General features: G+C 39.8%; 99 protein-coding genes, 2 tRNA genes and 2 pseudogenes (2 of these 103 cut by a window edge). 30 read left to right on the forward strand and 73 right to left on the reverse strand.

The window, feature by feature from the left end; all coding sequences use genetic code 11:
• The 20 genes from deoA to ubiT all read right to left on the reverse strand — a co-directional run.
• On the reverse strand, positions 1-999 hold the 5' portion of the coding sequence (gene deoA / locus PVK70_RS01360) for a thymidine phosphorylase (protein ID WP_130046844.1). 333 nt of this gene lie to the left of the window's left edge; the window shows 999 of its 1332 coding nt (coding positions 1-999); the start codon lies at positions 997-999; the stop codon falls past the left edge of the window.
• Positions 1000-1113: 114 nt separating this feature from the next.
• Positions 1114-1890, reverse strand: a complete 777-nt coding sequence (gene deoC, locus PVK70_RS01365) for a deoxyribose-phosphate aldolase (RefSeq protein WP_130044283.1) — start codon at positions 1888-1890, stop codon at positions 1114-1116.
• Between the two features lie 265 nt (positions 1891-2155).
• Positions 2156-2326: a XapX domain-containing protein gene (locus PVK70_RS01370; RefSeq protein ID WP_005417708.1), complete on the reverse strand. Its 171-nt coding sequence runs from the start codon at positions 2324-2326 to the stop codon at positions 2156-2158.
• 287 nt (positions 2327-2613) lie between these two features.
• Positions 2614-3870: a NupC/NupG family nucleoside CNT transporter gene (locus tag PVK70_RS01375; protein WP_130046845.1), complete on the reverse strand. Its 1257-nt coding sequence runs from the start codon at positions 3868-3870 to the stop codon at positions 2614-2616.
• Positions 3871-4068: 198 nt separating this feature from the next.
• On the reverse strand, positions 4069-4845 hold the full coding sequence (locus PVK70_RS01380) for a TatD family hydrolase (RefSeq protein WP_130046846.1): 777 nt from the start codon (positions 4843-4845) through the stop codon (positions 4069-4071).
• Positions 4845-4958, reverse strand: a complete 114-nt coding sequence (locus PVK70_RS01385; RefSeq protein WP_130044286.1) for a DUF5363 family protein — start codon at positions 4956-4958, stop codon at positions 4845-4847. The genes PVK70_RS01380 and PVK70_RS01385 overlap by 1 nt, the downstream gene beginning before the upstream one ends.
• Before the next feature lie 102 nt (positions 4959-5060).
• Positions 5061-6644 carry a peptide chain release factor 3 gene (prfC, locus tag PVK70_RS01390; protein WP_130046847.1) on the reverse strand — a complete coding sequence of 528 codons (1584 nt, stop codon included), beginning with the start codon at positions 6642-6644 and terminating at the stop codon, positions 5061-5063.
• Between the two features lie 342 nt (positions 6645-6986).
• Entirely contained in the window at positions 6987-7460 is a 474-nt protein-coding gene (locus tag PVK70_RS01395; RefSeq protein WP_130046848.1) for a hypothetical protein, read from the reverse strand.
• Between the two features lie 67 nt (positions 7461-7527).
• Positions 7528-10416 carry a type I restriction endonuclease subunit R gene (locus PVK70_RS01400; RefSeq protein WP_130046849.1) on the reverse strand — a complete coding sequence of 963 codons (2889 nt, stop codon included), beginning with the start codon at positions 10414-10416 and terminating at the stop codon, positions 7528-7530.
• Positions 10417-10591: 175 nt separating this feature from the next.
• Complete coding sequence (locus tag PVK70_RS01405; RefSeq protein WP_130046850.1) at positions 10592-11566, reverse strand: Abi family protein; 975 nt, start codon at positions 11564-11566, stop codon at positions 10592-10594.
• 160 nt (positions 11567-11726) lie between these two features.
• Complete coding sequence (locus PVK70_RS01410) at positions 11727-12869, reverse strand: restriction endonuclease subunit S (RefSeq protein ID WP_130046851.1); 1143 nt, start codon at positions 12867-12869, stop codon at positions 11727-11729.
• A complete protein-coding gene (locus PVK70_RS01415; protein WP_130046852.1) occupies positions 12866-14455 on the reverse strand; it encodes a type I restriction-modification system subunit M in 1590 nt (529 codons plus the stop codon). The genes PVK70_RS01410 and PVK70_RS01415 overlap by 4 nt, the downstream gene beginning before the upstream one ends.
• Before the next feature lie 435 nt (positions 14456-14890).
• Positions 14891-15508, reverse strand: coding sequence for a YagK/YfjJ domain-containing protein (locus tag PVK70_RS01420; protein ID WP_130046853.1), 618 nt, complete (start codon positions 15506-15508; stop codon positions 14891-14893).
• A 208-nt stretch (positions 15509-15716) separates the two neighbouring features.
• Entirely contained in the window at positions 15717-15950 is a 234-nt protein-coding gene (locus tag PVK70_RS01425; protein WP_130046854.1) for a helix-turn-helix transcriptional regulator, read from the reverse strand.
• A gap of 9 nt (positions 15951-15959) precedes the next feature.
• A complete protein-coding gene (locus PVK70_RS01430) occupies positions 15960-16154 on the reverse strand; it encodes a helix-turn-helix transcriptional regulator (RefSeq protein ID WP_130046855.1) in 195 nt (64 codons plus the stop codon).
• 427 nt (positions 16155-16581) lie between these two features.
• Positions 16582-17793 (reverse strand): tyrosine-type recombinase/integrase, encoded by a 1212-nt coding sequence (locus PVK70_RS01435; RefSeq protein WP_130046856.1) that lies wholly within the window; start codon positions 17791-17793, stop codon positions 16582-16584.
• A gap of 397 nt (positions 17794-18190) precedes the next feature.
• Positions 18191-18637, reverse strand: coding sequence for a ribosomal protein S18-alanine N-acetyltransferase (rimI, locus tag PVK70_RS01440; protein WP_130046857.1), 447 nt, complete (start codon positions 18635-18637; stop codon positions 18191-18193).
• The gene (locus PVK70_RS01445; RefSeq protein WP_130046858.1) at positions 18627-19028 is read right to left on the reverse strand and encodes a DNA polymerase III subunit psi; all 402 of its coding nucleotides are present in this window, start codon (positions 19026-19028) and stop codon (positions 18627-18629) included. Before PVK70_RS01445 ends, rimI begins: the two co-directional genes overlap by 11 nt.
• A gap of 129 nt (positions 19029-19157) precedes the next feature.
• A complete protein-coding gene (locus PVK70_RS01450) occupies positions 19158-19661 on the reverse strand; it encodes a GNAT family N-acetyltransferase (RefSeq protein ID WP_130046859.1) in 504 nt (167 codons plus the stop codon).
• Entirely contained in the window at positions 19651-20169 is a 519-nt protein-coding gene (gene ubiT, locus PVK70_RS01455) for a ubiquinone anaerobic biosynthesis accessory factor UbiT (RefSeq protein ID WP_130044291.1), read from the reverse strand. Before ubiT ends, PVK70_RS01450 begins: the two co-directional genes overlap by 11 nt.
• A 216-nt stretch (positions 20170-20385) precedes the next feature.
• On the opposite strand from ubiT, the gene PVK70_RS01460 reads away from it, so the two are divergent.
• The 3 genes from PVK70_RS01460 (at position 20386) to PVK70_RS01470 (ending at position 24520) form a co-directional block, all read left to right on the forward strand.
• The gene (locus PVK70_RS01460) at positions 20386-22413 is read left to right on the forward strand and encodes a putative bifunctional diguanylate cyclase/phosphodiesterase (protein ID WP_130046860.1); all 2028 of its coding nucleotides are present in this window, start codon (positions 20386-20388) and stop codon (positions 22411-22413) included.
• Positions 22414-22630: 217 nt separating this feature from the next.
• Entirely contained in the window at positions 22631-23632 is a 1002-nt protein-coding gene (ubiU, locus tag PVK70_RS01465) for a ubiquinone anaerobic biosynthesis protein UbiU (RefSeq protein WP_130046861.1), read from the forward strand.
• Positions 23633-23641: 9 nt separating this feature from the next.
• Positions 23642-24520, forward strand: a complete 879-nt coding sequence (locus PVK70_RS01470) for a U32 family peptidase (protein ID WP_130046862.1) — start codon at positions 23642-23644, stop codon at positions 24518-24520.
• A gap of 75 nt (positions 24521-24595) precedes the next feature.
• Here the strand turns inward: PVK70_RS01470 and nlpI are convergent, their stop codons facing one another.
• From nlpI to rlmE, 15 genes are all read right to left on the reverse strand, one after another.
• On the reverse strand, positions 24596-25564 hold the full coding sequence (gene nlpI / locus PVK70_RS01475) for a lipoprotein NlpI (protein ID WP_130046863.1): 969 nt from the start codon (positions 25562-25564) through the stop codon (positions 24596-24598).
• Between the two features lie 110 nt (positions 25565-25674).
• Entirely contained in the window at positions 25675-27804 is a 2130-nt protein-coding gene (gene pnp / locus PVK70_RS01480) for a polyribonucleotide nucleotidyltransferase (RefSeq protein ID WP_130044296.1), read from the reverse strand.
• 350 nt (positions 27805-28154) lie between these two features.
• Positions 28155-28424 carry a 30S ribosomal protein S15 gene (gene rpsO, locus PVK70_RS01485; RefSeq protein ID WP_130044297.1) on the reverse strand — a complete coding sequence of 90 codons (270 nt, stop codon included), beginning with the start codon at positions 28422-28424 and terminating at the stop codon, positions 28155-28157.
• Between the two features lie 163 nt (positions 28425-28587).
• The gene (truB, locus tag PVK70_RS01490) at positions 28588-29544 is read right to left on the reverse strand and encodes a tRNA pseudouridine(55) synthase TruB (protein ID WP_130046864.1); all 957 of its coding nucleotides are present in this window, start codon (positions 29542-29544) and stop codon (positions 28588-28590) included.
• Positions 29544-29951: a 30S ribosome-binding factor RbfA gene (rbfA, locus tag PVK70_RS01495; RefSeq protein WP_130044299.1), complete on the reverse strand. Its 408-nt coding sequence runs from the start codon at positions 29949-29951 to the stop codon at positions 29544-29546. The genes truB and rbfA overlap by 1 nt, the downstream gene beginning before the upstream one ends.
• Before the next feature lie 111 nt (positions 29952-30062).
• Positions 30063-32744: a translation initiation factor IF-2 gene (gene infB / locus PVK70_RS01500; RefSeq protein ID WP_130046865.1), complete on the reverse strand. Its 2682-nt coding sequence runs from the start codon at positions 32742-32744 to the stop codon at positions 30063-30065.
• A gap of 23 nt (positions 32745-32767) precedes the next feature.
• A complete protein-coding gene (gene nusA, locus PVK70_RS01505) occupies positions 32768-34255 on the reverse strand; it encodes a transcription termination factor NusA (protein WP_130044301.1) in 1488 nt (495 codons plus the stop codon).
• Between the two features lie 17 nt (positions 34256-34272).
• The gene (gene rimP / locus PVK70_RS01510; RefSeq protein WP_012549404.1) at positions 34273-34728 is read right to left on the reverse strand and encodes a ribosome maturation factor RimP; all 456 of its coding nucleotides are present in this window, start codon (positions 34726-34728) and stop codon (positions 34273-34275) included.
• Between the two features lie 164 nt (positions 34729-34892).
• Positions 34893-34969 (reverse strand) — tRNA-Met (locus tag PVK70_RS01515).
• A gap of 69 nt (positions 34970-35038) precedes the next feature.
• Positions 35039-35123, reverse strand: a tRNA-Leu gene (locus tag PVK70_RS01520).
• Positions 35124-35132: 9 nt separating this feature from the next.
• Complete coding sequence (gene secG, locus PVK70_RS01525; RefSeq protein WP_130044302.1) at positions 35133-35465, reverse strand: preprotein translocase subunit SecG; 333 nt, start codon at positions 35463-35465, stop codon at positions 35133-35135.
• 151 nt (positions 35466-35616) lie between these two features.
• A complete protein-coding gene (gene glmM, locus PVK70_RS01530) occupies positions 35617-36954 on the reverse strand; it encodes a phosphoglucosamine mutase (RefSeq protein ID WP_130046866.1) in 1338 nt (445 codons plus the stop codon).
• Positions 36955-36998: 44 nt separating this feature from the next.
• The gene (folP, locus tag PVK70_RS01535; RefSeq protein ID WP_130046867.1) at positions 36999-37835 is read right to left on the reverse strand and encodes a dihydropteroate synthase; all 837 of its coding nucleotides are present in this window, start codon (positions 37833-37835) and stop codon (positions 36999-37001) included.
• Positions 37836-37899: 64 nt separating this feature from the next.
• Positions 37900-39873, reverse strand: a complete 1974-nt coding sequence (gene ftsH / locus PVK70_RS01540; RefSeq protein ID WP_130046868.1) for an ATP-dependent zinc metalloprotease FtsH — start codon at positions 39871-39873, stop codon at positions 37900-37902.
• 85 nt (positions 39874-39958) lie between these two features.
• On the reverse strand, positions 39959-40588 hold the full coding sequence (rlmE, locus tag PVK70_RS01545) for a 23S rRNA (uridine(2552)-2'-O)-methyltransferase RlmE (RefSeq protein ID WP_130044306.1): 630 nt from the start codon (positions 40586-40588) through the stop codon (positions 39959-39961).
• Between the two features lie 118 nt (positions 40589-40706).
• Here rlmE and yhbY point away from each other — a divergent pair, with 118 nt between their 5' ends.
• Positions 40707-41003, forward strand: a complete 297-nt coding sequence (gene yhbY, locus PVK70_RS01550) for a ribosome assembly RNA-binding protein YhbY (protein WP_105054030.1) — start codon at positions 40707-40709, stop codon at positions 41001-41003.
• A 95-nt stretch (positions 41004-41098) separates the two neighbouring features.
• On the opposite strand, the gene greA is transcribed toward yhbY, so the two are convergent.
• The gene (gene greA / locus PVK70_RS01555; RefSeq protein WP_130046869.1) at positions 41099-41572 is read right to left on the reverse strand and encodes a transcription elongation factor GreA; all 474 of its coding nucleotides are present in this window, start codon (positions 41570-41572) and stop codon (positions 41099-41101) included.
• A 601-nt stretch (positions 41573-42173) separates the two neighbouring features.
• Here greA and PVK70_RS01560 point away from each other — a divergent pair.
• Positions 42174-43196, forward strand: coding sequence for a porin (locus PVK70_RS01560; RefSeq protein WP_130046955.1), 1023 nt, complete (start codon positions 42174-42176; stop codon positions 43194-43196).
• A 142-nt stretch (positions 43197-43338) separates the two neighbouring features.
• On the forward strand, positions 43339-44745 hold the full coding sequence (gene dacB / locus PVK70_RS01565; protein ID WP_130046870.1) for a serine-type D-Ala-D-Ala carboxypeptidase: 1407 nt from the start codon (positions 43339-43341) through the stop codon (positions 44743-44745).
• 150 nt (positions 44746-44895) lie between these two features.
• On the opposite strand, the gene carB is transcribed toward dacB, so the two are convergent.
• The 9 genes from carB to murJ all read right to left on the reverse strand — a co-directional run bounded on the left by carB (position 44896) and on the right by murJ (position 58199).
• The gene (gene carB, locus PVK70_RS01570) at positions 44896-48126 is read right to left on the reverse strand and encodes a carbamoyl-phosphate synthase large subunit (protein WP_130046871.1); all 3231 of its coding nucleotides are present in this window, start codon (positions 48124-48126) and stop codon (positions 44896-44898) included.
• A gap of 17 nt (positions 48127-48143) precedes the next feature.
• Positions 48144-49301: a glutamine-hydrolyzing carbamoyl-phosphate synthase small subunit gene (gene carA / locus PVK70_RS01575; RefSeq protein ID WP_130046872.1), complete on the reverse strand. Its 1158-nt coding sequence runs from the start codon at positions 49299-49301 to the stop codon at positions 48144-48146.
• A gap of 555 nt (positions 49302-49856) precedes the next feature.
• Positions 49857-50666, reverse strand: a complete 810-nt coding sequence (gene dapB, locus PVK70_RS01580) for a 4-hydroxy-tetrahydrodipicolinate reductase (RefSeq protein WP_130044311.1) — start codon at positions 50664-50666, stop codon at positions 49857-49859.
• Between the two features lie 71 nt (positions 50667-50737).
• A complete protein-coding gene (gene ispH, locus PVK70_RS01585; protein WP_130046873.1) occupies positions 50738-51682 on the reverse strand; it encodes a 4-hydroxy-3-methylbut-2-enyl diphosphate reductase in 945 nt (314 codons plus the stop codon).
• Positions 51683-51706: 24 nt separating this feature from the next.
• Entirely contained in the window at positions 51707-52135 is a 429-nt protein-coding gene (gene fkpB, locus PVK70_RS01590; protein WP_130046874.1) for an FKBP-type peptidyl-prolyl cis-trans isomerase, read from the reverse strand.
• 72 nt (positions 52136-52207) lie between these two features.
• Complete coding sequence (gene lspA / locus PVK70_RS01595) at positions 52208-52723, reverse strand: signal peptidase II (RefSeq protein WP_130046875.1); 516 nt, start codon at positions 52721-52723, stop codon at positions 52208-52210.
• On the reverse strand, positions 52723-55581 hold the full coding sequence (gene ileS, locus PVK70_RS01600; protein WP_130046876.1) for an isoleucine--tRNA ligase: 2859 nt from the start codon (positions 55579-55581) through the stop codon (positions 52723-52725). Before ileS ends, lspA begins: the two co-directional genes overlap by 1 nt.
• 36 nt (positions 55582-55617) lie before the next feature.
• Positions 55618-56550 carry a bifunctional riboflavin kinase/FAD synthetase gene (gene ribF, locus PVK70_RS01605; RefSeq protein WP_130044316.1) on the reverse strand — a complete coding sequence of 311 codons (933 nt, stop codon included), beginning with the start codon at positions 56548-56550 and terminating at the stop codon, positions 55618-55620.
• Positions 56551-56639: 89 nt separating this feature from the next.
• Positions 56640-58199: a murein biosynthesis integral membrane protein MurJ gene (gene murJ, locus PVK70_RS01610; RefSeq protein WP_130046877.1), complete on the reverse strand. Its 1560-nt coding sequence runs from the start codon at positions 58197-58199 to the stop codon at positions 56640-56642.
• A gap of 221 nt (positions 58200-58420) precedes the next feature.
• Between murJ and rpsT the strand changes: the two genes are divergently transcribed.
• Positions 58421-58681 carry a 30S ribosomal protein S20 gene (gene rpsT / locus PVK70_RS01615; RefSeq protein WP_005417629.1) on the forward strand — a complete coding sequence of 87 codons (261 nt, stop codon included), beginning with the start codon at positions 58421-58423 and terminating at the stop codon, positions 58679-58681.
• 202 nt (positions 58682-58883) lie between these two features.
• Here the strand turns inward: rpsT and PVK70_RS01620 are convergent, their stop codons facing one another.
• Both PVK70_RS01620 and nhaR read right to left on the reverse strand, forming a co-directional pair.
• Positions 58884-59183: an ArsR/SmtB family transcription factor gene (locus PVK70_RS01620; RefSeq protein ID WP_130044318.1), complete on the reverse strand. Its 300-nt coding sequence runs from the start codon at positions 59181-59183 to the stop codon at positions 58884-58886.
• 47 nt (positions 59184-59230) lie between these two features.
• Positions 59231-60133 (reverse strand): transcriptional activator NhaR, encoded by a 903-nt coding sequence (nhaR, locus tag PVK70_RS01625; protein WP_130046878.1) that lies wholly within the window; start codon positions 60131-60133, stop codon positions 59231-59233.
• Between the two features lie 404 nt (positions 60134-60537).
• Between nhaR and PVK70_RS01630 the strand changes: the two genes are divergently transcribed.
• A complete protein-coding gene (locus PVK70_RS01630; RefSeq protein WP_274441241.1) occupies positions 60538-61683 on the forward strand; it encodes a Na/Pi symporter in 1146 nt (381 codons plus the stop codon).
• A 104-nt stretch (positions 61684-61787) separates the two neighbouring features.
• On the opposite strand, the pseudogene PVK70_RS01635 reads toward PVK70_RS01630, so the two are convergent.
• A pseudogene (locus PVK70_RS01635) lies at positions 61788-62087 on the reverse strand (thymidylate synthase); the annotation flags it as partial.
• Between the two features lie 275 nt (positions 62088-62362).
• Here PVK70_RS01635 and PVK70_RS01640 point away from each other — a divergent pair.
• The 4 genes from PVK70_RS01640 (at position 62363) to PVK70_RS01655 (ending at position 65493) form a co-directional block, all read left to right on the forward strand.
• The gene (locus tag PVK70_RS01640; RefSeq protein WP_274441242.1) at positions 62363-62956 is read left to right on the forward strand and encodes a Cap15 family CBASS effector; all 594 of its coding nucleotides are present in this window, start codon (positions 62363-62365) and stop codon (positions 62954-62956) included.
• 1 nt (position 62957) lies between these two features.
• Complete coding sequence (locus tag PVK70_RS01645) at positions 62958-64070, forward strand: hypothetical protein (protein ID WP_274441243.1); 1113 nt, start codon at positions 62958-62960, stop codon at positions 64068-64070.
• 338 nt (positions 64071-64408) lie between these two features.
• Entirely contained in the window at positions 64409-64624 is a 216-nt protein-coding gene (locus tag PVK70_RS01650; protein WP_274441244.1) for a hypothetical protein, read from the forward strand.
• A 449-nt stretch (positions 64625-65073) separates the two neighbouring features.
• On the forward strand, positions 65074-65493 hold the full coding sequence (locus tag PVK70_RS01655) for a hypothetical protein (RefSeq protein WP_274441245.1): 420 nt from the start codon (positions 65074-65076) through the stop codon (positions 65491-65493).
• Positions 65494-65580: 87 nt separating this feature from the next.
• Here PVK70_RS01655 and PVK70_RS01660 read toward each other — a convergent pair whose 3' ends face one another.
• The 3 genes from PVK70_RS01660 to PVK70_RS01670 form a co-directional block, all read right to left on the reverse strand.
• On the reverse strand, positions 65581-68667 hold the full coding sequence (locus PVK70_RS01660; protein ID WP_274441246.1) for a type I restriction endonuclease subunit R: 3087 nt from the start codon (positions 68665-68667) through the stop codon (positions 65581-65583).
• 79 nt (positions 68668-68746) lie between these two features.
• Positions 68747-70045 carry a restriction endonuclease subunit S gene (locus PVK70_RS01665; protein WP_274441247.1) on the reverse strand — a complete coding sequence of 433 codons (1299 nt, stop codon included), beginning with the start codon at positions 70043-70045 and terminating at the stop codon, positions 68747-68749.
• Positions 70035-71582, reverse strand: a complete 1548-nt coding sequence (locus PVK70_RS01670; RefSeq protein WP_274441248.1) for a type I restriction-modification system subunit M — start codon at positions 71580-71582, stop codon at positions 70035-70037. The genes PVK70_RS01665 and PVK70_RS01670 overlap by 11 nt, the downstream gene beginning before the upstream one ends.
• A gap of 140 nt (positions 71583-71722) precedes the next feature.
• On the opposite strand from PVK70_RS01670, the gene PVK70_RS01675 reads away from it, so the two are divergent.
• Both PVK70_RS01675 and PVK70_RS01680 read left to right on the forward strand, forming a co-directional pair.
• Positions 71723-71887 (forward strand): hypothetical protein, encoded by a 165-nt coding sequence (locus tag PVK70_RS01675; RefSeq protein WP_274441249.1) that lies wholly within the window; start codon positions 71723-71725, stop codon positions 71885-71887.
• Positions 71888-71973: 86 nt separating this feature from the next.
• A complete protein-coding gene (locus PVK70_RS01680) occupies positions 71974-72834 on the forward strand; it encodes a thymidylate synthase (RefSeq protein WP_274441250.1) in 861 nt (286 codons plus the stop codon).
• A gap of 33 nt (positions 72835-72867) precedes the next feature.
• Here PVK70_RS01680 and PVK70_RS01685 read toward each other — a convergent pair whose 3' ends face one another.
• From PVK70_RS01685 to rppH, 9 genes and pseudogenes are all read right to left on the reverse strand, one after another.
• On the reverse strand, positions 72868-73344 hold the full coding sequence (locus PVK70_RS01685) for a hypothetical protein (protein ID WP_274441251.1): 477 nt from the start codon (positions 73342-73344) through the stop codon (positions 72868-72870).
• Positions 73344-75407 carry a hypothetical protein gene (locus PVK70_RS01690; RefSeq protein ID WP_274441252.1) on the reverse strand — a complete coding sequence of 688 codons (2064 nt, stop codon included), beginning with the start codon at positions 75405-75407 and terminating at the stop codon, positions 73344-73346. Before PVK70_RS01690 ends, PVK70_RS01685 begins: the two co-directional genes overlap by 1 nt.
• 1 nt (position 75408) lies before the next feature.
• A complete protein-coding gene (locus PVK70_RS01695; RefSeq protein WP_274441253.1) occupies positions 75409-77793 on the reverse strand; it encodes a site-specific integrase in 2385 nt (794 codons plus the stop codon).
• Entirely contained in the window at positions 77790-79046 is a 1257-nt protein-coding gene (locus PVK70_RS01700) for a tyrosine-type recombinase/integrase (protein ID WP_274441254.1), read from the reverse strand. The genes PVK70_RS01695 and PVK70_RS01700 overlap by 4 nt, the downstream gene beginning before the upstream one ends.
• 148 nt (positions 79047-79194) lie before the next feature.
• Positions 79195-79752: pseudogene (locus PVK70_RS01705) on the reverse strand (thymidylate synthase); the annotation flags it as partial.
• Between the two features lie 97 nt (positions 79753-79849).
• A complete protein-coding gene (gene lgt, locus PVK70_RS01710) occupies positions 79850-80701 on the reverse strand; it encodes a prolipoprotein diacylglyceryl transferase (RefSeq protein WP_130046881.1) in 852 nt (283 codons plus the stop codon).
• Between the two features lie 10 nt (positions 80702-80711).
• Positions 80712-81515 carry a sulfite exporter TauE/SafE family protein gene (locus PVK70_RS01715; protein ID WP_130044323.1) on the reverse strand — a complete coding sequence of 268 codons (804 nt, stop codon included), beginning with the start codon at positions 81513-81515 and terminating at the stop codon, positions 80712-80714.
• The gene (gene ptsP / locus PVK70_RS01720) at positions 81516-83777 is read right to left on the reverse strand and encodes a phosphoenolpyruvate--protein phosphotransferase (protein ID WP_130046882.1); all 2262 of its coding nucleotides are present in this window, start codon (positions 83775-83777) and stop codon (positions 81516-81518) included.
• Between the two features lie 36 nt (positions 83778-83813).
• On the reverse strand, positions 83814-84326 hold the full coding sequence (gene rppH, locus PVK70_RS01725; protein ID WP_122036636.1) for an RNA pyrophosphohydrolase: 513 nt from the start codon (positions 84324-84326) through the stop codon (positions 83814-83816).
• Between the two features lie 598 nt (positions 84327-84924).
• Between rppH and mutH the strand changes: the two genes are divergently transcribed.
• On the forward strand, positions 84925-85593 hold the full coding sequence (gene mutH / locus PVK70_RS01730; protein ID WP_130046883.1) for a DNA mismatch repair endonuclease MutH: 669 nt from the start codon (positions 84925-84927) through the stop codon (positions 85591-85593).
• A 67-nt stretch (positions 85594-85660) separates the two neighbouring features.
• Here the strand turns inward: mutH and PVK70_RS01735 are convergent, their stop codons facing one another.
• The 6 genes from PVK70_RS01735 to xerD form a co-directional block, all read right to left on the reverse strand.
• Positions 85661-86998, reverse strand: a complete 1338-nt coding sequence (locus PVK70_RS01735; protein WP_130044326.1) for a sigma-54-dependent transcriptional regulator — start codon at positions 86996-86998, stop codon at positions 85661-85663.
• A 375-nt stretch (positions 86999-87373) separates the two neighbouring features.
• On the reverse strand, positions 87374-88879 hold the full coding sequence (gene lysS / locus PVK70_RS01740) for a lysine--tRNA ligase (protein ID WP_130046884.1): 1506 nt from the start codon (positions 88877-88879) through the stop codon (positions 87374-87376).
• Between the two features lie 13 nt (positions 88880-88892).
• Positions 88893-89991 (reverse strand): peptide chain release factor 2 gene (gene prfB, locus PVK70_RS01745; RefSeq protein WP_130044328.1). Its coding sequence is split into 2 segments (ribosomal slippage): positions 88893-89915 and positions 89917-89991, totalling 1098 coding nucleotides; the frame shifts between segments, so codons are not numbered across the junction.
• 281 nt (positions 89992-90272) lie between these two features.
• Positions 90273-92012, reverse strand: coding sequence for a single-stranded-DNA-specific exonuclease RecJ (gene recJ, locus PVK70_RS01750; RefSeq protein WP_130046885.1), 1740 nt, complete (start codon positions 92010-92012; stop codon positions 90273-90275).
• A gap of 98 nt (positions 92013-92110) precedes the next feature.
• Positions 92111-92884: a bifunctional protein-disulfide isomerase/oxidoreductase DsbC gene (gene dsbC, locus PVK70_RS01755; protein ID WP_130046886.1), complete on the reverse strand. Its 774-nt coding sequence runs from the start codon at positions 92882-92884 to the stop codon at positions 92111-92113.
• Positions 92885-92961: 77 nt separating this feature from the next.
• Positions 92962-93858 carry a site-specific tyrosine recombinase XerD gene (gene xerD / locus PVK70_RS01760; RefSeq protein WP_105055533.1) on the reverse strand — a complete coding sequence of 299 codons (897 nt, stop codon included), beginning with the start codon at positions 93856-93858 and terminating at the stop codon, positions 92962-92964.
• 142 nt (positions 93859-94000) lie between these two features.
• On the opposite strand from xerD, the gene fldB reads away from it, so the two are divergent.
• Complete coding sequence (fldB, locus tag PVK70_RS01765) at positions 94001-94519, forward strand: flavodoxin FldB (RefSeq protein ID WP_105054008.1); 519 nt, start codon at positions 94001-94003, stop codon at positions 94517-94519.
• 131 nt (positions 94520-94650) lie between these two features.
• Here the strand turns inward: fldB and brnQ are convergent, their stop codons facing one another.
• A complete protein-coding gene (gene brnQ / locus PVK70_RS01770; RefSeq protein WP_130046887.1) occupies positions 94651-95964 on the reverse strand; it encodes a branched-chain amino acid transport system II carrier protein in 1314 nt (437 codons plus the stop codon).
• A gap of 287 nt (positions 95965-96251) precedes the next feature.
• Here brnQ and PVK70_RS01775 point away from each other — a divergent pair, with 287 nt between their 5' ends.
• A complete protein-coding gene (locus PVK70_RS01775) occupies positions 96252-96956 on the forward strand; it encodes a tRNA1(Val) (adenine(37)-N6)-methyltransferase (RefSeq protein ID WP_130046888.1) in 705 nt (234 codons plus the stop codon).
• A gap of 87 nt (positions 96957-97043) precedes the next feature.
• Complete coding sequence (gene srmB / locus PVK70_RS01780) at positions 97044-98288, forward strand: ATP-dependent RNA helicase SrmB (protein ID WP_130044334.1); 1245 nt, start codon at positions 97044-97046, stop codon at positions 98286-98288.
• A gap of 192 nt (positions 98289-98480) precedes the next feature.
• Here srmB and fbaA read toward each other — a convergent pair whose 3' ends face one another.
• From fbaA to tkt, 4 genes are all read right to left on the reverse strand, one after another.
• Entirely contained in the window at positions 98481-99557 is a 1077-nt protein-coding gene (gene fbaA / locus PVK70_RS01785; RefSeq protein WP_130044335.1) for a class II fructose-bisphosphate aldolase, read from the reverse strand.
• A gap of 154 nt (positions 99558-99711) precedes the next feature.
• The gene (locus PVK70_RS01790; RefSeq protein ID WP_130046889.1) at positions 99712-100875 is read right to left on the reverse strand and encodes a phosphoglycerate kinase; all 1164 of its coding nucleotides are present in this window, start codon (positions 100873-100875) and stop codon (positions 99712-99714) included.
• A gap of 166 nt (positions 100876-101041) precedes the next feature.
• The gene (gene epd / locus PVK70_RS01795) at positions 101042-102061 is read right to left on the reverse strand and encodes an erythrose-4-phosphate dehydrogenase (RefSeq protein ID WP_130046956.1); all 1020 of its coding nucleotides are present in this window, start codon (positions 102059-102061) and stop codon (positions 101042-101044) included.
• 312 nt (positions 102062-102373) lie between these two features.
• The gene (gene tkt / locus PVK70_RS01800; RefSeq protein WP_130044336.1) at positions 102374-104368 is read right to left on the reverse strand and encodes a transketolase; all 1995 of its coding nucleotides are present in this window, start codon (positions 104366-104368) and stop codon (positions 102374-102376) included.
• Positions 104369-104754: 386 nt separating this feature from the next.
• On the opposite strand from tkt, the gene metK reads away from it, so the two are divergent.
• The 7 genes from metK to ruvX all read left to right on the forward strand — a co-directional run bounded on the left by metK (position 104755) and on the right by ruvX (position 110346).
• On the forward strand, positions 104755-105909 hold the full coding sequence (gene metK / locus PVK70_RS01805; protein ID WP_130046890.1) for a methionine adenosyltransferase: 1155 nt from the start codon (positions 104755-104757) through the stop codon (positions 105907-105909).
• A gap of 286 nt (positions 105910-106195) precedes the next feature.
• On the forward strand, positions 106196-106687 hold the full coding sequence (locus PVK70_RS01810) for a SprT family zinc-dependent metalloprotease (RefSeq protein ID WP_130046891.1): 492 nt from the start codon (positions 106196-106198) through the stop codon (positions 106685-106687).
• 114 nt (positions 106688-106801) lie between these two features.
• The gene (gene endA / locus PVK70_RS01815; RefSeq protein ID WP_130044339.1) at positions 106802-107506 is read left to right on the forward strand and encodes a deoxyribonuclease I; all 705 of its coding nucleotides are present in this window, start codon (positions 106802-106804) and stop codon (positions 107504-107506) included.
• 78 nt (positions 107507-107584) lie between these two features.
• Positions 107585-108316 (forward strand): 16S rRNA (uracil(1498)-N(3))-methyltransferase, encoded by a 732-nt coding sequence (gene rsmE / locus PVK70_RS01820; protein WP_130046892.1) that lies wholly within the window; start codon positions 107585-107587, stop codon positions 108314-108316.
• Positions 108317-108329: 13 nt separating this feature from the next.
• On the forward strand, positions 108330-109277 hold the full coding sequence (gshB, locus tag PVK70_RS01825) for a glutathione synthase (protein WP_130044341.1): 948 nt from the start codon (positions 108330-108332) through the stop codon (positions 109275-109277).
• Positions 109278-109360: 83 nt separating this feature from the next.
• Positions 109361-109924 (forward strand): YqgE/AlgH family protein, encoded by a 564-nt coding sequence (locus tag PVK70_RS01830; RefSeq protein ID WP_130044342.1) that lies wholly within the window; start codon positions 109361-109363, stop codon positions 109922-109924.
• Positions 109921-110346, forward strand: a complete 426-nt coding sequence (gene ruvX / locus PVK70_RS01835; RefSeq protein WP_130046893.1) for a Holliday junction resolvase RuvX — start codon at positions 109921-109923, stop codon at positions 110344-110346. Before PVK70_RS01830 ends, ruvX begins: the two co-directional genes overlap by 4 nt.
• A gap of 139 nt (positions 110347-110485) precedes the next feature.
• On the opposite strand, the gene PVK70_RS01840 is transcribed toward ruvX, so the two are convergent.
• Both PVK70_RS01840 and PVK70_RS01845 read right to left on the reverse strand, forming a co-directional pair.
• Complete coding sequence (locus PVK70_RS01840) at positions 110486-111592, reverse strand: PilT/PilU family type 4a pilus ATPase (protein ID WP_130046894.1); 1107 nt, start codon at positions 111590-111592, stop codon at positions 110486-110488.
• A 2-nt stretch (positions 111593-111594) separates the two neighbouring features.
• The gene (locus PVK70_RS01845; RefSeq protein WP_130046895.1) at positions 111595-112632 is read right to left on the reverse strand and encodes a type IV pilus twitching motility protein PilT; all 1038 of its coding nucleotides are present in this window, start codon (positions 112630-112632) and stop codon (positions 111595-111597) included.
• Positions 112633-112655: 23 nt separating this feature from the next.
• Here PVK70_RS01845 and PVK70_RS01850 point away from each other — a divergent pair, with 23 nt between their 5' ends.
• From PVK70_RS01850 to PVK70_RS01870, 5 genes are all read left to right on the forward strand, one after another.
• Positions 112656-113351, forward strand: coding sequence for a YggS family pyridoxal phosphate-dependent enzyme (locus PVK70_RS01850; RefSeq protein ID WP_130046896.1), 696 nt, complete (start codon positions 112656-112658; stop codon positions 113349-113351).
• Positions 113352-113415: 64 nt separating this feature from the next.
• Positions 113416-114234, forward strand: a complete 819-nt coding sequence (gene proC / locus PVK70_RS01855) for a pyrroline-5-carboxylate reductase (RefSeq protein ID WP_130046897.1) — start codon at positions 113416-113418, stop codon at positions 114232-114234.
• 64 nt (positions 114235-114298) lie between these two features.
• Positions 114299-114853, forward strand: a complete 555-nt coding sequence (locus tag PVK70_RS01860) for a YggT family protein (protein ID WP_122036612.1) — start codon at positions 114299-114301, stop codon at positions 114851-114853.
• 7 nt (positions 114854-114860) lie between these two features.
• Positions 114861-115154, forward strand: a complete 294-nt coding sequence (gene yggU, locus PVK70_RS01865; protein WP_130044349.1) for a DUF167 family protein YggU — start codon at positions 114861-114863, stop codon at positions 115152-115154.
• An 89-nt stretch (positions 115155-115243) separates the two neighbouring features.
• Positions 115244-115343: the start of a DUF4426 domain-containing protein gene (locus tag PVK70_RS01870; protein ID WP_130046957.1), read on the forward strand. It continues 332 nt past the right edge of the window; only the first 100 of its 432 coding nucleotides appear in the window; its start codon is at positions 115244-115246; its stop codon lies off the right edge, out of view.

Genomic DNA, 115343 nt, shown 5'->3' on the forward strand with positions numbered 1-115343 from the left:
ATGATTATCGTAATTTTCAATAATGTCACTTGGCCCACCAAGGCCAAACACCATTTTACCAAAGCATTCTGCCGCTTTACCATTATCTAGTACAGATTGTAGTTTAGCACGCGCTTCTTGCTCATCTTTTGCTAAGTTAGCAATAACTAACATTTCAGCACACAACGCCATCGTAACTTCGTATAAGCGAGGATTACGGTATTCACCCGTTAGGAAACGAATCGCTTCACGTACTTCTAATGCGTTACCCGCTGTCGAGGCAAGCACTTGGTTCATATCTGTTAATAATGCCGTTGTCTTGGTTCCAGCCCCATTAGCTACTGCTACAATTGATTTTGCTAGTTCTTCTGACGCTTCGTAAGTTGGCATAAATGCACCAGAACCCACTTTAACATCCATAACTAACGAGTCTAAACCCGCGGCTAATTTCTTAGACAAAATAGAGGCTGTAATTAATGAAATATTATCAACCGTTGCCGTTACATCACGAGTTGCATATACACGCTTATCAGCCGGTGCTAAATCACCCGTTTGACCAATAATTGCTACACCCGCTTCTTTAGTCACTTTACCAAAAATCTCATTGCTTGGCATAATGTTGTAACCAGCAATTGACTCTAGCTTATCTAGCGTACCACCAGTATGACCTAAACCACGGCCAGAGATCATAGGAACATAACCGCCACATGCTGCCACCATTGGGCCAAGCATCAATGAGGTTACATCACCTACACCACCAGTAGAATGCTTATCAACGATTGGACCATCAAAGTTCATGTGGCTCCAATCAATCACCATTCCTGAATCACGCATAGCGCACGTTAATGCGATACGTTCAGGCATTGTCATTTCATTAAAGTAAACCGCCATGGCAAATGCGGCGATTTGACCTTCAGATACCGTATTTTTTGCAACACCTTGAATGAAAAAGTTAATTTCTTCTGTTGTTAGTACTTTATTGTCACGCTTTCTGCGAATAATCTCTTGTGGTAGATACATTAGTGCCTCCCCAATCTTGGTTGGGTAATTAATATAGGTAGGGTTGAGGTAGGTGAGGCGGTAATGCCTCACCTAAGTCGATTTATTTTTAGCTATAAATCAAGTAACGAGAAACTAGTAAGCTGATGGATCAGCTGTTTCTTCTGTTACTTCTAATGTATTTAGTAGATTAGTCAGTAGGCTTGATGCACCAAAACGGTAGTGCATGTTATCAGCCCAATCGCCACCTAAGATATCATCAGCCATTGCTAGGTATGCTTGTGCATCTTCAGCAGTACGAACGCCGCCAGCAGGCTTAAAGCCAACTGTTTTCGCTACGCCCATATCACGAATAACTTCTAGCATCATGCGAGCGTATTCTGGTGTTGCATTAACAGGCACTTTACCTGTTGATGTTTTAATAAAGTTAGCGCCTGCTTCAATACAGATTTGAGATGCTTTCTTAATTAACGCTTCTTCTTTTAGCTCACCCGTTTCGATGATCACTTTAAGAAGAACATCACCACACGCTTCTTTACACTGCTTAACTAGCTCAAAACCAACCGTTTCATCACCTGCGATAAGCGCACGGTATGGGAATACCACGTCAACTTCATCAGCACCATAAGCCACAGCAGCTTTAGTTTCTGCAACTGCGATAGCGATATCGTCATTACCGTGTGGGAAGTTAGTTACTGTTGCGATACGCACTTCTGGTGTGCCTTGCTCGCGCAGCGTTTTCTTAGCGATAGGAACGAAACGTGGGTAAATACAAACTGCTGCGGTATTGCCTACTGCTGTTTTTGCATTTTTACAAAGTGCAATTACTGCTTCGTCTGTATCATTATCGTTAAGCGTCGTTAAATCCATTAATTGTAATGCACGTAGTGCCGCTGCTTTTAAATCGCTCATTGTTATCTCCAAAATAGAATAAATTCTTTGATAGTTTTGCTGTTCATATATTAAGTTCAACAGCAAATGAGCGGACTTGATTCCTTGAAGACTTGAGCGCATAACGCTCAATCAATATCCATTTTGCCGCCAGTACTTACTTCAATAGTATGAATGAGTACCGCTCTAACGTCTCATCATGAGACACCGTTGAAACATGGTTCATTTTACCAATACTTGTTCAGTGGCACTAGTGAAACCATGTTTCCATAGAAAGACACTGAGATTATGAAAAGAAACGTTCAACAATCCATTGGTAGCCGACAGCACCGGCGTAAACACCGACGATTCCCATCACTCCAGAAAGAACTGGTGGCGCTGGAATAGGCAGCTTAATTGCAGAGAAAACAACTCCAACAATCAAACCCGCGAACATAGATAGTAAAACTTCATTCATAATTGACTCTCATTTTTTAGGTTGTGTGTGCATTAACTATAGTTTAGACCATAGTTTATTTTTTTAACCTAGCAGTTCTTCTCTCTTTTATTATGGATTCATTATATCAATATAATTTAGCTTGATTGTTTTCGTGTGGTAACGCAATCGGTTTGCATCTCAATCTTTTTTACACAAAATATGTGAAATAACGTCATATTTTCATCACACTTATTACTTAAATAACAGACATAAAAAAACCCGCAATAAGTGCGGGTTTTTGTGATTATCTGCTCTGCTCTATAAGATTATAGAGATAGGAATAGACCTGCGATTGTTGCTGACATTAGGTTTGATAATGTACCAGCAGCAACAGCTTTCATACCCATCTTAGCGATGTCATGACGACGTGCTGGTGCAAGGCTACCAAGACCGCCAAGTAGAATCGCTACAGAAGAAAGGTTTGCGAAGCCACATAGTGCGAATGAAATGATTGCTTTCGTTTTCTCAGAAAGAACAATTTCAGCGCCTTCAGCTAGGTACGGTGCAAAGTTTAAGTATGCAACGAATTCGTTAACTACCAGTTTTTGACCAAGGAATGAACCTGCAATTGTCGCTTCTTCCCACGGCACACCGATAAGGAATGCAAGTGGAGCAAAGATGTAACCAAGAATAAGCTCTAGCGTGATTTCTGGCATACCGAACCAACCACCAACGCCACCTAAGATACCGTTGATAAGCGCGATAAGGCCGATGAAAGCAAGAAGCATTGCACCTACGTTTAACGCAAGTTGCATACCTGTTGCAGCACCTGCCGCAGCAGCATCGATTACGTTAGCTGGCTTGTCTTCGCCTTCGTTATCAAGTGCGTCAAGTTGATCAATTGGTGTTTCAGTTTCTGGTTTGATGATTTTAGCAAACAGAAGACCACCAGGTGCAGCCATGAATGATGCTGCGATTAGGTATTCTAGAGGCACGCCCATAGAAGCATAACCAGCAAGTACACCACCAGCAACAGAGGCTAGACCACCACACATTACTGCAAATAGCTCAGATTGAGTCATTTTTGGAACAAACGGACGCACAACTAGAGGCGCTTCAGTTTGACCAACAAAGATGTTAGCTGTAGCAGATAGTGATTCCGCACGAGATGTGCCAAGCGCTTTCTGTAGAGCACCACCTAGGAAGTTAATCACGATTTGCATGATACCTAGGTAGTAAAGAACCGCTGTTAATGAAGCGAAGAATACGATTACAGGAAGTACGCGTAGTGCGAATACGAAACCGCCGCCACCAAATACTTCAAACATTTTACCTGATACTAGGCCACCGAATAAAAACTCGATACCTTGGTTACCATAGTTGATTACGTTCGCAACGGCTTCAGATGCACCGTAAAGTACATCACGACCCACAGGTACATAAAGTACAAATGCGCCTAGGAAGAATTGGATAGCAAATGCACCACCCACAGTACGTAAATTAATTGCTTTGCGGTTGTCAGAAAGAAGTACAGCTATACCTAGCAGTACCACGATCCCAACCAAACTCATTAGCAGGCTCATAGTTAAAGTTTTCCCTAAATTTATTGTTGGCGTGTTTCAAATTAGCGGGGGCGATTATACTCATTGAACCACCAATAAAGTAATGCTGTCGTCACATATTCGCGGCTGATACATGCTTTGTTCATTCATAATTGTGATCATTATCACTAAGAGGTTTCTAAATAATCATCAATTACACCTAAAGAAATGACTAATAACTCAAATCCCAAACAAAGAGGTGGTATTTTTATAAACAGTTTCCGAAATCGTTTGCATTGACTCTTTTCTAATCAAAGCCAAGTGTTTGCATACTTTTTGTACTTTATCTGGCGTGTTTTTTTGTCCTTGAAAACCAAATAGTGGCATGTCTGGAGCGTCAGTTTCTAGTAAAATTTTATCTAAAGGCAATTGTGAAACCACCATTTTGGTCTTCTTAGCTCTTTCGTAACTGATCACGCCACCGACACCAATATAGAAACCTAATTCAATAAATTGATTCGCCTGCTGCAAGCTACCACTAAAGCCATGAATAACCCCGCCTCTCTCTGGCTTAATTTCTCTCAACAGCTTTACTACCATATCGTGGCTTTTACGGCTGTGAATAATTAAAGGAAGTTGATGCTTTTTTGCCAATAAACACTGCTGGCGAAAAACAGAGATTTGTATTTCCTTATCATTGTCTTGATGCCAAAAATCCAATCCACATTCACCAATCGCTACACACTTATTATTTTCTTCATCAAGCAACGCAGCTAAACTTTCTAACTCTTTTTCATAGTTTGATGTAATAAATAATGGGTGAATGCCTAATGCGTAATAAATACCATCAAACTGTTTGGATAAACCATTCACTTGATTCCAATTTGATTGATTCACACTAGGGACAATGAATGTTGTTACTCCTCTGTCTTTTGCCATTTGTAAATACAAGGCTTCGTTACCTTTAAAAGGTGCAAAATCAAAATGACAGTGTGAATCAATGAATCGGAAAGCCATTACTCTTCTTCTTTTTTATAAGGGACACAACTGCGTTTATTTTCAGGCGTTAACCCTAGCGACTTACACCAATCATCGTATTTCTTAATCCATAACTTAATCAGTTTCAGCACCCTCGCCTTCCTTATCATTAATTACCGTCATTATCTCTATACTATAGATACAAAAACGGAGTCCGTTAAGACTCCGTTTCTATTTATTTGATTACAACTAGATTAGTGCTCACGAGTCGCTCTGAATTGAACCTCAGGGAAACGCTCAGACGCTAAATTCAAATTAACCATCGTTGGGGCAATGTACGTTAAGTTATTACCACCATCTAACGCTAGGTTACTTTGGTTTTTACGCTGGAAGTCATCCATGATTTTGCCATCAGTACATTCAACCCAACGAGCAGTTGCTACACTGATGCCTTCATAAATAGCTTCAACGTTATATTCAGATTTTAAACGAGATACGACCACATCAAACTGAAGTACACCAACCGCACCAACGATCAAATCATTGTTTTGAAGTGGACGGAATACTTGTACCGCGCCTTCTTCAGAAAGTTGAACAAGACCTTTAAGCAGTTGCTTTTGCTTTAGTGGATCTTTTAGGCGAATACGACGGAACAATTCAGGGGCAAAGTTTGGAATACCTGAGAATTTTAAGCTCTCACCTTGTGTAAACGTATCGCCGATTTGAATGGTCCCGTGGTTGTGTAAACCAATGATATCACCCGCATACGCCGTCTCAGCACGAGAACGATCGCCCGCCATGAAAGTTACCGCATCAGAAATACTAACACTCTTACCTGTACGCACGTGATTCATTTTCATGCTTTGAGTATAAGTACCCGACACAATACGCATGAAAGCGATACGGTCACGGTGCTTAGGATCCATGTTTGCTTGGATCTTAAATACAAAGCCTGAGAACTTATCTTCTGTTGCTTCAACTGGACGTTCTACTGCTTCACGTGTTTGTGGTGCAGGAGCCCAATCAGTTAAGCCTTCTAGCATGTGATCAACACCAAAGTTACCTAATGCGGTACCAAAATATACTGGCGTTAATTCACCGGCAAGGAAAAGCTCAAGATCAAATTCAGGGCAAGCACCCATTACTAACTCTAGCTCTTCACGAACATTCGCAGCTAGCTCAGCACCAACAGCTACATCTAACTCTGGGTTATCTAAACCTTTAATAGTACGAACTTCTTGAATTTCATGACCATGGCCTGATGCGTATAAGATCGTTTCATCGCGGTGGATGTGGTAAACACCTTTAAATTCTTTACCACAACCAATCGGCCATGAAATAGGTGCACAAGCCATTCCTAGCTCGCTTTCTACTTCATCAAGCACTTCCATTGGGTCACGTACTTCACGGTCTAATTTGTTCATAAACGTAACGATAGGTGTATCACGTAGGCGTGTTACTTCCATCAATTTACGAGTACGATCTTCGACACCTTTAGCGGCATCGATAACCATTAGACATGAATCTACAGCCGTTAGTGTACGGTAAGTATCTTCAGAGAAATCTTCGTGTCCAGGAGTATCAAGAAGGTTAACAAGACAACCATTAAATGGAAATTGCATTACCGACGTAGTTACCGAGATACCACGTTCTTTTTCCATTTCCATCCAGTCTGATTTTGCGTGCTGGTTTGAACCACGACCTTTTACCGTACCCGCTTTTTGAATCGCGTTTCCGAATAATAATACTTTTTCAGTAATGGTTGTTTTACCCGCATCCGGGTGAGAAATGATGGCAAAAGTCCTACGCTTTTGAATTTCTTGAAGAAAAATACTCATTCAGTGCTCTTAATTGGTTTTATGTACACAAGTATGTACTCAATTTGAATCATACTTATGAATCGGGCTTCATACAAAGAAGCAAATATGATGTAATTTTAAAGGAATTGTACCGATCTAGCCAGTGATACAGGAATAAACCTGCCATTAGTATAATAAGCTATTAATAGAAGATTAAGCCCTCGAACACCTACCACGTTACCTGAAATAGTTTCATTAACTATTAAACTTATTAATTTATCATTACTAAAAATAGATATTTAGAAGGAAAATAAAAAGGCTCGATAAACCATATCGAGCCTAGTACATGACATATCTAGTTTTACAGTAAAAATAGCATCATTAATTAAGTTTATTAACTAATGCTTTGAACTCATCAAGCTCATTCTTTGTTACCTTTTTTTCAGATAAAAGCCAATCACTGCATTCCTTGTGGCTTATACACATAAAAGATCCCATAAGAAGTTGCCCCCAATTTTGAGATATAATGATGTCATCACGTGTTGGTGACATATCTCCTACTTGAACCATCCATTTGCTATATGAAATCGCAGTTTTAATTTGAGAGAAGCCTTGAGAAGTAAATGCAGTATCATAAATACTGAACATCACCTTTCCTTGACATGCTTCATTACCTTTACCGCAAGCAGATAGATCAGCCTGATACTGCTGCAAAGCCGCATCATTGAATGCACCTGATTGGTTAATTTTTTCGACATCTACCATATTTAAATTTGCAGAAGGCAAAACAGATGGAGAGCAACCTGTCATCAAAGAGGCGAGAAAAAATGAAACTAAAGCTTTATTGTTAATCATATCAATACGTTACCATCAATAAAGAAACATTATATCCCCACAAGTGACATATTCCAATTATCGTTTTCTAAAATCCACCAACAAACGTATCGACAAAGCCCTTAAATTTCTCAGTTAAGCGGCCTACAATCTTTTTACGTTGCAGTATGGTTGGTTTACTCTCAAGCGTTGCTGCAAAGTCATCACGCAGTGGCATAACTTCACTCGTTTCATATCGACTGACTAAACTCTCTAACTTACCTTGATTAAGCTTTTCTTCTATTGCCATTTTCTCTAGTGCTAATCGCTTCTCTTTTTCCCAAAAGAACTCAAACTCTTCTTCAACATCAGCGTGAGCAGGTATTCCATCAAGATGCTCATTCATGAACTTTTCTATTAATTCTTTCTTACTAAGTAACGTTGGGTCAGTACTTACTAGATTCGCAATGACTTGACGTTTTTTCTCTTTAGCTTCTTCACTGTCTGCACCATGCAATTCACGCAATAGATGAAGTATGTAGGCCACATTAATTTCATCACGATGTAGTAGCTCTAATTCAAAATCGACATCATCTAAAATAGACACTTTTTCTTTGATTGAGCTTTCACGGATTTGACGGTTTAAATCAGCGTACTTACTAATGAAGTCTTGGAACTCTTGCTCATCCATTCCTGTTGATGCCATATCAAAGTCAGCAAAATTACTCAGCATATTTTTTAACTGAAGAAGTTTACGAAATTGAAGTACAAACAACTTTTGAGCCTCTTCATCTGGTAAATCATCGACAGAATCAGGCGTTGGTGTAATTGCCATTAATGCTTGATGAGCCTTATCAAAATCAGCCAATAGTTCATCATAAGGTGGCGTTTCAATTATTTCTTTTGGTTGCTTATTAGAAAACAACGTAAACGCCTCATCAGCGGCTTTTTTAAGGTTTCGGAAACATACGACATTACCATGGGACTTTTTCTCGTCTAGCAGACGGTTAGGGCGTGAAAACGCCTGAATTAACCCATGGTGTTTTAAATTTTTATCGACATATAAGGTATTAAGGCACTTTGCATCAAAACCCGTTAAAAACATATTCACTACTAAAAGAATATCTATCTCTTTTTCTTTCACTCGCTTGGCTATGTTCTTGTAATAATCGTAAAACGAATCGCTGTCTTTAGTGCTATAGCTTGAACCAAACGTTTGATTGTAATCAGCGATAAAAGAATCTAACTTATCCCTACTATGTAACTTAGCTGTTTGCCCCTCATTAAGATACTTTGCTGCTCTTTCTTTTATCTGCTCACCATCAAGATTGCCTAGCTCAAACTCTTGCTCTTCATTGGCCTCGTAGCTAAAAATGGTCGCAATATTTAGCTTATGCTTGCCCTCTTCTTTCTTCTTAGCGAACAGCTCATAATATTGAATCAACTCAGGGATACCTGCGACACAAAACATGGCGTTATAAGTACGACTGTGAGTTTTACGGCTATGGTTCGCTATGATGTAATCTGTGATTTTTTCTAAACGTTCAGGTGATGACAATAGCTCTTTGGTATCAATGTCTTCTACATCAATATCAATGTTATTTTTTGACCCTGTTTTGTATTGATAACGACCCACGTATTCAATCGCAAACTTCAATACATTTTGATCTCGTATTGCATCGACAATCACATAGGCGTGCAAACGTTCATCAAATAAATCTTTGGTTGTTTTCTTAACCGATTTTTTAGCAACGGCATTATCAACAAAGATTGGCGTTCCAGTAAAACCAAACAACTGAGCGCCATTAAAGAAAGCGGTAATATTTTGGTGCGTATCTCCAAATTGGCTTCGATGACACTCATCAAAAATAAACACCACTCGTTTATCTTTTAATGGTTCCATTTCTTTTAGGTAGCGTGATTTGGTTACTACGTTATTCAGTTTTTGTAATGTCGTAACAACTAATTTTGGATTACGGCTTTCATTGATTTTTTTCCCTTTCATTGGTTTATCAATTAATTGATGAAAGAGCATATTTGTATTATCAGTGCTATCCACACACCCTTTAGAGAAGGCATTAAATTCTAAGGCGGTTTGATAATCTAAATCTTTTCTGTCCACCACAAACACAACTTTATCCACTTCTGAAAGTGTCGTCATGATTTGGGCGGCTTTGAATGAGGTTAAGGTTTTCCCTGAGCCTGTGGTATGCCAGATATAACCGTTCTTAGTGGTGGCTTTTACTTGATTGACTATCGCCTCTACCGCGTAGAACTGATAAGGGCGTAGCACCATTAAACATTTTTCCGTTTCATTTAATACAATGTATTTACTTAGCATCGCGGTTAAATGCTTAGGTTGTAAAAATGCCTGACTGAAATCAGACAATTTACTAATACGTTTATTGTCTACGTCTGTCCAATCAAAGGTTTGTTTAGCTGACATTTCACTGTTGTTAGCGAAGTACTGAGTATTAACCCCATTAGAAATAACAAACAATTGAATAAAATTAAGCAAGCCATGGTTAGCATGATAGGAATGCAGTTGATAACGTTTTACTTGGTTAAAAGCTTCTTTAAGCTCAATACCTCGACGCTTCAGCTCTATCTGAATTAACGGTAAGCCATTAACTAAAATAGTGACGTCATAGCGGTTGGTATATACGCCTTTAACCGTAATTTGCTGTGCAACTTGGAATGTATTTTTACTTACATCATTACACAACAAGGTTAAATGGCGGCTATCGCCATTATCTAAAGAAACATCCAACTGATCACGTAAGGTTTTTGCTTTGGTAAAAATATTACCTTTTTCTAGTTTATTTAATACTTGCTTAAATTCACTGTCAGATAGTGAGCAATCGTTCACCTTCTCTAGCTGTTTTTTTAAGTTTGATTCTAGTGCTGCATTGTCTTTTAATGCCACTACCTCAAACCCTTGCATACTCAATTGGACAATTAAATTGTCTTCTAATTGTTGTTCACTTTGATAAGCCATAACTGTCGTACATCTCTTTTTCAACCGCTAAACTAAGCACAAATAGCACTGCGCCAGTTCAAATTTAATAATAAATAAGTTGCTAAAATCGTCAGAGTAAATTATATTTCTCTGCAATATGACCCCTATCGGTATACCTTCATTGGTAAATTGCTTAGGGGTTTTTTATTGCCTATTAATTCTCATCTTTCATTTCTGAAAACATCGTTGCCCAATCTTCTGTCACACCCATACTATTTAAATCTAAGCCTAAAACAGTCATATCTGGTAATTCTGTGTGCATTAAATTCGTTAATCTTGCCCACCACGTAGAGTTAGGGTTAATGGTGTTCATTAAGTGCTTTATTATACAGAAGAGTAGAAAAGGACGACTTTTTAGCCTGTCATGTTCCACAAATGGAGCAATCCAAGGCACTTCATTCTTTGAGGGTAATTTAGGGATCTCGACTACGTTAAGGTTCCAAAGTCGGCTATGGTGAGCACAGATATTACGCAAGTAGTTTAGAGAACGCAGCCAAGTTGATAATACTCGTCCATTAGTTAAGCCAAATTTAGCCGCAATGACATCTTGGTCGGCTTCTTTCATTCCGCCATATAAAAATGAAAGAGCTCCGAAATCCCACACTTCACTGCTGATCCATATTGGCAGTGGTAAACCATGTTTTTTCTTATTGTGCTTAATGAACGTCTCTTTTGAGCGGCTAATTAACCCTGCTTGTTTGCCCAACCAAGTATGATGCTCTGTTAATCCAGTATGAGGTTTTAAGGTTTTAGAAAATGACTCATGGAAAAAATCTGGATTTAGATAAGAGAATTTGTCTTTTTCACCCAAAAGATGTGCAATCTCAACACGAAAAGCAATTTCAATTCGCTCAAGGGCATCCATCGCTAACAGTCGTAATTTTTTATCAAAAACATACAGCCTGACCGCTTGCTCAAAGGTCGCCCCTTCTTTAAAACTGTCTAGCTTAATTTGTTTACCATCGACTTCTTCTTGCTGACGAAATGAATACCAATAGCCACTCAATCGGTAATAACCAATGCGCGATAAATAAGAAAGTGCTTTCTCGTCATCAGTAATCGTTAAACCACGCTCACGTAGCTTAACTATCATTTCTTCACAAGAGTGCCATGGTTTTTCATACGACATAAATAATTACGATTCCTTGTTATTTAATCACTAAATAATGCTAGAGGTAGCAAATGGTATATCAATAGATAATCAAAGTCCGGAGTAAGGTCCGGACCTTTAAATGAACTCCGGACCTTACTCCGGACCTTACTCCGGACTTTTATCAAACCGTAATGATTTATACAAACATCTGCTGTAATAAGCCTTTTTTGAATTGCTTGGTTAGCTCTACTTGTTGTGCTACTTCATCTATTTTTTTGTCAATAGATTGAAAGAACTGAGCAACTTTTTGCTGCTCTTTTAATGATGGTAGAGTTACCTTGAGCTTTGAAAATTCTGCCTGCCCTAATGTTTTATTTCGCCCAGCCCCACCGGGAGAAGCTAAGTTTAATAAATATTCGCCTTTGGGAGATAAGAAAAAATATAATAAGTAATCTAAATCTGATTTCCCCTCTTTAGGTATAAACATAGGGAAACGGTGCGAAGCAATAAAACCATTCTCATGTTCAGAAGTCACTGCTACAGCTCTTTCCCAAGCAAATACTATATTGATAATTAAAGCATTAGGATGAACCCAAAACACTCGCTTATTGCCTAGTTCTTCCCCTGATTTTTTATCTTTATGAAAAAGACCTTTGCCATGACAACGAATACCGATCTCTCTATATTCTTTAGCTTTTTCTACATCAACAGGATTATTAACGCGCTCAATAAATGAATCTAAACGATCCTGTTCCCATTCAGGAAACGCTTTCCCATCTTCATCTTTAAAGCGAAGCTGTTGACTAAATATCTGCTGCATTACGCCTTTTTTGTATTCTTTTAAAAGACGATACTTTTCTGTTAGTTGACTGATTTTTCTATCAACTGACGTTAGGAAAGATGCTATTTTTTTTTGTTCTTTAATTAGAGGCACGTAAACAGGAACACTGTAAATACCAGACGTATTTAAACTAGGAACGCCTGTTGCCTCGTTATATTTATACCAATTAATAGTCTGAGCCAACGAATAAACAAAATAAGGCTCTTGTCCTTGCTTTATGACCGTATAAAACAAAGTATCTACAGTCCAAAAGGGGGTTGTAATAAACAATGGTTTATCTATCGTGCCTTTTCGACCGATCAATACACTAGGTTGATTATATAAATATGAATCTACATATCGCATAATGCCACCAGAACCTAACATCGGGTAAATACCTTGATTTAGATGTTTATGGTCTTTTCCATATTTCAATTCAAATATGTCTTTTAGGTTTTTTAATTCCCAATTGTCCTGAAATTCCTCAAAACGTAAACTAGGCGTTAGTACCTGTCTCATCCCTTCACCTCAAACGGTGCATCAATACCCAACTCAGCACAAAAATCAGCAATCGTCTTACCTGTCTCTAACATGGTTTTATCGTTGTCTACTAACTGCTTTGCTACCGCAGCTAAATCGACGAGTTCCTCTTCTTCAAAGGTATCGACATAACGAGGAATATTTAGGTTGTAATCGTTCTCTTTTAACTCAGCTTTTGTAGCGATATGAGCGAATTTCTTTAATTCTTCTTCAGATAAGTTTTCACGCTTCGTCACTGCATTTAAAATGCGTTCTAAATCTGATTCACGAATAACGTTATTGTTTGTGCCTTTCTCAAAATGATTACTTGCATCAATGAACAACACATTATCATCATGCTTACGGTTCTTTTTAAGCACCAATACACAGGTAGGGATAGACGTACCAAAGAAGATATTAGCAGGTAGACCAATCACCATATCTAGGTAGTTTTTCTCAGCAATTAAATGCTTACGAATATGCCCTTCTGCTGCACCACGGAATAACACACCATGAGGCAATACCACTGCCATTGTGCCGTTGTCATCCAATTGATTAATCATGTGCTGAACAAAAGCAAAATCCGCCTTGCCCTTAGGGGCTAACTTACCGTAATCCGAAAAACGTTCATTGTTTAAATGCAATGGATTTGCAGACCATGACGCAGAGAATGGAGGGTTGGCTACAACAGCATCAAAACGATCATCAATATGTAATGGCACTTCTAAGGTATCGTCATTTTGAATATCAAATTTATTATAATGAACATCATGCATAATCATGTTCATACGTGCCAAATTGTAAGTACTTGGGTTTTGTTCTTGCCCAAAGAATTTTAAATCTTCGTTGTTGGCTTCTTTTGCAACACGTAAAAGCAATGAGCCAGAGCCACACGTTGGGTCATACACTGATTTAAGATTAAGATTATTAAGCGTCACTAACTTAGCCAACAACTTAGACACCATTTGAGGGGTATAGAACTCCCCTGCTTTTTTACCTGCACCACTGGCAAACATACCAATCAGATATTCATAGGCATCACCTAGAATATCAATTTCACTGCTTTCTAAGTGGAAATCAATATTGTCTAAATGCTTGAGTACTTGAGAGATAAGTTTGTTACGTGCATCAGGGGTTTTACCTAACTTATTTGAGGTTAAATCCAAATCATCAAACAAGCCGTTAAAATCTTCCGCACTGTCTGCACCCATGGTGCTATTTTCAATACTGTTAAGCACTTGGGTTACATCATCAAGAATAAACTCACCATCTTCGCCTGCTTTAGCGATAACGTGGAATAACTCAGACGGTGTAAAGAAATAACCAAGTTTATCTAACGCTTCTTCTTTTACGGCTTCTAGAATTTCTTTACCATCTTCTGTGGTGGTATTCACATTCGCAAAGATAACGCCATCTTCTGACAATATTTCATCTGCGTATTTATTGAGTTTATCTGATAGGTATTTGTAGAAGATTAAACCGAGAATGTAATCACGAAAGTCATCTGCTGACATATTGCCACGCAAGGTATTGGCAATGTTCCAAAGCTGTTTTTTAAGCTCTTGCTGATGTTGTTGTGCAACCATGATGAAAATACGAACCTATTTGATATTGAATTGGTTGAATTATATCAGATTGTTAGAAAGGGTTACTGCTATGCTGTCAGTAAAATTGCGTTTAAAGATGGAAATCTCATTGACTCTATTTATCTCTCTCATTATTCGCGCACGCGCACGCAGGGCGACCTTGCGTTTGAGCGTTTTTTTTAAAACTGATCATTGCTTATCTCCCCCCAAAAAGCAAAACAAACCGTAACCTTTTGTTTTTATTTAAAAATTAGTAATCAATCAAACATTAAAAAATAAAACAACTGATCAATCATCAATTTTGATCAAATTATCGAATATTTTTTCACCCTTTAAATACAATAACTTATCGGTTTCAGATATTTGTTTATTTGATCACTCTTTTTGCATTTTGATCAAAGTAATTACCTACATTAAGGTTGATATTTAAAACATTTAACTGGATTTTTTAGCCTTCATTCTACTGACACTATAGTTATTAATATAAATTCCAGCTTTCTTTGTTTCTTTTTTTGCATAATAACTTAATCGCGTTAATGCTATATGACGACTTTCCACATTATCTCTCTTTACGATTAGGGCTGCGTTATTCGGGTGTCTTACATGGCCACCACACAGATCATGCCAAATGCTGACCGCGATATCCCACAGTTTATAGATCCCTGCACAACATTGCTGGTTTACAAAAAAAGCAGCATGGTAATGTTGCGCCGTAGAATCCGCTTGCTCTCGAACCCACACATAACCAACACTGGTTGAGTAGCCTAAGGCTTTATAATGCTTTTTAACTTTAGGTATGTATTTATCAATAAATTGGCTCATTAATGTATTGCATACCGTCCCTCTTCCTTTTGAAAAATTAAACTGCAATAAGCCAACCAATACTCTTGAATGCTGAGATTGAATTACGGTTAACTGCTTTGCTATTGCATCCATAATGTTAACTATTAAGCCACTACGATAGAAAACAGGTGTATAAGTATCGCCATCCAAGTAATAAGCTAAATATTTATTATTTGGGTTGAGTATTATTTTTGGTATGTAATTTGCCATAATAATTAAATATACCTACTAAAAATCAAAACTATCTAGTATCCAAACTCTCTGGTATAGCAGGCTAGAAAGCTGTTTTTAAAGAAAATAATATTGCCGGAAAACGTTGTTTGCGAAGACGTTTTAGTCCAAAAGATGACAGATTGAGACACCTATAGACAAAAAAATGAGGTGTATGAACACCTCTATTTCAACTATGCACTAATGCTTATTTAAACGTCACGCCTGACCACGCTTCAATTTGATGTGTAGCCCACCCAACCGTTCTCCCTGTTTTGGTTTTAAATGGCGCTGGTAATAAACCTTTTTCTAGCCAACGTTCAATCGTTTTTGTGCTGATATTAAGTTGCTCTGCCAGCTCATGTTTACGGATTAATGGCGTTAATGGTGCAGATTGTACAATTCTTTTTGCAGCATCATTTGTCGGGTTTTTCTGAAACATTTTTCGTCCCTAGCTTACGTTAACATCAAGCCATTCATTAATAACATCCGCCTTCCATCCAAGGACAGTACCATTAATCTTAATTGGTGGAGGAAGTATCCCTTCTTTAATCCAACGCCAAACTGTAACGCGAGAACGTTGTAATACTTTTGATAATTGAGCAGGCGATACAAGTTGTTTCACGGGTAAAGTAGATGAAGTCATATTAATCCTTATGCATGAATAATTTATCAAGTGAAGTCTCTTGAAATAAATATTATCAGGAGAAACAAGTCACACAATAACTTATTGATAGTAAAGATTATTTATGAGTAAACAGCCACAAAATAAACTCGTAACACCTTCTCGTTATTTATCTCTCAATGTAGGGCTAAAATCTTAAATCTGTACAAAAAATCAGCTTAATAGCCATTTTTATTTAATTTAAAGCTGTCTTAAAGATTCAGTGACTTTCAAGGTCGATATGAATAGAGTGTCGATAGGTTATTATCAGAGGTAGTGAGGTGGGTAGGCTATTTACTAGTGCAGGGCTTTTTAAACATCATATGGCTATCTCTGCGATACCAATGTACTTTCATCTAAACTCTGAGATTAGAACCATATGATGTATTTGTTAAATTAAGGAGGAACGTTAAATAGATTTATCTAAACTAGATAATTTATCACACCACTTCAGTAACGCTTCTTTTTGTTCTTTTAGGTAATCGTATAAATCATAAACTTGCCACTGTCCTGCTAGTTTATGACCAAGCATGATTTCAGCAACGTGAGGCTCTGTTAATTGAGAAAAGTTTGTTCGTGCTGTTTTTCTTAGATCATGAACAGACCAATGCTCCAACTCAATTTTTTTATTTTTTCTAATCCACTGAGAAATATTGGGCGGTAAAGATAACGTAGCGCTTCTACTCATCTTCGCTTTTCTATCCGCATTCAAAAAAACATACTCACTTCCATCACTAATACTAAAAGCCTCTTCTAGTAGAATTTGAATTTCAGAAGTAATAGGTCTGAACAATGGCTTTTTAGTTATCTTCCCGATCTTATGATTCTTTGGAGGGATAGTCCAAATACCGTCAATAAAATTAAAATGCGATTTTTCACTACGTCTTAACTCTCCGTTTCGACACCCATAAATCAGACATAACTTTAAAAATATTTTGTTTTTTTTCGCCATTCTTGAGTGGTGGATAGCTTCTAGAAATAAACTGATCTCATCATCAGAAAAAAACCTATTATTTGTTTCCGTCTTTATTTGTAAATCCTTCTTTGCTGTAATTTGCTCTATCGGATTTTTATGAATTAATTCTCGTCTTACTCCCCAATTTAGCATCTGCTTTGAGTTAACTAAAACTCGATCAGCAATACTTTTACTTGATTTCATTATATTTTCTAAAAGATTCCACCATCGATTAGCTGTTACCTCGTTGACTGGTAAAGAACCAAGCTCAGGGAATACATGTAATACGAATGAACTTTTGATTTCTTTATGCATCGTTTTGTTAACTTTACAATAAGACTCATACCAAGAGCCAAAAAGCTCCTCTATCGTTATCGCTGTACTTATTTCTTGCTTTTCTAGTCTTTTGGCAATTTTAGGATCTCTTCCTTCTTCCAAAAAACCTTTTAGACGAAATGATTCTTGTCTTGCTTGCTTCAAACTTATCGTTGGGTATGACCCCAAATCTAAGCGAACTGGTTTGCCATCAAAGCGATATCGTAGCTGAAAGATAACCTTACCTTTCGTTGTCACTCGAACAGATAATCCATGACTATCTGATTTCTCTATTCGCTTATCTATTGCCTTTCCAACATGAGCCTTTAGCCAACTATCTGATAACGCCATAAATCCACCACTGTGTACACAAAGATCAATAAACCATCAGTTGATACTAATTTATGTACACAGCCATGTACACAAAATAGATGGTACGAAATGAAACAGAATGCAAGATGAGGAAATGGAACGATAGTGTACAAATAAGGAATTAGATTAATTTCAGTAAGTTGAAGGAGAAAAAGAAAGGGAATGAAACAGGATTATATCAGGTGAAACACGCTCAGTCATTTGGGTGAGAAATGATGGCAAACGTTCTGCGTTTACCCACTTCTTGTAAAAAAGACATAAGCGTTGATAATCCTGTAAGATTTCAGAAAGGATGTAATTAGGCGAGATTATACTCAAAGACGGCCATTATCTAAAGTACCGAATTAAAATAACCTCAGCATTAAATAAGAGGCATTTAAAAGAAAATATAACTCATGATAATAGCGTCTTCTTTACCAGTAGCTGTTGGGTAGTAATCATGACGTCGAGTGACTTCATTAAACCCTTCTGATTCATATAAAGAAATTGCTTTTACGTTACTTTCACGAACTTCAAGCCAAGCTGATTCAGCGCTTTGTTCCATGCACATATCAATAAAAAACTCAGTCAATTTACGACCAAGCCCTTTTCTTTGATGCGCAGGATCAATAGCAATATTCAGCAAGGTAACTTCGCCTACCACGTTTTGAGCATAGAAGTAGCCCACCACCTGATCATTTTCTAGCATCACTCGATGTTGCGCGCAGCGACTGTTCAGCTCCCGGATCATAGATTCTGCCCAAGGATGTGAATGTGCTGCGTTTTCGATTCTCCAAATATCATCTAAATGAGAATCAGAGATCGGTTGAATATTAATGGTCATAAGAACAAATTTGTCGCCATAAATCGCGTCGTGATTGAGTATTGGTATGCATTTCTGAAAGCAGTGGTGAGCTTAATGCTTTCACCCCTTCCAACTCAGTAATAGGTACACCCGAAAACCAAGACCATGTTAGCTTGTGTTCAGCTAAATACTCTAACGCGCTAGAAGGAAGAAATAACGCCTGCTCTGGTGATAATTTCATGCTCGCAAGTACCTTTCCAAAAAGAAAAGCATCGCGCTCAGTAGGAACCGCAGGAGCCACAAAAAGTAACTGACAAGTTTCTGGTAACGATATGGTATTGGCTTCTAATGTTGGAAAGTATTCAGGTTGTCGTACTTGCCAAACTGAAATATTCATTTCATTTAAAAACTGTAACGCTTGCTGTGGCATATCAATTCACTTGTCAATCTAGGGAGAAGAATATTATCAATATTCCTCAACTGATGCCACTTGTTGTCGGAGGGATTAAAGCGATAAATAAAAATGCTCATTAATCATAATGAGCATTCTATTATTGGATTATAGCAAATCAAACTCTGGGCAATATTCAATTAAGCCCGCTTTCCCTTCTAGAAACTCAGGAGAGCACGCCTTAATCATAAATGCCTCTTCTGGCACTTCCCATTTACAATTCATATTATATGTTTTTGCAGATTCAAAACCGAAACGTTGATAATAAGCGGGATCACCCAATACCACTGAAACCGGGTAACCCAATTCAGCTAAGGTTTCTAATCCCTCTTTCACTAAGGTTTGAGCAATACCTTGCTTTTGGTATTCTTTTTTAACGCACAATGGCGCTAAACCTTGCCAATTAAAATCTTCACCATCAAGTGTTACAGGGCTAAATAAGCAGTGTCCAATCACCTCTCCTTCATCAGAGCAAGCGACCAATGATAACGTTAAGTGACTGTTTTCACGTAAAGAAATCACAAGCTTTGCTTCTGCTTCTGTTTCAAAGGTTTCACGAACTAATCGATCTATCGTTAAAATATCCGCTGGCGCTTCAGTTCTAATAAGCATTTATCGTCTCTTTTACTTCAGGTTCTTGTAAACCTTGTTGGACAAAATTAGCCAACGTCATCAATGCTTGGTTTAAAGGTTTTGGAAGTGAATCAAGATCAACACTGTCCATTAAGTTTTTCACTTCAAGCCCAAGCTCTGTATCCCCTTCAATTTTAAGGCGACGTTGGAAAAATAGAGTGTCAGGATCTTCTTTACGGCCTGCAATTAAAATCAAATCATTTAATTGGCCACTAAAGCTTACATCATCACTCTCTTCTTTGTTTGAGACTATCAGTTTTTCATCTTGATAACTGATAAACCAATGTAATTCGAGATCAAGAATGGAAACTTTTAACCATTTATCCTCTAGAAACTCAAAATCTCCATCGTCAAGCGCTTCATGAAATACTTGTTTCAAGCCTTCGAGCAATGCCTTCTGTTGAACTGAAACAGGAACTAACTTTGCAGGAACTTTTAAGATCGATGCCGCATTTTTTACTAGTTTTGAACGAATTTGATTAATCACGCTTAATTTCCATTACATTTAGTCGATAACTGTAAGCAAGTATAAATTGATTGTCCGATATCTAACCTGTTTCTTATCAAAAAAAGTACTTATTACAATTTAGGGTAGAAAATAGGGATTCATTCAATGTATATTTTATCGTTCGACTTATAAATACTAATAATTATTACTAATTCTGGAAGTTATTTGTCTTCTTTTACTAAAAGCGGTAACACTATGTCTCTTTCTCAAATACAACACTGGCTTCCTTTGCTTACAGATAATAGTCCATTTCTGTTTGCTATTTTGGACACGGATCATAACTACGTTACCGTTAATAATCGTTACTGTGAAATCAGTGGGTTAAGTAGGGAAGCGTTATTCGGTCGTTCTGACACCGATATCTTAGGTGCTCATTTCTATTCCTCGCTTAAAGCTTATTATGATAGAGCCTTAAGTGGTGAAAAAATTGAAGCTGAAATCACATTAGACGATCATCGTTTTGATACCAGCCTTCACTTTAGTTTATTCCCCATAGAGCAGGACGATAACACCTACATTGTCTTTCACGCTGTTGATACTTCAGAACGACAACAACTACTTAATTCTTTAAAAGAAAGTGAAACCAAATATCATAAGCTTACCGAACTGCTAAATGACTCCGTCTTGCTGATTGAAGGGGATATTATTGTTTCAGCAAATACCGCTTCCGCCAAAATGCTTGGGTTTAATAAAGCCTCTGAATTTGTAGGTGAAAGCATTGAGCAGTTATTAACCTCCGCAAACAAAACTCAGTCACTTTCCGAAACCATTATTGAATTGGCATCAGAGCAATCTCTCATAGTAAGAACTACCGTTAATTGTGGCACCCGAGCTGAACTGATATTAACCGTTGAAAAAACACATATCCTAGGTAGCCCCGCTCATTTAGTTATTTTAAAAGAGCACAAAAAACAAACCAAAAATGAAAATCAAATCGCGGTTTCTCAAGTCGACCTATTAACCGGGATCTATAATCGACATGGTTTCACTCATGTTATTGAAAAAATGATTAAAGAAGACATTCCTTTTTTCATGCTTTACCTAGACATTGATAACTTCAAAAATATAAATGACTCTTTAGGCCACCACATTGGCGATAGAGTGTTAAAAGAAATTTCCACCCGCTTACAAAAATTACTTCCTAAACACGCTATTGTTGGCCATTTAGGTGGTGATGAATTTGGTATTCTTTTTCCAAAGCCTGAACATAATCAGATCCTTGACCAATTATCTGAAAAGATCATATCCCTTATTAACCAACCTTTTGATCTTGTTCACTTCTCTAAAAGACTCGCTTGTTCTATTGGTAGTGTTCAATACCCTGCCGATGGCACTGATGCACGCAGCTTATTACAAAATGCAGATACCGCAATGTATGAAGCAAAAGATCGCGGTCGTAATCGTTTAATCAAATTCCATGATCAAATGAACAAAGAAGCGCGTATGCGTTTATGGCTAGAGATTGAACTTCAAAAAGCGCTACAAAATAATGGGCTCGAAGTCTGGTATCAACCAAAAGTCAGCGCTCGTGATTTTAGAATTAATGGTGCAGAAGCCCTAGTTCGTTGGAAGCATCCTGTAGAAGGTTACATTAGCCCAGCTCGTTTTATCCCTGTTGCTGAGCGTTCAGGTTTAATTGAAACGCTAGGTAAAGTGGTTATGCGTGAGGTGTTTCAAACCGTTAAAGAGTGGCGTAATCAAGGTATTTTACCTGGCCGTATTGCAATTAATTTATCACCAGAGCAATTTGGTAATCCTCAGTTAATTGAATACATGGAACGTTTGCTTAAAACCACACAAGTTGACCCGAACTGCATCACTTTAGAGCTAACAGAAAGTGCTGTAATGAGTGATGGTGAACACGCCATTCAAATGCTAGATGCTATTAAAAAACTTGGCTTTACCTTATCTATTGATGACTTTGGTACTGGTTACTCTTCTTTGGCTTATCTTGCGCGCTTCCCTCTTGATGAACTAAAAATTGACCGTGGTTTTATCAATGAAATCGACACATTACCTAAACAAATCACCATCATTGAAAATGTGATTAATTTAGGCAAAAACTTAAACATGGATATCGTGGCTGAAGGGGTTGAGACAAGACAACAAGCGATGCTGTTATCCAGTTTAAATTGTGACTCCATCCAAGGCTTCCACTTCCATAAACCTCAACCAAAACATGAGATTGAAGCGCTATTAGTACAAAATAAACGTTCTAGATAATCAAATACTAGATAACTTAATACCTAGGAAGTACCTGCCACTTTCTAGGTATTACAACCAATTATGAAAAATTAAATCAAAAAAAGTCACCTTTCATACCATTCTATGTCAAAGCTGTATTTCAAGAACAAAAGAACCAAAAACCTGCCTTAAATCAAGTTTCAAAATTATCTTATCATTATCATAGAGCATCAGATTCTCGTAACTAGGTATTCTAATGGAACTCCTCTGCCCTGCCGGTAATTTACCTGCCCTGAAAACCGCAATCGATTGTGGTGCTGATGCGGTTTATATCGGTTTTAAAGACGATACTAACGCTCGCCATTTTGCAGGCTTAAACTTCACAGGTAAAAAACTTGAGAAAGCGGTGCAATACGTTCACGACAATAATAAGCATATTCATGTCGCTTTAAATACATTTGCTCACCCGGATGGATTTAGCCGTTGGACAAAAGCCGTTGATAACGCGGCAGCGATGGGGATCGATGCGCTCATTATCTCGGATATCGGGGTTCTAGAATACGCGGCAACCACTTACCCAGATTTAGAGCTACACTTATCCGTTCAAGCTTCGGCCACCAACGTTGCTGCGATTGATTTCTATAAGAAAAATTTCAATATTAAACGTGTAGTTTTGCCACGAGTTCTTTCAATCCATCAGGTAAAGCAATTATCACGTAACTTAACTTCTGATGTTGATTTAGAGGTCTTTGCGTTTGGTAGCTTATGTATCATGTCTGAAGGTCGTTGTTACCTATCCTCATACATGACAGGCGAATCACCAAATACGGTTGGTGCCTGCTCTCCAGCAAAATACGTTCGCTGGCAAGAAACTGAAAATGGCTTAGAATCACGCCTTAATAACATCCTTATCGATCGCTATGGTGAAGGTGAGAATGCAGGTTACCCTACCCTTTGTAAGGGGCGTTTTGACGTAGAAGGAAAAACCTTCCATGCGCTTGAGGAGCCGACAAGCTTAAATACCTTATCTCTTGTTCCTGAGCTTTTTGCTGCCAATGTCGCTTCAGTTAAAATTGAAGGTCGTCAGCGTAGCCCTGCTTATGTAGAACAAGTGACTCGAACTTGGCGTGCAGCCATTGATCACTATAAAGCAAACCCTGAAGGCTATTCTGTTGAACCTAAGTGGGATGCAACATTAGCTAATGTATCAGAAGGGACTCAAACAACCCTTGGCGCATATCACAAGAAGTGGCAATAGGAGAATATTATGAAATACGCACTAGGTCCACTTCTGTACTTTTGGTCAAAAGAAAATATTGAAGACTTTTACCAAAAATCGATCAACAGTGAAGCTGATATTATTTATTTAGGCGAAAGTGTTTGCTCAAAGCGCCGAGAAATGAAACCTAAAGATTGGTTTGCTATCGCTAAAGAGATTTCAGATTCTGGCAAGCAGGTCGTTTTATCAACCATGGCACTGTTAGAAGCACCAAGTGAAGTCAATGTAATGAAAAAGTACATTGATAACGGTGACTTCATTATTGAAGCTAACGATGTTTCTGCGATTCAATTAGCTTCAGATAGCAAGGTTCCGTTTGTGGTTGGCCCTGCCGTTAACTGTTATAACGCACAAACGTTAAATTTATTTTTAAAACAAGGCATGACTCGTTGGTGTATGCCGGTTGAATTATCACGCGAATGGCTACAAAACGTATTAATTCAATGTGATGAACTTGGTATTCGTAATAAATTTGAAACTGAAGTATTCAGCTACGGTTACTTACCACTGGCTTATTCAGCTCGCTGCTTTACCGCAAGAGCAGAAAACAAACCAAAAGATGAGTGTGAGACTTGTTGTATCAAGTACCCAAATGGCATCACCGTAAATAGCCAAGAAGGGCAAGAAGTCTTTACTTTAAATGGTATTCAAACCCAATCAGGCTACTGCTATAACCTTATCAATGACTTACCAAGTATGGAAAAGCTGGTTGATGTGGTCCGATTAAGCCCATTAAGCGTAGAAACCTTTAGCGAAGTCTCTAAATTCAAAGCTAATGAAGCAGGTATTGAAAAGTTTGCGTTAAAAGATTCTCGTCAATGCAACGGTTATTGGCACAATATCGCAGGGCTAGATATCCAAATCTAGTATAAGCCTTAATGATACAAAAAAGCCCTTACTTCGCTTAGAACTAAGGGCTTTTTATAAACACTAAATACAGCGTTATTCCGCTAACGCTTCTTCTTTTAATACTTCTTTTTCTGTACTTTCAGCAACAGGATCTTCTTTCGATTCTAATGCTTGCTGTTCTTTTATCTTCTGCTCTTGTAACTCACGTAATGATTGGTAGATTTTACCAAGCTCAACAAAAGAGTAGCGATGTTCAACATATTCATACACATTGCCTGCCATTGCTAATTTATACAGAGCAATCGCATTAGAGTAATCGCCTTCATGTTGATAACGCTTAGCTAAGTAAAAATACCCTTCCGTTAGTTTTTCTGCCAATGCAACGTTATTACGAGTGGTAGTCAGAAGCTTTTTATAAAACTCATCTTCTGAGGTCTCTTTTAAAATAAGTCCTGCAAGATCCCATCCAAAATCTTCATCCGCTCTTTGTTGATATTGTTTTTGGAAAGTTTCTGTTGCTACTTTCGCATCCACTTCTAATCCAATCCAATATAACCAAATAGCACGATATGGGTCTCGTGGTGCATCGTTATAATGTTTTGTGGCAATTTCATAAGCTTGATCGTAACGCTCGCCATAATAAAGGGCGATGGCTAGATTGCGCTCTGCAAATTGATTCGATGGATCTAGCTCTAATGCAGAGTCTAATGCTTCATAAGCACCATCAAAGTCAGTATTTTGCGTGTAATACACACCTAAAATATTAAAAACATCACTTTGATCTGGTTTTAAATTAAGAGATTGGGTGAAGTCTACACGAGCTAAATCACGTAAACCTAAACTGTCATTAATTAAACCACGCTCATAAAACATTTTAGCACGAGTAATATCATCAACATCTGGTCGTAGTAATAATTGATCTAAACGAGACAATTGAATCTCTTGCTGGATGCTTGGTTGCAAAGGAACCGCCATTGGTGGGTAACCCCAACCAGAGGAGTTTGATGCACACCCTGATAATACTAATACTGCGCCTACTAACGCAACTCGAATCCAATTCACTCATTTTCTCCTATGATAAGCCAATTTCTTTTAACGATACTTAAAAGAAAAGGGAGCACTTCTGCTCCCTTTATAACACGCTTTAAATCAAAAGACTGTAATCAATAAGATTATTCTGCGTCTTTTGCTTCAGCAGCAGGTGCTGGGTTTAGCTCAGCATTTGCTTCTTTAATACTTAGACGAATACGGCCTTGACGGTCGATTTCTAGTACTTTAGTTTTCACTTCTTGACCAACTTGTAGGTGATCAGCCACTTTCTCGATGCGCTCTTCAGCGATTTGAGAAATGTGTACTAGACCTTCTTTAGGACCAAGAACCGTTACGAACGCACCGAAATCTACGATACGCATAACTTTACCTGTGTAGATCTTACCCACTTCAACTTCAGCAGTAATTTCTTCGATACGACGGATAGCTTCTTTAGCAGCAGCACCTTCAGTCGCAGCGATTTTGATAGTACCGTCGTCTTCGATTTCGATAGTTGTACCAGTCTCTTCACAAAGAGCACGGATAACTGCACCACCTTTACCGATAACATCTTTGATCTTATCAGAGCTGATTTTCATTGTGTGGATACGTGGAGCGAACTCAGAGATATCTTCACGAGCACCAGAGATTGCTTCATCCATAACAGTAAGGATGTGCTTACGCGCACCTTGTGCTTGGTTTAGAGCGATCTGCATGATCTCTTTAGTAATACCTTCGATTTTGATGTCCATTTGAAGAGCAGTAATACCTTCGTTAGTACCCGCTACTTTAAAGTCCATGTCACCTAGGTGATCTTCGTCGCCAAGGATGTCAGAAAGAACAACGAAATCGTCGCCTTCTTTAACAAGACCCATTGCGATACCAGCAACAGATGCTTTAATTGGAACACCAGCATCCATAAGTGCTAGAGAAGTACCACATACAGAAGCCATTGAAGATGAACCGTTAGATTCAGTGATTTCCGATACTACACGTACTGTGTATGGGAATTCTTCAACAGAAGGCATAACCGCTTGAATACCGCGCTTAGCTAATTTACCGTGACCAATTTCACGACGCTTAGGTGAACCAACAAAACCAGTCTCACCTACACAGTATGGAGGGAAGTTGTAGTGTAGAAGGAAGTGATCTTTCTTCTCACCCATTAGGCTATCGATGATTTGCGCATCACGTTGTGTGCCAAGCGTTGCAGTAACAAGTGCTTGAGTTTCACCACGAGTGAATAGAGAAGAACCGTGTGTACGTGGAAGAACACCAGTACGTACGTCTAGCGCACGAACCATGTCTTTTTCACGACCATCGATACGTGGGTGACCAGCAATGATGCGGCTACGTACAACTTTTTTCTCTAGAGAACCAAGCATGCCACGGATTTCACGCTCGTCTAGTTCTTCGTTTTGAGCTAGAAGTGCTTCAACAGCTTCGTTTTTAATTACGCCAACTTGCTCGTAACGCGCCATTTTTTCAGTGATTTGGTACGCTTCAGAAAGACGAGTTTCTGCAAGCTCAGCAACTTGTGCTTTAAGCTCTGTGTTTACTTCTGGAGCAGTCCAATCCCAAGCAGGAGTAGCAACTTCAGCAGCAAACTCGTTGATAGCTTTGATTACTACTTGTTGTTGTTCGTGACCAAACACAACAGCAGAAAGCATTTCTTCTTCAGATAGGTTGTCAGCTTCTGACTCAACCATTAATACTGCGCCTTCTGTACCAGACACAACTAGGTCTAGTTTAGAGTTTTCAAGCTCAGTGTTTGATGGGTTAAGAACTAGCTCACCATTAATGTGACCAACACGTGCAGCACCGATAGGACCATTGAATGGTACACCAGCAATAGAAAGCGCAGCAGACGTTGCGATCATAGTGATCATGTCTGGGTTTACGTCAGGGTTGATAGAAACAACCGTAGCGATAACCTGAACTTCGTTTTTAAACGCACTTGGGAAAAGTGGACGAATTGGACGGTCGATTAGACGTGCCGTTAGTGTTTCGCCTTCAGAAGGACGACCTTCACGCTTGAAGAAACCACCAGGGATTTTACCAGCAGCGTATGTACGCTCTTGGTAGTTCACTGTTAGTGGGAAGAAATCTTGACCTGGTACTGCGTCTTTCTTAGCAACAACAGAAACGAATACTGATGTATCGTCCATGCTTGCCATTACAGCTGCAGTTGCTTGACGTGCCATTACGCCCGTCTCTAGAGTTACGGTATGGTTACCGTACTGAAATGATTTTACGACTGGATTCGCGAACATTATTTTTCCTTTATTCTTAACTGCTGGATCATTACTGACCTGAATTAAGAAAATTTAAGTGTTAACTCAATCTATTACCAATCGCGACTAGTACAAATTTACTGACGAAAAGATAACTTGTAATAGTCGCGACCTAGTGGCCGACTTCGGTGACTGTAATAGTTGAATAAAATGATAACGTTAAAAACGCACACTGCGATTTCAACGGCCATAGTATACCCCAATTGAGGCAATATGCGAGGTTCAGAAATGAAAAAGGAGAGTTATACCAAGGGACATAATATTGCAGGTATAAAAAAAGGAGCGATAAACGCTCCTTTTCGTCAAACTGTCTTTACAGACATCGCAAATTAGCGACGTAGGCCTAGACGTTTGATTAGATCTTGGTAACGAGCAAGGTTTTTGCCTTTCAGGTAATCAAGAAGCTTACGACGGCTAGAAACCATACGTAATAGACCACGACGGCTGTGGTGATCGTGCTTGTGATTAGCAAAGTGACCTTGTAGGTGGTTGATAGAAGCAGTAAGTAGTGCTACTTGTACTTCTGGTGAACCTGTATCGTTTTCACATTGTGCGTATTCTGCAACGATTGCTGCTTTAGTTTCTGCATTCAGAGACATAATTCTCTCCTGATAAGAGTTGTTTAATATTTGTAGTAGCCAATCTCTGATTCAGCCACTACGCGAAGGGCGAATTATACGGATGAACAATAATAAAGCAATAAAAAAAGAGCAAAAACCACAAGGCTTTTGCTCTTTCTTGAATTATGCAATTTACGTAGGTTTACTTATCTTCTTCGACTTCGTCTCTAAAAACAACCAAACGCTTAGGTGCAACACGACCATCATCATCGATATGACCAACGCCGATAAACAAACGTTCTTCACCCGATGTCATGCGAACGATACCCTCTTGAGGAGCACCAAACACTTGAACCGGTTGACCATGAAGAACATGATCAGCCAATTCTGGGATCATATTAACTTCAGGCAAATCTTGAACCGCTGAGTCCATAGGCATAAGCAATGGATCAAGTAATTCACGTGGCGCACGATCTTCACGGTGTGCTTGCTCAAGCAATGCTTCTAAGTGCTCAATCGTTACCATATTTTCATATGGGTAGTTTGATACACCTGTACGACGTAAATAAGTTACGTGCGCACCACAACCAAGCATTTCACCTAGATCATCGGTAATAGTACGGATGTAAGTTCCTTTTGAACAGTGAACTTCCATCTCAACTTCTTGACCTTCAAATCGGATCAATTCAATTGAGTAAACCGTGATCTTGCGTGATTCACGTGGTACCTCAATGCCTTCACGTGCGTATTCATACAAAGGGCGACCTTGGTATTTTAATGCCGAGAACATTGATGGAATTTGATCTGTTGTACCACGAAATTTCGCAATACAGCGCTCAAGTTGGCCACGGTCGACTTTCACTTCACGAGTTTGAACGACTTCACCATCGGAATCCGAAGTATTAGTACGTTCACCAAGTTTAGCGACAACACGGTAACGCTTATCAGAATCTAAAAGAAACTGAGAAAACTTAGTTGCTTCACCAAAACATAATGGAAGCATACCTGTTGCAAGTGGATCAAGTGCGCCTGTATGGCCTGCTTTTTCAGCAAAGTAAATACGCTTTACTTTTTGCAGTGTATCGTTCGATGTAATTCCAGTTGGTTTATCAATTAAGATAACGCCATTAACAGGACGACCCTTACGACGGCGAGCCATTACTCTTCACCTTCATCTGATTCAGAACGACCAGATTCAGCCATCTTACGCTTATCGGTATTCATCACGTCTGTTACCAAGTTAGACATACGCATACCTTCAACAAGAGTATTGTCATAAGTAAAACGAACTTCAGGCGTTAGACGGTGACGGATACGCTTGCCAAGTAACATACGAACTGGAACTTCATGCTCTTTTAGTGCAGCTAGGCAAGATTCAGGGGTTTGATCACCTACACAGAAGAAAGTAACGAATACTTTTGCGTAAGCAAGGTCACGAGACACTTCAACATCTGAAATAGTAACCATACCGATACGTGAATCACGAACTTCACGTTGTAGAATTAAAGCTAATTCTTTTTGTAATTGCTGCGACACACGTTGTGTGCGGCTAAATTCTTTTGACATATCATTTCTCTCTTAGAAAGATGGGGGGCGTGGTAATTACCAGCCCCCCATGGTGTATTCAACAACCGATTATTACGTAACGTTACTGATAACGTTAGTAATTATAGTCAATTAGTCAAGAGTACGTTGAATCTCAACAATTTCGAATACTTCGATTTGGTCGCCAGCACGAACATCGTTGTAGTTCTTAACGCCGATACCACACTCGTAACCATTTTTAACTTCAGCAACGTCATCTTTAAAGCGACGTAGTGACTCTAGCTCACCTTCGTAGATAACTACGTTTTCACGTAGAACACGAATTGGGTTGCTACGCTTAATTGTACCTTCAGTAACCATACAACCAGCGATAGCGCCAAGTTTTGGAGACTTAAATACTTCACGTACTTGTGCAAGACCAATGATTTCTTGACGGAATTCAGGAGCAAGCATACCGCCCATCGCCTGTTTAACTTCGTCAATCAATTGGTAGATGATTGAGTAGTAACGTAAATCTAGGTTTTCATTCTGTATAGTGTTACGCGCAGTTGCATCAGCACGAACGTTGAAACCAAGAATGATAGCGTTAGAAGCTGCTGCAAGCGTTGCATCAGTTTCAGTAATACCACCAACACCAGAACCTACGATGTTAACTTTAACTTCGTCAGTAGACAGTTTAAGTAGTGAATCAGCGATAGCTTCAACAGAACCTTGTACGTCAGCTTTAAGTACTACGTTAAGCTCAGCAACTTCACCCGCTTCCATGTTTGCAAACATGTTTTCAAGCTTAGCTTTTTGTTGACGTGCTAGTTTAACATCACGGAATTTACCTTGACGGTAGTTTGCAACTTCACGTGCTTTACGCTCATCACGAACTACTGTTGCTTCGTCACCTGATGCAGGAACACCAGAAAGACCAAGGATCTCAACTGGGATTGAAGGACCCGCAGTGTCAATGTCTTTACCGTTTTCATCGCGCATTGCACGAACACGGCCGTACTCTTGACCACAAAGAACGATGTCGCCTTTGTTTAGAGTACCAGACTGAACAAGAACAGTAGCAACAGGGCCACGGCCTTTGTCTAGACGAGATTCAACAACAACGCCTGACGCCATACCATCTTTAACCGCAGTTAATTCAAGTACTTCAGACTGAAGAAGGATAGCTTCTAGAAGACCTTCAATGTTTGTACCTTGCTTAGCAGAGATATGAACAAACATGTTCTCGCCGCCCCACTCCTCAGGAATAACATCATATTGAGCAAGCTCATTTTTAACGTTATCTGGGTTAGCGCCTTCTTTATCGATTTTGTTTACAGCAACAATCAGAGGTACACCAGCCGCTTTTGCGTGTTGGATAGCTTCGATTGTTTGTGGCATAACGCCATCATCTGCAGCAACAACAAGAACAACGATATCTGTCGCTTGAGCACCACGAGCACGCATAGCGGTAAACGCTGCGTGTCCAGGAGTATCAAGGAAAGTGATCATACCGTTGTCAGTTTCAACGTGGTATGCACCGATGTGTTGTGTAATACCACCCGCTTCTGCATCAGCAACGTGTGCACGACGGATGTAATCTAGTGTAGAAGTTTTACCGTGGTCAACGTGACCCATGATAGTAACAACTGGAGCACGAGATACTGCTTCTGCTGTGTTATCACGATCTGACAGTACTGCTTCTTCTAATTCATTTTCTTTACGAAGAACCACTTTATGACCCATTTCTTCAGCAACTAGTGCCGCTGTTTCTTGGTCGATAACTTGGTTGATAGTCGCCATAGCGCCCATCTTCATCATAACTTTGATTACTTCTGTTGCTTTAACAGACATTTTGCTTGCTAGTTCAGAAACAACGATTGTTTCACCGATAGCAACCACTTGCTTAGCAACGGTTGCTGTCTTATCAAAGCCGTGTTGCATAGAAGTTGGTTTGTTTACTTGAGGCTTTTTATTGCGACCGCCACGTTGGTTGCGACCACCGCGAGGAGCAGCTGCTTCAGCAGGTTTTGCTTTTTTCTTACGACGACGAGGTTGTTGCTCATCTTTACGGTCTGCTGCATCTTCTGCTTCACGAGCGTGAGATGACGTTGTTACGTGGTAATCTGCAGTTTTTTCAGCTGCTGATTTTTTCTGCTCTTCTTCTTTCCAACGAGCTTCGTTTTCTTCAGCAAGTTTACGAGCTTCTTCAACCAGTTTTGCAGCTTCTGCTTCTGCTTTACGAGTCGCTTCTTGTTCCTGACGAAGTTTTAGTTCATCAGCTTCTTTTTTCGCTTGATCGTTTTTAGTAGTCATTTCTTTTTTAGCCTTTTCAGTTTCAGCACGTTTCGCTTTTTGTTCAGCGTCACGTTTTGCTTTAACCTCTGCTTCAGCATCACGCTTAGCTTTTTCTTCCGCTTCACGTTGTGCTTTTTGTTCAAGTTCGCGAACTGCAGCATCCTCTGCATCACGTTTTGCTTGTTCTTCAGCTTCTGCTTTCAGTTGCTCAGCTTTTTTCTCTTCTTCAAGTGTACTTGCTTTTACATAAGTACGTTTTTTACGTACTTCAACTTGCACATCTTTACTTTTGCCGCCAGACCCAGCAACACTTAATGTGCTGCGAGTCTTGCGTTGAAGAGTTAGACGGGTTGGTGATGCGCTTTCATCAGCGCTACCATGCTCTTTCTTTAGGTGAACTAGCAATGATTGCTTTTCACCTTCAGATACAGAGTCACCATCTTTTTTGTTTATACCAGCATCCGAAAATTGCTGAAGTAAGCGGTCAACCGGAGTTCCAATTTCTTCACTAAGTGCTTTTACCGTAAGCTTTGTCATACCGCTTCTCCTTGCTGAAATAATTATGCTTCGTCGCTGAACCAACAAATGTTACGTGCTGCCATGATTAACTCACCAGCACGAGTTTCTGTTAGATCTTCAATATCTGACAGCTCGTCAACACCTTGGTCTGCAAGGTCTTCTAGTGTAATTACACCTTTAGCTGCAAGTTTAAACGCTAATTCACGCTCTAAACCTTCAAGTGCAAGTAGGTCTTCTGCTGGTTCGATGCCATCAAGAGACTCTTCTTGCGCTAATGCAAGTGTTGTTAACGCTTCTTTAGCACGTGTACGAAGAAGATCAACGGTTTCTTCATCTAGAGCTTCAACTTCAAGTAGTTCGTTTACAGGTACGTAAGCGATCTCTTCAAGTGTTGTGAAGCCTTCTTCAACTAATAGTTGAGCAAAATCTTCATCAATATCTAAATGCTTAACAAATGCATCAATAGAGCCTTGAGCTTCTTCTTGGTGCTTTTTATTAAGATCAGCAACTGTCATTACGTTAAGTTCCCAACCAGTCAGTTGAGATGCTAGACGTACGTTTTGACCACTACGGCCAATTGCTTGTGCTAGGTTATCAGCTTCAACAGCGATATCCATAGTGTTGTTATCTTCATCTACAATGATAGAAGCAACTTCTGCTGGAGCCATCGCATTGATAACGAATTGTGCTGGGTTATCATCCCAAAGCACGATATCAATACGCTCGCCGCCAAGCTCACCAGATACAGCTTGTACACGTGCGCCACGCATACCAACACACGCACCAACAGGATCGATACGCTTGTCGTTTGTTTTCACTGCGATTTTAGCACGAGAACCTGGATCACGAGCTGCACCTTTTAATTCAATTAGCTCTTCGCCAATTTCAGGCACTTCTACGCGGAATAGTTCAGTAAGCATTACGCCTTTTGAACGCGTCATGAATAGTTGGAAACCACGAGCTTCTGGTTTAACTGCATATAGCAGACCACGAACACGGTCACCTGGACGGAAGTTTTCACGTGGAAGTTGGTCTTCACGTAAAATTACCGCTTCAGCGTTGTTACCAAGATCAACGATGATTGCATCACGGTTTACTTTTTTAACGATACCAGTGATTAGCTCACCTTCGTTATCAATAAACTGCTCAACGATCATTGCGCGCTCAGCTTCACGTACTTTTTGTACGATAACTTGTTTTGCAGTTTGAGTCGTAATACGGTCAAATGTTACTGAATCGATATCATCTTCAATGTAACCACCGATTTCGATAGTTTCATCTTCAAACTGTGCTGCTTCAATAGAAATTTCAAGCGTTGGATGCTCAACTTTTTCTACTGCAACCCAACGACGGAATGTTTCGAAGTCACCTGTTTTGCGATCGATCGCAACACGTACTTCAATTTCCATTTCAGATTTTTTCTTTGTTGCTGTTGCTAGCGCGATTTCTAATGCTTCAAAAATTCGCTCACGAGGAACAGCTTTTTCATTTGATACTGCTTCTACAACAGCTAAGATTTCTTTGTTCATTTTAGCCTCTTCAAGCCTTAAAATTTAGGAACTAAGTTCGCCTTTGAAATGTTGCTTAACGCAAATTCTTCATTGTTACCATCAACTGTAACCGTAACAATTTCACCGTTAATGTCTAGGATGTCACCTTTCCATTTACGACGGTTATTCATCGGCATCTTTAATACAAGGCTGACCTCGTGACCAACAAATTGTTGATAATGTGCTGCTTTAAACAGTGGACGTTCAAGACCTGGAGAGGAAACCTCTAGGTTATATGCTACTGTAATTGGATCTTCTACATCCATTACTGCACTGATTTGACGACTGGCTTCTGCGCAGTCCTCCACAAAGATGCCATTTTCATGGTCGATAAATACACGTAGCGTTGAGTGTTCACCCGCACGAATAAATTCTAAACCGACCAATTCATAACCTAAAGCACCAACAGGAGCCTCAAGCATTTCTGTTAGTTGTCTTTCTAATCCTGTCATTGATATCCCCTGAAAACAAAAAAAGGGCTCTAGGCCCAATTCTTTAAAAAACAGTCTGTTTCAGATAGCAAAAAACCCCGATAATTGCGGGGTTTAGTACTGCTGGACCCTGAATGCCACTTGCGTGACTTATCTAATAAGAGCAATTACTTTTACTAGATAATTGGTTGCGGGAGCCGGATTTGAACCGACGACCTTCGGGTTATGAGCCCGACGAGCTACCAAGCTGCTCCATCCCGCGTCCGAAAAGAACAAAGAAAGTATAGTTTCTTTATGCTTTTATTACAAGAATCAGATTCTTGTCTGAATATGGTGCCGAGAGAGGGACTTGAACCCTCACACCATAAGGCACTAGCACCTCATGCTAGCGTGTCTACCAATTTCACCATCTCGGCTAAATTCTTTTAAAGAGGTACGTCGCTGTTTTCAGTAGCAGGAACGTCGCTCGTATTATCAATTACTTGCTCTGTAGCTTGTTGATCTAATTTAAGATCAAAACCTTCAGATTTATGCGTAGACATATTGCCTAGCGCTAAACTGATAATGAAAAATACTGTTGCACAAATTGCAGTCATTCGGGTTAAAAAGTTTCCAGAGCCACCAGAGCCAAATACTGTATTTGATGCTCCAGCCCCAAATGAAGCTCCCATATCTGCGCCTTTACCGTGTTGTACCAATACTAGGCCAATTACACCGACTGCGGCAATCAGATAAATCACAAGTAGAATCGTATGCATTCCGTCACCCATGTATCTAATTAATGTACCGGTAGCCTATTGGCAACACCAGCGCCCTCTCAACTAAGAGGCCGAGGGATATTAACCAAACTAGGCTACTATGACAAGTTAAAATTAACAAAAAACGTTCAATTTCATTTAATTGCTCAAATTAACAGCTTTCTTTTACTGCATCCGCAATTTGCAGCGCATATTGCTGAACAAGCTCAGCGTTTTCACCTTCAACCATAACGCGGATTAAAGGTTCTGTTCCTGATTTACGTAATAATACTCGACCGTTATCACCTAATTTTGATTCTACATCAGCTTGAGCGGCTTTAACTGCATCAGAATCAAGAGGATTACTATCTCCAGTAAAACGAATATTTTCCAATACTTGTGGGAACATTGTCATGCCACTGCATAATTCTTTTAATGACATTTTACTGCCAACAATCGATGCAATCACCTGAAGTGCAGCAACAATTGCATCTCCAGTTGTTACTTTATCAAGAAGGATAACGTGTCCTGAGTTTTCTGCACCAATAAGCCAATTATTCTCAAGCAGTTTTTCCATCACATAACGGTCACCAACATTAGAACGAACGAATGGGATACCTAAATTACGTAACGCCACTTCCATTCCCATATTGGTCATCAAAGTACCAACAACACCGCCTTTTAATTCACCACGACGTAACGCATCACGAGCAATAATGTAAGCAATTTGGTCGCCATCGACTTTTTCACCAAGCTCATCAACCATGATGATACGGTCACCATCACCATCAAAAGCAACACCAAAATCTGCTTTCTCTTCTAATACTTTAGCTTGTAAGGCTCGTACATCTGTCGCCCCTACCTCATGGTTAATATTGGTGCCATTTGGCTCACAACCAATCGTAATGATCTCTGCGCCAAGCTCTTTAAATACGTTCGGGGCGATATGATACGTTGCGCCATGAGCACAATCGATAACCATTTTAACACCCGCTAAGCTCAGCTCTTTAGGGAAAGTACTTTTACAAAACTCAATATAACGGCCAGCAGCATCGTTCAGACGAGATGCTTTACCTAGCAAAGCAGATTCAACACATGTCATTGGCTTATCAAGTTCAGCTTCAATGGCCATTTCAATATCATCTGGTAATTTCGTTCCTTCAGATGAGAAAAATTTGATCCCGTTGTCATAATATGGGTTATGAGATGCAGAAATAACAATACCCGCTTCAGCACGGAAGGTTTGAGTAAGGTAAGCCACAGCTGGTGTCGGCATTGGCCCAGTAAATTTCGCTTGTAACCCTGCTGCCGCCAAACCAGCCTCTAAAGCAGATTCAAGCATATAACCAGAAATACGAGTATCTTTACCGATAATGACTTTTTTTGTGCCTTGCTTAGCTAAAACTTGCCCAGCAGCCCAGCCAAGTTTCATAACAAAATCTGGGGTAATAGGCGCTTGGCCAACCAGACCACGAACCCCATCGGTTCCAAAATATTTACGCTCAGCCATGTTGTACTCCATGTTTTAATTTTAATAATTTGTTTGATTGATTACTAACGAGCACTCTGCTCTAACGTTGCCTGACATACTTTTACGATATCCATCGTTTGCTCAAAGTCATGAACACGGATAATTTGTGCGCCCTTCATTGCTGCAATAGTGGCACACGCCAAGCTACCAGACACCGCATTTTGCGGCTCTGTATTTAGTAATTTAAAAATCATTGATTTACGAGACATCCCAGCCAAAATAGGAAAACCTAATTGGTGAAAACGCTCTAATTCAGCAAGCAGTTGGTAATTATGCGCTAAGGTTTTACCAAATCCAAATCCAGGATCAAGAATTAACTTATCTTTTGCGATACCAACCGATTGGCATGTTGATACTCTTTCCTCAAGAAAGCGAGATACATCAGCCAATAGGTCATCATAGGTAGGATTAGATTGCATGGTTCTAGGTTGACCTTGCATGTGCATCAAACACACTGGAACGTTTGTTTTTGCTGCTATTTCTAACGCATTCGGTTCTTGCAGTGCACGCACATCATTAATTAAATCAGCCCCTGCATTGACCGCTTCATCCATCACAATCGCTTTACTTGTATCAATTGAAATCCAAGTATCAAAACGTTGATTTATCGCTTCAATAATAGGAATAACACGATCCAACTCTTGCTGAAGGCCCACATCAGGAGCCCCTGGTCTTGTCGACTCACCACCAATATCAATAAAGCTGACACCTGAATTTACCATTTTTTCAGCTTGCTTTAGCGCTGCGTCTAAATGAGTAAATTTACCGCCATCAGAAAAAGAGTCAGGCGTTACATTAAGAATGCCCATTACATGTGAGCGATCTAATAATAACGTTTTCTCTTTGCTAACCAATTTCATGATCAGTCCTTTTAAATACAAAAACCCCGAGCATAACTCGGGGTTTAATTTATCTTACTTCATCTTATTTTTCAGATGATTCAGAATCGTTTTTTGTATCATCAGTTGGAGTTGGTTGCTCTTTTGTTTCTTCAACCTTCTCTTCTGCTTTTGATTCTGTTTGTTCTTTTTCTACTGGCGCTTCAGCTTTTGCTTGAGGCTGTGGGTTATTATCACCCCAACCTTGCGGTTCACGAATATCAGCTTTACGATCCATTAAGTCATCAATCTGACCTGCATCAATGGTTTCAAACTTCATTAACGCATCTTTCATTGAGTGCATGATATCCATGTTATCTTCAAGGATCTGTCTTGCACGTGCATAGTTGCGATCAATGATAGTACGGATTTCAGCATCAATCAGTTGCAGTGTTTCTGGAGAAACGTGCTTAGCGTGATGAGAACCACCGTGACCAGAGAACGGGTCGCCTTGATCTTCTGCATAAAGTAGAGGACCTAGAGCATCAGAGAAGCCCCATTGCGTTACCATTTTACGAGCAATATCAGTGGCACGTTCAATATCGTTCGATGCACCTGTTGATACTTTATCAACACCGTAAATCAATTCTTCAGCCAAACGACCACCATATAGACTCGAAATCATCGATTCTAAATGTTGACGGTTCATACTGATACGATCTTGCTCAGGCAGATACATAGTCACACCCAACGCACGACCGCGTGGAATGATAGATACTTTGTACACTGGATCATGTTCAGGAACTAAGCGACCAACAATCGCGTGGCCTGCTTCATGGTATGCTGTTGATTCTTTTGTTTCTTCAGACATCACCATTGATTTACGCTCTGCGCCCATCATGATTTTATCTTTGGCTAATTCAAACTCAACCATTGAAACAACACGCTTATTACCACGAGCAGCAAACAATGCCGCTTCGTTCACTAAGTTAGCCAGATCAGCACCAGAGAACCCTGGAGTACCACGAGCAATCAATGATGGTTCAACACCTGCACCTAGAGGTACTTTACGCATATGAACTTGAAGTATTTGCTCACGTCCACGAATATCAGGTAGACCTACAACAACTTGACGGTCAAAACGGCCAGGACGAAGCAGTGCAGCATCTAGAACATCAGGACGGTTAGTTGCAGCAACAACGATAATACCTTCGTTACCTTCAAAACCATCCATCTCTACAAGCATTTGGTTTAATGTTTGCTCACGCTCATCATTACCACCACCAACACCTGCGCCACGCTGACGACCTACAGCATCGATTTCATCGATAAAGATAATACAAGGTGATGATTTTTTCGCTTGTTCAAACATGTCACGCACACGAGATGCACCAACACCAACAAACATTTCAACAAAATCAGAACCAGAAATTGAGAAGAATGGTACTTTCGCTTCACCAGCAATCGCTTTAGCAATCAATGTTTTACCCGTACCAGGAGGACCAACTAATAGAACACCTGTTGGGATTTTACCACCTAGCTTTTGGAAACGACTTGGTTCACGTAAGTAATCAACCAATTCTTTAACGTCTTCTTTTGCTTCATCACAACCAGCAACATCATCAAAGGTGGTTTTGATCTGCTCTTCAGTCATCATCTTAGCTTTGCTTTTACCAAAGGACATTGCCCCTTTGCCGCCGCCGCCTTGCATTTGACGCATGAAGAAGATCCAAACACCAATCAGAAGAATCATTGGGAACCACGAAATAAAGATAGACTCAAGTAAGCTCTGCTCTTCTGGTGGTGTGCCCTTAACGATTACGTTTTGGTTAATAAGATCATCAAGCAATTTAGGATCTTGGAATACAGGCATGTAAGTTACATAACGAGTACCGTCACGCTTCATTACCTTTATTTCACGATTGTTAAAAGTTGCTTCTTGTACCTGACTATTCCCAACTTCTTTAACAAAAGTAGTGTAGTCAATCGAACGACCAGAGCTATCACTCGGCCCAAAGCTTTGGAATACTGACATCAAAACGACAGCAATAACCAGCCATAATATTAGATTTTTTGCCATGTCACTCAAGGTGTTAACCCCGCGTTAACTAAATAGATGAAAGATAGAGTACTACAGTTTATATCCTGTAGCTACAACGTAAAACTTATCCTTTGTAACCAGTGGCTACAATATACACTTCACGAGAACGTGCACGTGATGAATCTGGTTTTCTAATCTTAACGACCTTGAACATATTACGTACTTCTTGTAAGTACTGATCAAAGCCTTCGCCTTGGAACACTTTTACTGTAAAACTGCCATTTGGAGCCAATACTTGACGGCACATATCTAACGCTAACTCAACAAGATACATTGCTCTTGGTTGGTCAACAGCTAGGTTACCACTCATATTTGGAGCCATATCTGACATTACTACATCTACCATATCTGGTTGTATGCGTTCAAGCAATGCGTCTAGTACTGCTTCTTCCCTAAAGTCCCCCTGCAAAAAGCTTACGCCAGCGATTGAATCCATTGCCAAAATATCACACGCAATAACTTGACCAGAATCACCCACTTGCTCAACCGCGTATTGTGACCACCCACCAGGGGCAGCACCGAGGTCAACCACTGTCATACCTGGCTTTAATAGCTTGTCTTTATTTTGAATTTCTTCAATCTTAAAAATAGCACGAGAACGATAGCCTCTTTTTTGCGCTTCAAGAACGTATTTATCATCAAAGTGTTCTTTTAACCAGCGGCCAGAGCTTGCTGAAAGTTTATTCTTACTCATGCATTACCTAAAAATACTTAATTTAAATTAGAAGACTGAAACAAAAAATAGTCTTCCGGAATAGATGGCGTTAGAATAGGCTGTTTTCAACCCTTAATATAGAAAAAATCGGGTATATATGAACCTAAGCACAAAACAGAAGCAACACCTTAAAGGCCTTGCTCACAATTTAAAACCCGTTGTAATGATGGGTTCAAATGGTCTTACTGAAGCTGTAGTAGCTGAAATTGAGATTGCGCTTAATCACCACGAGCTAATCAAAGTTAAAATCGCTTCTGAAGATCGTGACACTAAGCAATTGATTGTTGACGCAATCATTCGTGAAACTGAAGCTGAAAAAGTACAAGTTATCGGTAAGACACTTGTTCTATTCCGCGCTAGCGAAGCTCGTAAAATCGAGATCCCTAGAAAATAATTTCTACATTAATGTTGTAAGAAATTAAAAAGGCCGTCCTAGTTTTCTTATTGAAGATAGCTACGCGGCCTTTATATTATCTATAACAGTAACTCTTAAATATAGTCAACTGCTTCGATTTCAAATTCTTTTGTACCGCCAGGTGTTTGAATGTTCACTTCATCCCCTGCCATTTTGCCAATAAGACCACGAGCAATTGGAGAATTTACTGAAATTCGACCTTCTTTAATGTTTGCTTCATCATCAGCAACAATCTGGTACTTCACTTCATCATCAGTATTCACATCAATCAATGTAACTGTAGTACCGAAAATAATCTTGCCAGTGTTGACCATTTTAGTAACGTCAATCACATGAGCAACTGATAACTTATATTCGATATCACGAATTTGCGCTTCACAAATACCTTGTTCTTCACGAGCAGCGTGATATTCAGCATTCTCTTTTAAGTCACCAAGCTCACGAGCTTCACCAATCGCTTTTGAAATCAAAGGGCGACGCTTTAATAATACTTCCAGTTCATCACGCAGTAGCTTCTCGCCACGTACCGTCATTGGTACCTTATCCATATTTTCTACCTCTAAAGCTGAAATTACAAATTCAGCAAATAAAAATCCCACCAAAGATAACTTTACCGGTGAACCTTCACCAACAAGTTATTTATCTTCAGTGTTTCTGTCTAAATTTAATTTCCTCTAGTGTAAACAAAGAAATGGCTTTTATCACCTATTCTGTTGTTTGTTTTCTAATATTTGTTTTTACCTCGACAGTAACATTAATAAGAAGTTCGTCTCAAATAACAAAACAAGCACAAAAAACAAGGCCAGATAAAATACAAAATGCGATCGCTGTCACGTAATTTTTATAGGTAAAACTAAAAAAAACATAAAACATAAAACATCCTATAGTTCACTTTATAGACAAACTTTCTACAAAAACGATAACCAACTGAAAAATAACGATCTAAATCACAAAAAAATAATTAAAAACAGTGTGCAATTGCAGTTTTTAGATTGTTTTACTAACCTTTTTATCGCGTTAACCCTGAAAATAAACCTATTGAAACGGTGAAGTAAGTGATAACTATTCTTAAACATAAGAAGCTATCTATTACTGACTTCACTTAAAATGGACATAATCTCCTCCACCCTTATAGGAATTAGAATAATGATGAACAAATCAGTATTAGCTCTAGCAGTAGCAGCAATTACGTCAGCTAGCGCAGTAAATGCAGCAGAAATCTACAAAGGCGCAGACCAAACTCTAGAAATGGGCGGCCGTGCTGAAGCTCGTCTATCTATGAAAGATGGTGACGTAGCTGATAACACTCGTATCCGTTTAAACGTTAAAGGTACAACTCAAATTTCTGACGGCCTATACGGTGTGGGTTTCTGGGAAGGCGAATTCACAACAGCTGAAAATGGCGGTGTTGACGGTAATTCTAACCTTGATTCTCGTTATGCATATGCAGGAATGGGCGGTAACTTCGGTGAAGTAACTTACGGTAAAAACGATGGCGCACTAGGTGTTATCACTGACTTTACCGATATCATGGCATACGCTGGCAACTCAGCTGCAATGAAAATTGCTGTAGCTGACCGCACAGATAACAACCTTGGCTACAAAGGCACATTTGGTGACTTTTCTGTAAAAGCTAACTACCGTTTTGCTGACCGTTATGAAACAAATCCTGAAAATAGTCCAATATTACCTACGAACAAATATAAAGATAATGGCGAAGACGGTTTTGCACTATCTGGTATCTACGCATTTGGTGACTCAGGCTTCAAACTAGGTGGCGGTTACGCAGACCAAGCAGATCAAAATGAAATGATGGTTGCGGGTTCTTACACTATGGGTGACCTATACTTCGCTGGTACATTCACAAATGGTGAATTAGATAAGAAAGATGGCGATTACACAGGTTATGAAGCAGCTGTAGCTTACACTATGGGCAAAACAGTATTTACTTCTACGTATAACAACGCAGAAACAAATGATGAAACATCAGCTGATAACTTTGCTGTAGATGCAACGTACTTCTTTAACGCAAACTTCCGTACGTACATCTCTTACAACTTCAACCTAATCAGCCAAGGCGATAAGCTTGGTACAGTGGGTTCTTCAACTACTCGCGCTTCTGATGTAGACGCAGAAAACGAACTAGCTCTAGGTATGCGTTACGACTTCTAATCAGCCCTAACTCTTACTTAAATAAAGCGCTCACCTCGGTGGGCGTTTTTTCTTTGTGATATTCCATTAATTTTTTCTTATTCATTACACATCATGATCAACAGACGTTAAGATATCTCATTATTTTCAAATTGAGCTCATCATGTTTTTTTCTCGTTACACCCTTATCGCACTCAGTCTTATTTCTTTTTCAAGTATTGCTGATATTAAAGAGACACTTTCTTCTCTCCCATCAGGTAGCAGAACCGCTATTACTGTCGAAAATCTACAATCAAATAAAATAGAGTTTCAACAAAAGCAAGATGAACTGCTGCCACCCGCGAGTACCTTAAAAATTGCCACCGCATTAGCCGCTCGATTAGCACTAGGAAAAGAGTTCTCTTTTGAAACCTCTTTATATAAAGCAGATAAAGACATCGTGCTGACTTTCACAGGTGATCCATCTTTATCACGTAAGCAACTCTCTTCTCTGTTTGATGAAGGTGATATCAAAACCATTCAAGGCGATTTATGGATCGACGGCACCATTTTCACTGGTTATGAGCGAGCGGTAGGTTGGCCATGGGATATTCTAGGCGTGTGTTATAGCGCACCATCGAGTGCATTGAGCATTGATGAGAACTGTGTGCAAGCGTCTATCACCACTCATGATGATGGAAGTACCAGAGTCTTTGTTCCTATTCATCAACCTATCTCTTTTTCTAGCTATGCTAAAAGTGTGAGCAAAGAAGAGCAAAAATCGACTTTCTGTGATTTAGAGCTAACCACGCAAGGTAACCATTACGAATTAAACGGCTGTCTAGTCAAACGTAATAATCCTTTACCTCTTAAATTTGCCGTTCAAGATACTCAAGATTTTACGCAGAAAACCATCTCTAAGATCCTAGCAGAGCATAATATTACACTTAATGGTGAAGTGCGTTTTGGAAAACCAGATTCCCCTCTTCTTACTGACAATAAATTAGCGATACACCACTCAAAGCCATTGATGGAATTGTTGGATCATATGCTTAAAAAGTCTGATAACCATTACGCTGATAACTTAACTAAGATGTTAGGTCATTTAAACTACCAGCAACCGGGTAGCTTCACCAATGGCACTGCGGCAATTAAAGATATCTTACTAAAACAAGCGAATATTGATTTAAGCAATGCGGTACTGGTTGATGGTTCAGGCTTATCCCGTAATAACCGTATGACAGCAAATCAGATGAAATCAATCCTGCAATATCTCTATAAATACGATAAAGAATTAGGCTTGATTGACCTATTACCAACATCAGGCATTGATGGCACCTTAAAGTATCGTAATAGCATGCGTAAAGAGCCCATTAAAGGCAGCATGAAATCGAAAAGCGGCTCACTGTTTGGTAGTTATAATATGGCAGGGTTTGTGGGTTTAGAGAATCAAGCACCTCAGCTGTTTGTTCAATTTGTTGCAGATTATCACCCTGTTGCAGCAAAAGAAGGCGCAACACCAGTTGAGCGCCCTATTGATACCTTTGAGAAAAGCTTTTACCAAGAGTTAATCGAACTCTCAAAAGATTAGGGTTTTATACCAATCGATATAATACCAATCTACATAAGTATTTGATCATTCTTGCTTGCTAGAAAAGACAAATGAAAAATCCCGAAGAACTCGCATTCTTCGGGATTTTTATTATTAGTTAGCTAATATATTTCGTAACTAACATTATAATTAAGCGTATTTAGCAGCCACTTTTGCGTGAAGCTCTTGAACCGAATTAACCGTTTTACGGTCATCCGCTTCATGCGCTAGACAGCTAGCAAATGCTGCATTTAGCGTTGTTGTGTAGTTCACTTTCTCAGCCAATGCACCACGACGCAATACTTTAGAATCTTCAATCGCTTGACGACCTGCTGCAGTATTTACGATGTAGGTGTACTCGCCATTCTTGATACGGTCAAGAATATGAGGGCGGCCTTCGTGTACCTTGTTCACTAGACGAGGGTTAATACCCGCTTCGCCAAGAATAACCGCAGTACCGTGAGTTGCATCCAGTTGGTAACCCAATTTAACAAGATGTTTTGCTAAGTCTACAACACGCTTCTTGTCGCCTTCACGAACAGAAAGTAATGCACGACCACCTTCTGGGTATTCTTTACTACAACCAAGTTCTGCTTTCGCAAATGCTTCTGCAAACGTTGCACCAACACCCATCACTTCACCCGTTGAGCGCATTTCAGGGCCTAACAGTGGATCAACACCAGGGAACTTGTTGAACGGTAAAACCACTTCTTTAACTGAGTAGTATGGTGGGATAATCTCTTTCGTAAAGCCTTGAGACTCTAACGATTGACCCGCCATTACTCGTGCAGCAATCTTCGCAATTGGCGCACCTGTTGCTTTAGATACGAATGGAACCGTACGAGCAGCACGCGGGTTAACTTCGATTAAATATACGTTATTATCTTTAACGGCAAACTGTGTATTCATTAAGCCACGAACACCTAGCTCGAATGCCAGCTTACGAACTTGATCACGCATCACATCTTGAATTTCTTCGCTTAACGTATAAGCAGGAAGAGAACACGCAGAGTCACCAGAGTGAACACCCGCTTGTTCGATATGCTCCATGATACCAGCGATAACCACTTGCTCACCGTCACAAATTGCATCTACATCAACTTCGATTGCATCATCTAAGAAGCTATCAAGAAGTACTGGAGATTCATTTGAAACGCTAACCGCTTCATTGAAGTAACGACGCAAGTCTTGCTCGTCATAGACGATTTCCATCGCACGACCACCAAGAACATAAGAAGGGCGTACAACTAATGGGAAGCCAATTTCTTTCGATTTCTCAATTGCTTGCTCCATTGTTGTTACGGTTGCATTTTCTGGTTGTAGAAGCTCTAGGCGGTCTACTGCAACTTGGAAACGCTCACGGTCTTCTGCACGGTCGATAGCATCAGGGCTTGTACCAATGATTGGAACACCTGCCGCTTCTAGAGCACGCGCCAATTTAAGTGGCGTTTGACCACCGTATTGAACAATCACACCTTTTGGCTTTTCAACACGAGCAATCGCTAGTACATCTTCCAGAGTTACTGGTTCGAAGTATAGACGGTCAGACGTATCATAATCGGTAGAAACGGTCTCAGGGTTACAGTTAACCATGATAGTTTCGTAACCATCTTCACGAAGTGCTAATGAGGCGTGTACACAACAGTAGTCAAACTCAATACCTTGGCCGATACGGTTTGGACCGCCACCTAAGATCATGATCTTATCTTTGTCTGTTGGGTTTGCTTCACACTCTTCATCATAAGATGAGTACATGTAAGCCGTATCTGATGAGAACTCAGCAGCACACGTATCGACACGCTTGTAGACAGGGTGAATATCATGCTGGTCACGTAGACGGCGGATTTCACTTTCACCCACACCTAATAGTTTAGATAAACGCGCATCCGCAAAACCTTTACGTTTTAGTTTACGTAACATGTCTGCATTTAAGCTAGCGAAACCGCCAGCTTTAACTTCTGCTTCCATCTTCACTAGATCTTCGATTTGAACTAGGAACCAACGGTCAACATTTGTTAGGTTGAATACACCATCCACTGACATACCAGCACGGAATGCATCAGCGATGTACCAAATACGCTCAGCACCTGCATCTTTTAGTTCATGGCGAATTTTAGTTAATGCATCAGGCGCATCAAGATCAACCATTTCATCAAAGCCTGTCGCGCCAACTTCTAGGCCACGCAATGCTTTTTGTAGCGATTCTTGTTGGTTACGGCCGATAGCCATTACTTCGCCAACCGATTTCATTTGAGTGGTAAGACGGTCGTTAGCACCTGCAAATTTTTCGAAGTTAAAACGAGGGATCTTAGTAACAACGTAATCAATTGTTGGTTCAAATGACGCAGGCGTTGCACCACCTGTAATGTCATTCATTAGCTCGTCAAGCGTAAAGCCAATAGCTAATTTTGCTGCAATTTTTGCAATAGGGAAACCCGTTGCTTTAGATGCAAGTGCAGATGAACGAGATACACGTGGGTTCATTTCAATGATAACCATACGGCCATCTTTCGGGTTAATACCAAACTGTACGTTTGACCCCCCCGTTTCAACACCAATCTCACGCAGTACAGCTAGAGAAGCATTACGCATTAATTGGTATTCTTTATCTGTTAGTGTTTGTGCAGGCGCTACCGTTATTGAGTCACCCGTGTGAATGCCCATCGCGTCAAAGTTTTCAATCGCACATACGATAATACAGTTGTCGTTCTTATCTCGAACCACTTCCATCTCGTATTCTTTCCAACCGATAAGAGATTCATCGATGAGAAGTTCATTGGTTGGAGAAAGATCCAAACCACGGCGACAAATTTCATCAAACTCTTCTTTGTTATAAGCGATACCACCACCGGTACCCCCCATCGTAAATGATGGACGAATGATACAAGGGAAGCCTACCATCTCTAGTACTTTGTAAGCTTCTTCCATTGTTTTTGCCGTATCAGCCGTTGGACACTCAAGGCCAATTGACTTCATTGCTTTATCGAAACGTGAACGGTCTTCTGCTTTATCGATAGCATCCGCTGTTGCACCGATCATCTCAACACCGAACTCAGCAAGCACGCCGTGCTTTTCTAAATCAAGCGCACAGTTCAATGCTGTTTGGCCACCCATTGTAGGTAGCACTGCATCTGGACGCTCTTTTTCGATAATGTTACGAACCACTTCCCAATGGATAGGCTCAATGTATGTTGCATCAGCCATGTCTGGGTCAGTCATGATTGTTGCAGGGTTAGAGTTCACAAGAATAACGCGGTAGCCTTCTTCACGAAGTGCTTTACACGCTTGTGCACCAGAGTAGTCAAATTCACATGCTTGGCCGATTACGATTGGGCCTGCACCTAGAATTAGAACGCTTTTAATGTCAGTACGTTTTGGCATCTTATTACTACTCCGAATTAAGCTTTATTTGTCTTGTCTGAAATAGACTGCTGAATCAATTCAATGAAATGGTCAAACAATGGCGCGGCATCGTGTGGACCCGGGCTTGCTTCAGGGTGACCTTGGAAGCTAAATGCAGGCTTATCTGTACGATGAATGCCTTGCAACGTACCATCAAATAATGATTTGTGCGTTGCACGCAAGTTCGCAGGAAGTGTTTCTTCATCCGCAGCAAAACCGTGGTTCTGTGCAGTGATCATAACCACATCACGATCTAAGTCTTTAACTGGATGGTTTGCACCGTGGTGACCAAACTTCATTTTTACGGTTTGAGCGCCTGATGCTAAAGCAAGAATTTGATGGCCAAGACAGATACCAAAGATTGGTAACCCTTTTTCTAAGAACACTTTCGTAGCTTCAATTGCGTAAGTACATGGCGCAGGGTCACCAGGGCCATTTGATAGAAATACACCATCTGGATTCATTGCTAACACGTCTTCTGCTGAAGTTTGTGCAGGAACAACCGTTAGGCGACAACCGCGGTCTACTAACATACGTAGGATGTTACGTTTAGCGCCGAAATCGTAAGCCACAACGTGGAATGGTAATTCACTGTCTGCTTTTTCTTCTGGCAAACCGCCTGTCAATGTCCAAGAACCTTGCTTCCATTGGTAAGCTTCAGTCGTTGTTACTTCTTTTGCTAAATCCATGCCTTTAAGACCTGGGAACTCTTTTGCTTGAGCTAGCGCAAATGCTTCATCTAAATTATTGCCCGCGACAATACAACCGTTTTGAGCACCTTTCTCACGTAAGATTCGAGTTAATTTACGCGTATCGATATCAGCAATGCCGACGATATTTTGAGATTTAAGGTATTCAGGAAGAGTTTGTTCACTGCGGAAGTTTGAAGCTAAGAGAGGGAGATCGCGAATCACAAGGCCTTGAGCGTGGATAGAAGAGGATTCTTCGTCTTCGGAATTGATTCCGGTATTGCCAATGTGGGGATAAGTAAGAGTAACGATTTGTTGAGAATAGGAAGGATCAGTGAGAATTTCTTGGTACCCCGTCATCGAGGTATTAAAAACGACTTCACCAACGGCCGAGCCATCTGCTCCAATCGATTGACCGCGGAACACAGTCCCATCTTCTAGGACTAACAGCGCTGATTTACTCAAGACAACCTCCAAACATAATAAGTATTCAGTTTTAATCAATATAATTGCAAAACTGTTTTTTTGAAACCCAAAATACAAACTAAAAGCTCGAATTTTGACAAATTGGCGAAATTTTAGATATATCTGGGATAAGTGTCAATAAAAAACACCAAGATAAATAACTTTTTTAGACAACTCATTACAAAAAACCTACTTTCACAGTAAAAAGGGCATTTATCCAGATCAATATGATGAAAAATCACTACAAAATTAAAATTATGCATATTCAATCTTTTTTCATCATTTAAAATTACTTATAAAAACAAAGCAAACGTTAAACAACAAACAAAACATCGAAAAACAAAAGCCTTAAGCAAAATACTGTAAATAACCAGCAAAAACACAAGAAAAGTAAAGCGCAAATAAAACAACGAATAGAAAACAAAAAATTTACACAACCCAGAAAACTCAGTAATACAGAGAACTAGCAGTGAATAAACAGTGATTAATTTGCATTTGATTTGGTTCAGTTAAAAAAAAGCCCAAATCAATAATGATTCGGGCTTAATATAATCGTTATAGCTGATCTAGCTCTAAAACATCGTGCATGGTATAGAAACCAGGAGACTTTTGATGTAGCCAATGGGAGGCTCTCACCGCACCATTTGCAAACGTCATTCTATCCGTTGCTTTATGTGTTATTTCAACACGTTCGCCAATATCAGCAAACATAGCCGTATGTTCGCCTACAATATCTCCGGCTCGAATCGTTGCAAATCCAATCTCGTCTTTGCTTCTTTCACCAGTAATACCTTCACGAGCATATACAGCAACATCTTCAAGTTTATTACCCATAGCACCCGCAATAGCTTCCCCCATGCCAATGGCTGTACCTGAGGGTGCGTCGACTTTATAACGGTGATGCGCTTCTACAATTTCAATGTCACAATAATCACCCATCACTTTTGCTGCCTTTTCTAACAGCTTGAAGACAAGGTTAACACCAACACTGTAGTTAGGAGCCATAACAATAGGGATATCTTTTGAAGCTTGATCGATAAGCGCTTTACCTGGCTCACTAAAGCCGGTTGTGCCGATAACAATGGCTTTTTTGTGCTCTTGACACAGTTCGATATTTTTAAGGGTTGAAATTGGAAGTGTAAAATCAATAATCACATCAAAATCATCAACCACTTTTGCTAAATCATCCACAATAGAAAGACCTGATTTTCCTAACCCAGCCATCTCTCCAACATCAACACCAATTAAGCTTGATTCTGGGTGTTCACTTGCTGCTGCAAGAACGGCAAACTGAGAGCCATTCACTGCTTTAATTAAGTTACGGCCCATTCTTCCTGCTGCGCCTGCAATTGCTATTCTTACCATTCTTATTTTTACTCCTTTAAATTCGCTTCCTTGCACTCTATCTCAAATTTTGATTCACAGCACGTGAAGTATTAAGACACAGTTTTAATTTGTAATTCTTTTGGCACTTCAAAGAACATATTTTCTTCACGACCGGTTAGCTCTTCAACCGTCGTACCACCAAACGCTTTTACTTGTTCAATGATTTGGTTAACAAGTTCTTCAGGCGCTGAAGCCCCGGCAGTTACACCAACTTTAGCTTGATTGATTAACCACTCTTCTTTTAAGTCTTCAGGACAATCAATTAAATAGCTTGTTGTGCCTAATTTTTCTGATAATTCACGTAAACGATTTGAATTTGAAGAGTTTTTTGAACCAACGACAATCATTACATCAACCTGACTTGCCATGTCACGTACTGCATCCTGACGGTTTTGGGTTGCATAACAAATATCATCTTTACGAGGGCCTTGGATCTCAGGAAATACTCGACGTAACTCATCAATTACATCAGCGGTTTCATCCACAGACAAGGTAGTTTGGCTAACATAGTGCAAGTTGCTTGGATCCTTAACCATAAGATTAATGACATCACTTGGGGTTTCAACCAAATACATGCCACCTGTCTCATTGGCATATTGCCCCATCGTACCTTCCACTTCAGGGTGACCAGCGTGGCCAATCAACACGACTTCAATATTCTTCTTACTTGCTCGAGCCACTTCCATATGTACTTTTGTTACTAGTGGGCACGTTGCATCAAATACAGTTAATGCGCGCTCTTTTGCTTCTTTACGTACAGCCTGAGAAACGCCATGAGCCGAAAAGATAACGATATTGTCGTCTGGCACTTCACTTAACTCTTCAACAAAAATAGCACCGCGCTGCTTTAAACCCTCAACAACAAAACGATTATGAACCACTTCATGACGAACATAAATTGGGGCTTCATACAATTCAAGTGCACGTTCAACAATGCTAATGGCGCGATCAACACCGGCACAAAATCCACGAGGGTTTGCTAATACTATTTTCATTTTTTATCTCTTTATTGTGTTGGATTAACCAACCGCTACAATCTCTACGTCAAAGATAACATCTTGACCAGCTAATGGGTGATTAAAATCCACAGTAACAGAATCTCCAGCAATCTCTGTGATTATTCCTGGAATGTCCATTCCATCAGGGCCACTAAAGGCCATAATAGTCCCCACTTCAGCTGCCGCATCACCCACAAAACGATTTCTATCCATATGGTGGATATTATCAGGGTTTGGAAGACCAAAAGCATCTTCAGCATTAAGCTCAATACTTTTTGATTGTTCTGACTCTAATCCTAATAAACATTTTTCAAAATTATCACTAAGGCTGCCATCCCCCATAGTGAATTTAGCTGGTTTACCCGAACTGTGTGTACTATCCGCAACAGATCCATCTTTTAATTTTATGGTGAAATGTAGAGTAACTTCACTGTTATTTTCTATTTTCATTATTATCTTTCCTTGAAAAAAAACGCCACTCGACTTCTCGGGCAGCGTTCAATTTATTATATCTAATTAGCCTTATTGCTCTTTTTTACCAGAGCGAAAACCGTCTAAGATGATCAGTCCCGCTCCAATACAAATGGCGGCGTCTGCTAAGTTAAATGCCGGCCAATGGTAGTTACCCCAGAAAAAATCAAGGTAATCAACAACAAAACCATGAACTAAACGATCAAACACATTACCAATCGCACCACCAATAATCAGTGCATAAGCAATATTATTTAGTTTGTCAGTTTGTGGTGCTTTACGCATCCAATAACCCAACAAGCTACACACAGCAATCGCAATGCCAGTAAAGAACCAGCGTTGCCAACCAGCTTGATCACTTAAAAAACTGAATGCTGCACCGTAGTTATGAACATAAAGGAAGTTAAAGAAAGGCAACACTTCAATGCGGTTTGCCCAACCGTAACCCATTTCCTTCATCACAAATAACTTGATGCTGATGTCTGCCATAAAAATGATCCCCGCTAGCCATAGCCAGCGGAGTCCCGATTCTTTAAGCAGCGGTAATGTCTTATTATCGCTAGTCATTATGCAAATTTACGCTCTTCGCCTTCACCGTCAATGTTAGATACACAACGACCACATACTTCTTCGTGACCTTCGATTGTACCTACATCAGCAACATGGTGCCAACAACGCTCACACTTCGCAGCTTCAGAGGCAGCAACATCTACAAATAAACCGTCAAGCTCTGTCGCTTTTGCTGATTCTGTTTTTTCGCTAAGTGATTTAACCGTTGCGCTTGATGTTAGAAGAACAAAACGCAGTTCATCTTCTAATTTATTGATTTTAGAAATCAATTTATCATCAGCGTATAGTGTTACTTCAGCTTGAAGTGCACCACCGATAACTTTCTCACCACGAGCGGCTTCAAGTAATTTATTTACAGAAGCACGAACGGCTTGGATGTCAGTCCAGAATTCATTGTTGAACTCTTCACCTTCAGCAAGATCAAATAGACCTTGGTACCACTCACCGGTGAATACAAATTTCTCACGATCACCTGGCATTTCATTCCAGATTTCATCTGCTGTGAATGACATGATTGGTGCCATCCAACGAACTAGTGCTTCTACAATGTAGTAAAGTGCCGTTTGACAACTACGTTGAGCGTGACCGCTCTTCTTAGCTGTGTATTGGCGATCTTTAATTACGTCTAGGTAGAAAGAACCCATTTCGATTGAACAGAAGTGCATCAAACGCTGAGTTACTTCATGCAGATTGTATTCATCGTAAGATTTGATGATTTCTTGCTGTGCAGCAAATGCACGACCTACTGCCCAACGATCAAGAGCAACCATTTCTTCAGCAGGAACGATATCTGTTTCTGGATTAAAGCCGCTTAGGTTCGCTAAGAAGAAACGAGCTGTATTACGAATACGACGGTATGCGTCAGCTGAACGTTTTAGAATTTCATCAGAAACCGCAACTTCATTAGTGTAATCAGTAGAAGCAACCCATAGACGAAGAATATCTGCGCCTAGTTTGTTTGTTACGTCTTTAGGAGCAACAACGTTACCGATAGATTTAGACATCTTACGGCCGTTACCATCAACCACGAAACCGTGTGTTAGTACTTGGCGGTAAGGTGCTTTGCCTTTCATAGCGACTGATGAGATCAGTGATGATTGGAACCAACCACGGTGTTGATCTGAACCTTCTAGGTAAAGATCTGCACTGTGTGTTCTCTCTTCTTGTGGGAAGTCATATTCTTCACGAGAATCAACTACAGAGAAGTGAGTAACACCAGAGTCAAACCATACATCTAAAGTATCTAATACTTTTTCGTATTTAGCGGCATCGTCTTCACCCATTAGCTCAGCAGCATCTACATCCCACCACGCTTGAATGCCTTTTTCTTCAACTAGTTTCGCTACTTTTTCAATTAGCTCTAGTGAATTAGGGTGTAGTTCAGACGTTTCTTTATGAACGAATAAAGCAATTGGCACACCCCAAGTACGTTGACGAGAAATACACCACTCAGGACGACCTTCGATCATACCTTCGATACGGTTTTGACCCCATTCTGGCATCCACTCAACGCTCTTCACTTCTTCTAACGCTTTTGCACGAAGACCTGCTTGATCCATTGAGATGAACCATTGCGGTGTTGCACGGAAGATGATTGGCGTTTTGTGTCTCCAGCAATGTGGGTAGCTGTGCTCGTACGCATGATGATGCAGTAATGCACCTTTTTCTTTTAGTACTTCAAGAACTGAATCGTTCGCTTTGAATACGTGTTGACCAGCAAATAGCTCAGTATCAGGAAGGTATACACCATTTGATCCTACTGGGTTTGCAATTTCTAAATCGTATTTCTTACCAACCACGAAATCTTCTTGGCCGTGACCAGGAGCGGTATGAACGATACCTGTACCTGAATCTGTCGTTACGTGCTCGCCTAAAATAGCCGGAACCGTAAAGCCATAGAATGGGTGATTAAATTGAAGAAGCTCTAAATCAGACCCTTTTGCAAAACCTAAGTTATGGAAATGCTCGATACCCGCACGATCCATTACCGATTTAGCTAGTTCAGATGCAAGAATTAGACGTTGTGCTTTTTGCTCACCATGGGCTTCAACTTGAACTAATACATACTCAAGATCAGCATTCAATGCTACTGCACGGTTAGCAGGAAGAGTCCAAGGTGTCGTTGTCCAGATAACAACAGATACTTCACCTTCACCTTGATGACCTTCAGGCGTGCTGAATTTTGCTAATGTTGCAGCTTCGTCTGCTGCAATAAAGCGCACATCAATAGATGGAGATACTTTATCTTGGTATTCAACTTCAGCTTCAGCAAGTGCTGAACCACAATCTGTACACCAGTGAACAGGTTTAAAACCTTTAAGTAGGTGACCTTGGTCAGCAATTTTACCCAATGAACGGATGATATTTGCTTCAGTGCCAAAATCCATAGTGCGGTAAGGTTTATCCCACTCGCCCATGATGCCTAAACGTTTGAAGCTCTCTTTTTGACCTTCAACTTGGCCTGCCGCATATTTACGACATTCTTCACGGAACTCAGCAGCAGAGATCTTTTGACCTGGCTTACCTTTTTTCTTTTCTACCATTAATTCAATAGGTAGGCCGTGGCAGTCCCAACCTGGAATGTACGGTGCATCGAAACCTGAAAGTGTTTTCGACTTAATAATAATGTCTTTAAGAATCTTGTTTAGTGCGTGACCAATATGAATGTCACCATTTGCATAAGGAGGACCGTCGTGTAATACGAACGATTTCTTACCTTTTTTCGCTTTACGGATTTCACCGTAAAGATCTTCATCGTACCAACGCTTAAGCATTTCTGGCTCACGATTAGCCAAGTTACCACGCATTGGGAATCCTGTTTCAGGCAGGTTCAAGGTATCTTTATAGTCACTCATTGATTCTTAATTCCGTTACTTGGGCGAAATGAAATGTTATCTATTTTCAGACAGCCACACCCGTGCTGCCTGAGAATCTAATTCTATTTGTTGTTTTAATGCGTCAAATGACTCAAATTTGTGCTCATCACGCAACTTACAAAGTAATTCTACATTCAATTGCTGGCCATATAAATTGGCTTGATAATCAAAAAAATGTACTTCTAGCTGCTGACGAACGCCATTCACCGTTGGGCGATTACCAATATTAGCAACACCACCTAATTGTTTCCCACTCTTGTCTTTAGCTCGAACAACATAAACGCCAGACACAGGTGAAACACAACGCTTTAATGGAATATTTGCTGTAGGAAAACCAATGGTTCTCCCCAACTTTCGACCATGAGAGACACGGCCTGTAATACTGTAATTTCGCCCTAACATAGTGGCGACATCACTTAAGTTATCATTTGCGAGCGCATGACGGATAGCCGTACTGCTTACTCTTTGTTTTTCTAAACAAAAACTTTGTGTATTTACCACTTCAAAACCGTACTTTTTCCCGGCCTCTTGCAGCATGGCGAAATTTCCTTTGCGATGTTTACCAAAGCAAAAATCATCACCAACAACCAGAAATTTAACACCCAATGATCTAACCAACAAGTCTTCGACAAACTCATCAGCGGTTTGTTCTGCAAATTTCTGATTAAAATTAATACACAATAAACGTTCTATTTCTAGTTTTTTAAGCTGAACAAACTTATCTCGTAAACGGGTTAATCGCGCTGGGGCTTTTTCTTTTGCAAAAAACTCCATGGGTTGAGGTTCAAAAGTCATGACAACAGACGGTAAGCCAAGCGCTTTGGCTTTAGACTTAACTTGTTGTAATACTTGCTGATGTCCTAAATGAACACCATCAAAATTACCTATCGTCATTACGCAGCCTTTATGGTCTGGCGTAATATTGTGAATACCTCGGATTAATTCCATTATCTCAATATCAATTTATTTGCTTAAAAAAACTGACGAATTATATACTAATGTGTTCATTCGCACCACTGAACAACGTAATTCTTACTTTACGCTGAAACTCGTAAATGACGAGGACGCAGGCCAAAAACAACGGCGGTTATCAAGTAACTTAGCGCACCTAAGCCAATGAAAGAAAAAAGCATTATGACTCGTTTCATGAGGTCCCACTCTAGCCAAACGCTCATTGATGGCATTAACCACAATAAAATACTTACCATGACTGCGCCGGAAACCATTAATTTAAGCACAAAAAATATCGTCTCTTTTGATAACTTATAAACATTGGCTAAATGCAGACCGCGATACAGTAATGTCATATTGACGAGAGCAGATAACGCGGTAGCCATCGCCAAGCCAACATAACCGTAAAAGTAAGCAAAGATGGCATTAAAGAACATATTAGTCACCATGGCTATAATGCCGTAACGAACAGGCGTTTTTGTATCTTGTCTTGCGTAATAGCCAGGGGCAAGTACTTTAATTAACATAAAATTAAGCAATCCTGATGCGTAAGCAAACAATGATAAGGAAGCTTGGTTAACATCATGTGGCGAAAACTCTCCACGCATAAATAACACCATCAGCATCGGCTTTGCTAATACCATTAAGCCTAACATCGCAGGGATCCCAAGTAAGATCACCATTCTCACACCCCAATCCATGGTCTGTGAAAAACCATCACCTTCAGCATCTACATGCTTTCTCGATAGTGCAGGTAATATTACCGTTGCTATTGCAATGCCAAACAACCCTAATGGAAACTCTAACAAGCGATCAGAATAATACAACCAACTGATTGAACCTGTTGCTAGAAAACTTGCAATAAAGGTATCAAGTAACAAGTTAATTTGACTGACTGATACGCCAAATAATGCAGGGATCATTAAGGTTCTGATTTTAGTTACACCGGGATCATTCCAACCCCATTGTGGGCGTACCAACATTTTCGCTTTATAAAGAAATGGAAGCTGGAATAAAAATTGAATCAAGCCGCCCAGAAATACACCAATCGCTAAGCCGATCTCTGGTTGTTCTAAACTTGGTGAAATAAAATAAGCACAAGCAATAATAGCAATATTTAAAAAGACGGGAGTAAATGAAGAAACTGCGAATTTACCGAGGGTATTTAGAATCGCGCCAGAGAGTGCAACGAAAGTAATAAACCACAGATAAGGAAAGGTAATCTTTAAAAGAAAACTGGCAAGTTCAAATTTAGGCGCATTCGGGCCATCATTAAGCCAATCCATAAACCACCCAGCACCGAACAGAGCAGTGACCGCTCCTGAACCTAAAATCCCGAAAAAAGTAACAATGGTAACGAGAACCCCAAGGGTACCCGATGCTTTTGCTATTAATTCACGGGTTTTATTATCATCCCCACTGGCGTGATATTCCGTTAATACGGGAACAAAGGCTTGTGAAAAAGCCCCCTCTGCGAATAGGCGACGTAAAAAGTTAGGAATTTTATTCGCAAAAAAGAAAACGTCTGCTGCTGCGCCCGCTCCCATTAAATTTGCTACTACTACATCACGGACTAAACCGAGTACTCGAGACACTAAAGTCATGATGCTGACGATTAAGCCAGAACGTAAAAGTCGTTTACTCACAAAAAAACCTCATAAAGATGGCGATGATTACCATAAAGAGCTTACTAACTGGAAAAAATGCTGTTAGAATGCACGCCATCTTAACCGTGTTTTGCCATTCTCATCAAATTTTTGTTTGATTCAGCTTGGTTTTTACACAAATCAGTTGACATTTAAGTTCAAAGAATGCATATTTCCCGACCTTAAATTGTCACCGAACTACGTTTTTGGGAGTTAGACCCTTGGCAAATAGTAAATCTGCTAAGAAGCGCGCAACTCAAGCTGAAAGACGTCGCCAGCACAACGCTAGCCGTCGTTCAATGATGCGCACTTACATGAAAAAAACTATCGCAGCTATCGAAGCTGGCGATAAAGAAGCTGCAACTGCTGCACTAGCAACTGCAACTCCACTTCTAGACCGCATGGCGACTAAAGGCCTTATTCATAAGAATAAAGCTGCACGTCATAAAGCGCGTTTCACTGCAGCAATCAAAGCTCTTTAATAGAAATTTGATTCTCAGTTAGAAATAAGAAAAAACCGACCTAGGTCGGTTTTTTTATGCCTGCTATTTGGTAAATAAAAAAAGATACGATTCTCTGCCCTACCAATGTTTAATACCATTCTGGATAAGTAGTTGTTCAGATAATTGCTTAGATTGGTATAAGCACCTTATCTATATTATGCAGAAAAGTGATCGCCTCGTATTAATTCTTTGGACAATACAGATCATGCAATAATTGAATGACAGACTTAACCTCATGGCTACTTAATGAGTAGTACACGGTTTGAGACTCTTTTCTTGTTGATACCAACTCATCCTTACGTAACCAACCTAAATGCTGAGACAATGCTGATTGGCTCAACTCTAGCTGTTCTGCAATTTGTCCTACCGATAGCTCCCCATCAAGCAGCAAACACAAAATAAACAAACGACGTTCATTTGCCATTGCTTTAAGTAATGTAACGGCTTTTGGCCCATTCTCTGCCATCATCTGTAAATTCATAAATACTACCATCTAATTTAGTTAAAGCTAATTTAGCGTATTCGTCTTTATGATTGCAAATTAAAATCAAATAAATGTGAGAAATCAGCAGAGCAAATGCTTTTTACTGCTGGATGCTGGATCATTCGTTCAGCAAAAATAACGTAATACTCTTCTTTTAAATCATTTACATCAGCAATTCTATGTAAAGTTAGATCAGAGTCTGCCTCATTCATATAAACGGTTGGCGCGAGAAAAACCGCATTACTTTCACGAGCAAAAGCCTTCATCAAAGCAACATCATCAAATTCACCTAAAATATTTGGGGTAATACCTTGTTGATCACACCACTGGATTACCTTTCTTCCCATTGAGGTTCTGCCACCAGGAATAAGCAGTTTCTTCTTTTCTAAGACTTCAGGGAAGTTGATTGATTCGCTCTCTTTAGAACAAAAGAAACTCATACTACACTCACCTAACTTTTTACTGAAAAGCCCAGAGTTCTGACTTGAATCAACCGGACAATCAGACAAAATCATGTCTAATTTATGTTGAGATAACTGCTCGAGTAATAATTCATGAGTGGATTCAAAACAGCGTAGATGAATAGACGCATCTTCTGGCACTGTTGTTGATAAAACTTTACTTACTAAACGTTTAGAAAGCGCATCAGCAACACCCACATCAAACAATACATTCGACTGCTGGCTGTAATTAACGATATCAAGCATCTCATAACTTAAACCAAACATACGATCTGCATATTTATAGACCAGTTGCCCTAGCTCTGTAGGCTCTACATTCCTACCGTTACGTTTAGTTAACTTACCGTCTAAACGCTCTTCCAATATTTTAATTTGACCAGTGACCGTTTGAGGGGTTAAAAACAGGGCTTCTGCTGCTTTAGTTACTGAACCTTGTTTACATACCATCCAAAAGTAATAAACATGGTTGTAATTTAAGTGGGACATATTGCACCTTATCTCTTTTTGCGAACCGAATAAGTCATCGCATCATAATAATATGAACGATACGCCATTTATTACAGTTAAAGCAAACACTTCGTAAAAACTATTTATTTTATTAAAACTATTCGCTTTTTCCGCAACCAGATTCTTAAAAATGTCATACAAGCGAAACATAGAACAAAAAAGTTTGAAAAAAAATTTTATATTCCATTTTTTAATAAAGAACAAAAATACTTATCACTCAATAACTTAAAGTCGCTAAAGATGATAAAAATAGAGCTTAAATGAATTATGAAGCATTTATTACAGTTTTCTCTTTCACTGTAATATTTCTGAAATATTCGTTATCTACTATCGCTTCAGATTAAATAAACCGACAACATACTATTTCGGTACGGAGCTTTACTATGAATACCCAATCAATCTCTGCAGCAACAATGAGCAATACCTCGCGCATGCTGCGTTGGGCAAACTTAGCATTTATGCTTTACCTTCTTCTTTTAGCGGTTGCTATGGTTGGCACAGGCTTTAAATGGTCTGTTGGTGAGGAAGCAAAAGTTCTTTTTGAATTTGCATCTCACCCTGTTGCAGGCTTAATGATCGGCTTAGTTGCAACAGCATTAATTCAATCCTCTTCGACTGTGACCTCTATTATTGTTGGATTAGTGGCTGGTGGTTTACCTATTGAAACCGCAATTCCTATGGTAATGGGTGCTAACATTGGTACTACCGTTACCAATACTCTAGTAAGCCTTGGACACGCTCGTTGTAAAAATGAATTTAGACGTGCGTTTGCTTGTGCAACGGTTCATGACTTCTTTAACCTATTAGCGGTATCTATTTTCTTACCTCTAGAAATGATGTTTGGTATTTTCCAAAAACTATCAGCATGGTTAGTGTCTCCGTTCTTAAGTGCGGGCGACATGAACATGAAAGGCTTTGATTTTATCAAACCAATTACCAAGCCAGTTATCAGCGCGATCCAAGAGCCTCTATCTAGCTTTGGAAGCATGACTGGTGGTCTATTAATGATTGCCCTTGGTATTGCGGTTCTTATCATTTCTATTACTCTTATGGGTAAATTAATGAAGAGCTTAATGGTTGGTCGTGCAAAAGAACTGCTTAAGAGCGCAATTGGCCGTGGCCCTCTACATGGTATCGCATCAGGTACAGTGGTAACGGTTCTAGTTCAATCATCATCGACAACAACAAGTTTAATGGTTCCGCTTGTAGGTACTGGTGTACTTAAAGTTCGCGATGTTTACCCATTCACTCTTGGTGCTAACATTGGTACTTGTGTGACGGCTCTACTAGCAGCAACAGCATCATCAGGTGAGTATGCGGTTCTTGCTCTGCAAATTGCATTGGTTCACCTATGTTTCAACGTAATTGCAACGCTAGTTATCTTCGGTACTCCATTCTTACGTGAGTTACCAATTAAAGGTGCTGAGTGGATTGCAGAAATGGCTAACCGTAACAAGGCGGTTGTTGCTGGGTATTTAAGTTTTGTATTCATCATTCTACCAGGTGGCGTATTAGCTCTAACGGTTTAAGAGTGATAAACAGATAAAGGAAAGCCCCGAAGTAAATGCTTCGGGGCTTTTTTATGTCTTATACAAATGTAATTAGTAAATGGATATTAGTACTGGACTGGGTATTACACTGAAAAAGGATACTTAATCGCTTCATGGCTTTCATAGCCAATCACTTCAAAATCATCCATGGTTACCCATGTTTCTAAATCTTCTAATGATTTGATCTTAGGGTTTATTTTAAAGGTTGGGGCTCTCAATGGCTCACGCTTTAACTGAACTTCTTTCATCAATTCAAGCTGATCTTCATAAATATGACCATTAACGATCTTGTGATACGCCTTACCTGCTTTATGCCCTGTAATTTGAGCGACAATCGCAAGTAGGAAGTACACTTGGACCATATTAAAATTAAGGCCTAGAGGCTTTATACCCACTAAAAAATGCACAATACATTGACTGAGTGAGTGATTGGGAGTTATATAGCAGATGTGCTTTTCTCTTCATGCACAGAATAGTCGGATAACAACGCGATACAAAATGCTAAAAAATGCACTATCCAATGTAAGGTTTTATCATCGATAAATTTAGATTCATTTAAGAGATACATCTAGCATATTAAACTTAATTAACAATTTAGAACCTTGTAATTTATCCATGAAACCTTATATCAAAGAAGTGTTTAATATGAGGATAGGATATGCACGATTACGCTGTGTTTGGTCATAACCGCGCAACCATTGGTAGATGGCTGGGAATAAGTTCAATTGTTTTAACAGGGGCAATTTCTAGCTTTATTAGCTATATATATCAATTAACAGGCTTTCAAGCTGTTACGAGCGTAGCTATCACAACAGGTCTTATATATTTTGTTTTGCATTTGTTGTTCAACAAATTTGCTTGGAAAATACCAATGTTTCAAATTCCTGATTTGAATGGTATATGGAAAGTTAAAGGAACGACCTTAGATGAAGATGGGAATGCTAAATACGAATGGGATGCTGAGATAGATATAGAGCAAACTTGGGAAAAAATGGTTGTTTGCCTGAAAACGAGTCAAAGTGCAAGTGAGAGTTATACCGCTACTTTAGCAAAAGCCAATGGCACTCGCGGTGGTTGGCTGTTGAGCTACAGTTACAACAATAATCCAAATGTAGATCAGTATCATGAACTGAATTCTCACAAAGGATATTGTGAGATTTTGCTAGATAAAAAATTAAAAATTGGATCTGCTGCATATTTCAACAGTAATGGCAGAAGAACATTTGGTAAAATGGCATTGAGTAAGGATTAATATGATAAATTTTGACAATCGGCTTAAAAGTTTAAAGGATCGTAGGCAGGGAACAAGAGAACGAATGCTACTTGCAAGTAACGCTTCTCAATATGACCATCGAGATTTTAGAACTCAAGAGAGTTATGAAAAATTAAATGAAAGTTCAGCAATTAAATATGCTGTAGGCGCAATGGCTGCCGTTGATGACAACTCAACTCGCATTTCAATACAGGAAGGAGAACGAGTTGCTGATACTTTGATATCGATGCTTAGCAATACTGGTATTAGAGCAACCAAAGAAATTCAAGGTTCAGTAGCCCTAGATATACATATCAAAGGACATTCTGATGTCGATATGCTTATCTTGAAAGAAGATATCGTTTTGGTTGAAACACCAAAATTAAATGGTTCTCCATACATAGCCTCTGATCAACGACCAATGACAGAAATAATAAGAGAGTTAAGACTCTTATCTGAAGATAAATTAACAACTCGATATTATGGAACAAATGTTGATTGTTCGGGCAATAAGTCCATTGCCTTGAGTGGAGGAAGCCTACAAAGGAAAGTAGATATAGTTCCTGCATGCTGGTATCACACTCATGACTATCAACGCAGTGGGTTGAAGCATGATAAAGAAGTACAAATTTATCACAAAGCTAATCATGAATTAGTTGGCAACAAACCATTTATGCATATAAAAAAAGTTAATGAGAAGGACTCAATTTACTCAGGTAACTTAAAGAAAGTAACAAGACTAATGAAGAACTTAGTTGCTGATATGCCTGATTATAAAAAAGGAAAAGCGAAGAAATTATCAAGCTATGATCTTACGGCCTTAGCCTATGACATGGATGGTCAATTAAGTTGCCCATCATATATGTCGCTTGCATTAGTCGAAAGACTAAGAGCACACTTATCATTGCTTGTTTCATCAGAAATGCTTCGAGATCGAATTTTGGTGCCCGATGGAAGCAGAAAAATATTTAATAAAGCCAACAAGCTAGAGGCTCTGCAAATCATATCTAATGAAGTTAACGACTTAGCTGAAGCAATTTATAAGAGTATCGTTCCGTTATCACATATGGTATATGATTCAGCCACATTAAACCAAAGGCGCGTTTACCTATAACGGCAGTATTATTACTATTCAGTTCGAATACCACGTCTAATTAATGTTCTTTCTAGGGAAGTCATAGCTTTGTTATTTTTTCCCTAGCAGCTAAAAAAACGCTGTTCGCTTAGGAGTTCCCATTACTGACTAAACATCAATCATGTTTAGTTCATATAGGTCAATTAGATTTGTTTCAAGAACTTCAGACCATCTATATTTATAAATATGCCCCCCTTCACAATTTAGTTTTTTATTTCAAAAAAATCCGTCCTTCAAGGTATCTTCCTCTTGTAAAAGATAAAATGCACATCATATGTATAGTGCAATGTTGCATAATTTTAAAAGAGATTTTTAACATGAATGATTGGGATTACGTAAACTTTAGCCAAGATCATGAAATGGATTACCATTTAGGGTTGGTAGGTAAGTCAAAATCTGTGGATAACAGAAAATATCTAAGAGAAAACACTCAAGTGACAGCAAAAAGCACATTGAATAAGACGTATATTACTCATACGGAATTTAAGCCTTTTGTTCAAAATGATAAGTCTCATTTGAAAGATCCATCTTAATACACAATGTACATATGTAACGCCTCTCAACAAGAGGCGTTTTTTCCATCTGATCTTATACTAATCAATCAGAGTACGAGGATTGGGAAAACACTAAAATCGTGACCAACTTTGGTTAACCACTGACTAGATCTTTATTATATTCAGCAAGAATCATGAGCAAGTCGAATAAACTTAACACAGAAAACATCGCTGTCAGTCCATCTTCGGTTATGAAAACTAAAGTATCGAAGCATAATGATTTTCACGATAACTAATAAAGCTTTATCTCGATTGTTTTTTGTCCTAAAATATATACATCATAGTGGGAGTCTTAATATGTCAATTCATGCTATCCGAGAAATTAAAGAAGAAGTCCCTTTTAACTTTTGCTTGAAAAGTTTACAGCAAGTTCTGTCAGAAAAGTTCGAAAAGATGCCAAGCGTCAATAACTTCAAGGAATTTGATACTTGGCTAATGAGCTAGCAACTGAATACGAAATACATTGGTCTGACACTGCTAAAAGGAAAGTTAAGAACTTAGGAAAAGGTGATAAAAAGCAGGTATTTGGGATTCTATCAGAATTCCTCGCTGGCGGTTATCCAGCAATAGATTCGCTGACTTATAATGGTGTGAAAGTACGAAATAAGCCATCATGGGACGTTGATAAAAACGATCCTGAATTCTTGAAAAAAGTAACTTTTGCTAAGAACAATAATCTTTGGCATATACATGCAGGTTTTCACGGAGGTTATAGTGTTTCACCAAAAGGTGATTTAGTTTCACAGTTTGTGATGCACTATCAAAGACAGGATGACAACATTTTCCGTTTTGCAGACTTAACACCTCATCCCCCATTTTCGCTACCTAGTGAATCAGATTTAACCTAATGAAAATAAAAGCAGCCTGTTGGCTGCTTTTTTGTTACTAAAAATAAATAATAAAAAGGCGCATCCAAACTGAATGCGCCATCGTAATTATGGATTAACCAGTTCCGCTTGCTGTAAAACAAGCTCTACCGCATCTTCTTGGCAATCAGGCGGGTAGCCCGTTCTCTTAAGAATCTGCTTGATCTTGATCCTCATGCGAGAGCGCAGATTTTTACGCTTAGTCCAATCAGGTTGAGCGCTTTTACGAATCTCTGCTGCCAACTCTCGTGCAATGAATAAGATCTCTTCTTGCTTCATTGCCTCTTTAGCTGATTCATTTGCAAGTAGGGCATCAAAGAAAGCCAACTCTTCTTTCGTTAGATCAAGATCATCACCACGATCAGCCGAATCTCGAAGTTCTTTAGCCAGTTTGATTAACTCTTCAATCACAACACTCGTTTCAACTGAGCGGTTGCGATACTTGTCTAAAGAGTTTCTAAGCATCTCCGAGAACGTCTTGTATGCAACAGCATTCTTAACGGTACGAGTCTTGATTTCATCTTGGATTAGCTTTTTGAGCATCTCCACTGCAAGGTTCTTGTGCTCAGTTTTTTCAACTTCAGCAAGGAAATCATCATCAAGAATACTGATATTTGGCTTATTCAATCCAGCCGATTCAAATACATCAACAATATCACCAGACACAATAGACTCAGAAACTACTTGGCGAAGCGCTGTCTGCACATTTTCATCAGACATACGTTGCTTTGATGTCGTTGTCTTCTTGATAGCCGCTCTTAATGTTTCAAAGAATGCGATTTCTTCTTTGATGTCTTTCGCTTCATCCATGCAACTGCACAAACTGAATGCTTTAGACAACGATAGTGCTGCTTTATCAAAGCGTTTCTTACCATCTTCTAGGCTTAAAATATGGTTCATTGCTTTAGCTAGTAAGCCTAGCGTATTAGTCTTGTAATCGCTGTAATCAAAACCATGCATGATCCCACGGCATACATCTAACTTAGTCATCGTCACTTCAAGAGCTTGTGCTAAATCAATTGTAGGCTCACCTTGACCACTTGCCGTGTAATTACGAACTGCGTTTCTTAGCTCAGGAGCGATACCAAGATAGTCCACAATCAAACCACCTTCTTTGTCGCGGAATACACGGTTTACACGAGCAATAGCCTGCATCAAGTTATGGCCTTTCAGCGGTTTGTCGATATACATTGTATTTAGACAAGGTGCATCAAAACCTGTTAGCCACATGTCACACACGATAACTAACTTAAGCTCGCTATCTGGATCCTTAATACGCTTAGCTATTTTCTTCTGAATAGGCTTTTTGTGGATGTGTTTTTGATACTTTTCAGGATCGGATGATGTACCAGTCATAATGACCTTCATGCATCCCTTCTCTGGATCCTCATCATGCCATTCAGGTTTTAATTCGCGCAGTTTATCGTATAACTGAACACAAGCTTCACGGCTAATACACACCGCCATCGCCTTTGTTAGCGTTACTTCTTCACGTTTTCCAAAGTGAGTCAGTAAATCTCGTGCTAAACGGTCAATACGGTCTTCGGCGCAAACTAACGCTTCAAGAGCTGCATTTTTAGCTTTGGTTCTAGATTGGTCATCTTCATCATATTCAGCGACTAGATCATCTACCGCTTGATCTAAGTCTTCTTCTTTAATGCTTTTATCCATATCTAATTTGATTAAGCGGCTTTCGTAATACAGCTTCTTCGTAGCACCGTCACGTTGCGCTTGTTCAATATCGTAAACCGATACATCTTGACCGAAAACAACACGGGTATCACGGTCTTCCATTTCAACTGGAGTCCCTGTAAATCCGATAAAACCTGCGTTTGGAAGTGCATCTCTTAAATGCTGAGCATAACCATACTTCATCTCACCTGTTTTACTGTCTACACGCGCTTTTAAGCCGTATTGAGAGCGGTGAGCTTCATCTGCCATCACAACAATGTTATTTCGCTCGGTAAGTACCTTATAACGCGTCTCACCTTCATCTGGAGAGAACTTCTGCATCGTAGTAAAGAAAATACCGCCTGATGCTCGATTATCTAACAGCTCTTTTAGATCGTGGCGATCTTTTGCTTGAATTGGTGTTTCACGTAGTAACTCAGCATTGATACTGAATGTTTCAAACAATTGCTCATCAAGGTCATTACGGTCTGTTACGACCACAATCGTTGGGTTACGCATTTCTGGTGCAGCCATTAGCTTCGCACTGTAGAAGCCCATTGATAGGGATTTGCCTGAGCCTTGGGTATGCCAGAACACACCACAACGCTGATCGCCATCGTGTCTCGTTGCTCGGATCGTGCTTTCAATCGCAGCACGAACACCGTAGAATTGGTGATAGCCTGCAATCTTCTTAATTACTTTTTCGTTATCGCATTCAAACGAGATGAAGTATTGCAGGTAATCTAAGAGCAACTCTTGATTAAAGAAGCCTCGTACCATCACTTCTAGCGCAAGCGTATCTTCAGAATCATCACGAGAGCCATCAATGGTACGCCAAGGTGTGAAACGGTCTCTATCTGCGGTCAGAGAGCCAATGTAAGCCTCTGTGCCATCAGAGATGATGACTGACTCATTAAATACAAACAGGTCTCTTAGGACGTTCTTGTACGTTTGAATTTGATTGTACGCTTTCCATACATCGGCTTTTTCATCTGCGGGGCTTTTAAGCTCAAGTACAGAGATTGGAAGACCATTCAGGAATACAACGATATCTGGTCGGCGATTGTCTTTCTCACCATTTGTTACACCATCAACGGAGAACTGACGCAATGCTAACCAATCATTATTTTGGTTAGTGAAATCTACTAGGTAGACTTTATCGCCTTTAGGATGTCCTTCGCTGTCTTCGTACTCGACTTGAATACCATCAATCAGTTGGCGATGAAACGTATGGTTTGCATGAGCTACTGACGGTACGATAGTAAGAAGTGTGTCGATAGCGGTATCGATGCAGTCTTCAGGTAGGTGAGGGTTGATTTTCTTCAAAGCCTTTTTAAGACGTGGTTTTAAAACCACGTCAGATAGCGATTGGCGTTCTGGGGCTTTACCTGTGGGTTCTAAGTCTCCACCATGAAGAGTTTGGTAGCCAAGGTTACTAAACCAGACCATACAATGGTCTTCTAGCATTTCTTCCGTTATTTTCATAATTTTATTCTTAATTATTGTTTTTATGATATTAAGCCAAAAAGCCTAGCCCTTTCAATAGGGCTAGGCTTTGATTGTTTTAGATTGCTTCTGCAAGTTCCTTTTGTGCCTCACCAACTGTGATCTGACCTGAGATCAGTTTTGGTAGGAGGCGGTCGCGAATTTTTTCTAGAACAACAGAGTTTTTTGTATTTTCAGCAATTTTAGAAAAAAATTGCTCAGTAATATGGTGAAATTCTTCAACAATAGCATCACTTGGATTAGTAATTAAATACTCACCAACTAAGGCTCCACTAACTCGTTGTCTACCGCTCGTACCTGTCATATTTTTAATGGCATAAGCTCGTAATTCTTCCGTTCTAGCTAGCAGATATACATACTCTCGAAAAAATTTAAGTTTTGGGTTCATGACAATAAACTCAGTGGATCCCCATGCTATTTCATTCTCAGGAATACAGTTTACATATGCTGTTTTTCCATTTTCTAAACATGGAGTGATCCGAGCAAGTAAAGTATCGTGATTTTGAAACTTTGTGCCTGATTTAAACTCTTTCTCTACAACTTCACTGATACTCATTGAACTTGTAGGCAATACTTTCATATCAATGTGATGAGTCACAACCCCTTTTTTAAGAGTTCTTCTAGGATTAATATTAACTCGTTCAGAAAGCGATGACACATCCCAACCCTTCGGAATCATCTCCAACTCAGACTCTTCAAATTCGCTTGGGAACAAAGCTTGGATCTCAGGCGATAAACCGTCGAATGCCACACCTTCTTTGTTCGCCTTAACAGGATCGAAGTCGATGAACCAAGACTTAAAGATGCGCTGAGCGATCTTTTCGAGGGTTTGGTTCATTGACTTATTAATTGCGATTTTTCCGTCTAGAGAACCCAAAATAGTCGCTATTTTTTCCTGAACATTAATATCAGGTAGCTCTAGCTCAAGTTTCCTTAACTCACTTTGCTTGATACCTTTCACTGTAGAACCAGAGGAACGACCGTCCAAGGCGGATTGCATTTGGGATGACATTAACAAGTATTTGAGATAAGTATTATCTAAAACGCCTTTCTTCCCTCTCAGCGTTACAACTCTTTGTGCTAAAGCCACATAGCTATCTTCAAGTTGAGCAACCTGTCCAAGAGGTGCTTCAACAGTTAGAACGACATCCCCAGCCTTTGGTAATCCCCTGACCATCCACGAGTCATAGTTTTCGGAAGCTATAAATTCGTTTGGTTCTAGTATCTCACCATTTTTTATTACTTTCGCTGTAATCAAAGGAACTCCCGAAAGCGTTTTCTTAGGGGTTTTTCCTCTGTAATCAATTAAAGCCTCAACTGCATCTTCAAGGGTGACACATGTTGTCTTAGATGTCATAACCAACCTCCGCAAGCGAAGCCTTGATTTGATCATCAAGCAAAACTGATTTATTAATCTGCTCAGATAACTGACCTGTTAGAATAGCCATATCTTCCTGGTATGAAGCTTCATCTTCTTCAACTTCCGCAGCACCCACGTAACGGCCTGGAGATAGCACAAATCCAGCTTTCTCAATATCTTCCAGTTTGGCTAACTTACAGAAGCCTGCAATATCAACGTATTTGCTATCTTTCTCAGCAAAATCCGTCTTAGCCCATGCATGGTAGGTATTAGCAATTTCCATGATATGTTTTTCATCAAAAACAAGCTGAGCACGGCTTTCTAGGCGACCAAGGTGGCGAGCATCAATGAATAGAGTCTCACCTTTGCGCTTCTTGTTCTTGTTGAAGAAGAAGATACAAGATGGAATTTGAGTATTGATGAACAGCTTCGGTGGTAAAGCAACCATACACTCAACTAGGTCATCTTCAATGATTGCTTTACGGATCGCATCTTCGTTGTTAGCAGTTGATGTCATTGCACCATTTGCCATTACCACACCAGCACGACCTGTTTCGTTTAGGTGGTAAAGCATGTGTTGGATCCAAGCGTAGTTGGCATTGCCATCAGATGGTTGTCCCCATCTCCAGCGAACATCAGCAGCTACTTTTGCTGCGCCCCATTTTTCTTGGTTAAACGGAGGGTTAGCCATGATGTAATCAGCACGTAGGTCTTTGTGCAGATCATTTAGTAGCGTATCGGCATTCTCTTTACCCAAGTCAAAATCTAGACCACGAATGGTCAAGTTCATCGCTGCCATCTTCCAAGTGGTATGGGTATATTCTTGACCGTACACACTGATGTCGCCGCGTTCACCACCGTTACGTTCCATGAACTTTTCAGAACACACAACCATACCGCCCGAACCAATAGCAGGCTCGTATAATTGCCCTTTAGTTGGTGCAATTACTTCAACGATAGTCGCTACAATGCTTTCTGGAGTATAGAAAGCGCCAGCCGAGGCTCCTTCTGCCAAAGCAAACTTCCCGAGGAAAAATTCATACGCCTGACCCAGTACGTCAGCAGAGCGGTGGTCTTTCGAGTTAAAGGTCAACTTACCTAGCAAGTCAATTAACTCACCAAGCTTAGATGATGGAATTTTTAGCAAACCAAAGCCGCGATACAACATGCCTTTCAGTTGAGAGTTGTTGTCTTCAATGGCTTTAACTGCTTCATCTAGCAATTTCGCAATATTGGTTTGTTTTGCTGAGCTTACAAGGAAATCCCAGCGAGCTTCTTCTGGAACCCAAAATACGTTTTCTGCTTCGTATAGATCAGGATCGTTAATATCCATACCGTAGTAATCATGGTCTTCGTCTGCAACCCATTCTTTTAGATTCACTTGAAGCTCAGTGAACGAGTCACTTACGTATTTAATGAACAGTAAGCCTAGCACTGGGTGTTTATATTCAGACGGTTGCAGAGCACCACGTAGTGCTACTGCTGAATCCCAAAGTGTATCGAAAAACGCTTTATCGCCAACATTTTTAACCATTTTATAGTTCTCATTATAAGTATGTTTTGTATGCTTAGATTGTATCATTTGATTGTTGTAATGTCCAGTTATGTTATGTAACATAAGGTGATTATTATCTTAATTAAATTAACAGGTTACACTCTTATTTTAGGTGTTTTATGAAGAAGATGAAAAGTGAGTCAGGACGAATAGTATTAGAGATAGATCCTAAGCTAAAAAAAGGAATGTATAAAAAAATCAACCGCGATGGTAAGACGATGAAAGACTGGTTTTTGCAAAAGGCTGAAGAGGAATTTCCTGAGTTGTTTAAGAATCTCAATTAATCATACTGTTATGCATAACTCATAGCATTAGTGAACATTCAAGAAATAATTTGGTATAATGACTAGAAAGATAATTGGAATACATAATGAAGAATAAATACAGGCAGTATGAGGACTTGTGCCAGAGAGTCATCGATGAAGGCGTTTGGGTTGAAAATGAAAGAACTGGCAAGCGTTGCTTAACGATTATTAATGCCGATTTAGAATATGATGTTGCTGCTAATGAATTTCCGCTAGTGACAACACGAAAAGCATTTTGGAAAAGTGCTATTGCTGAAATGATAGGCTATATCCGTGGTTATGACAACGCAGCCGATTTCAGAAAAGTGGGTACTAAGACCTGGGATGCTAACGCTAACCTAAATGAAGCATGGCTAAATAACCCACACCGTAAAGGTGAGGATGATATGGGTAGGGTATATGGCGTTCAAGGAAGAAAATGGGCAAAGCCTGATGGTGGTTTCGTAGATCAGTACAAAAAAATCGTTGATAACTTGAGTAAAGGCATTGATGACCGTGGTGAGATCCTAAACTTCTACAACCCAGGTGAGTTTCACATGGGCTGTTTACGTCCTTGCATGTACAGCCATCAATTTTCTTTGCTTGGAGATACGCTCTATCTAAACAGCAGTCAACGTTCAAATGATCTGCCTTTGGGTCATACATTTAACGCCTGTCAGGTTTTTTTCCTTTTAGCTATCACAGCCCAAATCACTGGTCTTAAAGCAGGTAAGGCGTATCACAAAATCGTTAACGGGCATATATATGAAGACCAATTAGAGTTAATGAAAGAGCAGTTAAAACGAGAGCCTTACGCACCGCCTAAGTTGATCATTAACCCTAACATTAAAACTCTAAAGGACTTGGAGACTTGGGTGACGGTGGATGATTTTGAAGTGGTTGGTTATGAGCATCACGAGCCTATTAAGTATCCGTTTTCAGTCTAGAAAAGTGATGGGGCAAAGCCCCATTACTTAAATCTACTTTTTATCTATCACGCTTTCTAACAACTCGATTCTTTCTTCCAGCTCTCTTTTGGATTTTCGTTCTTTTTTTAGCTCTTCTTTGTACCATTCTAAACTATCATTATCACGCTTAAGTCTAGTTCTTAATTTCTCTAACTCTCTTTCATATTCCGAGTATTGCGTAAACCAATGCAATATCTCAAGTTTTGCCTGATCGAGTAAATTCTGTAAGTTATCTTCTTGTTTTTTCTTAGTAATACTACTTCGCTTGGAGTCATACTCTCTCTGCTTCTTAATGATCTCAAGCTCGATCCCGACCCAATCTCTGGCTCCTTTTCCGCTAAAAGTATTACGATGCAGTCCCGTTAAAGCAGAAACTTGTGCTTTAGTAACTTTTAATGACTTATCTTGTCTTATAGCATCCAGTGCTTCGTGTATTTTGTCTGTATTTGCATCATACAGTTCTTGGTTCTTTTCATCATATTCAGCCATCAGATTAAATCCTCACCTAAATACTCAAGAACTCCTTTGGCTTCCTTTAGCACATCAAGTATCTGCTCTTGCACATCTTCGAAACCTTCCGCACCCACAAGTTTTAAATTCTCTAGATATATCTCACGCCATTTCGGTGCATTCGCTTTACTTACTACTGCATTTCCACAGCGTACTGGATTACAACGCAAGCCACCTATGCATGGCAAACTATCATCAAAATCTTCGACACCGCCAAAGCAGTAACCGCTACCAACATTAATGATTGCTACGCCTTGTTCGACCATTGCTTCGTATATTTCTTCCTCTGAATATCCAGCTTCCATGCAGCCATTAAAAAACTTCTTGATTTTGGATAAATGCTCATCGGCTTTTCCCCCCATGTATTTACCGTTAGGGTTAAAATTCGTTTTAACAGCTTCTAGTTCTGCAACACGGCTTATGTTAATCGCCTTACCTTTTATGTTTTGATCTACCAATTGGTTTGCTATACCGCCATAACCTAACGTTGTTTCACTTACTTTGCCTTTTCGTGCTAAGTTTTCAGTTGCCGTTACTACATGCTTAAGCTGATAAGAAATGACTGGTAATCCAACATCAGCTCTGTACATCTGATGTGCTAAACTGTGGCGAAATGTGTATGCATTTAATTGGAATTTTACATCCTTTTTTGCAAGTCCTGTCAACACAGTAAACATATTAGCTATAAGAGGTGTCAGTGATATCATAGGGTTCCTGATTTCATCAGGTTTAAATGTATCAACACTCCCGTACACATGAGTATTTTGAAATAACTTACTACCTATCATCTCAACCACTTTCATTGCATCAATCATGATTGGGGTAGCTACCCAACGATCATTAAATAAGCTCCACCGATTGTCCCTGCCCTTATGCTCCTCGGCTAAAATAGTCTTACTTTCTAGATCAAGACAAACATCAATTTTAAGATCTGAATATACATTGGGTCTTGCGCCCATTAGCGTGCCAATCACCCAAAGTGCAGAGTAATACGCCCTATTGATTTCGATACGTAATGCATTGGAAGTTGAATACTTCTTTCGGAATCTTGTATTTATGTTTGCAGTGGTGACAGGCTCACCATCATGACTTATCGTTAATGTATTAGCAGGAAAAGTAGCATCGATATAAGGAACTGGATAGCCTTTGTTGCCCAACCGATAAGCACCATAATCTTCAAGCTCCTGCTTCGACAGTGAGAAGCACTCATATTTTTCTGCTAGTGTCTTGCAATGCTTAATCATCACTGGATCATTAACCTTTTCGCCCATTGCCTGTAAAAAGCTAACAACATTAAAGGAGGCTTTTCTTAACGCTAAATCAAAGGTTTGCGTTTCAAGGTAATGCTGCTTCTCGTGCTTTTTATCACTGGCTTTTTTCTTATTACTTTTCTCATACGCTTTCTTTATAACTTGATAATCAGCGTCACATTCAATGCCAATTTCCTCTTTTACTTTGGTTTCATTCAAGTATTTAAAAAAAATCTTATACGCACTTGTGGCTTTATCACTTACTAGCTTGAGCTTGGTTTTGCTTGCAGCTTCTTCGAAGTCAAGCAAAGTGACTTGAGAGAGTTTGCTACACTGCGATTGCACATAATCTTTCCCCAGTCTTTTTTCAATCGCCACAAACACAAAGTCTAGAAAACTAAGTCCCGCCTTAAAATGAGAAATTAAAGTGTTCGGTTTGATCTCATTTTTACTGTTGCCAAAGTCTTTCGGTGATGCCTTAACAGTTAAAAATAAGCACTTGAGTTCCGTTATAACGCCCAACGGAATGTGTGCATATTGATTAAAGTCTAATTGCACTTTCGTTATTGAAACTGAAGCAGCTCGGTTTGCTGTTTCTTGATCAAAGTCCCATAGCATGTCACTAAATACGCTTTTAACCGAAACTGGCAATAAAGCAAGTTGCGCAATGTAAGGATTAACTTTCCCGCCTGCATCAATATCAGATTTACTGTTTAGGATTAGCAAGTTAGAAAAGACAACGTTCCAATGTTTATTTATTTCATTTAAGTGTTCTACATGCGCTTTTTCCATTTTAGTTACCCCATGAATCTAAAATGTTGGTTTCGATGAATAGTGAGTCTTCTTTTGCTTGCTTTAGTATCTCTTCGTCAAACTCTGACGTTTCAGGATTTAAAATGTCGTCAAGCAAAGATAGGTTTTCTAATACCACGACATAGTACGGTGTATTAATAACTTCAGATGTTTCTATTGATGCTAGGTAATCTCTTTGCATTGCAAATAAGTCAGGTAGATGCCTTTCGGTTAACATTACATTCTCGCAACCAAGGCACTTATTATACTGAGAGCAGGGCTTTCCCTTGACATACAGAGACGATTTTTTAATAAAATCAGGTGGATCGAATATGTTTTTGCAGCCGCCAAGCGGGGTTTTCATGATCACTTGCTCTTCATCATATTTACGATGTGCTTTGCGATTTCCAGTTTGTGGCTGAGCTGCGTTATTATAAATATTCTCTATTGCTTTTCTGGCTTTATCTCGTATGACTCGGTCAAAATCTAGTTGATCTAGGTATTTCATTGTCGTGTAAAGAGAAGAGTGTCCAAGAAGGTACTGAATTTCTCGGATTGATACACCCTTATCGATCAGTTCACTTATAAGTGTCGGTCTGAATCTTGTCGTAGTTAATACTAGCGGCTCACCATCATCACCCTTGAGTTCGTATTTTTCGACCAATGTTGAGTAAAGTTTACTCATTGAATTTTCATTTAACGGGATGGACTTATTTTCATAAGTGATAAAAAGACGTTGTGTCAACTCTAAATCCGAATATTTTCTTGCCTCTGAAGTTAACTTAATAACTTCAGAAAATACATCTGCAACAAAGTAATTTTGGCTTGTAGTTAACCACTGGAGGTCAGCATGAAACAAATCTAGATGTAACATTTTTTCGCCTGTTGAACGTTCTTTCCAGTACGTTAAACAAGGCTTATTAGTGAGAGGGTGATGCTCTTGGTAATCATCGATATCTAAATCTAAAATAGGATTCAAGTTCATACCCAGAACTTGCGCCATTTTTAAAACATATATACCTACTTCTGTATAAGTTACTCTTCTCGTTAACACTCCCCATTCATCGTATAAATTGTGAAGCGAGAGCATTCGGTTACTTGCAAATGCCACAAGCTTTTTCTGGCCTTCAGTGCGTTCTTTTGCCGCCCAACCACCTGCGTATGTGGGGATACAATCACAATCATCTTCAAAAATAATCCGAGCCTGTACTTTAGGATTATCAAGATTGGCATTTTCTCTATCCAACTTCTGATATGGTTCTAGTTTACTTCGAACATAAGCTAACTCTTTTTCTAGCATTTCATGTATTTGCTTACGCTCACTGGATGAATACGGCTTGTACGCCTTCGATGCCCTTACAACCTCGAATCCATCAGCAGGATAGTAGCTTAAGTCTAAATGTCTTATCGTTTTTAACTTCTCTAATGTCAGCCGAAGCACTGACATTAGAGTATTCGCAGTTGCAGTCGATAGGTCTGCATCCCCGATTTTATTGCCCAAGTATTCCTTGAACTCACGCAGCGACCACGAATCAAAACATTCTTTAATACTGCTATTACCTGAAACCTCTTTATTTGCTAAAAAATCAATATAATGCCTGTAACCGTGAAGATAATTAGAAATACCCGATTTCGAATTTACGTTTAACGATGCTGCTGAAAAAGCTTGTTGTACATGTATATAGCCATTAGTTTCAGAAGCAAAGTCTTCAATGCTAGTCAGTTTTTCATCTCTTAATTTATGAAATTGAGAAATGATGCTTTCATCTTTATCTAATGCCGCCTCGCTGCGCTTATCTTCACGTTCTTTTATTGTTTTATAAGCAATGCCTTTAAGCTTAATGATCTCACTTGAAAATTGCCTATACGCCTTCCCGATTAATGGCAACATAGTTCTTAAACGTTCAGGTCTAATTACATGTGAAAACGCTCTTTTATCGATCAGAGTTCCGAAAGTTGGAAGATTTTGTTTGTCTTCATCTTCTAAGCTTTTTGCCCATTTCAAAAATTTTCTACGGAGATCTAGGTCGCTTCCTAAAGAATGACTACTTCCTTTAACTTCTCTGTAGGGGAGAGATACTTCATGCTTGAGCAAAAGTTGATTAAGCTTTTTTCGAAGCTCAAGTAACTCTGTGTTTTCAAGTATTTGTGACTGACATGAAAGCTTGTTTGCTAGATATGTAGTAGAAGCAAAGCCAACCAGATCTAAATAGTCATCTTTTTCGTTTGCACTTTTAAATTTACTTCCATGTCTAGATGTAAGCTCCACATCCCATAATTGGTTAGGATTTAACTCACACATAGATATAAAGTTACACATCAATTCCGATATAACTTCAATGTCATCATTGTATAAAACGCTCAATGCTTGTTTATTAGGCTTCAATTTGATCGTCCTTTTTTGGCTTTAGTTCTGTCCTTTAGCTTTTTCATTAATTCGTGTCTTTTCAGCTCTACACCTGTTTTACGATCCACAAACTTCTCCCAAACTCCAACTGGTATTTTTGTATATACTTGTGTTGTTTCTAACGAGCCGTGACCTAAGCACTGTTGCAAAAGCAATAGTCTATCTAACTGTGATTTACCAAAATCGTCCGAGTTAAGCAGCATAGCTCCGAACCCATGTCGGATCTTATGCGGCGATATAATAGTTTTTATTAATCCAAGCTTTAATGCTCTATCGGAAAGTTTTTTTATTAATTTACTCACTGCTGACGCAGTGTAAGGGTTGCCATCTGCATTTAAAAAGGCTGGTAGCGAACTACCTACCCATTTACGCTTATGTCTTTTATATTCAATGCTCGAATGATATCTTTGCACTCTATTGATTGTTACCTTCGAAACGACTGTTTCACGATATTTAGCTTCTCGACCTCGACCTTTGTTACCTTTTATTTCCATAGCATGATATTCGCTAGGAATTTTTATCGTTCCATCATCTTCAATGATGCTTTTCCTAGAGCTTCTCGATAACTGTGCGATGCTTCCTTGCTCTACATCTTCAACTTCTTGCCTACGCACCCCAGTATCGTACATAAACTGAATCAGACACTTTTCTCTTTCATAGTTCGCAACTAGGATCAGAGCTTCAATGTCCGAAAAGAGCGCAGGCTTAATAAGCGTATTTTTAGCATGAACAGCGAGCTTGCCATTCTCATAAGGGTTTTCGCTTCGTATTAATTTATAGCCCGAAGGAGGATTGCATAAAAATTCATTGAAAAATTTGCCATAAGTAGCATCTCGATTCGCTATAGTTTTACCGCTTATTGCCTGTTTAATCTTTCCATTCTTGTCTTTATCACTTTTGCAATAACTAAAGTAACGTTGAATTTCATTAACATGTACCGTGAGCAGACAGTTATCTCGGCTTGAATCGATATGGTTCTCATCGTGCGTTGTAAGATATTCAACTAAATAACGCAGGTTGTTTGCGTAGGTCTGAACAGACTTATCGCTATGGTTTTGTCTGTAGTGGGTGAGAAAGTCCGAGATAAGCGGAAGGAGTTCCATTTTATCATTAAAAACAGCTACACCTTCAGCAAGCATTAATAAATTTGGATATTCAGAAAAATCTTCATGTACGATAGAGTTTGATATATCAAGCTTCTTGCCAGCAGATATGACTACAGATTTGTCCATACGAACCCTCGAAATGTGCATTAAATCAACATAGATAATGTAAATAAAACGAACTATGCATTATTAATATAGCACAATAAATACAAGAGGGAAGGAGAGAGAGGTTAATTTAAACTACTAACTATGCATTTTATTATAGGGGTTATAAAAGCGGAACATCACACGAGCGTTGAGTACTATTTAAGTACAATGTATCCCCTAATAGTGAAAAATGGTGTGAGTACATGCATGGACGCAAGCAACCCATATCAAACTCACCAGGATTGTAGAAGTTTAAAATTTCACCACGGTCATCAATACCTGCGCTTAAATCATCAATGATCTTTTTCAGTTGATCGACAAACTCACCATTTGGTTTTGCCCACGAACGACCTTGTACACCGTATACACGGCCCATGTCATCATCACCTTTACGATGAGGGTTATTCAGCCATGCATCATTTAAGTTCGCATTCGCATCCCATGTTTTAGTGCCAATCTTACGGAAGTCTTCTGCGTTATCGTAACCACGAATATAGCCAATCATCTCTGCGACTGCCGCTTTCCAAAAACTCTTACGTGTCGTTACTAGCGGAAATTGGCCATTAGCAACATCGTAAGTTAAATCGGCGTTAATCACCGTTAGGCAGCGTTTTCCTGTACGTTCGTTTTCAATCCAAGTCCCTTCATCAACGATGCGTTGGCATAAATCTAAATACTGCTTCACGGGTCTGCTCTCTTAAAATTAGTTAAAAAAATGGCCTCAAACGAGAGGCCATTACTATAAATCGTCATTCACGCCATTCTAGCGTATTTTTATGAATTTATTTTGCTTTTGATTTCGATTTCTTTGACTTGGTGCCGCTGCTCTTCAAATCAGTCGCAAAAAGATTACGTTTGAATGCCCAAATCATCATCAATAGACCACCAATCACCATTGGCAATGATAAAATTTGTCCCATTGAAATCCAGTCACCAAATAGACCTAACTGAGCATCAGGTTGGCGAACGTATTCGACCAAGAAACGGAAGGTTCCATAGCCAAATAGGAATAAGCCAGAAACTGCACCTAGTGGACGAGGCTTGCGAATAAACCAATTTAGAATGAAGAATAGAACAACACCTTCCAGTGCAAATTCATATAACTGAGATGGATGACGAGGGAAAGGCCCACCCGTTGGGAATACCATAGCCCAAGGTACATCAGTAACACGGCCCCATAACTCACCATTCATAAAGTTACCAAGACGACCGGCACCTAGACCAAATGGAACTAATGGCGCTACAAAATCAGCAATGGTAAAGAAGCTACGATTATTTTTATAACCGTACCAGAGCATTGCAGTGATAACACCTAACAAGCCACCATGGAAAGACATACCGCCCGTCCAGACTTCAAATAAGTACAGAGGATTCTCTAAGAAATGGCCAAAGTTATAAAACAGGACATAACCAACACGTCCACCAATGACTACCCCTAAAAAGCCTGCAAACAGAAGATCACTCACCTGATCACGAGTCCAACCGCTGTTTGGTTTATCAGCACGTTTATTAGCAAGCCATAAGGCAAACATGAAACCGAATAAATACATTAAGCCGTACCAGCGTACTGCTAATGGCCCTATTTCAATCAAAACTGGATCGATGTGTGGGAAGTTCAAATACCCCTGACTCATGACTACTCTCTTATCCTAAGAACATTTTACTGCCAATAAATACTAGAAATACGGCAAAGATTTTTTTTAATGTCGGTGTTGGTAAATGTGACGCTAATTTAGCCCCAACTCTAGTGGTTAAAATAGAGGTAAAGCTAATACCACACAATGCGGGTAAATAAACGTAACCTAAACTCATTGGCGGTAAGTTTTCCACATTTACACCATGTATTACAAACCCTATCATGCCTGCAATAGCGATTAATGTGCCACATAATGAAGAACTGCCAATGGCCTTTCTCATTTCAACACCATGAAAACTTAAATAAGGTACCGTTAGTGACCCACCACCAATGCCCGCTAAGCTAGACACGATACCGATAACACCACCGGATGTCGCTACTTTAAGCGGTGATGGCATTATTCTTGTCGCCGTAAATTTAAGCGCTAACAGCATCTGTAGAGCTAATAAAAGCACAATAACACCAAACACTTTCGGTAAATAATGTGCTGGTATTAATTCGGTAAGGTAACTGCCAATAAAACCGCCTAGAATAACCCCTGGCGCTAAACTTTTAATAAGCCCCACTTCGACATTGCCTAAACGTAAATGGTTCCATGCCGATGAGCTTGAGGTGAATATAATGGTCGCTAGTGAGGTTCCTAATGCCATTTGCATTGCAATAGTGGCGTCAATCCCTGCTTGGGGAAGTAACCATAACAATGCAGGAACAACAAGTAATCCACCACCAATGCCTAATAAGCCAGCCATTACTCCAACAACACTGCCTAACGCAAGATAGAGTGCAAAAATAGACCAAAAATCCACTGACATTTATTTACCTGCTCGAATAAATCCTGAAAGATTCTTCTCTTCAAAAAACGCCATCATATCAGCTAAAATTTGCTCTGCATCATCATGGTGTAAAAGTTTGGTTATTAGCGTTTCTATTTCTGATAACCCTACCTGTCTAATAATATACTTAACTTTTGCTACATTAGAGGTATTCATACTTAAACTGTTGTAACCCAGGCCCATCAACAATAAACATCCAATGGAATCACCCGCCAATTCTCCACAGACACTCACGGGTAATCGACACTGATTTGCCGTATCAATAATCTGTTTTAATGCTAACAATACCGCAGGATGATAAGACTCATACACATGAGAAACTCGTGAGTTATTTCTATCTACTGCTAATAAATACTGAGTTAAGTCATTAGTACCAACAGAAATAAAATCAACAAGTCCTGCAACTCTGGGTAATAAATACAGCATTGAGGGTACTTCAACCATCATACCTATGCGCGGTTTTGAGAAGCTTTCATCAGACTCACTAAGCACCTCTTCATAAGCCTGATTAATCAACACTCGTGCTTGTTTTAATTCTGGTATCCCTGAAATCATCGGCAACATAATCGATAAATTTTCATTGCCAATATTCGCTCTGACCATGGCTTTTAGCTGCAGTAAAAAAATATCAGGATGATCTAAAGTGAATCGAATGCCACGCCAGCCTAAAAATGGGTTATCTTCTTCTATTGGTAAATAAGGTAATGGCTTATCCCCACCAATATCCAACGTTCTCATGATGACTGGTTTTTGAGGATAGGTTTCTAAAATTGCCTTATATTGCAAATATTGCTCTTCTTCAGAAGGAAATCTCTGCTGCAATAAAAAGGGTATTTCGGTGCGATACAGCCCTACACCATCAACCCCTTGGTTAACAGCAATGCTTGAGTCTGCGCTTAATCCAGCATTAAGATGGATCTTCATCAAATGCCCATCTAGCGTTAATGTTGGTTTATCTAGATCTTGTGTTATTAACTCAGAGAGTGCGATCTCTTCGTTTTGTAATTCGATGTATTCTTGAGTTAGCGCTTCTGTCGGCTTGATATAAAGCAAGCCACTGTAACCATCAACAATGGCTAATGATTTATGGTAATGAGCTGGGTTAAACTCTACGCCCATAATCGCCGGAATGCCTAAAGCTCGAGATAAAATAGCAGCGTGAGAGTTAGCTGCCCCCTCGAGAGAGATAACCCCTCTTAACTTATCTTTTGGGATACTCGCAAGCATTGAAGCTGTTAATTGGTTTGTCACCAAAATAACAGGGTGAGACAGTTCAATATCTAGGTTATCTTCATAGTTTAAAAAGTAGAGTAAACGCTGTCCTAGCTCTCTAACGTCATTTGCTCTCTCACTTAAATAAGAGTCACTCATTCTCTCAAAACGGCCAGCATAAGACTCAATAACTTGGCGCAATGCCCACTCAGCAGAGTCCCCTTTATCGATCTGTTTTTTCAGATCAGCTTTCAGCATTGGATCATTTAATAAGTGAGTAAAGAGATCAAAGATTGCTAACGTTTCGTTGTTTAGCTCTTGCTCAAAACGCTTTTTCGAACGTCTAAAATCCTTTAGTGCTAACTCAACCGCCGTACCTAAACGATCTTTTTCCAGCTCAATATCAAGACAAGAACTTGGTAAAATTGCTTCTATTTTAGGTTGGGCATCATCAAACCATAAAGGGGCAATACCTACGCCATTAGATGCAGAGATCCCTTTAAATTGTTTCTGTTGTATTACTGAAGTTTGTAGATGAGCAGACCAACTTTCGTGTGCTTTCGCGTGCGCTAATACCACTGCAAGTTGAGCAGAAAGCGTAACAAGAAAGGATTCTTCCACTTCTGTAAATTGGCGTTTCTCTTTCTGTTGAACAACTAAAACGCCTAAATTTTGCCGACGATAGATGATCGGCGTCGCCAAAAAAGAGTTAAATTTATATTCAGCAATACTTGGAATGTATTTATACGAGGGGTGTACTGAGGCATTAGCGAGGTTTAATGGCTCGCAGCTACGGGCAACCAGGCCTACAAGCCCTTCATCAATACCAAGTGAAACGGTATTCGGCTTGGCTTTTAACCCTTCGGTAGCCATCAATTCTAAACGCAGATTATCATTACTCATTAAATAGACTGAGCAACACTCTGTTCGCATTGAGTGACGGGTATTCTTCACTAATAACGCTAAAGCATCATCGAGCGATTCTGCTTTAGCGACGTGATCAACTATGTCCCTGAGTTGAGTAAGCATAAGAGGCAATCCTTAAGGTTATAAGGTATCGACCGCTTAACCTTTTTTACCTTTCCTTTTAAATTTTCGTTCCTTAAACGGCATAGCAATTACCGCGAACTCTTTGAGGGCTCGACGATATACATCACGCTTAAATGAAACCACTTGTCTAACTGGGTACCAATAACTTACCCATCGCCAACCATCAAATTCTGGCGTGCGATCTCTTTGCATATTCACCTTGGATTCGTCACATTCCAAGCGTAGCAAAAACCACTTCTGTTTTTGCCCAATACAGACAGGTTTTGAATCCCATCTAACTAAACGCTTCGGTAATTTATATCGTAACCAATGGCGGCTACTTGCTAAAATACGTACATCATTTTTTGTCAGACCAACTTCTTCATACAATTCTCGGTACATTGCTTGCTCTGGTGTCTCACCATCATCAATGCCACCTTGTGGAAATTGCCAAGAATGTTGTCCGTATCGTTTCGCCCAGAATACTTGACCATGGCTATTGCATATCACTATCCCGACGTTCGGGCGGAAACCATCGCCATCTATCACTGGATGACCTCATCTTAAACTTATATTGCCTATGATTTTTTCACAGATCGTCTCTTTGAGCAAACAGGATCACGCTTTCTTATCACGTTTTACTAAAATAACCTCTTTTATTGAATAACTTTTAATCACAAGAGAACTTATCAACATAACAATGAGAGCTGCCCCACATTTATTCACCTTTTCTGTGTATAACTTTGTGAAGAAGATAAAAACAAATCAAATTGAGCAATAAAAATCAATTTATCAATAGAGTAAAGATAATAATGGGAAATCAATAAATATCATAATAAACATAAAGTTAAACAAAAGATCTTTAATTGGATCTTTTTTATTTAACTCTGATTGAATAATATGAACACAGATCGGTTAAAGATCGAGCAACTTGATGGTTACCCACAATTACAAGCTCTATAATGTGCTCGCCCTTAAAAAGTCAATAACTTATTAAGAAACAAAGTACTGTACATAGATCCATAAAAACAAATATAGAGCAAAAAATAATCTTCAATGTGGATAACTTGAGAAGATCCAATCAAGAGTGCTAAATAGAAAAGATTATATGGTAATCTTAACGTTCTATCGCCATTAAAGAGCCACTATGAAGCAACCACCACCAAACAGTATTAATGAACTATTAACCAGAGCTGAAAACATTGCAGGCTATACGCTCTCTGAACTTGCTGAACAAGCAGAGATAGCTGTCCCTGAAAATTTAAAGCGAGATAAAGGCTGGGTTGGCCAGTTATTAGAATGGCATTTAGGCGCTTCTGCAGGCAGTAAACCATTGCCTGATTTCATTGATCTTGGTATTGAACTCAAAACAATTCCGATCAGTTATAGCGGAAAACCTCTTGAAACCACTTTTGTCTCTGTTGCACCTCTAACTGGGGTACATAGTTTAAAGTGGGAGGAATCTCATGTTCGCCATAAATTAGCTCATGTTCTGTGGATCCCTGTTGAAGGGGAGCGAGAAATCCCTGTCGGTGACCGACATGTTGGTTATCCTGTACTGTGGAAACCTTCCATAGCAGAAGAGCACCAATTAAAGCAAGATTGGGAAGAGTTAATGGACTTAATTGTCTTAGGAAAAGTGGAATCTATCACGGCAAAGCATGGCGAAGTTTTACAGCTTAGACCTAAAGCGGCAAACAGCCGAGCCCTTACTGAAGCTTACGGGGAGAATGGAAACCCAATTAAAACGCTACCAAGAGGGTTTTATTTAAAAACTCATTTTACTCATGCGATCTTAAAATCATTCTTTAATTAAAAAAGGCCTTATCTCTGATTAAGATAAGACCCTTTTGCTAACTTTGCTTTTGTTAACTTTGCTTTTATTAGCTGTAGCTTCTTGGCTCAGAAATCAAGTTATGTTTATTCAATAAACGATACATGGTGGCACGCGACACTCCTAGCTCTTTTGCAGCAGAGGACACCTGACCATCATGAGACTCTAATACCATCAAGAGTGCATCACGCTCTGAATTTTCACGAATAACACGTAAGCTTCGTTTTGTATCACTGCGCTGTGGAAGATCTAAATGCTCAAGATCTATCGTCATGCTATCTGCAAGTAATACTGCACGTTTAACCTGGTTAACTAATTCACGAACATTACCCGGCCATTGGTAATGCAGCATAGTTTGCATTGCATCTTCTGAGAAAGTACGTGCTTGCGTATTGTATTCTCTGGCATAGCGTTGAAGAAAATGATCCGCTAAGATCGAAATATCTGAACTTCTCTCTTTTAAAGAAGGGACATGAATACGAAGTACATTCAGACGATAATATAACTCTTCTTTAAAGTTACCTTCTTCTATCGCTTTTTCAAGATCAATATGGCTTGCAACAATCACTCTCACATCAAGATCAATAAAACCCTGAGTTGTTTCTATATTACCTTCTTGTAAAAAGCGTAATAAATGTTGCTGTTGAGTCGCTGGTAAATCATTAATATCATTTAAGAACAAAGTGCCACCGCTCGCTTGGAACAGTTTAGACTCTTGGTAATCGGATAAATCCAGTCCAAACAACTCTTGTTCTATTTTTGAATCAGATAATGAACCACAGTTTAATGAAATAAATGGCCCTTTATTACGACCAGAAGAATCATGTACTGCTTTTGCTACCGCATCCTTACCAACGCCACTTTCACCAGAGATAAGAATAGAAACATCTGTTGGTGCTACTCGACGAATTTGATCTCGTAGACGCTTAACTGCCGGCGCTTCACCTAAAATGCCTAAATCCGATTTTTGACCCATATTTGGCCAAACTTTACGTTCTAATTTTAGCATACCTAATTGGTGACCAATCGTACTTAGCAACTGAGCATCAGGAATTGGAGCGGTAAAGAAATCAATACAGAAATTCACAATAAATTGGCAAATAGTATCTGAGCTTAGTTGTGATTCACGAATAAATGCCATCCAACGCACTTGTTTATTATTATTTACTAACGTTGCAATACCATTAAGGCTAAAATCATCTTGGCTTAGATCAACAATACCAATACATGGCCCAATTTCATCAAACAATGCTTGCGCTGCACGAAGGTCATAACAACGATGACAACGCCAGCCAACTTGTTCTAATACTGCTAACCAAGGTTCGTAACTTCCACCAACAACCACTAACGAACCTGGAACAGAATCCATACGAAACTGAGTACCCATAGCCTTACCTCTAAATTCTTTATTTAACCAACTAAACTTTCTTCTAAAGGCAACTATACAGGTTTTAAGACTCATCACAGTCTCATAAATGAGATGCTCGTCATCTTTTTAACAAAAATACACAAAACTACAGATAAAAAATAAATGATACTTAACATACCAGAAAGAAATATGCCTCATCTATGAGATGAGTTTAATTTTATAATATAAAGGAAGGTGTTTTTATTACTTTTATAGCCATTCCTCTACTTTAAAAAGAAATGTAAAAGTTAGGTCAATTGATGAGGAAGTGTGCTTGTATTCTAATATTTTCCTTTTTATAAAAAAAAAGAGCAGCTTTAAAAGCTACTCTTTAATTTATCACTTTATTCTAAATTATGCTTGAGGGCGCATAGAAGGGAATAAAATAACATCACGAATTGTGTGAGTGTTAGTGAATAGCATCACTAAACGGTCAATACCGATACCTTGACCCGCTGTTGGCGGTAAACCGTGCTCAAGCGCTGTAATATAATCAGCATCATAGAACATTGCTTCATCATCACCAGACTCTTTTGCGTTAACTTGCGCTTTAAAACGCTCGTCTTGGTCTTGAGCATCATTAAGCTCAGAGAAACCATTTGCTACTTCACGGCCACCAATAAAGAACTCAAAACGGTCTGTAATGAAATCATTGTTGTCGTTACGACGTGCTAATGGTGAGATATCCGCTGGGTATTCAGTGATGAACGTAGGTTGCATTAACTTAGGCTCAGCTGTTTCACCAAAGATTTCTTCAAGAAGCTGACCACATGTCCAGAAGCTTTCAACGTCAACATGCACTGATTTCGCGATAGAAACCATTAAGTCACGATCTTGAACGCCTTCGTACGTTAGCGCTTGAATCTCAGCATGCTCTGGGTTGTATAGTTTAATCGCGTCTAGCATGCTCATACGTGCGTATTTGCCACCAAAATCAACGGTATACTCACCGTAAGGCATTTTATCACTGCCTAGAACAGAGATAGCTACTTGAGATAGCATTGCTTCTGTTAGATCCATTAGATCGTTGTAATCAGCATACGCCATGTAGAATTCCATCATTGTGAATTCTGGGTTATGACGTGGAGATAAGCCTTCGTTACGGAAGTTACGGTTAATTTCGAACACACGCTCAAAACCACCAACAACTAGACGTTTTAGGTAAAGCTCAGGAGCGATACGTAGGTACATATCAACATCAAGTGCATTATGGTGTGTTACGAATGGACGTGCAGAAGCGCCACCAGGGATAACGTGCATCATTGGCGTTTCAACTTCCATGAAGCCTTTATCAACCATGAAGTTACGAATTGCAGAAACCACTTTAGAGCGGATAACAAATGCAGTACGTGAATCATCATTTACGATAAGGTCAACATAACGCTGACGGTAACGCATTTCTTGGTCAGTTAAACCGTGGAATTTTTCAGGTAATGGACGCAGTGCTTTAGTTAGCAATACGTACTCTTCCATGTTCACGTAAAGATCGCCTTTACCTGATTTATGTAGAGCACCTTTAACACCGATGATGTCACCGATATCTAGACCTTGGTATTTGTCTTTAAGCTCTTTTTGCACATCTTTCGATGCATAAGCTTGGATCTTACCAGACACTTCTTGGATCAATAAGAAAGGACCACGCTTAGCCATGATACGGCCTGCGATAGCAACGATATGGTTTAGTTCTTCTAGCTCTTCTTTGGTCTTTTCACCAAACTCAGCTTGAAGGTCACTCGCAAGACTATCACGACGGAAGTCATTCGGGTGGCCATTCGCCTTACATGCTTGACGGATATGGTCTAATTTACCACGACGTTCTGCAATCAGTTTGTTTTCATCTAGTTGTACTTGGTCAGTCATAATGAACCCTTTCTTATAATCCAGATTTTAAGCTGGCTTCGATAAATTTATCTAAATCACCGTCTAATACGGCTTGCGTATTACGATTTTCAATGCCGGTACGCAAATCTTTAATGCGCGAATCATCTAATACGTATGAGCGAATCTGACTGCCCCACCCAATGTCGGATTTAGAATCTTCGTTTACTTGTTTCTCTGCGTTTTGTTTCTGAAGCTCAAGTTCAAACAGTTTTGCTTTCAACTGCTTCATTGCTTGTGCTTTGTTTTTATGCTGAGAACGATCATTTTGACATTGCACTACTGTATTTGTCGGAACGTGAGTAATACGTACCGCAGATTCAGTGGTGTTTACGTGTTGACCACCCGCGCCAGAAGCTCGGTATACATCAATACGTAAATCAGCAGGGTTAATATCTACTTCAATGTTGTCATCTATCTCAGGATAGATAAACGCTGAGGCAAATGAGGTATGTCGACGACCACTTGAATCAAATGGTGATTTACGAACTAAACGGTGTACGCCAGTTTCTGTGCGTAACCAACCATAAGCGTATTCACCAGAAATGCGTACTGTTGCGCCTTTTAGGCCTGCTACATCACCATCAGAAACTTCGATTATTTCCGTTTTAAATCCTTTGGCTTCCGCCCAACGCAAGTACATACGTAACATCATTGATGTCCAATCTTGCGCTTCTGTGCCGCCAGAACCTGACTGTAAATCAATATAACAATCAGATGCATCATGTGCACCAGAGAACATACGACGAAATTCTAACGCCGCTAGTTTTTCTTCTAAGTCAGCAAGCTCTGGTTCAATTTCATCAAACGTCTCTTGATCTTGTTCTTCTACTGCTAACTCAAGTAAGCCTTCAACGTCTTCGCCGCCTTGGTCTAATTGGTCAATAGTTTCTACAATCGCTTCTAAAGAAGCACGTTCTTTACCTAATGCTTGTGCGCGCTCAGGTTCATTCCATACTTCTGGTTGTTCTAGCTCTGCATTGACTTCTTCTAGACGCTCTTTCTTAGCATCATAGTCAAAGGTACCCCCTCAGGATATTTGTGCGATCAGACACATCCTGGAGACGGTTTTTAATAGGATTAATTTCGAACATGGTGTTTTATCATCGCCGAATAAAAAATAACCGAGAGATTTTAACCAAAAGTGTGATAGAAATCGAGGTATTTCACCCTCTGAAAGCAAGAACAATAAGGATTGAGAAAATGGTGTAAATTTAATCACACCAATTTTCTTTTTATTTAACCTCTAGCCGGAATACGCGCCTTTCTATTTTCATACAAAGCAAAAATGCAACATATCATTAGGTATCACTTAACGTGATGTTTAGTGTTAGTTAACCTTTTTGCTTTCTTTTTTCTTTATAGTGCAATGAAATTACATTGGTTCTATGTATTCAACCATTAATTGTAATGTTTGATTGCCTCGAAATTCATTAATATCTAAACGATAAGCCAGTTTTACTTTTTGAACAGAGGCATCAGGCCAGCGACGAACATCGATATTAAATGCAATAGCATCAACCATTTTATTGGTTGGAAAATCTTTATGCAGTGGTTCCAACATCAACTTAAGGTGTTTTTCACCCACCAAGCGTTGATTTAATACTTTAAACTCACCATCAAAAATAGGCTCAGGGAAAGCTTGTCCCCATGGACCGCCCGCTCGAATGATCTCTGCAGTACCTAAAGTAAATTCTTCCGGTGTTAGCTCGCCATCTGACAGTACGACTCCAGTTAACGTCTCTTCTTCTACTGATTCACGCACCACATCATCAAAGGCTTGACTGAACTTCTTATAATCCACTTCTTTAATGGTTAATCCTGCTGCCATCGCATGACCACCAAATTTTAAGATCAACCCCGGATTTCGAGTATCTATTAAATCCAGCGCATCACGCATATGAAAGCCAGAGATAGAACGGCACGACCCTTTAATAAAGCCATCGCCGCCATCAGCAAAGGCGATCACTGGACGGTGATATTTTTCTTTAATGCGAGAAGCGAGAATTCCAATAACACCTTGATGCCAATCGCGTTGAAATAAAACCAAACCAAACGGCAGTTCACTTTGTGCGCCAAATTCTAATCGCTCACAAATGGCCATGGCTTCGTCTTTCATCCCTTGCTCAATCTCTTTGCGAGTTTGATTTAAGGCATCCAACTCTGAAGCCATACGACGAGCTGCATGAATGTTATTCGACATCAGCAATTCAACGCCAAATGACATATCATCCAAACGCCCTGCTGCATTAATTCTTGGCCCAAGCGCAAAACCAAAATCAGAAGCCACAATTCGAGAAGGAACTTTATTTGCTACTTCGATTAACGCTTGTATGCCCGGACGGCACTTACCCGCACGAATACGCTGTATGCCTTGATGCACTAAAATACGGTTATTTTCATCCAACGCGACCAAGTCAGCAACAGTACCAAGTGCAACTAAGTCCAATAAATCAGCAAGGTTAGGAATGGGAATATTTTGAGTTTCAAACCAGTTGTTTTCACGCAAACGAGCTCGAATCGCTAACATCAAATAAAACGCGACGCCAACACCGGCTAAAGATTTAGACGGAAAAGCACACTCTTCTAGGTTTGGATTAACAATTGAATCGGCAATAGGCAAAGAAGCCCCCGGTAAATGGTGATCAGTCACCACTACTTGCATGCCATATTCTTTGGCTTTTAATACCCCATCAATGGATGAAACACCATTATCCACCGTCATAATGATTTCTGCGCCCATCGCTTTGGCTTGATCCACCACATCAGGGCTTAATCCATAGCCATCTTCAAAACGATTCGGTACTAGGTAGTCAACATTACTGCTGCCCATCATTCGAAACGCCATTACAGATAATGCTGAGCTTGTCGCGCCATCAGCATCGAAATCACCCACGACAATAATACGAGTTTGTTTTGCGATCGCCTCAACTAGAATATCAACGGCTTTAGTTATGCCATGCATTGATTGAAATGAGAGCAAGGATTTAGCACCACGCTCTAACTGATCATTTGATGTAATACCACGAGCTGCATAAATCCGTTGTAAGATTGAAGGAATTGAACTCGGAAGTGCTGGAATTTCTGGAATAAGACGACGTTTCACTTCAATCATGATTTGGCCCAAGGTTAGGTTTATAAAGATAAAAAAATCCCCGCAGCATACTTAAGTTAAATAAGTATTGCGGGGATTTAAATTCAATTACGTAAGAATTATTTTTCTAAGTCTTTCAAAAGCTCTTGTGCTGGCTTGTAACCAGGTACAAGATCACCATTAGGCAGTACAATTGCAGGTGTACCATTTACACCCATTTTACGACCTAATAAATACTGTTCTTTGATGATGCTCTTACACTGAGCTGTTGCTGGTTTTTCACCATTAATTGCACGGTGTGATTTTGCGTCTTCCATCGCTTGTTGTTTGTCATCAGCACACCAAATTTGTGCCATTTTATCTGCAACAGAGCCTTGGTAACCTTGACGAGGGTAAGCCAAGTAACGAACAGTAATACCTGCATCGTTATAGTCTTTCATCTCTTTATGAAGTTTTGTACAGTAACCACAAGTGATATCTGTAAATACAGTGATAACGTGTTTTTCATCCTTAGCAGGGAACACAATCATGTTCTCACTTTGGCTATCAACCAATTTTGCAAAACGAGCCGCTAATAAATCTTTCATATTGCCATTTTCATCAAACTCAAAAATACGACCTTGAATGAAATGCTTACCATCATCTGATACATAAAAAATACCAAATGGTGTTTCTACTTGTTTAAAACCATCAACTTCAGAGTCGTGAATGGCTTCTACAGGTAAACCCAATGCAGTTAAACGTTGAGTAATCGCTTGCTCTGAATCAGATTGAGAGACTTCGACAGAAGGCGCTACCACTTTCTCTTTTGCTTGCTCATCAGAACATGCTGTAAAAGAAATTACACTCAATAGAGCAATACACATCGCGCTAGTACGGCGAATAAATGACATAAAAGTACCTATAAAAAAAGTAAAAATAGAAGGTTTAAATTGTAGAGTAGTAAACCAACAAGAAGTTCCCTTTATCACTATGAACGAGGGTGATGCTCTTGATGGATCTGTTTTAAACGTTCCGTTGCTACGTGAGTATATATTTGTGTTGTCGAAAGATCACTATGTCCTAGTAACATTTGTACGACACGTAGGTCTGCACCATAGTTTAATAGGTGTGTCGCAAACGCATGGCGCAAGACGTGTGGCGATAATTTATCCGTATCAATACCAGCAATCACAGCATAATGCTTAATACGATGCCAAAAAGTTTGTCTTGTCATCTGTCTTGCTCTTTTGCTTGGAAAAACCACATCTGAACTTTTTTCACCAAGTAAAGCTGGGCGTCCTTGGTCTAAAAACGTTTGAATCCAATCTACCGCATTTTCTCCCATCGGCACTAAACGTTCTTTGTCACCCTTACCAGTAACACGAACCACACCTTGACGAAGGCTCAAATTTTCCATGGTTAAACTGACTAATTCCGTCACACGTAAACCGGTTGCATAAAGCAGTTCTAACATCGCACGATCACGAAGTTCTAGTGGGTCATCGACATTAGGCGCTTCTAATAAATCGTTTACTTGATCCTCACTCAAATCTTTAGGTAATCGTTGCGGTAGTTTAGGGCTCATTAATAGTGCCGTTGGGTCATCACCACGAATTTTCTCTCGATGTAAATATTGGAAAAAACGACGCAAAGCAGACAGCATTCGCGCTCGTGATGTTTGTTTATATTCTTTATCTACCAAGTACGCTTGATATTCATTTAATCCCATTGCTGAAATAGAGGCACACTTATAATGATTATCTTCTAGCCATTGCAGTAATTTCACCAAATCATTTCGATACGAAGCCAACGTATTCTCAGATAAACCACGCTCCATCCACATGGTATCTAAAAAACGCTCAATTAAAGCCATATCATTGTTCATTGCCATCACCATTTACTGAAAACCAAAAAATACTGGTTAGAATTACAGTATTAAACAATTATCACGGCTTTCATTGCAAGTTTAATTTTAAGAATCATTTGCGGTACACTAGGCTTTCGTCCTCATTAATATGGTAGTTAAAATGAAAATTGGTCTGTTTTACGGCTCTTCCACTTGTTACACCGAAATGGCTTCTGAAAAAATCAGAGCAATCATGGGTGAAGAACTGGTTGATATCTACAATATTAAGGAGACACCAGTAGCCACAATGAACGATTACGATCTGCTGTTACTTGGCATATCAACATGGGATTTTGGTGAAATTCAAGAAGACTGGCTAGCCGTATGGGAAGAGTTAGATGGCCTTTCTCTAGAAGGTAAAACTATTGCTCTATTTGGCCTTGGTGATCAAGAAGGCTATGGCGAATGGTTCTTAGATGCGATGGGGTTGTTGCACGATGAATTAAAAGCAACAAACGCGAAGTTCATTGGCTATTGGAAGAACGAAGGCTATCAGTTTGATGCATCAAAAGCGTTGACTGAAGATGAATCTCACTTTGTTGGTTTGGCATTAGATGAAGACAGTCAATATGATAAGAGTGATGAGCGTATTGAACAATGGTGTGAGCAGGTGTTAGTGGAGTATCACGATTCACTTTAAAGCAAAATATAGAATTCAGATCGCTTCGCTTGAAGAGTTCAGAGGAGTTTGCTGAAACCATTACAGCTTACAGCAATCACCTCTGAATCCTTTAAGGGAGCTTGCGACCGATCTGAACCCTTATCTTTTAATTATGCGTTTTCAGTCACTAGCTCGTCTTCTTTCTTACCAACAAAACGAACAGCAATCATCGACACAAACGTTGGGATAACCCAAGCCATACCATGATTAAATAATGGTAGCATTGAGAACGCTGACATATCCGCTCCTGCCACTTTCGCTGCATCTAGTACCGCAAAACACGTCGCAACTAAAATTACAACACGATATGCAAGACGAGGGTTTGGCATCATCTTACGAACAAACGCTAATGCAACTAAAGCAATCGCCACTGGGTAAAGTAAGAATAAAACAGGTACAGATAAAGCAATTAACTGTGTTAGGCCCACGTTAGCAACCACTGCACAAGCAACACCAACAACAATAACCCATGTTTTGTACGTCACTTTACAGATAGAACTAAAGTAGTCTGCACATGCAGAGATAAGACCAATAGCCGTGGTTAGACATGCAATTAATACGATAACTGATAATACGATTTGGCCTGAAGAACCAAACAGTGCATGAGTGTAAGCCGTTAGAATCGCACCACCGTTGGCTGCACCAGGCGCAACTGCACTTGACGTTGCCCCTAAATAGAATAGAGAGACATAAACAAATGCTAAGCCTAATGCTGCAATACAACCCGCAGCCGTTAAATACTTAGTCGTTGCTTTATGCTCTGTAATGCCTTTCTTTTTTAATGCATCAATAATTAAAATACCAAACATTAACGCACCAAAGGTATCCATGGTGTTATAACCTTCAAAGAAACCAGTCGTTAATGGTTGCTCAATATAGTTACCCGTTGCTGCCACAATATCACCTTGTGGATTAACAAATACCGCAATTGCTAAAATGATTAAACCGATGAATAGTGCTGGTGTTAGGAACTTACCTATCGTATCGATAAGCTTACCTTGAGACCATGCAAAAAACATTGCGATTGAGAAGAAGGCAATTGAGAATAGCGTTAAAGATAACTGTCCAGCCTCTGCTGACATAAATGGTTTTGCCGCCATTTCATACGCAACCAAACCAGTTCGTGGTGCAGCAAACGCAGGCCCAATAATCACAAACATTAAGATGGCCATAATCATCGCTACTTTTGGTGGTAAATCACGAGTCAATTGTTGCCAAGAACCACCAGCAATACCGATAGCAATAATAGTTAATAGTGGTAAACCGACCGCGGTAATGAGAAATCCACCCATAGCACTGTATACGTGCTCACCCGCCATTTGGCCTGCGATTGGTGGAAAAATGATATTACCAGCGCCTAAGAAGAAGGCAAAAAGCATAAAGCCTACGGCAATGATATCGGTGAGTTTTAATGACTGTTTCATAAGAAACCCTTGTATAATGTTGTGTGTATTTAATGTTGTGTTTTATATCTTTTTTGATACTTATGTCAGAATAATGAACAAATTATCGATAATTCGCAATAGCCCAGAGAAAAACACCATAATTGAATTGCTACACGCTCAATAAGCAGTTTATTACTCTGTTAATTGCTTTTATAAAAGAGTGATCAGTTAACATTAAAAGAATCAACAAAAGATCAAAAATAGAACACCAAACTAATTAACAATATAATTACAAGATTAACAACTATTGCTATATTGGAACAGCCATGAATAAAAGCTTCACTTTCAAACAATTTCATATCGATATAGGTCAATGCGGGATGCCGGTAAGCACAGACGGTGTGTTACTCGGTGCTTGGGCTGATATTAATAAATGCCAATCCATATTAGACATTGGTTGTGGGACAGGGTTATTAAGCTTAATGTGCGCACAACGCGAAGTATCGAGCGTTATTGACGCGGTTGAATTAATGCCTATTGCAGTAGAAGTAGCAACTAAAAATATTACTCATTCACCATGGTCAGATCGTATTAAGGTATTTCATCAGAATATTTTAAGCTATTCATCAAAAACGCAATACGAAGCTATTATTTGTAACCCTCCTTACTTTACTAGCGGTGAACAATCACAAAAAGGCGAACGCTCATCTGCCCGTCATACAGACAGTTTACCTTTCAGTGATTTATTAACTCAGTGCAAAAAACTACTTTCACCTAAGGGGCGAGCCAGCTTCATTCTTCCTCTTTTTGAAGGGAAGCAATTTATCGAAATAGCCAAAACTCTCGGTTTTCGCTTAACAAAACTGACAAATGTAAAAACAACCGAAAAAAAAGATACCTCTCGATTGCTGATAGAGATATCTTCTTTTCCTTATGATTATCAAGAGAATACATTAATAATACACAGTGGAAATGGCTATAGTGATGACTTTATTAAGCTCACAAGATGCTTTTATCTGAATATGGACTAAAAGATCGGTGATCCATCTCTAATAAATCACTATAATGTCTGGCTAACATCATATTTATACTCTTTAGACCTGAACGGAGAATCTACAGTGATCAAAACGTTTGCTGATCTCGATCTATCCCCTAACCTACTGCGCGCTCTTGAGGAGATTGGTTATCAACGTCCAACTCAAGTTCAGGCTATGGCTATTCCTGAAGCATTAGAAGGAAAAGACATTCTTGCTTCTGCTCCAACAGGCACAGGTAAATCTGCGGCTTTCTTATTACCTGCATTGCAACATCTTGATGATTTCCCTCGTCGTGATCCAGGACCTGCGCGTATTCTGATCCTGACGCCAACTCGTGAACTTGCTATTCAAGTGGCCGATGAAGCTCGTGAATTATCAAAGTACACACGCCATAAAGTATTTACGATCACTGGCGGCATTAGCTACCAAGATCACGCTGATATTCTTGCTACTACTCAAGATATCGTTGTCGCTACACCAGGTCGTTTGATGGAATACATTGAAGCTGAGCGCTTTGACTGTCGAGCGATTGAAACACTGATCCTTGATGAAGCTGACCGCATGCTAGACATGGGCTTTGGCCCTGTAGTTGACCGTCTTTCAAAAGAGTGTCGCTGGCGTAAACAAACCTTCTTGTTCTCTGCAACATTAGAAGGTCGTGGTGTCGAAGGTTTCACTGCCGACCTACTGAATGAGCCAGCTGAAATTAATGCTGAGCCATCACGTCGTGAGCGTAAGAAGATCACACAGTGGTATCACCGTGCCGATAATATGCCTCATAAAATTGAGCTATTAAAAAGCATCTTAACTCAACAAGCTGAGCGCTCAATTGTCTTTGTTAAAACGCGCGAGCGTCTTGCTGAGCTTCGCGGCCACTTAGAAACCGCTAAGATTTCATGTGCATGGTTACAAGGCGATATGCCACAAGAGAGCCGTAACAACGCTATTGCTCGTTTCCGTGATGGTAAAGTGAATGTGCTTATTGCAACCGACGTTGCTGCTCGTGGTATCGATTTACCAAACGTAAGCCATGTAATTAACTTTGATATGCCTCGTACTGCTGACGTGTACCTACACCGTATCGGTCGTACTGCTCGTGCGGGTAATAAAGGTAGTGCTGTTTCGTTAATCGAAGCACATGACCAACCAATGATGGAACGTGTTGGCCGTTACGTAAAAGAAGAAGAAGTGATTAAAGAGCGCTTTATTGAGGGCTTAAAACCTCAGCATAAAAAACCTGTTTTCAAAAACAAACAGAAAAAAAATGCGAAGAAGAAAGCGGCTCTAGCGAAGAAAAACGCACCGAAGAAGAAAAAGAAAAAGTAATTTCTATACGCTTCGCTAGCTAGAACGCTACGCGCTAGAAACGATAAAAGCAGTCTGTATTACAGGCTGCTTTTTTATTTTAAAAAGAAATAGATAGGCTTCAGATCGCTTCGCTTAAAGAATTCAGACATAAAAAAACCCGCTAATCAGCGGGTTTTTTATTAACTCAATTCGAGCTGTCTATAATAAAAATTATAGTACGTCGATTGCGTTAAGGTCAGCAAATGCTTTCTCAAGACGAGTAACCATAGAAGCTTGACCAGCACGTAACCATACGCGTGGATCGTAGTACTTCTTGTTTGGCGCAGCTTCGCCAGTTGGGTTACCGATTTGACCTTGTAGGAAATCGAAGTTTTCAGCAGAGTAAGTACGGATACCATCCCATGTAGCCCACTGTGTATCAGTATCGATGTTCATTTTGATAACACCGTAACCGATAGACTCTTGGATTTCTGCTTCAGAAGAACCAGAACCACCGTGGAATACGAAGTTTAGAGCGTTAGGTGCGATACCAAACTTCTCTGCACAGTATGCTTGAGAGTCACGTAGGATAGTTGGAGTAAGTACAACGTTACCAGCTTGGTAAACACCGTGTACGTTACCGAAAGATGCAGCGATAGTGAAACGTGGGCTGATAGCCGTTAGTTTCTCGTATGCGTATGCAACATCTTCAGGAGAAGTGTAAAGCTCAGATGCGTCCATATCAGAGTTATCAACGCCGTCTTCTTCACCACCAGTACAACCTAGTTCGATTTCTAGAGTCATGTTCATCTTAGCCATACGCGCAAGGTATTGGCCAGAGATTTCGATGTTTTCTTCTAGAGACTCTTCAGAAAGGTCGATCATGTGAGAAGAGAATAGAGGCTTACCAGTTTGAGCGAAGAACTCTTCACCAGCGTCTAGTAGACCGTCGATCCATGGAAGAAGTTTCTTAGCAGCGTGGTCAGTGTGAAGAATAACTGGAACACCGTAAGATTCAGCAACAGCGTGTACGTATTTTGCACCAGCTACAGCACCAAGGATTTGTGCACCTTGACCTTCAAGTTTAACGCCTTTACCAGCGAAGAAACCAGCACCGCCGTTAGAGAACTGAACAACAACAGGAGCTTTAACTTTAGAAGCAGCTTCTAAAACGCCGTTGATTGAATCTGTGTTAACTACGTTTACAGCAGGAAGAGCAAATTTGTTTTCTTTTGCTACTTCAAATACTTTCTGTACGTCGTCGCCAGAAATAACACCAGGTTTTACAAAATCGAAGATCTTAGACATGGAAATAGTCCTATTTATTCTATCGTTTTAAAATTAAAAAACTTACGTTTAAATTTTTGCAAACGTTTGCTCACAACTCTTGCTATTGTATCAATAAACATGGTCATCAACAAACGTAAAAAGCGGGAATGATTAGATTCCCGCTTTTAAATAATTATGCTTTAGCACGCTCTTCAAGCATTGCTACTGCAGGAAGTACTTTACCTTCAACGAACTCAAGGAATGCACCGCCACCTGTAGAAATGTAAGAAACGTCAGCTTTGATACCGAACTTATCGATAGCTGCTAGCGTATCACCACCACCTGCTACAGAGAAACCTTCAGAATCAGCGATTGCTTTAGAAATACCCGCAGTACCTGCTTCAAAGTTTTTGAATTCAAATACGCCAACTGGGCCATTCCAAAGAATTGTTTTTGCGTTGCTGATGATTTCAGCAAGAGCAGCTGTTGAATCTGGACCAAGGTCGAAGATCATGTCGTCGTCTTGTACTTCAGAAACGTGCTTGATTTCAGCTTCAGCGTTTTCATCAAATGCTTTTGCACATGCAACATCAGTAGCTACTGGGATTGCACACTCTTTCATTAATTTTTGAGCAGTCTCAACTAGGTCAGCTTCGTATAAAGACTTACCTACATTGTGGCCTTCAGCAGCGATGAATGTGTTCGCGATACCACCACCAACAACAAGTTGGTCAGCGATTTTAGATAGAGACTCAAGAACAGTCAGCTTAGTAGATACTTTAGAGCCACCAACGATAGCAACTAATGGACGAGCTGGGTTGTCCATTGCTTTACCAAGTGCTTCAAGTTCAGCTGCTAGAAGAGGACCAGCACACGCTACAGGAGCGTTCATGCCAACACCGTGAGTAGATGCTTGTGCACGGTGAGCAGTACCAAATGCGTCCATTACGAAGATGTCACATAATGCTGCGTATTTTTTAGAAAGCTCTTCTTCGTTCTTCTTCTCGCCTTTGTTAAAGCGAACGTTTTCAAGAACAACTAGCTCACCAGCGTTTAATTCAAGACCATCTACGTAATCTTTCGCTAGTTTAACGTCACAATCTAGTGCGTCATTTAAGTAGTTAACTACAGGAGCTAGAGAGAACTCTTCGTTGTACTCGCCTTCCGTTGGACGACCTAGGTGAGAAGTAACCATTACTTTAGCGCCAGCTTCCAAGCAAAGCTTGATAGTTGGTAGAGATGCAAGGATACGAGCATCAGAAGTTACTTTACCATCTTTAACTGGTACGTTTAGGTCAGCACGGATAAATACGCGTTTACCTGCAAGTTCCAGGTCAGTCATCTTGATTACAGACATGTTTTGTCCTCTCAATTAAATAATAAAAAGTTTTCAAGCTCGGCATCATTGCCAAACCGATTAAATTCTTACTGCATTATTCAGTAAATAGGGATGGAGTTCACTTTTTTCAAGGTGAAAATTAATCTTTTTTCTCTTTCCATCACAAATTGTTTGATTGATGCTTTTATTTTCTCATTACTAATGCGGTATCTAACATCCGATTAGCAAATCCCCACTCGTTATCGCACCAGACTAGCATTTTAACTAAATGCCCATTACTCACCCTTGTTTGCGACCCATCGACAATGGCGCTATGGGGATCATGATTAAAGTCGATAGAAACAAGCGGTGCTTCAGTATAGTCAACAATGTTATGTAATGTACACCGAGATGCGTTAACAATGGTTTGATTTATGTCATTAACTTTCACATTTGTATTAATTGTTACACTTAAATCCATCGCGGTGACATTTACTGTCGGCACTCGCACGGAAATCGCTTCAAACTTGTTGGAAAATTTCGGAAATATTCGCTCAATACCTTTATGCAATTTAGTATCAACAGGAATAATTGATTGGCTTGCCGCTCGAGTTCGACGCAAATCAGAGTGATAAGCATCAATCACTTGCTGGTCATTCATAGAAGAATGGATAGTGGTAATGGTGCCAGAATCAATCCCAAACGCATCATCAATGGCTTTAATCACAGGAATAATACAATTGGTGGTGCAAGAGCCATTCGACACAATTCGGTGCTCTGGTAATAATGTATCGTGATTCACGCCATAGATAATTGTGTTATCTAAATCAGTACCACCAGGATGAGAAAACAGAACTTTTTTAGCGCCTGCTTCGATGTGCTTTTCACCATCCGCTTTAGATCCATAAACCCCTGTACAGTCCAAAACCAAATCAACACCTAATGATTGCCACGGCAAAAGAGAAAGATCCGCTTGATGTACGATTCTAATCTTATCTTGAGAGCCATCAGGGAAATCGATATAAAGATATTCTTGATCATGAGTGACTTTATGGGCAAAGCGTCCATGCGTAGAATCGTACTGAAGAAGATGAGCCATGCCTTCTGGCTGCGATAATTCATTAACCGCTACCACTTCAATTTGATCGCGTTTACCACTTTCATACAACGCGCGAAGTACGCTACGCCCAATTCGACCAAATCCATTTATCGCCACTCTCAACATAACGCTTTGTTTCCTCAATTCCATTTAAGGCTATTGTACCCTTTTCCATTATACCATTCTGGATAAGTAGTTGTTCAAATAATTGCATAGGAAAAATCGATTAGAGCAAGGCATAAATTACAGTAACTAGTGGATCTAATTACAAAATTTATAACGCAGATATAATCGATTTTAACAAGCAAGAATGATCAAATACTTATGTAGATTGGTATTATCTCTTAAAGGATCAAAAAAGCGAAGCCACCTTTCGATAACTTCGCTTTCAATTTTATGTATGACTTATCACTAAATTAAGCGAATGCTTTTATTTAATTAAGCCAAAAGCTCTTTTGCTGTGTTTACTACGTTTTCTGTAGTGAAACCAAACATTTTGAATAGCTCATCAGCAGGTGCAGATTCACCAAACGTTGTCATACCTATGATCTTGCCACCGAAACCAACGTACTTGTACCAGAAATCAGCAATACCCGCTTCAACAGCGATACGCTTAGTTACTGATGATGGTAAAACCGCTTCACGGTACGCTTCGTCTTGTTTATCAAATGCATCAGTAGATGGCATAGAAACAACACGTACTGATTTACCTTCAGCAGTCAGTTGAGCCGCAGCTTCAACCGCTAGTTCGACTTCAGAACCTGTTGCAATAAGGATAAGCTCAGGTTGGCCTTCACAATCTTTTAGGATGTAAGCACCCTTAGCAATGTTTGCTACTTGCTCTTGTGTACGCTCTTGCTGTGCAAGGTTTTGACGAGAGAAGATTAAAGAAGAAGGACCATCTTTACGCTCGATAGCCAGTTTCCATGCAACTGCAGATTCAACTTGGTCACATGGGCGCCATGTGCTCATGTTTGGTGTTAGACGTAGAGAAGCAATTTGCTCAACTGGTTGGTGAGTTGGGCCATCTTCGCCAAGACCGATAGAGTCATGCGTGTAAACTTGGATGTTTTGCACTTTCATCAGTGCAGCCATGCGCATTGCGTTACGAGCGTACTCCATGAACATTAGGAAAGTTGCGCCGTACGGTACGAAACCACCGTGCAGAGCAATACCGTTCATGATCGCCGTCATACCAAACTCACGCACACCGTAGTGAATGTAGTTACCAGAGAAATCTTCAGCAGTTAGAGACTTAGAACCAGACCACATAGTTAGGTTAGAAGGCGCAAGGTCAGCAGAGCCACCCATGAATTCAGGTAACATAGCACCAAACGCTTCTAGTGCATTTTGAGAAGCTTTACGTGAAGCGATATTTGCAGGGTTCGCTTGAAGATCTGCAATGATTGCCGATGCTTTTTCTTCCCACTCTGCAGGTAAATCGCCATTTACACGACGCTTGTATTCAGCTGCAAGCTCAGGGTATGCCGCTGCATACGCATCAAATTTAGCATTCCAAGCTGCTTCTTTTTCAGAACCCGCTTCTTTTGCATCCCACTCAGCAGCCACGTCTGTTGGAATTTCAAATGCGCCGAACTCCCAGCCTAATGCTTTCTTAGTTGCTGCAATTTCATCAGCACCTAGTGGAGCACCATGACAGTCGTGTGTACCTTGCTTGTTTGGAGAACCAAAGCCAATCACTGTTTTAGTACAGATCAACGTCGGACGAGGGTCCGCTTTTGCTGCAATAATTGCAGCGTTGATTGCATCAGCATCGTGACCATCAACCGCCGGGATTACATGCCAGCCGTACGCTTCAAAACGTTTAGGTGTGTCATCAGAGAACCAACCTTCAACTTCACCATCAATAGAAATACCGTTGTCATCCCAGAAAGCAACTAGCTTACCAAGACCAAGAGTACCCGCTAAAGAACACGCTTCGTGAGAGATACCTTCCATTAAACAACCGTCGCCCATGAACACGTAAGTGTTGTGGTCAACGATATCATGGCCTTCACGGTTAAATTGCGCTGCCAATGCTTTCTCAGCCATTGCCATACCAACACCGTTTGTGATGCCTTGACCTAATGGACCAGTCGTTGTTTCGATACCTGGTGCATAACCGTACTCAGGGTGACCTGGTGTTTTAGAATGCAACTGACGGAAGTTTTTTAAGTCTTCGATAGAAAGGTCATAACCAGAAAGGTGAAGCAGAGAGTAAATCAGCATTGAACCGTGACCATTAGAAAGAATGAAACGGTCGCGATCAGCCCACTCTGGATTCTGTGGGTTGTGATTTAGGTGGCTACGCCATAATACTTCAGCGATGTCTGCCATACCCATAGGTGCGCCAGGGTGACCAGAATTTGCTTGTTGAACACCATCCATGCTTAAAGCGCGGATTGCATTTGCTAGATGTTTACGTGAAGACATGCCTGCTCCTGAAAATTCGAAGGACTATATGTTTATTGAGCTAGTTAACTCTTGACTGGCTAACTCATCGTTATGAATTAACCTAAATTTGCAGGTCCGTATTGTCGCAAAGGCTTATCTGCACTGCAAACGATTACTTATAAAATAAAGCGCTTTTTTTCACGATTTTGAAAGAAAACCTTGTTTGCTGAAGTAAATCCCATGTTCAGACGCAAACGATTGGTTATGTCTTATATTTATTTTCTTCTATGAAATGAGTTGTAATTAATCAATATTCCTCTATTATAGCCGTCTAGATGGAAAAACGCCTACACTGTTATACGTATAGACTTATATAGATTGTGGGTATTTTTAGAACTTATTATTTATAGAAGTGGAGCTCCCTTATGGCTAAGCACCTATTTACCTCTGAGTCTGTATCAGAAGGTCATCCAGATAAAATTGCCGACCAAATTTCAGATGCAGTACTTGATGCGATCTTAGAACAAGATCCAAAAGCTCGTGTTGCTTGTGAAACGTACGTAAAAACGGGCATGGTTATGGTCGGTGGTGAAGTAACTACTTCTGCGTGGGTTGATATCGAAGAAATCACTCGTGAAACCGTTCGTGATATCGGTTATGTTCATTCAGATATGGGCTTTGATGCGAACTCTTGTGCAGTATTAAACACAATTGGTAAGCAATCTCCTGACATCAACCAAGGCGTTGATAAAGCCGATCCAAAAGAACAAGGCGCGGGCGACCAAGGCATCATGTTTGGTTACGCAACAAACGAAACACCTATCTTAATGCCTGCTCCAATTACTTACTCTCACCTACTTGTTAAAAAGCAAGCTGAAGTACGTAAGAGCGGAAAACTGGATTTCTTACGTCCAGATGCAAAATCTCAAGTAACATTCCAATATGACCAAGGTAAGATTGTTGGTATTGATGCTGTTGTTCTTTCAACACAACACTGTGATTCAGTAACCACTCCAGATCTTCGTGAAGCGGTAATGGAAGAGATCATCAAGCCAGTACTTCCTGCAGAATGGTTAAATAAAGAGACTAAGTTCTTTATTAACCCAACAGGTCGCTTTGTTATCGGTGGCCCAATGGGTGACTGTGGCCTGACTGGTCGTAAAATCATCGTTGATACTTACGGCGGCGCAGCTCGTCACGGTGGCGGTGCATTCTCTGGTAAAGATCCATCAAAAGTTGACCGTTCAGCAGCATACGCAGCACGTTACGTAGCGAAAAACATTGTTGCTGCAGGCATGGCTGATCGTTGTGAAATTCAACTTTCATACGCTATCGGTGTTGCAGATCCAACATCAATCATGGTTGAAACCTTTGGTACTGAAAAAGTATCTCACGACATCATCATTGAAGCGGTTCGTCAGCACTTCGACCTACGCCCGTACGGCCTACAAGAAATGCTTAACCTTCTTCAGCCAATCTACAAGAAGACGGCAGCATACGGTCACTTCGGTCGTGAAGAGTTCCCATGGGAAGCAACAGATAAAGCAGACATCCTTCGTGATTTCGCAGGCATTAAGTAAGCATTAATTACTTATCCCTGAATTTAAAAGGGAGCTTCGGCTTCCTTTTTTGTTTTCTAGCCCCATATACTCTTTATAATTACCTTGGTATTAAAACTTATACCATTCTGGATAAGTCGTTGTTCAGATAATTGCTTAGGAAAAATCGATTAGAGCAAGGCATAAATTACAGTAACTAGAGGATCTAATTACAAAATTTATAACGCTGATATAATCGATTTTAACAAGCAAGAATGATCAAATACTTATGTAGATTGGTATTAAATACTAAAAATAAAGAGATTCAATGACACCACTTCAGCAAGCATCCATAGCTAAAGCTCAGCAATGCATTCAACAAGCTTCTACTTTTTTTAATCGCCCTTTTTCTTTACCAGAAATTAAATTTACTCAGCGTGGAAAAATCGCAGGGACGGCTCGCCTTCAAGGTTGGGAAATTCGTATTAACCCTGTTTTATTAGAAGAGAATCAACACACCTTTATTAATGAAGTGATCCCTCATGAAATCGCTCACCTAATCACATTCAAGCTATATGGTCGAGTGCGCCCTCACGGCAAAGAGTGGCAAGGTGTGATGAATCAAGTTTTCAATTTACCAGCAAGAACCACGCACAGCTTTAGTGTTGATTCGGTAAAGGGAAAAACCTTTCCTTATCGTTGCAAATGCACAACACACGAACTTACTGTTCGCCGTCATAATCGAGTTCAACGTAAAGAAACTCAATACCTCTGTAAAGCGTGTCAGTCCCCACTAAAATGGATTAAACCTCGCTCATAGCGGTATGAATGTACATATTTCAGCTGTTTTTTATCCTAGTAATTAATTTATCTATAATGCGAATTAACAATAGGCTACCCTTACTGTATTAATATAATAATCAGTAGGTTTACCATGACATTAATTCGCTTAGTTATTAGCATCATCGCGATAACTTTCAGCTTCAATGCACTTTCAGCTCCCCCTTCCTCATTTTCTAAAGCTAAAAAACTAGCCGTGAAAATCTATCTTGATCACCCAACTTCTTTCTATTGTGGCTGTGACATTACATGGAAAGATAAAAAGAAAGGTATTCCTGACTTACAAAGTTGTGGTTATGACGTTCGTAAACAAGAAAAGCGTGCTAGCCGCATCGAGTGGGAGCACGTAGTCCCAGCTTGGCAGTTTGGCCATCAACGCCAATGCTGGCAAGATGGTGGACGCAAGAATTGCACCCGCAAAGACAAACAATTCAAAATGATGGAAGCTGACTTACACAACTTAGTTCCAGCCATTGGCGAAGTGAATGGTGATCGTTCTAATTTCCGTTTTTCACAATGGAACGGTAATAAAGGGGCCAATTATGGGCAATGTGCTTTTAAAGTTGATTTTAAAGGCCGTGTAGCAGAGCCGCCAGCACAATCTAGAGGTGCCATTGCTCGTACTTATTTATACATGAATAATGAATATCGTTTTAATTTATCCAAAGCACAGCGTCAATTAATGGAAGCGTGGAATAAACAATACCCTGTCTCAGCATGGGAATGTGAGCGTGATAAACGTATTGCTAAAATTCAAGGTAACCATAACCAATTTGTCTATAAAGCCTGTATGAAATAACATAGACTAACTTAGAGGTTGAAAAAGCAACCATTAACCTCCATCCTTAAATGTAAGATAGTTAAAGAAAAGTAGACCATGAGAATACCAAGAATCCATCATCCCGAACTGCTTCCTTCACAAGGAAAAATTAATTTAAGCGATGATGCAGCTAACCATGTTGGCCGCGTTATGCGAATGAAAGAAGGTGAAGCCGTATTACTGTTTGATGGCAGCGGTGCTGAGTTTCCTGCTGTAATTACTTCCGCATCAAAGAAAAGCGTAGAAGTTGAGATCAGCGAACGTATAGAGCGCAGCAGTGAATCTCCATTAAATTTACACTTAGGCCAAGTGGTTTCTCGTGGTGATAAAATGGAATTCACTATTCAAAAATCTGTCGAGCTAGGGGTTAATACCATTACTCCTCTTATTTCAGAACGTTGTGGCGTGAAGCTAAATAAAGAGCGTTTCGAGAAAAAACTCGAGCAGTGGCAAAAAATAGCGATTGCCGCCTGTGAACAATGTGGTCGTAATACGGTTCCTGAAATTCGCCCAATTATGTCTTTAGAAGAGTGGTGTGCTGAAGAGTATGACGGATTAAAACTAAACCTTCATCCAAGAGCAAAATACTCGATCAATACATTGCCGGAACCCGTGACAAATGTGCGCTTGTTAATTGGCCCTGAAGGCGGTTTATCGTCTGACGAAATTAACATGACAGAACAATATCAATTTGAAGAAACGTTGCTTGGTCCTCGAGTTCTAAGAACTGAAACCGCAGCGCTTACCGCAATTACAGCCTTACAAGTTCGTTTTGGCGATCTTGGCTAACTGGAGAAATACAATGATCAAACTCGGTATCGTAATGGATCCTATCTCATCCATTAACATCAAAAAAGACTCTAGCTTTGCCATGATGCTTGAAGCACAAAAGCGCGGCTGGGAAATCCATTACATGGAAATGGCTGACCTACACCTAGATCAAGGTAAAGCAGTTGCAGATACCAAAGTGGTTGAACTAAAAGAAGACCCTACAAGCTGGTATGAATTCAAATCAGAGCAAACTATCGACCTTGCTGATCTTGATGCTGTACTAATGCGTAAAGATCCTCCATTCGATACTGAATATATCTACGCAACTTACATTTTAGAGCGTGCTGAAATTCAAGGTGCATTGATTGTTAATAAACCTCAGAGCCTACGTGATTGTAACGAAAAACTGTTTACTGCTTGGTTCCCTGAGTTAACACCAACAACACTAGTAACGCGTAAAGCTGAAAAAATTAAAGCCTTCCGCGAAGAGCATGGCGATATTATCCTAAAACCACTTGATGGTATGGGCGGCGCATCAATCTTCCGTGTTAAAGCAGGCGATCCAAACGTATCTGTTATCATTGAGACACTGACTAATCACGAACAAAATTACTGCATGGCACAAACCTTTGTTCCAGATATCAGCAATGGTGACAAACGCATTCTTGTGGTTGATGGAGAGCCAATGCCTTACTGCTTAGCTCGTATCCCAGCAAAAGGCGAAACTCGTGGTAACTTAGCCGCAGGCGGCACGGGTGAAGCGCGTCCATTAAGTGAGACTGACTGGGCGATTGCTAATGCCGTTGCTCCAACATTAAAAGAAAAAGGTCTAATCTTTGTAGGTCTGGATGTCATTGGTGACAAACTGACAGAAATCAACGTAACTAGCCCGACTTGCATTAAAGAAATCGAAGCTGCGTTCGATATCTCAATCACTGGCAAATTAATGGATGCTATCGAGCGTCGTATTAACGCTTAATTGAGCCTTGCATAACAAAGGGAGTTCATCGCTCCCTTTAGTGACAAAGCAACATTAGTTACCCTGAATTTTTAGGAGGCTTTGTGGATTTAAAAAACCATTTTTTAGTAGCAATGCCAAGTATGAAAGACCCATTTTTCCATCGAAGTGTTATCTATATTTGTGAGCATGATTCAGAGGGGACCATGGGGCTGCGTATTAATGAGACGGTTCCGATTTCATTGGAAGGTATGCTCGACCAAATAAAACTAGAGAACGCCTCTCCTATTATTTTTCCACAAACCTTAACTCAACCAGTATTGAATGGTGGTCCTGTATCTGATGATCGAGGCTTTGTATTACATTCAGTGAAAGATCGCTATACATCAAGTATACGAGTGACAAGCGAACTTTCAGTAACTACATCAAAGGATATTCTTGCGACGCTTGGTACCGAATCTCAGCCACGTAAGTACTTGGTTGCACTTGGGTATTCAGGGTGGGATGCAGGACAACTTGAACAAGAACTGTCCGAAAACAGCTGGCTTGTTTTAGAGGCTGATCCTTCGATTATTTTTGATACCCCTATTCCTGATCGCTGGCGAAGAGCGATTGAAATTTTAGGCATTAGCCCAGCAAACCTATCTAGCGAGGTTGGACACGCATGAGTTCACGTACCATCATGGCATTCGATTTTGGCACCAAGAGTATTGGGTCTGCCATTGGTCAAGAGATCACCGGTACTGCAAGTCCATTAAAAGCATTTAAAGCTCAAGATGGCACCCCTAATTGGGATGATATTGAAAAACAAATTAAAGAGTGGAACCCAGATTTGATCGTTGTCGGTTTACCTACCGATCTTCATGGTAAAGAACTCGAAACCATCACTCCTCGCGCAAAGAAATTTGCCAATCGTCTGCATGGCCGTTTTGGTAAGCAAGTTGAGTTGCATGACGAGCGCCTATCAACCGCTGAGGCTCGCGCTGATTTGTTTGAATACGGTGGTTATAAAGCATTATCGAAAGGCAATATTGATTGCCAGTCTGCGGTAGTGATTTTAGAAAGCTGGTTTGAGAATCAGTGGGGCTAAAATCTAAAAGCAGACGCAACAAGTTGCTTGAGACGCTTCGCTAAAAGACGGCTTCGCCTTGAGAGTTAATAATGTGAACTCTTAAGCGAAGCGTCTCTTCGGACAAAGTCCACCTCTAGAAAATTTATTTTCGTCTGCTCTAATCTAACGATATCGATACATTATCAAGCTTCGACGAGCTAAATGAATCCCCTCGCTTCGTCTTTAACATCAACCTCAAGTCATTCGCTGAGTCCGCACTATGCAACGCCTCTTCCTCAGAAATTTTCTCTGCCACAACCAAATCAAACAAACACTGATCAAACGTCTGCATGCCTGACTCTCGTGATTTTGCCATGGTTGCTTTTAGCTCATGCAAATCTCCACGGCGGATTAGATCTGAAATTCGAGGAGTATTCAATAACACTTCATAAACTCCATGGCGACCATTACCATTCATATCAGGCACCAATTGCTGAGCAATGATCCCTTTTAAGTTCATTGAAAGATCAAATAAGAACTGCTCTTTATGATCTTTAGGTACTAAATGAAGAATACGCTCTAATGCTTGGTTGGCATTGTTTGCATGCAGCGTCGCCATACAAAGGTGGCCAGTTTCTGCAAACGTCATTGCATATTCCATGGTTTCACGACTACGAATTTCACCAATTAAAATCATATCTGGCGCTTGTCGTAAAGAGTTCTTCAATGCCACTTCATAGCTTTGTGTATCTAAGCCAACTTCACGCTGAGTGACAATGCACTTATTATGTGGATGAACAAATTCAATCGGATCTTCTACCGTTAATATGTGGCCGTAACGATTGTCATTTCGATAGCCAGTCATCGCTGCCATCGACGTGGATTTCCCCGAACCTGTTGCCCCAACGACAAGAACCAAACCTCGCTTAGAGATTGAAAGTTCCTTCATTACCTCAGGTAAATTTAACGAATCCATCGAAGGTATTGTTGTTTCAATACGACGGATCACCGCACCCGGCTGCTCACGTTGCCAAAACGCACTAACACGAAAGCGGCCGATCTCTTTTACAATCGCAAAATTGGCTTCTAGCTTTTGGTTAAACTCTTTTTGACGCTCGTCGCTCATCATTTCAGCTAATAATGCCGTAACAGAATCAACCGTCTGTTTCTCACCTAACTGCTGAAACTCACCGTGAACACGCAATAAACATGGGGCATCCACTGTAATATAAACATCAGACGCTTTTTTCTGTACCATGTTATCTAGCAGTTGATCTAACTTCATAGTTAAAAACCTACACTACTGATATCAACTTTTTTTGCCACTTCATCAGGGTCGACTAGACCTTGTGCTATAATTTTCTTCGCATTTTGTTCCATTGTCTGCATACCAAAAGAAGAACCCGTCTGAATAATAGAATACATTTGCGCTACTTTATCCTCTCGGATCAAGTTACGAATTGCAGGCGTCGCGATCATAATTTCATGACATGCCACACGACCACCACCATTACGCTTTAACAATGTCTGAGCGACCACCGCTTTTAATGATTCTGACAACATTGAGCGCACCATGGACTTCTCACTGCCAGGGAATACATCAATAATACGGTCAATGGTTTTAGCTGCTGAACTGGTGTGCAAGGTGCCAAATACCAAGTGACCCGTTTCTGCGGCGGTTAATGCTAAACTAATGGTTTCTTGGTCACGAAGTTCACCCACCAAAATAACATCAGGATCTTCACGTAGCGCTGAGCGTAATGCCGCCTTAAAGCTGTGTGTGTCTCGATGTACTTCACGTTGGTTAATCAAACATTTCTTATTTTTGTGCACAAACTCAATCGGATCTTCAATCGTCAATACGTGCTTATTGTGATTTTCATTAATGTAATCAACCATCGCTGCAAGCGTCGTTGATTTACCAGAACCTGTTGGCCCTGTAATTAATACCAACCCTTTTTGATAATTAGCGATATTAGTAAAAATCTCTGGTGCGACAAGTTGATCTAATGATGGGATCTCAACAGGAATGGTTCTAAATACTGCTGCACATCCACGAGATTGGTTAAATGCATTGACACGAAAGCGCCCAAGATTTGGTAATTCAAATGAAAAATCGACTTCTAACTTTTCTTCAAACTCACTGCGCTGAGCATCATTCATAATGTCCGTCACTAAACGGTGAACTTCTGCGTGTGTAAAATCGGGTAATGTCAGTTTACGAACGTCCCCATCTACACGCACCATAGGAGGAACTCCTGCAGATAGGTGTAGATCTGACGCATTTTGTTTTACACTAAAGTCCAGTAGTTCTGTGATGTCCATAATTTTCCTCGGTAATCGTTTCTATGACTAGTATTAAGCAAAATATCAATCAAATCACCCTTCAGATAGGGAATAGCATTCAAAAATGTGGTCGACAACCAGATTCTGTGCAATTACTGGCAGTCAGTAAAACCAAACCTATCGACTTACTCGAACAAGCGATAGAGGCTGGTCAACGCGCATTTGGTGAAAACTACGTTCAAGAAGGCGTTGAAAAAGTGCAATACTTCCAAAGTACCCATTCTAATACAGAATTAGAATGGCACTTCATTGGACCTATTCAATCCAATAAAACTCGTCCAATAGCGGAACACTTTGATTGGGTTCATTCTATTGACCGCCTGAAAATAGCACAACGCTTGAATGAGCAACGTCTGAAAAGCCTTGGGAAACTAAATGTGCTTATTCAGGTCAATATCAGCTCAGAAGAAAGCAAATCAGGCACCACATCTGAAGAAGTCATGGCACTGGCAGCGGCAATCAATGAGATGCCAAACCTAACTTTACGTGGATTAATGTCGATCCCTGCTAACGTCTCTAATTATGATGAACAACTGGCAGCATTTACACAACTTGCTTCCATTCAAAACCAATTACGCGCACAATATCCGCAAGTGGATACCCTATCAATGGGAATGAGTGGCGATATGGATGCCGCAATTGAAGCCGGCTCAACAATGGTTCGAATTGGTACCGCTATTTTTGGTGCTAGAGGCTAAAAAGAATCTCAACTCGAATGATACCAATATCACTAAATTGATTGGTATAAAGTAAGGAACACGAATGGAACATCGCAACATTGCTTTTATTGGTGCGGGCAATATGACTCGCTCTATCATTGCTGGATTAATTAGCAGTGGCTACCCAAAGGGAAAAATCACAGCAACCAACCCAAGTACAGAGAAGCTTGAGTATTTAAAAAGTTGCTATGGTATCAATACGAGTACAGATAATTTAACGGCAGCTCAACAGGCTGAAGTAATTGTCTTGGCTGTAAAACCACAAATGATGGCAGTAGCAGCAGAACCCTTACAAATTGTCGATTTCTCAGATAAGTTAGTTATCTCAATTGCCGCGGGTATTTCAGCAAAGCGCCTCAATGAGATGTTTACCACTGAATTGAATCTAGTTCGTGTTATGCCAAATACCCCAGCACTCGTTGGTAAAGGTATGAGTGGCTTGTTTGCGGTAGAGCATATCTCAGAACAAGACAAAACCTATGCTGGTAATTTACTTTCCGCGGTAGGAGAGGTTTGTTGGGTAGAGAAAGAATCTGGCATTAACTCGGTTATTGCGGCAGCAGGAAGCGCTCCAGCGTATTTCTTCTTGTTCATGGAAGCGATGCAAGCGGAAGCGATTAAACAAGGCTTTAGTGAAGAGACTGCGCGTCTACTCGTTCAACAATCAGCACTTGGTGCAGCTGAAATGGTGGTAGCAAATCCTGAGACAGAGCTATCAACACTGCGCGAGCAAGTAACCTCAAAAGGAGGCACGACTGCAGAAGCGTTACGCACCTTTAACGAACATAACCTGCAAGAGATCGTCGCTAAGGCTATGCAAGCTGCGGTCTCTCGAGCAGAAGAGATGGAATCTCTATTTTAAAAAGTAATTCTATTTTCAGAACCACTTTATTTTCAAAACCAATGATTTTTAAGGTTAATAAACTATGAATGCAATGAGCTTTTTAATCTCGACCGTTTTTGATTTATACATCATGGTCGTGATCCTACGAATTTGGTTACAAGTTGCACGAGCTGACTTCTATAATCCATTTTCACAATTTATCGTAAAAGCGACACAACCAATCGTCTCTCCTTTACGTCGTGTTATCCCATCGATTGGTAGCTTAGATTTAGCCACTGTATTATTTGCTTATGTACTGTGTGTTGTGAAGTTCGTTGCTCTACAATTAGTGGTATCAGGCGGTGTTGCTTTTGGCCCTGAGTTTTTATTCATTGGTTTGATTGCCCTTGCTAAGGCCGCTGGTGGTTTGCTGTTCTGGATCTTATTAGTACGCGCTATCTTAAGCTGGGTAAGCCAAGGCCGCAGCCCAATTGAATACGTTATGCACCAATTAACAGAACCAATGTTAGCGCCTATTCGTAAAATTCTTCCTCAAATGGGCGGACTCGACTTAAGCGTATTAGTGCTGTTTATCGTACTTCAATTTGCTAACTTCTTAATGGGCGATTTAATTGGTCCTATTTGGTATAGCTTGTAATTTAACGATGCCTGTTAAATACGATAATGATGATTTGATCTTACGGCTGTATCTGCAACCAAAAGCCAGTCGAGATCAAATTGTTGGAGTACATGGTGAAGAACTTAAAATTGCGATTACCGCACCTCCTGTTGATGGAAAAGCAAATGCGCATTTAATTAAGTACTTCTCCAAACTGTTTAAAGTGGCTAAAGGAAAAATTACGGTAGAAAAAGGAGAACTTAATCGTCATAAACAAGTTCGAATTCATTCACCTGAAATAATTCCTGAAGCCATCAAGCAATTATTACTGTCAAAATAACTATTAATGCCGAGTTAATCCTCGGCTTTTTTATACCAATGTAATTACTGGATTTGGTATTATATGGAGGCCTTTATATGAAGATCACTATGAAAAAAATAACCTTACTTTTGTCCCTGTTTCTTTTTAGTTTACCCACATTTGCAGGTCAATTTGTACAAATTAAAAATGTTGAGGTTCATTATTCCG

The sequence above is a fragment of the Aliivibrio sp. A6 genome (assembly GCF_028765505.1).
GTDB classification, from domain to species: Bacteria; Pseudomonadota; Gammaproteobacteria; order Enterobacterales; family Vibrionaceae; genus Aliivibrio; species Aliivibrio finisterrensis_A.

Bases quoted from the DNA above. Each gene is read 5' to 3' on its own strand.
- deoC (WP_130044283.1), bottom strand. From the start codon at position 1,890: ATGAGCGATTTAAAAGCAGCGGCACTACGTGCATTACAATTAATGGAT.
- PVK70_RS01370 (WP_005417708.1), bottom strand. From the start codon at position 2,326: ATGAATGAAGTTTTACTATCTATGTTCGCGGGTTTGATTGTTGGAGTT.
- PVK70_RS01375 (WP_130046845.1), bottom strand. From the start codon at position 3,870: ATGAGCCTGCTAATGAGTTTGGTTGGGATCGTGGTACTGCTAGGTATA.
- PVK70_RS01380 (WP_130046846.1), bottom strand. From the start codon at position 4,845: ATGGCTTTCCGATTCATTGATTCACACTGTCATTTTGATTTTGCACCT.
- prfC (WP_130046847.1), bottom strand. From the start codon at position 6,644: ATGAGTATTTTTCTTCAAGAAATTCAAAAGCGTAGGACTTTTGCCATC.
- PVK70_RS01395 (WP_130046848.1), bottom strand. From the start codon at position 7,460: ATGATTAACAATAAAGCTTTAGTTTCATTTTTTCTCGCCTCTTTGATG.
- PVK70_RS01400 (WP_130046849.1), bottom strand. From the start codon at position 10,416: ATGGCTTATCAAAGTGAACAACAATTAGAAGACAATTTAATTGTCCAA.
- PVK70_RS01405 (WP_130046850.1), bottom strand. From the start codon at position 11,566: ATGTCGTATGAAAAACCATGGCACTCTTGTGAAGAAATGATAGTTAAG.
- PVK70_RS01410 (WP_130046851.1), bottom strand. From the start codon at position 12,869: ATGAGACAGGTACTAACGCCTAGTTTACGTTTTGAGGAATTTCAGGAC.
- PVK70_RS01415 (WP_130046852.1), bottom strand. From the start codon at position 14,455: ATGGTTGCACAACAACATCAGCAAGAGCTTAAAAAACAGCTTTGGAAC.
- PVK70_RS01420 (WP_130046853.1), bottom strand. From the start codon at position 15,508: ATGGCAAATTACATACCAAAAATAATACTCAACCCAAATAATAAATAT.
- PVK70_RS01425 (WP_130046854.1), bottom strand. From the start codon at position 15,950: ATGTTTCAGAAAAACCCGACAAATGATGCTGCAAAAAGAATTGTACAA.
- PVK70_RS01430 (WP_130046855.1), bottom strand. From the start codon at position 16,154: ATGACTTCATCTACTTTACCCGTGAAACAACTTGTATCGCCTGCTCAA.
- PVK70_RS01435 (WP_130046856.1), bottom strand. From the start codon at position 17,793: ATGGCGTTATCAGATAGTTGGCTAAAGGCTCATGTTGGAAAGGCAATA.
- rimI (WP_130046857.1), bottom strand. From the start codon at position 18,637: ATGACCATTAATATTCAACCGATCTCTGATTCTCATTTAGATGATATT.
- PVK70_RS01445 (WP_130046858.1), bottom strand. From the start codon at position 19,028: ATGCCACAGCAAGCGTTACAGTTTTTAAATGAAATGAATATTTCAGTT.
- PVK70_RS01450 (WP_130046859.1), bottom strand. From the start codon at position 19,661: ATGCTTATTAGAACTGAAGCGCCAGCGGATATTTTAACGATAGATCGA.
- PVK70_RS01460 (WP_130046860.1), top strand. From the start codon at position 20,386: ATGTCTCTTTCTCAAATACAACACTGGCTTCCTTTGCTTACAGATAAT.
- ubiU (WP_130046861.1), top strand. From the start codon at position 22,631: ATGGAACTCCTCTGCCCTGCCGGTAATTTACCTGCCCTGAAAACCGCA.
- PVK70_RS01470 (WP_130046862.1), top strand. From the start codon at position 23,642: ATGAAATACGCACTAGGTCCACTTCTGTACTTTTGGTCAAAAGAAAAT.
- pnp (WP_130044296.1), bottom strand. From the start codon at position 27,804: ATGTTCGCGAATCCAGTCGTAAAATCATTTCAGTACGGTAACCATACC.
- rpsO (WP_130044297.1), bottom strand. From the start codon at position 28,424: ATGTCTCTGAATGCAGAAACTAAAGCAGCAATCGTTGCAGAATACGCA.
- truB (WP_130046864.1), bottom strand. From the start codon at position 29,544: ATGGCTCGCCGTCGTAAGGGTCGTCCTGTTAATGGCGTTATCTTAATT.
- rbfA (WP_130044299.1), bottom strand. From the start codon at position 29,951: ATGTCAAAAGAATTTAGCCGCACACAACGTGTGTCGCAGCAATTACAA.
- infB (WP_130046865.1), bottom strand. From the start codon at position 32,744: ATGACAAAGCTTACGGTAAAAGCACTTAGTGAAGAAATTGGAACTCCG.
- nusA (WP_130044301.1), bottom strand. From the start codon at position 34,255: ATGAACAAAGAAATCTTAGCTGTTGTAGAAGCAGTATCAAATGAAAAA.
- rimP (WP_012549404.1), bottom strand. From the start codon at position 34,728: ATGACAGGATTAGAAAGACAACTAACAGAAATGCTTGAGGCTCCTGTT.
- secG (WP_130044302.1), bottom strand. From the start codon at position 35,465: ATGCATACGATTCTACTTGTGATTTATCTGATTGCCGCAGTCGGTGTA.
- glmM (WP_130046866.1), bottom strand. From the start codon at position 36,954: ATGGCTGAGCGTAAATATTTTGGAACCGATGGGGTTCGTGGTCTGGTT.
- folP (WP_130046867.1), bottom strand. From the start codon at position 37,835: ATGAAATTGGTTAGCAAAGAGAAAACGTTATTATTAGATCGCTCACAT.
- ftsH (WP_130046868.1), bottom strand. From the start codon at position 39,873: ATGGCAAAAAATCTAATATTATGGCTGGTTATTGCTGTCGTTTTGATG.
- rlmE (WP_130044306.1), bottom strand. From the start codon at position 40,588: ATGAGTAAGAATAAACTTTCAGCAAGCTCTGGCCGCTGGTTAAAAGAA.
- yhbY (WP_105054030.1), top strand. From the start codon at position 40,707: ATGAACCTAAGCACAAAACAGAAGCAACACCTTAAAGGCCTTGCTCAC.
- greA (WP_130046869.1), bottom strand. From the start codon at position 41,572: ATGGATAAGGTACCAATGACGGTACGTGGCGAGAAGCTACTGCGTGAT.
- PVK70_RS01560 (WP_130046955.1), top strand. From the start codon at position 42,174: ATGAACAAATCAGTATTAGCTCTAGCAGTAGCAGCAATTACGTCAGCT.
- dacB (WP_130046870.1), top strand. From the start codon at position 43,339: ATGTTTTTTTCTCGTTACACCCTTATCGCACTCAGTCTTATTTCTTTT.
- carB (WP_130046871.1), bottom strand. From the start codon at position 48,126: ATGCCAAAACGTACTGACATTAAAAGCGTTCTAATTCTAGGTGCAGGC.
- dapB (WP_130044311.1), bottom strand. From the start codon at position 50,666: ATGGTAAGAATAGCAATTGCAGGCGCAGCAGGAAGAATGGGCCGTAAC.
- ispH (WP_130046873.1), bottom strand. From the start codon at position 51,682: ATGAAAATAGTATTAGCAAACCCTCGTGGATTTTGTGCCGGTGTTGAT.
- fkpB (WP_130046874.1), bottom strand. From the start codon at position 52,135: ATGAAAATAGAAAATAACAGTGAAGTTACTCTACATTTCACCATAAAA.
- lspA (WP_130046875.1), bottom strand. From the start codon at position 52,723: ATGACTAGCGATAATAAGACATTACCGCTGCTTAAAGAATCGGGACTC.
- ileS (WP_130046876.1), bottom strand. From the start codon at position 55,581: ATGAGTGACTATAAAGATACCTTGAACCTGCCTGAAACAGGATTCCCA.
- ribF (WP_130044316.1), bottom strand. From the start codon at position 56,550: ATGGAATTAATCCGAGGTATTCACAATATTACGCCAGACCATAAAGGC.
- PVK70_RS01620 (WP_130044318.1), bottom strand. From the start codon at position 59,183: ATGAATTTACAGATGATGGCAGAGAATGGGCCAAAAGCCGTTACATTA.
- nhaR (WP_130046878.1), bottom strand. From the start codon at position 60,133: ATGTCCCACTTAAATTACAACCATGTTTATTACTTTTGGATGGTATGT.
- PVK70_RS01630 (WP_274441241.1), top strand. From the start codon at position 60,538: ATGAATACCCAATCAATCTCTGCAGCAACAATGAGCAATACCTCGCGC.
- PVK70_RS01640 (WP_274441242.1), top strand. From the start codon at position 62,363: ATGCACGATTACGCTGTGTTTGGTCATAACCGCGCAACCATTGGTAGA.
- PVK70_RS01645 (WP_274441243.1), top strand. From the start codon at position 62,958: ATGATAAATTTTGACAATCGGCTTAAAAGTTTAAAGGATCGTAGGCAG.
- PVK70_RS01650 (WP_274441244.1), top strand. From the start codon at position 64,409: ATGAATGATTGGGATTACGTAAACTTTAGCCAAGATCATGAAATGGAT.
- PVK70_RS01660 (WP_274441246.1), bottom strand. From the start codon at position 68,667: ATGAAAATAACGGAAGAAATGCTAGAAGACCATTGTATGGTCTGGTTT.
- PVK70_RS01665 (WP_274441247.1), bottom strand. From the start codon at position 70,045: ATGACATCTAAGACAACATGTGTCACCCTTGAAGATGCAGTTGAGGCT.
- PVK70_RS01670 (WP_274441248.1), bottom strand. From the start codon at position 71,582: ATGGTTAAAAATGTTGGCGATAAAGCGTTTTTCGATACACTTTGGGAT.
- PVK70_RS01675 (WP_274441249.1), top strand. From the start codon at position 71,723: ATGAAGAAGATGAAAAGTGAGTCAGGACGAATAGTATTAGAGATAGAT.
- PVK70_RS01680 (WP_274441250.1), top strand. From the start codon at position 71,974: ATGAAGAATAAATACAGGCAGTATGAGGACTTGTGCCAGAGAGTCATC.
- PVK70_RS01685 (WP_274441251.1), bottom strand. From the start codon at position 73,344: ATGGCTGAATATGATGAAAAGAACCAAGAACTGTATGATGCAAATACA.
- PVK70_RS01690 (WP_274441252.1), bottom strand. From the start codon at position 75,407: ATGGAAAAAGCGCATGTAGAACACTTAAATGAAATAAATAAACATTGG.
- PVK70_RS01700 (WP_274441254.1), bottom strand. From the start codon at position 79,046: ATGGACAAATCTGTAGTCATATCTGCTGGCAAGAAGCTTGATATATCA.
- lgt (WP_130046881.1), bottom strand. From the start codon at position 80,701: ATGAGTCAGGGGTATTTGAACTTCCCACACATCGATCCAGTTTTGATT.
- PVK70_RS01715 (WP_130044323.1), bottom strand. From the start codon at position 81,515: ATGTCAGTGGATTTTTGGTCTATTTTTGCACTCTATCTTGCGTTAGGC.
- ptsP (WP_130046882.1), bottom strand. From the start codon at position 83,777: ATGCTTACTCAACTCAGGGACATAGTTGATCACGTCGCTAAAGCAGAA.
- mutH (WP_130046883.1), top strand. From the start codon at position 84,925: ATGAAGCAACCACCACCAAACAGTATTAATGAACTATTAACCAGAGCT.
- PVK70_RS01735 (WP_130044326.1), bottom strand. From the start codon at position 86,998: ATGGGTACTCAGTTTCGTATGGATTCTGTTCCAGGTTCGTTAGTGGTT.
- lysS (WP_130046884.1), bottom strand. From the start codon at position 88,879: ATGACTGACCAAGTACAACTAGATGAAAACAAACTGATTGCAGAACGT.
- recJ (WP_130046885.1), bottom strand. From the start codon at position 92,012: ATGATTGAAGTGAAACGTCGTCTTATTCCAGAAATTCCAGCACTTCCG.
- dsbC (WP_130046886.1), bottom strand. From the start codon at position 92,884: ATGTCATTTATTCGCCGTACTAGCGCGATGTGTATTGCTCTATTGAGT.
- xerD (WP_105055533.1), bottom strand. From the start codon at position 93,858: ATGAACAATGATATGGCTTTAATTGAGCGTTTTTTAGATACCATGTGG.
- fldB (WP_105054008.1), top strand. From the start codon at position 94,001: ATGAAAATTGGTCTGTTTTACGGCTCTTCCACTTGTTACACCGAAATG.
- brnQ (WP_130046887.1), bottom strand. From the start codon at position 95,964: ATGAAACAGTCATTAAAACTCACCGATATCATTGCCGTAGGCTTTATG.
- PVK70_RS01775 (WP_130046888.1), top strand. From the start codon at position 96,252: ATGAATAAAAGCTTCACTTTCAAACAATTTCATATCGATATAGGTCAA.
- fbaA (WP_130044335.1), bottom strand. From the start codon at position 99,557: ATGTCTAAGATCTTCGATTTTGTAAAACCTGGTGTTATTTCTGGCGAC.
- PVK70_RS01790 (WP_130046889.1), bottom strand. From the start codon at position 100,875: ATGTCTGTAATCAAGATGACTGACCTGGAACTTGCAGGTAAACGCGTA.
- epd (WP_130046956.1), bottom strand. From the start codon at position 102,061: ATGTTGAGAGTGGCGATAAATGGATTTGGTCGAATTGGGCGTAGCGTA.
- tkt (WP_130044336.1), bottom strand. From the start codon at position 104,368: ATGTCTTCACGTAAACATCTAGCAAATGCAATCCGCGCTTTAAGCATG.
- metK (WP_130046890.1), top strand. From the start codon at position 104,755: ATGGCTAAGCACCTATTTACCTCTGAGTCTGTATCAGAAGGTCATCCA.
- PVK70_RS01810 (WP_130046891.1), top strand. From the start codon at position 106,196: ATGACACCACTTCAGCAAGCATCCATAGCTAAAGCTCAGCAATGCATT.
- endA (WP_130044339.1), top strand. From the start codon at position 106,802: ATGACATTAATTCGCTTAGTTATTAGCATCATCGCGATAACTTTCAGC.
- rsmE (WP_130046892.1), top strand. From the start codon at position 107,585: ATGAGAATACCAAGAATCCATCATCCCGAACTGCTTCCTTCACAAGGA.
- gshB (WP_130044341.1), top strand. From the start codon at position 108,330: ATGATCAAACTCGGTATCGTAATGGATCCTATCTCATCCATTAACATC.
- ruvX (WP_130046893.1), top strand. From the start codon at position 109,921: ATGAGTTCACGTACCATCATGGCATTCGATTTTGGCACCAAGAGTATT.
- PVK70_RS01840 (WP_130046894.1), bottom strand. From the start codon at position 111,592: ATGAAGTTAGATCAACTGCTAGATAACATGGTACAGAAAAAAGCGTCT.
- PVK70_RS01845 (WP_130046895.1), bottom strand. From the start codon at position 112,632: ATGGACATCACAGAACTACTGGACTTTAGTGTAAAACAAAATGCGTCA.
- PVK70_RS01850 (WP_130046896.1), top strand. From the start codon at position 112,656: ATGACTAGTATTAAGCAAAATATCAATCAAATCACCCTTCAGATAGGG.
- proC (WP_130046897.1), top strand. From the start codon at position 113,416: ATGGAACATCGCAACATTGCTTTTATTGGTGCGGGCAATATGACTCGC.
- PVK70_RS01860 (WP_122036612.1), top strand. From the start codon at position 114,299: ATGAATGCAATGAGCTTTTTAATCTCGACCGTTTTTGATTTATACATC.
- yggU (WP_130044349.1), top strand. From the start codon at position 114,861: ATGCCTGTTAAATACGATAATGATGATTTGATCTTACGGCTGTATCTG.